At 38.5% G+C, this 115,343-nt stretch carries 118 protein-coding genes, 6 tRNA genes, 3 rRNA genes, 4 pseudogenes and 2 other annotated features (2 of these 133 only partly in view); of the genes and pseudogenes, 116 read left to right on the top strand and 15 right to left on the bottom strand.

Translation table 11 applies throughout. From position 1 onward, the window contains the following. The 4 genes from PSR12_RS23185 to PSR12_RS23170 form a co-directional block, all read left to right on the top strand. Window positions 1–228: the 3' portion of a DUF779 domain-containing protein gene (locus PSR12_RS23185; protein ID WP_221682396.1), read on the top strand. Its footprint begins 132 nt before the window's first position; only the last 228 of its 360 coding nucleotides appear in the window; the start codon falls outside the window, past its left edge; it ends in the stop codon at window positions 226–228. Between the two features lie 431 nt (window positions 229–659). After that, window positions 660–1,628, top strand: a complete 969-nt coding sequence (locus PSR12_RS23180; RefSeq protein ID WP_221682395.1) for a DUF4003 family protein — start codon at window positions 660–662, stop codon at window positions 1,626–1,628. Window positions 1,629–1,671: 43 nt separating this feature from the next. Continuing rightward, window positions 1,672–3,099: an aldehyde dehydrogenase family protein gene (locus PSR12_RS23175; protein ID WP_221682394.1), complete on the top strand. Its 1,428-nt coding sequence runs from the start codon at window positions 1,672–1,674 to the stop codon at window positions 3,097–3,099. Between the two features lie 69 nt (window positions 3,100–3,168). Next, the gene (locus PSR12_RS23170) at window positions 3,169–3,648 is read left to right on the top strand and encodes an acyl-CoA thioesterase (RefSeq protein ID WP_004233566.1); all 480 of its coding nucleotides are present in this window, start codon (window positions 3,169–3,171) and stop codon (window positions 3,646–3,648) included. 36 nt (window positions 3,649–3,684) lie between these two features. On the opposite strand, the gene PSR12_RS23940 is transcribed toward PSR12_RS23170, so the two are convergent. Together PSR12_RS23940 and PSR12_RS23935 are read right to left on the bottom strand one after the other, a co-directional pair. Further along, the gene (locus tag PSR12_RS23940) at window positions 3,685–4,329 is read right to left on the bottom strand and encodes a methyl-accepting chemotaxis protein (RefSeq protein ID WP_225341061.1); all 645 of its coding nucleotides are present in this window, start codon (window positions 4,327–4,329) and stop codon (window positions 3,685–3,687) included. Window positions 4,330–4,449: 120 nt separating this feature from the next. After that, window positions 4,450–4,995: pseudogene (locus PSR12_RS23935) on the bottom strand (protoglobin domain-containing protein); the annotation flags it as partial. A gap of 285 nt (window positions 4,996–5,280) precedes the next feature. Here PSR12_RS23935 and PSR12_RS23160 point away from each other — a divergent pair. Next, window positions 5,281–5,490 carry a hypothetical protein gene (locus PSR12_RS23160; RefSeq protein ID WP_066038316.1) on the top strand — a complete coding sequence of 70 codons (210 nt, stop codon included), beginning with the start codon at window positions 5,281–5,283 and terminating at the stop codon, window positions 5,488–5,490. Between the two features lie 43 nt (window positions 5,491–5,533). Here PSR12_RS23160 and corA read toward each other — a convergent pair whose 3' ends face one another. Beyond that, window positions 5,534–6,496, bottom strand: coding sequence for a magnesium/cobalt transporter CorA (gene corA / locus PSR12_RS23155; protein ID WP_004233569.1), 963 nt, complete (start codon window positions 6,494–6,496; stop codon window positions 5,534–5,536). 33 nt (window positions 6,497–6,529) lie between these two features. After that, a complete protein-coding gene (locus tag PSR12_RS23150; RefSeq protein WP_221682392.1) occupies window positions 6,530–7,213 on the bottom strand; it encodes a class I SAM-dependent methyltransferase in 684 nt (227 codons plus the stop codon). Between the two features lie 125 nt (window positions 7,214–7,338). Here PSR12_RS23150 and PSR12_RS23145 point away from each other — a divergent pair, with 125 nt between their 5' ends. From PSR12_RS23145 to PSR12_RS22785, 73 genes and pseudogenes are all read left to right on the top strand, one after another. Next, window positions 7,339–7,644 carry a DUF4870 domain-containing protein gene (locus PSR12_RS23145; RefSeq protein WP_004233571.1) on the top strand — a complete coding sequence of 102 codons (306 nt, stop codon included), beginning with the start codon at window positions 7,339–7,341 and terminating at the stop codon, window positions 7,642–7,644. A gap of 266 nt (window positions 7,645–7,910) precedes the next feature. Beyond that, window positions 7,911–8,381, top strand: a complete 471-nt coding sequence (locus tag PSR12_RS23140; RefSeq protein WP_004233573.1) for a CtsR family transcriptional regulator — start codon at window positions 7,911–7,913, stop codon at window positions 8,379–8,381. A gap of 13 nt (window positions 8,382–8,394) precedes the next feature. Continuing rightward, window positions 8,395–8,937, top strand: coding sequence for a UvrB/UvrC motif-containing protein (locus PSR12_RS23135; RefSeq protein WP_221682391.1), 543 nt, complete (start codon window positions 8,395–8,397; stop codon window positions 8,935–8,937). Continuing rightward, window positions 8,934–10,043: a protein-arginine kinase McsB gene (locus PSR12_RS23130; RefSeq protein ID WP_131521806.1), complete on the top strand. Its 1,110-nt coding sequence runs from the start codon at window positions 8,934–8,936 to the stop codon at window positions 10,041–10,043. The genes PSR12_RS23135 and PSR12_RS23130 overlap by 4 nt, the downstream gene beginning before the upstream one ends. Beyond that, complete coding sequence (locus tag PSR12_RS23125) at window positions 10,033–12,477, top strand: ATP-dependent Clp protease ATP-binding subunit (protein WP_257520823.1); 2,445 nt, start codon at window positions 10,033–10,035, stop codon at window positions 12,475–12,477. The genes PSR12_RS23130 and PSR12_RS23125 overlap by 11 nt, the downstream gene beginning before the upstream one ends. A gap of 91 nt (window positions 12,478–12,568) precedes the next feature. Continuing rightward, on the top strand, window positions 12,569–13,945 hold the full coding sequence (radA, locus tag PSR12_RS23120; RefSeq protein WP_004233577.1) for a DNA repair protein RadA: 1,377 nt from the start codon (window positions 12,569–12,571) through the stop codon (window positions 13,943–13,945). A gap of 285 nt (window positions 13,946–14,230) precedes the next feature. Then, window positions 14,231–15,316, top strand: a complete 1,086-nt coding sequence (locus tag PSR12_RS23115; RefSeq protein WP_274770964.1) for a PIN/TRAM domain-containing protein — start codon at window positions 14,231–14,233, stop codon at window positions 15,314–15,316. A gap of 11 nt (window positions 15,317–15,327) precedes the next feature. Further along, window positions 15,328–16,023, top strand: a complete 696-nt coding sequence (gene ispD, locus PSR12_RS23110; RefSeq protein ID WP_274770962.1) for a 2-C-methyl-D-erythritol 4-phosphate cytidylyltransferase — start codon at window positions 15,328–15,330, stop codon at window positions 16,021–16,023. Between the two features lie 314 nt (window positions 16,024–16,337). Then, window positions 16,338–17,279: a serine O-acetyltransferase EpsC gene (gene epsC, locus PSR12_RS23105; protein WP_004233580.1), complete on the top strand. Its 942-nt coding sequence runs from the start codon at window positions 16,338–16,340 to the stop codon at window positions 17,277–17,279. A gap of 141 nt (window positions 17,280–17,420) precedes the next feature. Next, window positions 17,421–17,897, top strand: a complete 477-nt coding sequence (gene ispF, locus PSR12_RS23100; RefSeq protein WP_004233581.1) for a 2-C-methyl-D-erythritol 2,4-cyclodiphosphate synthase — start codon at window positions 17,421–17,423, stop codon at window positions 17,895–17,897. 90 nt (window positions 17,898–17,987) lie between these two features. Continuing rightward, window positions 17,988–19,448: a glutamate--tRNA ligase gene (gltX, locus tag PSR12_RS23095; protein WP_221682387.1), complete on the top strand. Its 1,461-nt coding sequence runs from the start codon at window positions 17,988–17,990 to the stop codon at window positions 19,446–19,448. Window positions 19,449–19,498: 50 nt separating this feature from the next. Then, window positions 19,499–19,717, top strand: a binding site (T-box leader). Window positions 19,718–19,778: 61 nt separating this feature from the next. Beyond that, complete coding sequence (gene cysS, locus PSR12_RS23090) at window positions 19,779–21,179, top strand: cysteine--tRNA ligase (protein WP_257520819.1); 1,401 nt, start codon at window positions 19,779–19,781, stop codon at window positions 21,177–21,179. Beyond that, the gene (locus PSR12_RS23085) at window positions 21,164–21,604 is read left to right on the top strand and encodes a Mini-ribonuclease 3 (RefSeq protein ID WP_009373982.1); all 441 of its coding nucleotides are present in this window, start codon (window positions 21,164–21,166) and stop codon (window positions 21,602–21,604) included. The genes cysS and PSR12_RS23085 overlap by 16 nt, the downstream gene beginning before the upstream one ends. Continuing rightward, the gene (gene rlmB, locus PSR12_RS23080; RefSeq protein WP_004233585.1) at window positions 21,604–22,356 is read left to right on the top strand and encodes a 23S rRNA (guanosine(2251)-2'-O)-methyltransferase RlmB; all 753 of its coding nucleotides are present in this window, start codon (window positions 21,604–21,606) and stop codon (window positions 22,354–22,356) included. Before PSR12_RS23085 ends, rlmB begins: the two co-directional genes overlap by 1 nt. A gap of 2 nt (window positions 22,357–22,358) precedes the next feature. Continuing rightward, window positions 22,359–22,871 carry an NYN domain-containing protein gene (locus tag PSR12_RS23075; protein ID WP_054548958.1) on the top strand — a complete coding sequence of 171 codons (513 nt, stop codon included), beginning with the start codon at window positions 22,359–22,361 and terminating at the stop codon, window positions 22,869–22,871. Between the two features lie 68 nt (window positions 22,872–22,939). Continuing rightward, window positions 22,940–23,587 (top strand): RNA polymerase sporulation sigma factor SigH, encoded by a 648-nt coding sequence (gene sigH, locus PSR12_RS23070; RefSeq protein WP_004233587.1) that lies wholly within the window; start codon window positions 22,940–22,942, stop codon window positions 23,585–23,587. 76 nt (window positions 23,588–23,663) lie between these two features. After that, window positions 23,664–23,810 carry a 50S ribosomal protein L33 gene (gene rpmG, locus PSR12_RS23065; protein WP_004233588.1) on the top strand — a complete coding sequence of 49 codons (147 nt, stop codon included), beginning with the start codon at window positions 23,664–23,666 and terminating at the stop codon, window positions 23,808–23,810. Between the two features lie 48 nt (window positions 23,811–23,858). Beyond that, window positions 23,859–24,044 (top strand): preprotein translocase subunit SecE, encoded by a 186-nt coding sequence (secE, locus tag PSR12_RS23060; RefSeq protein ID WP_004233589.1) that lies wholly within the window; start codon window positions 23,859–23,861, stop codon window positions 24,042–24,044. Between the two features lie 354 nt (window positions 24,045–24,398). Then, a complete protein-coding gene (gene nusG, locus PSR12_RS23055) occupies window positions 24,399–24,932 on the top strand; it encodes a transcription termination/antitermination protein NusG (RefSeq protein WP_004233590.1) in 534 nt (177 codons plus the stop codon). 229 nt (window positions 24,933–25,161) lie between these two features. After that, window positions 25,162–25,587, top strand: a complete 426-nt coding sequence (gene rplK, locus PSR12_RS23050; protein ID WP_004233593.1) for a 50S ribosomal protein L11 — start codon at window positions 25,162–25,164, stop codon at window positions 25,585–25,587. A gap of 116 nt (window positions 25,588–25,703) precedes the next feature. Next, window positions 25,704–26,402: a 50S ribosomal protein L1 gene (gene rplA, locus PSR12_RS23045; protein ID WP_004233594.1), complete on the top strand. Its 699-nt coding sequence runs from the start codon at window positions 25,704–25,706 to the stop codon at window positions 26,400–26,402. Between the two features lie 53 nt (window positions 26,403–26,455). Then, window positions 26,456–26,601, top strand: a sequence feature (ribosomal protein L10 leader region). Between the two features lie 32 nt (window positions 26,602–26,633). Then, window positions 26,634–27,134 carry a 50S ribosomal protein L10 gene (gene rplJ, locus PSR12_RS23040; RefSeq protein ID WP_004233596.1) on the top strand — a complete coding sequence of 167 codons (501 nt, stop codon included), beginning with the start codon at window positions 26,634–26,636 and terminating at the stop codon, window positions 27,132–27,134. Between the two features lie 72 nt (window positions 27,135–27,206). Next, window positions 27,207–27,566: a 50S ribosomal protein L7/L12 gene (gene rplL / locus PSR12_RS23035; protein WP_004233598.1), complete on the top strand. Its 360-nt coding sequence runs from the start codon at window positions 27,207–27,209 to the stop codon at window positions 27,564–27,566. 76 nt (window positions 27,567–27,642) lie between these two features. Further along, window positions 27,643–28,245 carry a class I SAM-dependent methyltransferase gene (locus tag PSR12_RS23030; RefSeq protein WP_004233600.1) on the top strand — a complete coding sequence of 201 codons (603 nt, stop codon included), beginning with the start codon at window positions 27,643–27,645 and terminating at the stop codon, window positions 28,243–28,245. Window positions 28,246–28,487: 242 nt separating this feature from the next. Next, window positions 28,488–32,063 (top strand): DNA-directed RNA polymerase subunit beta, encoded by a 3,576-nt coding sequence (gene rpoB / locus PSR12_RS23025; RefSeq protein ID WP_221682385.1) that lies wholly within the window; start codon window positions 28,488–28,490, stop codon window positions 32,061–32,063. A gap of 202 nt (window positions 32,064–32,265) precedes the next feature. Next, on the top strand, window positions 32,266–35,949 hold the full coding sequence (gene rpoC, locus PSR12_RS23020) for a DNA-directed RNA polymerase subunit beta' (RefSeq protein WP_274770958.1): 3,684 nt from the start codon (window positions 32,266–32,268) through the stop codon (window positions 35,947–35,949). Between the two features lie 139 nt (window positions 35,950–36,088). After that, the gene (locus tag PSR12_RS23015) at window positions 36,089–36,337 is read left to right on the top strand and encodes a ribosomal L7Ae/L30e/S12e/Gadd45 family protein (RefSeq protein WP_004233607.1); all 249 of its coding nucleotides are present in this window, start codon (window positions 36,089–36,091) and stop codon (window positions 36,335–36,337) included. Between the two features lie 98 nt (window positions 36,338–36,435). Next, window positions 36,436–36,855, top strand: a complete 420-nt coding sequence (rpsL, locus tag PSR12_RS23010) for a 30S ribosomal protein S12 (protein WP_004233609.1) — start codon at window positions 36,436–36,438, stop codon at window positions 36,853–36,855. Window positions 36,856–36,899: 44 nt separating this feature from the next. After that, the gene (rpsG, locus tag PSR12_RS23005; RefSeq protein WP_004233610.1) at window positions 36,900–37,370 is read left to right on the top strand and encodes a 30S ribosomal protein S7; all 471 of its coding nucleotides are present in this window, start codon (window positions 36,900–36,902) and stop codon (window positions 37,368–37,370) included. 42 nt (window positions 37,371–37,412) lie between these two features. Continuing rightward, window positions 37,413–39,491 carry an elongation factor G gene (fusA, locus tag PSR12_RS23000; protein ID WP_274770957.1) on the top strand — a complete coding sequence of 693 codons (2,079 nt, stop codon included), beginning with the start codon at window positions 37,413–37,415 and terminating at the stop codon, window positions 39,489–39,491. A 136-nt stretch (window positions 39,492–39,627) separates the two neighbouring features. Beyond that, window positions 39,628–40,815 (top strand): elongation factor Tu, encoded by a 1,188-nt coding sequence (gene tuf, locus PSR12_RS22995; protein ID WP_004233614.1) that lies wholly within the window; start codon window positions 39,628–39,630, stop codon window positions 40,813–40,815. A gap of 158 nt (window positions 40,816–40,973) precedes the next feature. Beyond that, window positions 40,974–41,654 carry a response regulator transcription factor gene (locus PSR12_RS22990; RefSeq protein ID WP_274770956.1) on the top strand — a complete coding sequence of 227 codons (681 nt, stop codon included), beginning with the start codon at window positions 40,974–40,976 and terminating at the stop codon, window positions 41,652–41,654. A 15-nt stretch (window positions 41,655–41,669) separates the two neighbouring features. Then, window positions 41,670–42,686, top strand: a complete 1,017-nt coding sequence (locus tag PSR12_RS22985) for a sensor histidine kinase (protein WP_274770954.1) — start codon at window positions 41,670–41,672, stop codon at window positions 42,684–42,686. A gap of 96 nt (window positions 42,687–42,782) precedes the next feature. Further along, on the top strand, window positions 42,783–43,544 hold the full coding sequence (locus PSR12_RS22980) for an ABC transporter ATP-binding protein (protein ID WP_016995265.1): 762 nt from the start codon (window positions 42,783–42,785) through the stop codon (window positions 43,542–43,544). After that, window positions 43,534–45,513: an FtsX-like permease family protein gene (locus PSR12_RS22975; RefSeq protein WP_274770952.1), complete on the top strand. Its 1,980-nt coding sequence runs from the start codon at window positions 43,534–43,536 to the stop codon at window positions 45,511–45,513. The genes PSR12_RS22980 and PSR12_RS22975 overlap by 11 nt, the downstream gene beginning before the upstream one ends. A gap of 155 nt (window positions 45,514–45,668) precedes the next feature. Further along, window positions 45,669–46,979 carry a Na+/H+ antiporter family protein gene (locus tag PSR12_RS22970; protein ID WP_274770951.1) on the top strand — a complete coding sequence of 437 codons (1,311 nt, stop codon included), beginning with the start codon at window positions 45,669–45,671 and terminating at the stop codon, window positions 46,977–46,979. A gap of 354 nt (window positions 46,980–47,333) precedes the next feature. Further along, window positions 47,334–47,642: a 30S ribosomal protein S10 gene (gene rpsJ / locus PSR12_RS22965; RefSeq protein ID WP_004233624.1), complete on the top strand. Its 309-nt coding sequence runs from the start codon at window positions 47,334–47,336 to the stop codon at window positions 47,640–47,642. Window positions 47,643–47,687: 45 nt separating this feature from the next. Then, window positions 47,688–48,317, top strand: coding sequence for a 50S ribosomal protein L3 (rplC, locus tag PSR12_RS22960; protein WP_004233625.1), 630 nt, complete (start codon window positions 47,688–47,690; stop codon window positions 48,315–48,317). Window positions 48,318–48,343: 26 nt separating this feature from the next. Further along, on the top strand, window positions 48,344–48,967 hold the full coding sequence (gene rplD, locus PSR12_RS22955; RefSeq protein WP_004233626.1) for a 50S ribosomal protein L4: 624 nt from the start codon (window positions 48,344–48,346) through the stop codon (window positions 48,965–48,967). After that, entirely contained in the window at window positions 48,967–49,251 is a 285-nt protein-coding gene (gene rplW, locus PSR12_RS22950) for a 50S ribosomal protein L23 (RefSeq protein ID WP_004233628.1), read from the top strand. The genes rplD and rplW overlap by 1 nt, the downstream gene beginning before the upstream one ends. Before the next feature lie 47 nt (window positions 49,252–49,298). After that, window positions 49,299–50,129 (top strand): 50S ribosomal protein L2, encoded by an 831-nt coding sequence (rplB, locus tag PSR12_RS22945; protein ID WP_009373990.1) that lies wholly within the window; start codon window positions 49,299–49,301, stop codon window positions 50,127–50,129. Window positions 50,130–50,189: 60 nt separating this feature from the next. Further along, on the top strand, window positions 50,190–50,468 hold the full coding sequence (gene rpsS / locus PSR12_RS22940; protein WP_004233637.1) for a 30S ribosomal protein S19: 279 nt from the start codon (window positions 50,190–50,192) through the stop codon (window positions 50,466–50,468). A 22-nt stretch (window positions 50,469–50,490) separates the two neighbouring features. After that, window positions 50,491–50,835 carry a 50S ribosomal protein L22 gene (gene rplV, locus PSR12_RS22935; RefSeq protein WP_004233639.1) on the top strand — a complete coding sequence of 115 codons (345 nt, stop codon included), beginning with the start codon at window positions 50,491–50,493 and terminating at the stop codon, window positions 50,833–50,835. 3 nt (window positions 50,836–50,838) lie between these two features. Then, window positions 50,839–51,492, top strand: a complete 654-nt coding sequence (gene rpsC, locus PSR12_RS22930) for a 30S ribosomal protein S3 (protein WP_004233642.1) — start codon at window positions 50,839–50,841, stop codon at window positions 51,490–51,492. 1 nt (window position 51,493) lies between these two features. Continuing rightward, entirely contained in the window at window positions 51,494–51,928 is a 435-nt protein-coding gene (gene rplP, locus PSR12_RS22925) for a 50S ribosomal protein L16 (protein WP_004233644.1), read from the top strand. Continuing rightward, window positions 51,918–52,118, top strand: coding sequence for a 50S ribosomal protein L29 (gene rpmC / locus PSR12_RS22920; RefSeq protein WP_004233646.1), 201 nt, complete (start codon window positions 51,918–51,920; stop codon window positions 52,116–52,118). The genes rplP and rpmC overlap by 11 nt, the downstream gene beginning before the upstream one ends. 18 nt (window positions 52,119–52,136) lie before the next feature. Then, window positions 52,137–52,400 (top strand): 30S ribosomal protein S17, encoded by a 264-nt coding sequence (gene rpsQ / locus PSR12_RS22915; RefSeq protein ID WP_004233648.1) that lies wholly within the window; start codon window positions 52,137–52,139, stop codon window positions 52,398–52,400. 43 nt (window positions 52,401–52,443) lie between these two features. After that, window positions 52,444–52,812: a 50S ribosomal protein L14 gene (gene rplN, locus PSR12_RS22910; RefSeq protein ID WP_004233650.1), complete on the top strand. Its 369-nt coding sequence runs from the start codon at window positions 52,444–52,446 to the stop codon at window positions 52,810–52,812. A gap of 35 nt (window positions 52,813–52,847) precedes the next feature. After that, on the top strand, window positions 52,848–53,156 hold the full coding sequence (rplX, locus tag PSR12_RS22905; protein ID WP_004233652.1) for a 50S ribosomal protein L24: 309 nt from the start codon (window positions 52,848–52,850) through the stop codon (window positions 53,154–53,156). Window positions 53,157–53,184: 28 nt separating this feature from the next. Continuing rightward, window positions 53,185–53,724: a 50S ribosomal protein L5 gene (rplE, locus tag PSR12_RS22900; protein WP_004233654.1), complete on the top strand. Its 540-nt coding sequence runs from the start codon at window positions 53,185–53,187 to the stop codon at window positions 53,722–53,724. A gap of 21 nt (window positions 53,725–53,745) precedes the next feature. Beyond that, entirely contained in the window at window positions 53,746–53,931 is a 186-nt protein-coding gene (locus PSR12_RS22895) for a type Z 30S ribosomal protein S14 (RefSeq protein ID WP_004233656.1), read from the top strand. 29 nt (window positions 53,932–53,960) lie between these two features. After that, window positions 53,961–54,359: a 30S ribosomal protein S8 gene (rpsH, locus tag PSR12_RS22890; RefSeq protein ID WP_008181717.1), complete on the top strand. Its 399-nt coding sequence runs from the start codon at window positions 53,961–53,963 to the stop codon at window positions 54,357–54,359. A gap of 30 nt (window positions 54,360–54,389) precedes the next feature. Continuing rightward, entirely contained in the window at window positions 54,390–54,929 is a 540-nt protein-coding gene (rplF, locus tag PSR12_RS22885; protein ID WP_048395570.1) for a 50S ribosomal protein L6, read from the top strand. A gap of 32 nt (window positions 54,930–54,961) precedes the next feature. Further along, window positions 54,962–55,321, top strand: a complete 360-nt coding sequence (rplR, locus tag PSR12_RS22880; RefSeq protein ID WP_004233662.1) for a 50S ribosomal protein L18 — start codon at window positions 54,962–54,964, stop codon at window positions 55,319–55,321. A 21-nt stretch (window positions 55,322–55,342) separates the two neighbouring features. Next, window positions 55,343–55,846, top strand: a complete 504-nt coding sequence (gene rpsE, locus PSR12_RS22875; RefSeq protein ID WP_004233664.1) for a 30S ribosomal protein S5 — start codon at window positions 55,343–55,345, stop codon at window positions 55,844–55,846. A 13-nt stretch (window positions 55,847–55,859) separates the two neighbouring features. Beyond that, window positions 55,860–56,042 (top strand): 50S ribosomal protein L30, encoded by a 183-nt coding sequence (gene rpmD / locus PSR12_RS22870; RefSeq protein ID WP_004233668.1) that lies wholly within the window; start codon window positions 55,860–55,862, stop codon window positions 56,040–56,042. A 34-nt stretch (window positions 56,043–56,076) separates the two neighbouring features. Continuing rightward, on the top strand, window positions 56,077–56,517 hold the full coding sequence (rplO, locus tag PSR12_RS22865) for a 50S ribosomal protein L15 (protein WP_004233670.1): 441 nt from the start codon (window positions 56,077–56,079) through the stop codon (window positions 56,515–56,517). Beyond that, on the top strand, window positions 56,517–57,812 hold the full coding sequence (gene secY / locus PSR12_RS22860; protein ID WP_004233672.1) for a preprotein translocase subunit SecY: 1,296 nt from the start codon (window positions 56,517–56,519) through the stop codon (window positions 57,810–57,812). Before rplO ends, secY begins: the two co-directional genes overlap by 1 nt. 70 nt (window positions 57,813–57,882) lie before the next feature. Then, window positions 57,883–58,536 carry an adenylate kinase gene (locus PSR12_RS22855; protein ID WP_016992655.1) on the top strand — a complete coding sequence of 218 codons (654 nt, stop codon included), beginning with the start codon at window positions 57,883–57,885 and terminating at the stop codon, window positions 58,534–58,536. Window positions 58,537–58,785: 249 nt separating this feature from the next. After that, window positions 58,786–58,863: pseudogene (locus PSR12_RS22850) on the top strand (type I methionyl aminopeptidase); the annotation flags it as partial. An 86-nt stretch (window positions 58,864–58,949) separates the two neighbouring features. Further along, window positions 58,950–59,168: a translation initiation factor IF-1 gene (infA, locus tag PSR12_RS22845; protein ID WP_004233690.1), complete on the top strand. Its 219-nt coding sequence runs from the start codon at window positions 58,950–58,952 to the stop codon at window positions 59,166–59,168. Between the two features lie 37 nt (window positions 59,169–59,205). Beyond that, window positions 59,206–59,319 carry a 50S ribosomal protein L36 gene (gene rpmJ, locus PSR12_RS22840; protein WP_000868344.1) on the top strand — a complete coding sequence of 38 codons (114 nt, stop codon included), beginning with the start codon at window positions 59,206–59,208 and terminating at the stop codon, window positions 59,317–59,319. 24 nt (window positions 59,320–59,343) lie between these two features. Beyond that, window positions 59,344–59,709, top strand: a complete 366-nt coding sequence (rpsM, locus tag PSR12_RS22835; protein ID WP_004233729.1) for a 30S ribosomal protein S13 — start codon at window positions 59,344–59,346, stop codon at window positions 59,707–59,709. Window positions 59,710–59,734: 25 nt separating this feature from the next. After that, on the top strand, window positions 59,735–60,124 hold the full coding sequence (gene rpsK, locus PSR12_RS22830) for a 30S ribosomal protein S11 (protein ID WP_004233731.1): 390 nt from the start codon (window positions 59,735–59,737) through the stop codon (window positions 60,122–60,124). Between the two features lie 139 nt (window positions 60,125–60,263). Beyond that, complete coding sequence (locus PSR12_RS22825) at window positions 60,264–61,208, top strand: DNA-directed RNA polymerase subunit alpha (RefSeq protein WP_004233733.1); 945 nt, start codon at window positions 60,264–60,266, stop codon at window positions 61,206–61,208. 57 nt (window positions 61,209–61,265) lie between these two features. Then, window positions 61,266–61,646 (top strand): 50S ribosomal protein L17, encoded by a 381-nt coding sequence (rplQ, locus tag PSR12_RS22820; RefSeq protein WP_008181938.1) that lies wholly within the window; start codon window positions 61,266–61,268, stop codon window positions 61,644–61,646. Between the two features lie 427 nt (window positions 61,647–62,073). Continuing rightward, entirely contained in the window at window positions 62,074–62,919 is an 846-nt protein-coding gene (locus tag PSR12_RS22815) for an energy-coupling factor ABC transporter ATP-binding protein (RefSeq protein WP_016994488.1), read from the top strand. Beyond that, window positions 62,895–63,767, top strand: a complete 873-nt coding sequence (locus PSR12_RS22810) for an energy-coupling factor ABC transporter ATP-binding protein (protein ID WP_016994489.1) — start codon at window positions 62,895–62,897, stop codon at window positions 63,765–63,767. Before PSR12_RS22815 ends, PSR12_RS22810 begins: the two co-directional genes overlap by 25 nt. After that, the gene (locus PSR12_RS22805) at window positions 63,764–64,561 is read left to right on the top strand and encodes an energy-coupling factor transporter transmembrane component T family protein (RefSeq protein WP_016994490.1); all 798 of its coding nucleotides are present in this window, start codon (window positions 63,764–63,766) and stop codon (window positions 64,559–64,561) included. Before PSR12_RS22810 ends, PSR12_RS22805 begins: the two co-directional genes overlap by 4 nt. A 13-nt stretch (window positions 64,562–64,574) precedes the next feature. Then, window positions 64,575–65,315 carry a tRNA pseudouridine(38-40) synthase TruA gene (gene truA, locus PSR12_RS22800; protein WP_274770643.1) on the top strand — a complete coding sequence of 247 codons (741 nt, stop codon included), beginning with the start codon at window positions 64,575–64,577 and terminating at the stop codon, window positions 65,313–65,315. A 178-nt stretch (window positions 65,316–65,493) separates the two neighbouring features. Continuing rightward, a complete protein-coding gene (rplM, locus tag PSR12_RS22795) occupies window positions 65,494–65,931 on the top strand; it encodes a 50S ribosomal protein L13 (RefSeq protein WP_004233742.1) in 438 nt (145 codons plus the stop codon). A gap of 25 nt (window positions 65,932–65,956) precedes the next feature. Next, the gene (gene rpsI / locus PSR12_RS22790) at window positions 65,957–66,349 is read left to right on the top strand and encodes a 30S ribosomal protein S9 (protein ID WP_004233744.1); all 393 of its coding nucleotides are present in this window, start codon (window positions 65,957–65,959) and stop codon (window positions 66,347–66,349) included. Window positions 66,350–66,785: 436 nt separating this feature from the next. Continuing rightward, window positions 66,786–69,839 carry a hybrid sensor histidine kinase/response regulator gene (locus PSR12_RS22785; RefSeq protein ID WP_274770639.1) on the top strand — a complete coding sequence of 1,018 codons (3,054 nt, stop codon included), beginning with the start codon at window positions 66,786–66,788 and terminating at the stop codon, window positions 69,837–69,839. Between the two features lie 296 nt (window positions 69,840–70,135). On the opposite strand, the gene PSR12_RS22780 is transcribed toward PSR12_RS22785, so the two are convergent. After that, window positions 70,136–70,741 carry an ankyrin repeat domain-containing protein gene (locus tag PSR12_RS22780; RefSeq protein WP_221682374.1) on the bottom strand — a complete coding sequence of 202 codons (606 nt, stop codon included), beginning with the start codon at window positions 70,739–70,741 and terminating at the stop codon, window positions 70,136–70,138. A 534-nt stretch (window positions 70,742–71,275) separates the two neighbouring features. Here PSR12_RS22780 and PSR12_RS22775 point away from each other — a divergent pair. The 3 genes and pseudogenes from PSR12_RS22775 to PSR12_RS22765 all read left to right on the top strand — a co-directional run. Then, window positions 71,276–72,157: pseudogene (locus PSR12_RS22775) on the top strand (DUF4822 domain-containing protein); the annotation flags it as partial. A gap of 121 nt (window positions 72,158–72,278) precedes the next feature. Next, complete coding sequence (locus tag PSR12_RS22770; RefSeq protein WP_004233756.1) at window positions 72,279–72,992, top strand: N-acetylmuramoyl-L-alanine amidase; 714 nt, start codon at window positions 72,279–72,281, stop codon at window positions 72,990–72,992. A 72-nt stretch (window positions 72,993–73,064) separates the two neighbouring features. Next, window positions 73,065–74,120 (top strand): P-loop NTPase, encoded by a 1,056-nt coding sequence (locus PSR12_RS22765; protein ID WP_004233758.1) that lies wholly within the window; start codon window positions 73,065–73,067, stop codon window positions 74,118–74,120. Window positions 74,121–74,176: 56 nt separating this feature from the next. Here PSR12_RS22765 and gerD read toward each other — a convergent pair whose 3' ends face one another. Further along, window positions 74,177–74,785, bottom strand: a complete 609-nt coding sequence (gene gerD, locus PSR12_RS22760; RefSeq protein ID WP_004233763.1) for a spore germination lipoprotein GerD — start codon at window positions 74,783–74,785, stop codon at window positions 74,177–74,179. Between the two features lie 151 nt (window positions 74,786–74,936). On the opposite strand from gerD, the gene PSR12_RS22755 reads away from it, so the two are divergent. After that, window positions 74,937–75,611 carry a KinB-signaling pathway activation protein gene (locus PSR12_RS22755; RefSeq protein WP_009374014.1) on the top strand — a complete coding sequence of 225 codons (675 nt, stop codon included), beginning with the start codon at window positions 74,937–74,939 and terminating at the stop codon, window positions 75,609–75,611. 36 nt (window positions 75,612–75,647) lie between these two features. Here PSR12_RS22755 and PSR12_RS22750 read toward each other — a convergent pair whose 3' ends face one another. Beyond that, the gene (locus tag PSR12_RS22750; protein ID WP_274770635.1) at window positions 75,648–76,304 is read right to left on the bottom strand and encodes a hypothetical protein; all 657 of its coding nucleotides are present in this window, start codon (window positions 76,302–76,304) and stop codon (window positions 75,648–75,650) included. Window positions 76,305–76,572: 268 nt separating this feature from the next. Here PSR12_RS22750 and PSR12_RS22745 point away from each other — a divergent pair. From PSR12_RS22745 to rrf, 3 genes are all read left to right on the top strand, one after another. Then, a 16S ribosomal RNA gene (locus PSR12_RS22745) occupies window positions 76,573–78,124 on the top strand. Between the two features lie 181 nt (window positions 78,125–78,305). Continuing rightward, window positions 78,306–81,233, top strand: a 23S ribosomal RNA gene (locus PSR12_RS22740). A 111-nt stretch (window positions 81,234–81,344) separates the two neighbouring features. Then, a 5S ribosomal RNA gene (gene rrf / locus PSR12_RS22735) occupies window positions 81,345–81,460 on the top strand. The 16S, 23S and 5S rRNA genes sit together here, the layout of an rRNA operon. Window positions 81,461–81,582: 122 nt before the next feature. Here the strand turns inward: rrf and mbcS are convergent. Continuing rightward, complete coding sequence (gene mbcS / locus PSR12_RS22730; protein ID WP_274770633.1) at window positions 81,583–83,169, bottom strand: acyl-CoA synthetase MbcS; 1,587 nt, start codon at window positions 83,167–83,169, stop codon at window positions 81,583–81,585. A 268-nt stretch (window positions 83,170–83,437) separates the two neighbouring features. On the opposite strand from mbcS, the gene PSR12_RS22725 reads away from it, so the two are divergent. From PSR12_RS22725 to PSR12_RS22655, 15 genes and pseudogenes are all read left to right on the top strand, one after another. Beyond that, window positions 83,438–83,514: transfer RNA gene (locus PSR12_RS22725), tRNA-Asn, on the top strand. A 113-nt stretch (window positions 83,515–83,627) separates the two neighbouring features. Next, window positions 83,628–83,702: transfer RNA gene (locus tag PSR12_RS22720), tRNA-Glu, on the top strand. Window positions 83,703–83,757: 55 nt separating this feature from the next. Next, a tRNA-Val gene (locus PSR12_RS22715) sits at window positions 83,758–83,833 on the top strand. Between the two features lie 18 nt (window positions 83,834–83,851). After that, a tRNA-Tyr gene (locus PSR12_RS22710) sits at window positions 83,852–83,935 on the top strand. A 14-nt stretch (window positions 83,936–83,949) separates the two neighbouring features. After that, window positions 83,950–84,024 (top strand) — tRNA-Gln (locus PSR12_RS22705). A gap of 13 nt (window positions 84,025–84,037) precedes the next feature. Continuing rightward, window positions 84,038–84,110 (top strand) — tRNA-Lys (locus PSR12_RS22700). Between the two features lie 185 nt (window positions 84,111–84,295). Then, the gene (gene rocF / locus PSR12_RS22695; RefSeq protein ID WP_004225412.1) at window positions 84,296–85,201 is read left to right on the top strand and encodes an arginase; all 906 of its coding nucleotides are present in this window, start codon (window positions 84,296–84,298) and stop codon (window positions 85,199–85,201) included. 133 nt (window positions 85,202–85,334) lie between these two features. Next, window positions 85,335–85,898, top strand: coding sequence for an RNA polymerase sigma factor SigW (gene sigW, locus PSR12_RS22690; protein WP_004225410.1), 564 nt, complete (start codon window positions 85,335–85,337; stop codon window positions 85,896–85,898). 13 nt (window positions 85,899–85,911) lie between these two features. Further along, window positions 85,912–86,538, top strand: a complete 627-nt coding sequence (locus PSR12_RS22685) for an anti-sigma factor family protein (protein ID WP_004225400.1) — start codon at window positions 85,912–85,914, stop codon at window positions 86,536–86,538. A 149-nt stretch (window positions 86,539–86,687) separates the two neighbouring features. Then, window positions 86,688–87,524 carry a diadenylate cyclase CdaA gene (cdaA, locus tag PSR12_RS22680; RefSeq protein ID WP_009370548.1) on the top strand — a complete coding sequence of 279 codons (837 nt, stop codon included), beginning with the start codon at window positions 86,688–86,690 and terminating at the stop codon, window positions 87,522–87,524. Further along, window positions 87,517–88,593, top strand: a complete 1,077-nt coding sequence (locus PSR12_RS22675) for a CdaR family protein (RefSeq protein WP_274770628.1) — start codon at window positions 87,517–87,519, stop codon at window positions 88,591–88,593. The genes cdaA and PSR12_RS22675 overlap by 8 nt, the downstream gene beginning before the upstream one ends. Before the next feature lie 213 nt (window positions 88,594–88,806). Next, a complete protein-coding gene (gene glmM, locus PSR12_RS22670; protein WP_257520801.1) occupies window positions 88,807–90,159 on the top strand; it encodes a phosphoglucosamine mutase in 1,353 nt (450 codons plus the stop codon). Window positions 90,160–90,286: 127 nt separating this feature from the next. Beyond that, on the top strand, window positions 90,287–90,802 hold the full coding sequence (locus PSR12_RS22665) for a type 1 glutamine amidotransferase domain-containing protein (protein ID WP_274770625.1): 516 nt from the start codon (window positions 90,287–90,289) through the stop codon (window positions 90,800–90,802). Window positions 90,803–91,406: 604 nt separating this feature from the next. Beyond that, window positions 91,407–93,209, top strand: a complete 1,803-nt coding sequence (gene glmS, locus PSR12_RS22660) for a glutamine--fructose-6-phosphate transaminase (isomerizing) (protein WP_054549731.1) — start codon at window positions 91,407–91,409, stop codon at window positions 93,207–93,209. A gap of 473 nt (window positions 93,210–93,682) precedes the next feature. After that, a pseudogene (locus PSR12_RS22655) lies at window positions 93,683–93,858 on the top strand (IS3 family transposase); the annotation flags it as partial. A gap of 155 nt (window positions 93,859–94,013) precedes the next feature. Here PSR12_RS22655 and PSR12_RS22650 read toward each other — a convergent pair. Continuing rightward, complete coding sequence (locus tag PSR12_RS22650; RefSeq protein ID WP_257520800.1) at window positions 94,014–94,478, bottom strand: DUF2691 family protein; 465 nt, start codon at window positions 94,476–94,478, stop codon at window positions 94,014–94,016. A 675-nt stretch (window positions 94,479–95,153) separates the two neighbouring features. Here PSR12_RS22650 and PSR12_RS22645 point away from each other — a divergent pair. Continuing rightward, on the top strand, window positions 95,154–95,918 hold the full coding sequence (locus PSR12_RS22645) for an SDR family oxidoreductase (protein WP_221681792.1): 765 nt from the start codon (window positions 95,154–95,156) through the stop codon (window positions 95,916–95,918). A gap of 248 nt (window positions 95,919–96,166) precedes the next feature. Here PSR12_RS22645 and PSR12_RS22640 read toward each other — a convergent pair whose 3' ends face one another. Both PSR12_RS22640 and PSR12_RS22635 read right to left on the bottom strand, forming a co-directional pair. Beyond that, on the bottom strand, window positions 96,167–96,421 hold the full coding sequence (locus PSR12_RS22640; RefSeq protein WP_004225307.1) for a GlsB/YeaQ/YmgE family stress response membrane protein: 255 nt from the start codon (window positions 96,419–96,421) through the stop codon (window positions 96,167–96,169). 227 nt (window positions 96,422–96,648) lie between these two features. Next, entirely contained in the window at window positions 96,649–96,990 is a 342-nt protein-coding gene (locus tag PSR12_RS22635; RefSeq protein WP_221681790.1) for a hypothetical protein, read from the bottom strand. 495 nt (window positions 96,991–97,485) lie between these two features. Between PSR12_RS22635 and PSR12_RS22630 the strand changes: the two genes are divergently transcribed. The 12 genes from PSR12_RS22630 (at window position 97,486) to PSR12_RS22575 (ending at window position 110,082) form a co-directional block, all read left to right on the top strand. Next, entirely contained in the window at window positions 97,486–97,974 is a 489-nt protein-coding gene (locus tag PSR12_RS22630) for a VOC family protein (RefSeq protein WP_274770622.1), read from the top strand. Between the two features lie 327 nt (window positions 97,975–98,301). Continuing rightward, the gene (locus PSR12_RS22625; RefSeq protein WP_274770621.1) at window positions 98,302–99,294 is read left to right on the top strand and encodes an ABC transporter substrate-binding protein; all 993 of its coding nucleotides are present in this window, start codon (window positions 98,302–98,304) and stop codon (window positions 99,292–99,294) included. A gap of 135 nt (window positions 99,295–99,429) precedes the next feature. Continuing rightward, on the top strand, window positions 99,430–101,100 hold the full coding sequence (locus PSR12_RS22620; protein ID WP_274770619.1) for a helix-turn-helix domain-containing protein: 1,671 nt from the start codon (window positions 99,430–99,432) through the stop codon (window positions 101,098–101,100). 152 nt (window positions 101,101–101,252) lie between these two features. After that, window positions 101,253–101,945 carry a stalk domain-containing protein gene (locus PSR12_RS22615; protein ID WP_221681786.1) on the top strand — a complete coding sequence of 231 codons (693 nt, stop codon included), beginning with the start codon at window positions 101,253–101,255 and terminating at the stop codon, window positions 101,943–101,945. A 212-nt stretch (window positions 101,946–102,157) separates the two neighbouring features. Further along, on the top strand, window positions 102,158–103,516 hold the full coding sequence (locus PSR12_RS22610) for a TraB/GumN family protein (RefSeq protein WP_274773502.1): 1,359 nt from the start codon (window positions 102,158–102,160) through the stop codon (window positions 103,514–103,516). A gap of 153 nt (window positions 103,517–103,669) precedes the next feature. Next, window positions 103,670–104,881 (top strand): MFS transporter, encoded by a 1,212-nt coding sequence (locus PSR12_RS22605; RefSeq protein WP_274770617.1) that lies wholly within the window; start codon window positions 103,670–103,672, stop codon window positions 104,879–104,881. A gap of 163 nt (window positions 104,882–105,044) precedes the next feature. Then, window positions 105,045–105,281, top strand: a complete 237-nt coding sequence (gene tlp / locus PSR12_RS22600; protein ID WP_004225290.1) for a small acid-soluble spore protein Tlp — start codon at window positions 105,045–105,047, stop codon at window positions 105,279–105,281. A 258-nt stretch (window positions 105,282–105,539) separates the two neighbouring features. After that, on the top strand, window positions 105,540–106,073 hold the full coding sequence (locus PSR12_RS22595; RefSeq protein ID WP_004225288.1) for an RNA polymerase sigma factor: 534 nt from the start codon (window positions 105,540–105,542) through the stop codon (window positions 106,071–106,073). Further along, complete coding sequence (locus tag PSR12_RS22590; protein WP_274770614.1) at window positions 106,060–107,694, top strand: DUF4179 domain-containing protein; 1,635 nt, start codon at window positions 106,060–106,062, stop codon at window positions 107,692–107,694. The genes PSR12_RS22595 and PSR12_RS22590 overlap by 14 nt, the downstream gene beginning before the upstream one ends. A gap of 144 nt (window positions 107,695–107,838) precedes the next feature. Further along, window positions 107,839–108,120: a transporter suffix domain-containing protein gene (locus PSR12_RS22585; protein WP_103118974.1), complete on the top strand. Its 282-nt coding sequence runs from the start codon at window positions 107,839–107,841 to the stop codon at window positions 108,118–108,120. Continuing rightward, a complete protein-coding gene (locus PSR12_RS22580; RefSeq protein ID WP_221681762.1) occupies window positions 108,110–108,541 on the top strand; it encodes a MarR family winged helix-turn-helix transcriptional regulator in 432 nt (143 codons plus the stop codon). The genes PSR12_RS22585 and PSR12_RS22580 overlap by 11 nt, the downstream gene beginning before the upstream one ends. Before the next feature lie 251 nt (window positions 108,542–108,792). Next, window positions 108,793–110,082, top strand: a complete 1,290-nt coding sequence (locus tag PSR12_RS22575; RefSeq protein ID WP_274773501.1) for a histidine--tRNA ligase — start codon at window positions 108,793–108,795, stop codon at window positions 110,080–110,082. A gap of 54 nt (window positions 110,083–110,136) precedes the next feature. On the opposite strand, the gene PSR12_RS22570 is transcribed toward PSR12_RS22575, so the two are convergent. Continuing rightward, on the bottom strand, window positions 110,137–111,756 hold the full coding sequence (locus PSR12_RS22570; protein WP_221681761.1) for a hypothetical protein: 1,620 nt from the start codon (window positions 111,754–111,756) through the stop codon (window positions 110,137–110,139). After that, window positions 111,753–112,535 carry an ABC transporter ATP-binding protein gene (locus PSR12_RS22565; RefSeq protein WP_221681760.1) on the bottom strand — a complete coding sequence of 261 codons (783 nt, stop codon included), beginning with the start codon at window positions 112,533–112,535 and terminating at the stop codon, window positions 111,753–111,755. Before PSR12_RS22565 ends, PSR12_RS22570 begins: the two co-directional genes overlap by 4 nt. A gap of 218 nt (window positions 112,536–112,753) precedes the next feature. Here PSR12_RS22565 and PSR12_RS22560 point away from each other — a divergent pair, with 218 nt between their 5' ends. Then, window positions 112,754–112,864, top strand: coding sequence for a GrpB family protein (locus PSR12_RS22560; protein ID WP_221681759.1), 111 nt, complete (start codon window positions 112,754–112,756; stop codon window positions 112,862–112,864). A 7-nt stretch (window positions 112,865–112,871) separates the two neighbouring features. Then, on the top strand, window positions 112,872–113,024 hold the full coding sequence (locus PSR12_RS23930; RefSeq protein WP_221681833.1) for a GrpB family protein: 153 nt from the start codon (window positions 112,872–112,874) through the stop codon (window positions 113,022–113,024). A gap of 139 nt (window positions 113,025–113,163) precedes the next feature. On the opposite strand, the gene PSR12_RS22555 is transcribed toward PSR12_RS23930, so the two are convergent. Together PSR12_RS22555 and PSR12_RS22550 are read right to left on the bottom strand one after the other, a co-directional pair. Then, on the bottom strand, window positions 113,164–114,375 hold the full coding sequence (locus PSR12_RS22555; protein ID WP_221681757.1) for a Zn-dependent hydrolase: 1,212 nt from the start codon (window positions 114,373–114,375) through the stop codon (window positions 113,164–113,166). Window positions 114,376–114,379: 4 nt separating this feature from the next. Beyond that, entirely contained in the window at window positions 114,380–115,075 is a 696-nt protein-coding gene (locus PSR12_RS22550) for an L-2-amino-thiazoline-4-carboxylic acid hydrolase (protein ID WP_274770609.1), read from the bottom strand. Between the two features lie 137 nt (window positions 115,076–115,212). Here PSR12_RS22550 and PSR12_RS22545 point away from each other — a divergent pair, with 137 nt between their 5' ends. Continuing rightward, on the top strand, window positions 115,213–115,343 hold the beginning of the coding sequence (locus tag PSR12_RS22545) for a LysR family transcriptional regulator (RefSeq protein WP_274770607.1). It continues 751 nt past the right edge of the window; only the first 131 of its 882 coding nucleotides appear in the window; it begins with the start codon at window positions 115,213–115,215; the stop codon falls past the right edge of the window.

Below are 115,343 nucleotides of genomic sequence, written 5' to 3'. Positions count from 1 at the left end.
GGGGATTTGCTAATAGGAGATCAGGATGTGTGCCTTGGTGAAGTGGGTGGTGCTCCTTTCTATATGCATAAAAATCAATATGATTACTGGAAGCATACACAAATCATATTGGATGTGGTGGATGGCAGAGGCGGCATGTTTTCACTCGAGGGCGTAGAAGGAAAACGTTTCCTAACAAGGTCGAGAGCCTTCACATCTGAAGAAGTGCAAGAGCTAGGGTTAATTTAACAAGTTATCTGTACAGCGGCAAAGTTTTTCTGCCGCTGTTTTTTTATCTGGAAGTAGAAAAGTTATTGTATGGAAAGGGAGGCTTTAGAACACATGACTCTTTTCTTATATTGAGTATTGATTTTGGGCGTTCAAGTGTTTCGATATTAATTTTTATGGAAAAGAGTATGTAAAGCGATATTATTGGATGAATTCCTTAGAAAAAGGAATAGATTTAATCGATCCTTTAAGGTCATGGTAAATAATAGTTTCTTTGTGGTTTTTGCTAACATCGGCCATACCTCCTTTATAGGTTGTTAATATTTTCTATTAAATCAAATAAAGTAAGTAACATACATTAAATTATGTTTACTTTTTATGTTAATTGTTACAAAGAGGGTGAATCTTTCTTACATTATGTTACGTAAAACGGGTAAAGGAGTGTGAAAAATATGGATTATGTGATGATTGAAAATGAATTTGTTAATACAGTAGAGGACGTATCAAAGGCTGCAGGCTGGACGGTGGACCGTAAAATTGTATTAGCTATTGCTAGTACATTTGTAGCGTCAGGAAAAACTTTTGATGCAACGAAGTATAAAAATGTTTTACAAGAGATGAAGAAGCAATCTTCTTGGCTGTCTCCTTTACGAACAACAGTTGGATATAGTATTGCTGCCAACCTCATGGAGCAAGGTGATGCAGAAAAGGCAGTAAAGAATTTACTTACAAATGTGAGCATCTTAAAGCAGGCGAAATTCAGAAGCGGCAATTTTAGCTATATCGGAGCACAATTTTTGACGGAGGATGAACAGGATAAAAAGACACATGCACAGGCGGCTAGAGCCTTATTTGATGCCATACGTAAACATCATCAATTTTTAACCTCATATGAGGATATTCCTTATGCCATATTATTAAGCAGTCCATCTGATGATGTTGAATTACGCGCGGATACCATGAATCGATACTATAAAGAACTAAGAACTTATAATTTTAATGCTGGCAATGAGCTCCAATGGCTTTCACAGGTATTAACATTTTTATCATCCAAATTTGATGGTCAGCTAGTACCAGATGTTGTGACACTTCGTGATGGGCTCAAAAAGCAAAACGTTAAAGTCAAGGCTATGCATTATCCTTTACTTGGCTTTTTAGCCATACTTAATCTGAATAAAGCACAACTTCAAGGGTTGATTGATTTATACCATGAATTAAAAGACATGAAGTTATTAAAATGGCATCGTGAATTTGTGCTCTTTATGGCTGTACAAATTGCTATTTATGATATGGCAAAGGTACAAAAGTCTTTGTCCATGACCATTATGTCTTCTATTGAGCTATTAATCCAAGCACAGCAAGCAGCAATGATCGCAGCGGTTAGTGCAGCTGCCATTGCATCTAGCTCAAGTTCTTCGTGATAGAATAAAGAAGAACATGATTATTTGGAGGTGCATTTGAAGGATGAAGGAAACAAAACTTTGGATTAATGGTCAGTGGATTGATGCAGAGGAAAGCTATGAGCTAGCTTCTCCATATAGCGGTGAGGTTATTGCTCATGTAGCTAAAGCATCTATTCAAGATGTAGAGAAAGCTATCGAAGGTGCGCAGCAGGCATTCCAATCGTTTAAAAAGACAACAGCCTACGAACGTGCCGAAATATTATATAAAGTCGTTGATATAATGCGACAAAGAAAAGAAGAACTAGCAGAGATTTTAGCCTTAGAGGCTGGAAAACCTATTGTTGCAGGTTTAGCTGAAATTGACCGTACAATCGCAACCTATCAATTTGCGGCTGAGGGAGCTAAACAGTCAAAAGGTGAGACTGTTCCAATGGATGCAGCCCCTGGAGCAGGAGATCGAATAGGCTGGACAAAAAGAGAACCTTTAGGTGTAATATCAGCCATTACGCCTTTTAATTTTCCATTCAATTTAGTGGCACATAAGTTAGGTCCAGCATTTGCAGTAGGCAATACAGTTGTATTAAAGCCAGCAACACAAACGCCACTAAGTGCTATCGTTATGGCTGAGATTTTCCGAGAGGCCGGATTACCGGATGGGGCATTACAAATTGTGACAGGAAGTGGAGGCGAGCTAAGTGATACACTTGTCACACATCCATACGTCAAAAAAGTAACCTTTACAGGAAGTGGTAAAGTTGGCTTGAAAATTAAAGAAAAAGTAGGCTTACGTAAAGTAACTTTAGAGCTAGGTTCTAATGCAGCAGTAATTGTCGAACCATCTACGCCAATAAATAAAATTATTGGTCGTTGTGTAAGCGGTGCTTTTAACTTTGCTGGACAAGTATGCATTTCGTTACAACGTATATATGTGCATTCTTCCATTATTGATGAATTTACTAAAGCATTTGTTGCAGAAACAGAAAGGCTTATAGTAGGAGATCCATTAGAGAAGACTACAGATGTTAGTGCCATGATAAACCCAAATGAGGTGGAACGCATCAGGGAATGGATTGAGGAGGCACAAGAGCAGGGGGCTACGATTGCAACTGGAGGCGTATTTACTGAACGTACTTTAACGCCAACAGTTATGACGAATGTGTCAGCTGATATGAAAATTGTTTGTCAGGAAACATTCGCACCAATCGTCTCAATTGTTTCATATGAAACATTAGACGACGCAATTCGACTTGTAAATGAGTCGGACCTTGGCCTAAATGCAGGTATTTACACGAATATATTGTCAGATGCTTTATATGCAGCAGATGAATTACAGGCTGGTGCTGTCATTATAAATGATATTCCGACATTCCGAGTAGATAACATGCCATATGGTGGAGTAAAGATGAGTGGTTATGGACGTGAAGGAATTAAGTGGGCTATAGAAGAAATGACTGATATGAAATTTATTTCGATGAAAAAATCGTTCTAAATTTGCATCAGCTCTTTTTCTGCGATACGATGACGAAAGAACAACATGAGAAGGGAAGTTGCAAGAATTATGCCAAACAACGCTGTACCCATGAGCCAATCACGTACGGTTCAATCGCGTCTCGTATTACCCCCAGACACAAATAATCACAATTCTATTTTCGGTGGAAGAGTGTTAGCTTATATTGATGAAATCGCTGCTATTACAGCAATGAAACATGCTAAAGGCCTTGTAGTGACAGCTTCTATTGACTCGGTTGATTTTTTATCCGCTGCACATGTAGGAGATATTCTTGAAATTGAGAGTATTGTTTCGTCTACAGGACGTTCTTCAATGGAGGTTTATGTTCGCGTTGTTTCTCGCAATATTGAGACTGGCGAGGAAAAATTAACGACAGAATCATTTGTCACGATGGTTGCAGTAAATGAGGAAGGGAAACCCGTACCAGTTCCCTCAATCTATCCTGAAACAGATGAAGAGAAGCGTTTATTTGAAACTGGGCCAGCAAGACGAGAGCACCGTAAACAAAAACGTGCATTGCCGCATTAAGGAAAAAGGGAACTCTAAATGAGTTCCCTTTTTATTTTACATATTTAGTTCATTGACAACATTAATGAGCGAGTCGGAAGAAGAAGAGACTAGCGTAGCGCCCTGCGATAATTCAGTGATTAAATTAGAAATGGCTGAAATATCTCTAGATGTATTTACGTATTGCTGCTGAATGCCAGAAACTGCATCAGCAATATCATTAAATGACTTGGATAAGCTTTCTTGTGTATTGACACTATGTTGAATTTTTTGATCAACATTAATAACTGAATTAGCCATAGTCGTAATATTACTTTCTGTGTCCTTAATAAGATGGGAAACATTTTGGACGGCATTTTTTGTTTCCTCAGCAAGTTTACGAACTTCCTCAGCCACCACTGCAAAACCTTTCCCATGTTCTCCAGCTCGAGCAGCTTCAATAGAAGCATTTAATGCTAATAAATTGGTTTGATCAGCAATGCCTGTAACTAGCCCAACGATTTCAGAAATTTTTTGAGAAGAGGTACGTAGTTGGTTCATCGTTACTTCAAGACCATTGACACTTTGCAAAATAACTTGGATTAAATCATTTTGTTCTTTCAATTGCTGTTGGCCTCGTCTTGATTTTTCTTGTGTATCTGCTACGAAACTCAATCCTTGCTTGGTTGCTACAGCAATATCATCTGTTTGTGAGGAAATCACTAATAGTGATGCGGCTGTTTCTTCACTAATGGCATTAAGCTCCTCTGCAGTACTTTGGATCGTCGTTACAAGGGAATTTTTTGTTGCATCTGCTGCTGAGCGAATACGTTCTTCCTCTTTTTCATATGCCTCAATCACGAGTTGTTGCTCAAAATTAATGATTTTACAAAAAGCGTTTATAGCACGAATAGCATCTGTTTTGGAAATATCTACCTCGTTCACAAAGTTTGCAAAAGTAGTAGTGAGTGACTGGAATGAGGCAATATACCACTTTGATTGCAAGCCAATTCGAACGTGAGTCTCAGCAATGGCTTTTCGTTCAGCAATATAGGCATCATTAATATGACTTTCAAAAATGTCACTTAAATGTTTATGTAACGTAATTTTTAAACGATCAATATGTGATGTTTTATTAATAATATCAAGTAAATCTTGGCTCAAACTAATGGCTGCATAAAATTTCTCCACCATTTCAGGAATTAAGTCTTTAGCTAAAGGCTGTAGTTGCTTAATGATAGCTAAATCCTCAAGAGTTAAATTTAAAAGTTGTAATTGTTTTTGAAGGTTGGGGTGGTTCAATACATCTAATTGTACACTGCTCTTAAAATTTTCAGGTGTTAATGTAATTGCGTAGCTAGCACTACTATTTTTTGAAAACCAACTCATTATTATTTGCTCCATTCTTAATATCCATAATAAATTGTAAGTAAATAAGCACTTTTGAAATTTGTTAGGTTTGTAAATTTAATAAATAAATGGTATTAAATCTATTTTACTATTATTTGCTGAATATTTGGTTAAAAAATTGGTTATTTCTTTATTTTTTTTACTTTATTGTTAGTCCAAATGGTGAAGCAATGTAAATTTGAATTTAAAATAGGAAACCTGTAAAATACGAACTGTTTAGCAATATAAAAATCGTACGAAAATAAAAATGGAAGGAGGGGTGGTATGGAGAAAAAACGTTTTAAATTTGTTATTCCTGTTATGGTGATTGTTGCCATTGGCTCTGTTTATATGCTACGAAACTATCATGCTGAGGTACCAGATATTGAGCAATTATTAATTACAATATGTGCAGCTTTGGGATCAGGGGTATTAGCGTACTTTTTATTTCCACAGCAAGGTGATAATAAGATTGATGACAGAGGACCATATTAATAGATTAAAAAACTGCTCGTTTTTATTAAAACGAGCAGTCTTTTTATGGTTTAAACAGTTTAAACCAGCCTTTATGTTTAAAGACGGCCAACATAAAGATAACGATAATTATCATAATCCCGAGTACAATAAAATAGCTGTATTGCCCATGTAGCTCAGGCATGTTATCGAAATTCATCCCATACACACCAGCAATGAAAGTAAGTGGTATAAAGATAGTTGATACAATTGTTAAAGTCATCATAATACCGTTCATTCGGCTAGAACTCATAGCCATATAACTATCTCGCATATCTGCTGTAAGCTCTCGATTAGATTCAACCATCTCTGTTAGCTTAAGTAGATGGTCGTAGATATCTCCAAAATAAGCTCTCTCCGATTTTTTTAGTGAGAAACGGTAAGAATTAAGAATGCGATATAAAAGGTCACGCATTGGTAAAATAGTACGTCTTAAGTCAAGCAAGTCACTACGGAACTCGAAGACAATTTTCATGGCATTTACATTACTTTGGTATGTAAGTTCACCTTCTAAAGCATTTAGATGATCTTCAATTTTGTAAACGAGTGGAAAATAACTATCAACAATTTTATCAATGGTTTGATACGTTAGGTATACAGTACCTCGCTCCCAATTCTTCGGTTGGTTTTCCAGCATTTTTTGCACCTTCTCTATCTCAGGGACAGGATTTTTATGGAAGGTTATGATGAATTTATTGGAGGCAAAAATATTAACCTCCTCCGCAGCTAACGTCTCTTCGTTTACTCGATGAATGACAAAGAAATGAAAATCATCATAGAAATCGAGCTTAGGACGCTGCAACCTCATTAAGCAATCTTCAATAGCAAGAGGGTGAAAGTGGAAAAATGTATCCAACAATAATTCTTCCTCCGCTGTAGGACAATTAAAATCAACCCAATACCATTCAAATTCTTGCTGATGTATCTCTTCTAATGGAAAATCCTTTAACAATTGTTGCTGCTTTGTAATGCCGATGGTGCTTATCACGGTTTTCACCTCAAATTATTTACTACAAAATAGTTAGCGATCCTCTTTAAAGCATACCCAACCACCGAACAAAGTAGTGGCAAAAAATCTAGAAGGTTTAGTAAAGCCCGCACTTTGTAAAAGTGTTAAAATTTCCTCTTCACTCATAAAAGAAAGGGAACGAATGGATTTTTCCATCTCTGCTACTTCGGATAAAGAAAGTCTAGTATGCTGTAGCCAATAAGAACGCCATAAATCAAATTGTAGTTCTGTTTCTAAAGATCCTAGCTGACCATATTTTGAAACAAGGACAAACGGTGCTCCAGGTTTCAAATATCTTGCTATTGCTTTTATTGTTTCTAGCTTTTCTTTATAATCGTGAATAAAATGCAAGACGAGAACACAACTTGCTGCATCATACTGAGTAGAGGACAGCGAAGCATCTAGTATTGTAGCCTGATGGAATGACATATTATTTGGTAGAGTGAGCAAACGCTCTTTAGCTATAGTAAGCATGGATTCTGATGGATCAATGCCAGTAAATGACCAGTGAGGTCTTCCTTCTGCAAGCTGTATAATTTCATTGCCACTCCCTGCTCCCACGACTAACATGTTAGCATTTTCTGATAGCCTAGAATGATAAAAAGTTTGTATTAAACGTAGCATGGTATCATAACTAGGCAATGTACGGCGAATACCCTTTTCATATTCATTTGCTAATGTGTTGTTAAATTCCAACGCTCCTCACAGCCTTTCAAAAAAATTTTAAAAAATCCTTCTTAATGTGAAACTATTGCGGGTATAGTTCCGTAAATAGTAGTACATAAAACATAGAATAAAGTTCAAAGAAAGGGTTGATATATATGGAGTCTAAATGGTCTAAAGTAATCATACACGCAAGTGCATTTTTTGCGCCATGGTTAGTGCCCATTATTTTCTTTTTAATTAGTTCGGATGAGGAAATAAAGGCAATTTCTATTCAAGCACTGCTATTCCAAATTGTCATGGGTGTTTTAATTGCTATCTCTGTTGTTTTAAGCTTTGTCCTTATTGGCTTACCATTTTTAATCATTTTCGGCATTATGCTATTTGTGGTACCGATTATCGGTATCGTAAAAGCATTGTCTGATGAACCTTGGCGTTATCCAATTGTTGGTCGCTGGGTATAATTTTCATAGACGCAAGTATATGCTAGTTGCATATGCTTGCGTTTTTTCTATGACGAATAAGGGTACATTAGGTGTATGAGGAAATTATTAAACCGTAAACAAATGATCGAAAAGTGCCTTTTTCGTTTATTAAAAAGCCATTTTCAAGACTTTCCACTTTTCTATGGGCGAAATCATTGCAATTTTTTTCAAGCGTTTTGTATAATATACTCAAAGAAAGTCAAAGATAGTCAAAGTCAGTGAAGCAAGCGAGGTGTATTCCTAAAATGCGTAATATATCAGACATCATAGAGGGTTACTTAAAGCAAGTACTTGAATTAGGTGGGGAAGGGCATATTGAAATTAAACGTAGTGAAATTGCTGATAAATTTCAATGTGTACCATCACAAATAAATTATGTTATTAATACAAGATTTACTGCCGAGCGGGGTTACCTTGTTGAGAGCAAACGTGGTGGTGGTGGATACATTCGAATTTTACGTGTCCGCGCGAATTCACAGATTGATTTGATCGACGATGTTCTCAGGCAAATTGAAGGTGGGGCATCACAAACGATGGCAGAAGATTTGGTTTATCGACTCATTGATGAGCAGGTAATTTCCAAGCGAGAAGCGAAATTAATGTTAGCAGCAATTGATCGCTCCACGATCGACTTGCATCTCCCATTAAGAGATGTCATTCGATCAAAAATATTGCGAGCAATGCTGACAACAATAAAATATGAACAACAAAAATAGTGAGGTGATGGAAATGATATGCGAACATTGTAAACAACGTAATGCGACAGTTACAGTAACACAAGTTCAAAGTGGGCAAAAAGTAGAGCATCATTATTGTGACGTCTGCGCCTCACAATTCCATCCATTTCATGCAGAGTTTAAACAAGAGCCAGTATCTATTCAACAGTTATTGTCTAACTGGTTTGGCTCTCCTACATGGCAAAAGGTGGGGGAAAAACAACAGGTACAACCACAGCAGCAAACATGCCCACAATGTGGATTTTCGTATAAGCAATTTTTAAAAGAAGGAAAATTCGGGTGCCCAAGCTGTTATGACACATTTGGAGATCATTTGCCAAAGCTTTTTAATCGTATTCAGGCAGGTCCACAACACATTGGTAAAATGCCTGGTGCTCGCAGTAATGTGTATGTTATTAAAAAGCAAATAGAGGATATCCGCAAGCGTATGAAATCCGCCGTAGATGAAGAAAAGTTTGAAGAAGCGGCGAAGCTACGTGATGAAGTCAAAGAGCTAGAGAAGCATCTACAATTTGAAGGTGGTGATGTGACATGATGATTGAATCATTTTTAGAGCGTGCGACACCAACATGGATGCATATCAAAGATGATTACTCAGATATCGTCATTAGTACACGGATCCGCCTTGCACGAAATTTAGATGGCTATCGTTTTCCATTAGCATTTTCAGAAAATGAGGCACTGCAAGTGGAACAGGCCGTTACACATGCAATCAGCGATAGCCCAACGCTTCAAAATGATTATGCTTATTTTGCTATAAAGGATTTAACCCCTTTACAGCGTCAAATTCTTGTAGAAAAGCATTTGATTAGCCCGCAACTGGCTAAAAAAGAGCAAGTGGGCTCTATACTACTCTCTGAAGATGAATCCGTTAGCATTATGGTGAATGAAGAGGATCATTTACGCATTCAATGTATGACAGCAAGTTTTCAACTTCAAAGTGCCTATGAACAAGCAAATAAGATTGATCGTATCCTAGAGAAAGTATTACCATATGCTTTTCGAGATACTTTTGGTTATTTAACAAGCTGTCCAACGAATATTGGTACGGGGCTACGAGCATCCGTCATGATGCATTTACCCGCTCTTACATTAACTGGGCAAATGAATCAAATTATAAATGCCATGACACGCTTAGGAATGACTGTAAGAGGTATATATGGTGAAGGAAGCGAAAATTTAGGGAATGTTTATCAAGTCTCTAACCAAATTACACTTGGGAAGACAGAGGAAGATATATTAGCAGATATACAAAGTGTCGCTGAAAAGATTATTCAAAAAGAGCGACATGCAAGAGGTAAATTAATGGAAAAGGCAGAGCTTGCGCTAGAAGATCGCGTATATCGAGCTTTAGGCACACTTACACATGCAAGGATTTTAACAAGTGAGGAAGCTGCTACTTGCCTATCTAATGTTCGTTTAGGAGTAGATTTACAATTGATTGATGGTATACAAGCAACGACCTTAAATGAATGTGTTGTTAGTATGCAACCAGGTTTTTTACAGCACTATGCAGGTGAGGCATTACCACCTGCTGAACGGGATCGTGTACGAGCGGAGATGCTTCGTGAGACATTATCCCAAGAACATGCGAATAAGCCTATAAATGGGGAAAAAGGAGAGGATTTATATGATGTTTAATCGTTTTACACAACGCGCGCAAAAAGTATTACAGCTTGCTCAGGAAGAGGCTATTCGTTGGAAGCACGAATCTATCGGTACAGAGCATATTCTATTAGGGCTTATACGTGAAGGCGGCGGTATTGCTGCGAAAGCGTTAGAAGCCATTGATATTAGTCCTCAAACGATTGAAGCTGGCATTGAAGAATTAGTTGGTAAGGGCAAAGAAGATGTCGGTCCAATCGTTCATTATACGCCAAGAGCTAAAAAAGTAATTGAATTATCTGTTGATGAGTCACGTAAATTGGGTCACTCCTATATCGGTACAGAGCATTTATTATTGGCGCTTATACGTGAGGGTGAGGGCGTGGCAGCTCGCGTTTTAAACAATGCGGGAGTCGGCTTAAATAAAGCTCGCCAGCAAGTATTATTGCTATTAGGTAATAATGATAATGCACAATCTGGCCAACAAGCAGCTCAAGCTGCCAATACACCAACATTAGATAGCCTAGCACGTGATTTAACACAAATTGCACGTGAAGGTACATTAGACCCTGTCATTGGCCGAAGCAAGGAAATTACACGAGTTATTGAGGTTTTATCGCGTCGTACGAAAAATAACCCTGTATTGATTGGTGAGCCAGGTGTTGGTAAAACAGCGATTGCTGAAGGATTGGCACAGCAAATTATTAATAATGAAGTTCCAGAAATCCTTCGTGACAAACGTGTAATGACCTTAGATATGGGGACAGTTGTTGCAGGTACAAAATATCGTGGAGAATTTGAAGATCGTTTGAAAAAAGTGATGGATGAAATTCGCCAAGCAGGCAACATCATTTTATTTATTGACGAATTGCATACATTAATTGGCGCGGGTGGTGCTGAAGGTGCGATTGATGCATCAAATATCTTAAAACCATCTTTAGCACGTGGTGAACTTCAATGTATTGGTGCCACAACACTTGATGAGTACCGCAAGTACATTGAAAAGGATGCAGCCTTAGAGCGTCGTTTCCAACCAATCCAAGTGGATGAGCCGACAGTGGAAGAGGCTATTCTAATTATTCAAGGCTTACGCGATCGTTATGAAGCGCATCACCGTGTGAAAATTACAGATGAAGCGATTGAAGCAGCGGCCAAAATGAGTGATAGATATATTTCTGACCGATTCTTACCAGATAAAGCGATTGACTTAATCGATGAAGCGGGTTCTAAAGTACGCTTACGCTCATTCGCAGTGCCACCAAACTTAAAGGCGCTTGAGGATAAGCTTGAAAATGTTCGTTCTGAAAAAAATGCAGCCGTATCAGGTCAAGAATTTGAAAAGGCAGCAGCACTAAGAGATACAGAGCAAAAGCTGAAGGATGAAATTGAAGCTACCCGAAAAAATTGGAAAGAAGAGCAAGGTAAAGCCGAATCTAAAGTAACTGTGGATGATGTAGCAGCAGTTGTCTCAATGTGGACAGGAATTCCAGTAGCTAAAATTGCTTCTGAAGAATCTTCCAAGTTATTACAGCTCGAAGAAGAGTTACACAAACGTGTAGTAGGGCAAGGAGAAGCGGTAGAAGCAATTTCTCGTGCAATACGTCGTGCAAGAGCAGGCCTAAAGGATCCAAAACGACCAATTGGTTCATTTATCTTCTTAGGACCTACAGGCGTTGGTAAAACAGAGCTTGCAAGAGCACTTGCTGAAGTAATGTTTGGCGATGAGGATGCGATGATTCGTGTTGATATGTCCGAGTATATGGAGAAACATTCGACTTCTCGTCTAGTAGGTTCACCTCCAGGCTATGTAGGCTTCGATGATGGTGGCCAACTGACAGAGAAAGTTCGTCGTAAGCCATATTCAGTCGTTTTATTAGATGAAATTGAAAAGGCACACCCTGATGTATTCAATATTCTATTACAAGTGCTTGAAGATGGTCGTTTAACAGACTCTAAGGGACGTGTAGTAGACTTCCGCAATACAGTGGTCATTATGACTTCAAACGTTGGTGCGGATGCATTAAAATACCAAAAGAGCCTTGGTTTCAATGTAGGCGGTGCAGAGTCTAAGCATAAAGACATGAAGGGTACGATGTTAGAAGAATTGAAAAAAGCATTCCGTCCAGAATTCTTAAACCGTATCGATGAAATGATTGTCTTCCACGCATTAGAAAAAGAGCACTTAAAAGAAATCATTGCGATGATGGGCAATGCTTTAACAAAACGCTTGAAAGAGCAAGATATTTCGTTAGAGTTGACTGATGCAGCACTTGAGAAAATTGCTGAAGAAGGCTATGACCCTCAATATGGTGCTCGTCCACTACGTCGTGCATTACAAAAACAAGTAGAGGATCGATTATCGGAAGAATTACTAAAGGGTAATGTAGAAAAGGGTAATCAGGTTATCATTGATTACGTAAACGATGAGTTTGTTGTAAAGAAAAAAGAGGGAGTATCCATCTCTAAATAATTTCAAGGAAAGACAGTGAGGCTTTAAGTGCCAAGCTGTCTTTTTTTCTGTACAATTAAGGATAAGAACAAATATTCGAGGTGAAAGCAATTTGGCAAAGAAAAAAACGAAATTTGTATGTTCAGGCTGTGGCTATGAGTCTGCTAAATGGATGGGAAGATGCCCTGGGTGTGGTGAATGGAATAAAATGGTGGAAGAAGTAGAGATGGTTGCAAAAGGTCCACGAGGAGCATTTCAACATTCTGCTACAGTCACACAAAAGGCAATCCCGATTATCCAAGTGGAAGCTACTGAAGAATCGCGTGTAGCAACAGAAATGGGCGAACTCAATCGTGTATTAGGCGGGGGCATTGTACCTGGTTCTCTAGTATTGATCGGGGGCGATCCTGGAATAGGGAAATCAACATTACTATTACAGGTTTCCGCATTACTATCGAATAAAGGGCATCGCGTACTTTATATTTCTGGAGAGGAATCTATTCGTCAAACGAAATTACGAGCAGAGCGTTTAGGAGTGATTTCTCAAGAGCTTTACATATACTCCGAAACAAACCTAGAGTTTTTAAACCAAACCATTGATGAAGTACAGCCTAAATTTGTTATTGTCGATTCCATACAAACGGTCTTTCATCCAGAAGTAACAAGCGCCCCTGGTAGTGTCTCACAGGTTCGTGAATGTACAGCTGAGCTGATGCGAATCGCTAAAACCAAAGGCATTGCTATTTTTCTAGTAGGGCATGTAACAAAAGAGGGACAAATTGCTGGGCCACGTATTTTAGAGCATATGGTGGATACTGTACTGTACTTTGAAGGGGAAAGACATCATAATCATCGTATTTTACGAAGCCAAAAAAACCGCTTCGGATCTACAAATGAAATTGCTATATTTGAAATGCTTCAAGGAGGGTTAAAGGAAGTTCTAAACCCTTCGGAGTTATTTTTACAGGAGCGTTCACAAGGTGCGGCGGGGTCAACTATTGTAGCATCAATGGAGGGGACAAGGCCAATCCTTGTTGAAATTCAATCCTTAGTTACACCTACAAGCTTTAACTATCCTAAACGTATGGCCACAGGTGTCGATCAAAACCGAGTACAATTGCTAATGGCTGTACTAGAAAAGCGTATGGGTCTCATGCTACAAGCTCAGGATGCATATATTAAAGTTGCTGGTGGTGTCAAGCTGGATGAGCCAGCAATAGATTTAGCAGTGTTGACAAGCATTGTATCTAGTTTTAAGGATCAGGCAGTGCGTGCAACGGATTGTTTTATTGGTGAGGTCGGACTAACAGGTGAGGTCCGTCGGGTATCACGTATAGAACAGCGGGTCATTGAAGCGGCGAAGCTTGGATTTAAAAGAGCCTTCATTCCTTCTTCCAATATTGGTGGTTGGGAATTTCCGCAGGGAATTGAAATTGTTGGTGTAGAAACGATAAAAGATGCACTAAATGCATGCTTTAGAGAGTTATAAAGGAAAATGTGCATGTTGGATATTAATCTGACATGCATTTTCCTTCAATTTTTGATGCGAATATCGGAAACTCAAATAAAAGAATAATCGTCCTAAATAATAGCTGATGAATGAATAAAGGATTGTCATCTAGTACGAACAAAAATAGAAATTTGTGAAATTTTGTCTAACTAACTTATCCTTGTTACACAACATCAAAAATAATGAGAATTTGACTGAGCTCATGAAAGATTTTCTGCCATAAACTATGTATAATCTTAACTAACAATTAGGAGGTGACAGCTTGTGAAAAAATTTGTTCAAATTGCGTTTTTACTGATTGGAGGAGCATTGGGCCTTGTTTTCTTACCGCCATTATACGAATTGCTTCATTTATCATCTAATCCTTGGCTAGATAATCCTTATGTATCAGTAGCTCTAGGCGCACTTTTACTGTTTACACTATCTTTTGCATTTTCCGATTACTTTGTAAGGCTCATTAGCTGGATGGAAGAAGTTCTGTTTAAGGTTCCTATCGGAGATTTATTATTTGGTACGTTTGGTTTAATAATTGGGTTGATTGTCGCTTACTTTTTAGGCTTTGCCATTGATAGTGTAAAATTCCCTGTTATCACAGAAGTACTCCCTATTATCCTGTCATTTGTATTAGGGTATTTAGGGTTCCGTCTAGGTTTTAGAAAAAGAGATGAGCTCATACAGCTTTTTACATTACGTAGTACCAATACGAAGAAAAAAGCTGCTGAAGATGCTGAGGCTCAGGAGGTTCGTGGAAGCTACAAACTGCTAGATACAAGTGTAATTATCGATGGTCGTATTGCTGATATTTCTGAAACAGGCTTCATTGAAGGTATATTAGTTGTACCTCAATTTGTGCTCACAGAGCTTCAGCATATAGCTGATTCTTCTGATACCTTAAAGCGCACAAGAGGTCGGCGTGGTTTAGATATTTTAAAAAAATTACAAGATGAGCGTAAGACAAAAGTTGAAATTACGGATGAGGATTTTGAAGATGTACAAGAGGTAGATTTAAAGCTAGTCCGTCTTGCAAAAAAAATGGGCAACGATACATGCATCGTTACGAATGATTTTAACCTGAATAAAGTCTGTGAGCTCCATCATGTAAAAGTCTTAAATATCAATGATTTAGCGAATGCAGTGAAACCTGTAGTCATACCAGGTGAAGATATGCAGGTTGTTGTTATAAAGGATGGTAAAGAGCATAACCAAGGAGTTGCCTATTTAGATGATGGTACGATGATTGTGGTTGAAGGTGGTCGTAGTTATATCGGACAGGCAATTACAGTTACAGTTACTAGTGTGCTGCAAACATCGGCAGGTCGTATGATATTTGCTAAGCCGAAGGACGATTAGGATGTGGGAAAATGCAATATGAAGTGGTTCTACCTGCTGCTGGAAGTGGGAAGCGTATGGGAGCAGGGCAAAATAAATTATTTTTAAAGCTTTTAGAGAAACCTATTCTGGTACACACACTAGAAGTGTTTCAACAAGATCCCGCTTGCACAGGTATTTGGCTCGCTGTAAAACCAGAAGAACGTGGATTTATTCAAAAAATGCTAGAGGACTATAGGATTACCAAAGTGAAGGGTTTACCTGATGGGGGTGCTGAGCGACAGCATTCGGTCCATTCGTGCATGAAAGAGATGCAACAGGTAGATATTGTGCTTGTCCATGACGCAGCACGCCCGTTTATTACGCATGATATCATTGCAAAGCTTGTACAGAACGCGCATAATCACGGTGCAGCAATAGCAGGGGTTCGTGCGAAAGATACGATGAAAAAAGTATCACATAATGGCATTATAGAGGAAACAGTTGATCGAGAAAGCCTTTGGATGGTGCAAACTCCACAAGCATTTCGTTTTGAATTAATTATGGAAGCAGAGGACGTAGCTGAAAAGGTAGGTTTTCTTGGGACAGATGAGGCAATGCTAATGGAGCGTCTCGGACATCAGGTACACATCGTAGAAAGTAGTTATGAAAATGTAAAAATGACAACACAAGAAGACTTAGTATTTGGTGAGGCAATCTTGCGTAAGCGTGGATCATACAATCATTAAGAAATATTATTTATAGAGGCTATTCATTCGTAGTTTTTTGAGGATGGATAGTCTTTTTTATTTGTTTTGGTTGGGGAAAATTGTATGGTCAGAATGCCTTATTGCTTCGTAATCTGTTCAACCATATATGTATGATAATAATGACATTTTGCTAGTCGAATTAGATGCGAAGGCGTAGGAAGAGAATAAAAAGTTGGAATAGCTCAAATAAAGTGGTTTTATCCATTTGTGATCGTTTTACGTGTAAAATGAAATAGTGGATATATGATTAATAAGGTAATAGAATAGATGAAAAGATGTGAGGGGTGTTTATTGTGTCATTAAATGATTGGTTAAATCAAAAGGTTCCAGAAATTACAGGTTCATTAACTAGTATAAATAAACAGTACATCGATGTTGACAACTCAATAGGCTTTGATGGACGGGATCGGGTTATAAAAATAATTGATAATTTCCATGAGGTGCTGTTCCCTGGTATTTATATGACAAGACCTATTGATGAAACAAGGGTGAATGTAGTTTGCAGTAATAAGCTACGTGAAACAGCATTAGATTTGCGGGATATTATCGAAAAAGTATTATTTTATAATATGGAGGACAGTGATCCTGCCAATTGCGAGAAGTATTGCCGTGAACAAGCAGACAAAATTGTTATGAATTTGATTAATCGATTTCCTGCCATTCGCCAAGTGTTACAAACAGATATTCAAGCGGCATATAATGGTGACCCTGCAGCTCTTTCCACAGAGGAGATTTTGCTAAGTTATCCATCTATTGTGGCTGTTTATATTCACCGCATCGCACATGAGTTATACGAAATGGGCGTACAAATTGTGCCTCGTATTATGTCAGAATATGCACACCGATTAACAGGTATCGATATTCATCCAGGGGCTACCATAGGAGAATCTTTCTTTATTGACCATGGAACAGGTGTCGTTATCGGTGAAACTTGTACTATCGGTAAGAATGTAAAAATTTATCAAGGTGTAACATTAGGTGCACTAAGCTTCCCGTTGGATGAAAATGGTAATCCGATTAAGGGCATTAAGCGTCATCCGAATATTGCTGACAATGTTGTCATTTATGCTGGTGCTACTATTTTAGGGGGCGAGACGACGATTGGGCATGATTCCGTCCTAGGGAGTAATATTTGGCTAACACACTCCGTTCCCCCTTATTCACGTGTCTATAATTCACAGCCATCTCCGAATATTAGCAACAGTCAAATGAAAAATATAGAGTATCATATTTAAAGAATATGGGGCAGTCTAGAGAGTGTAGCTTTCTAAACTGCCCATTACTGCTATAGGAGGATAATTATTAAAGCGCTTTTCAAACAACCTAGGGCAAATTTTGATATGATAATGATAAATATTAATTAAAGGAAGATGAATATGTTTCGAATTGGACAAGGTTTTGACGTACATGCATTTGAAGAAGGTCGTCCATTAATTATTGGGGGCATTACCATTCCGCATGAAAAAGGACTGGTAGGACATTCAGATGCGGATGTTCTTTTACACACTGTCACAGATGCAGCTTTAGGAGCAATTGGAGAAGGGGATATTGGCCGTCATTTTCCAGATACAGACCCTGCATTTAAGGACGCGGATTCAGCAAAATTATTAGAGTATATTTGGAAGATTGTTGAGGACAAGGGTTATTCTCTAGGTAATGTCGATTGTACCATTATGGCACAACGTCCTAAAATGGCACCCTATATTGGGCAGATGCAACAACGTATCGCTGAATTATTACACGCAGAGCCTTCACAGGTAAATGTTAAAGCAACTACAACTGAACGATTAGGTTTTACAGGTCGCGAGGAAGGTATTGCGGCAATGGCAACGATTCTATTGATCAAGAAATAAATGTGGATGAACCCCGCTTTTATTTCCTGTAACAGAGTGGTAAAATGAACAAAGTCAATTTTTGATCGAAAATTTAGGAGGCTTTTAATTATGACGAAAGAAGTTCGCGTTCGTTACGCGCCATCTCCAACAGGTTATTTACATATCGGTGGAGCGCGTACAGCATTATTCAATTATTTATATGCAAAACATCATAACGGTAAATTCATTGTACGTATTGAAGATACGGATATTGAACGTAATGTAGAGGGCGGAGAAGCATCTCAGCTAGATAACCTAAAATGGTTAGGTATTGAATATGATGAGTCCATTGATATTGGTGGACCTTATGCGCCTTATCGTCAAATGGAACGTCTTGATATCTATAAAGAACACGCTGAAAAACTATTAGAGCAAGGTGTAGCCTACAAATGTTTCTGTTCTTCTGAAAAGCTTGAAGCATCTCGTGAAGAACAAAAAGCAAGAGGTGTAGCTGCTCCTACTTATGATGGTACATGTCGCCACTTATCAGCAGATGAAGTCGCTGCTAAAGAAGCGGCAGGTGAGCCATACACAATCCGTATGCGTGTACCTGAAAATGTAACATACGAATTTGAAGATCTAGTTCGTGGACAAGTTACATTTGAGTCTAAAGATATTGGTGATTGGGTACTTGTAAAAGCTAATGGTATTCCAACATATAACTATGCAGTTGTTTTAGATGATCACTTTATGGAAATCTCTCACGTTTTCCGCGGTGAGGAGCATTTATCGAATACACCTAAGCAAATGATGATCTTTGATGCATTTGGTTGGGAATATCCACGCTTTGGTCATATGACATTAATTATTAACGAAAACCGTAAAAAACTATCAAAGCGTGATGAATCGATTATTCAATTTGTTACGCAATATAAAGATTTAGGTTATCTTCCTGAAGCGATGTTTAACTTCTTTGCGCTACTTGGTTGGTCTCCAGAGGGAGAAGAAGAGATTTTCTCAAAAGAAGAATTTATCAAAATTTTTGATGAAAAACGTCTTTCAAAATCACCATCTATGTTCGATAAACAAAAGCTAACATGGATGAATAATCAATATATTAAAAAGTTGTCTTTGGAAGAAGTTGTAGCATTATCTTTACCACACCTACAAAAAGCAGGCTTATTACCTGAAGAATTGACTGCAGAGCAACATGCTTGGGCGACGGATTTAATCGCGCTTTATCATGACCAAATGAGCTTTGGTGCAGAAATTGTCGAATTATCTAGCCTATTCTTTAACGACCATATTGAATATGATGAAGAAGCAAAAGAGGTTTTAGCAGGAGAGCAAGTACCTGAAGTAATGGCAGCATTTAAAGCGCAATTGGAAGAGCTAGAAGAATTTACACCAGATGCGGTAAAAGCTGCAATTAAAGCTGTACAAAAGACAACTGGTCATAAAGGTAAAAATCTGTTCATGCCAATCCGTGTTGTGACAACTGGTGAAACACATGGACCAGAGTTGCCGAACGCCATTTGTTTAATTGGTAAAGAGAAATCAATTGACCGTGTGGAGAAATTTGCACAATAAAGATAAATTTATTGACAATTCATTCTTTCGTTGTAAAATGTATTTACATTGAAAAAGCGTTGATAAGGAGAAGTAAGTGGCGCATGCTCTTAAGAGAGGACCATCATCGGCTGAAAGTGGTCTGAGCCTAGGCAAAACTGAAATGCACCTTTGAGCATAAAGCTGAACGAGAGTAGGCTTTATCGAATCATCCCCGTTAATGGATGTCCAAAGTGGAAGGCTTTTTGTCTTCAATCAGAGTGGAACCACGCAAATCGAGCGTCTCTGTCATTCCTTTTAGGAGTGATAGAGGCGCTTTTTTTATTCAACAGAAAAGGAGAGTGAAATACAATGGGTATTCAAATTTTTAACTCATTAACACGACAAAAGGAAACCTTTGTACCGTTGGAAGAGGGCAAGGTAAAAATGTATGTCTGCGGTCCTACGGTTTATAACTATATCCATATTGGGAATTCACGTCCTGTAATTGTTTATGATACAGTACGTCGTTATTTTCAGTATAAAGGCTATGATGTAAAGTTTGTTTCCAATTTTACGGATGTAGACGATAAAATTATTAAAGCTGCAAATGAGCTTGGTGAAGAAGTACATGAATTAACAGAGCGTTTTATTGCAGCCTATTTTGAAGATGTTACAGCACTGGGATGCAAAAAGGCAGATGTTCATCCACGTGTGACAGAGCATATGGACGATATCATTCAATTTATTCAAGTGCTAATTGAAAAGGGCTACGCTTATGAGTCTGCTGGAGATGTGTATTACCGTACTCGTAAATTTGATGGCTACGGTAAATTATCACACCAATCAGTTGACGATTTAAAAATCGGTGCTCGTATTGAAGCAGGCGAGAAAAAAGATGATGCGTTAGATTTTGCTTTATGGAAAGCTGCTAAGCCAGGTGAGATATTCTGGGAAAGCCCATGGGGAGATGGCCGTCCAGGGTGGCATATTGAGTGTTCTGTAATGGCTCGTGAACATTTAGGAGATACTATTGATATTCATGCTGGTGGGCAGGATTTAACTTTCCCTCACCACGAAAATGAAATTGCTCAATCAGAGGCACACAATGATAAAACATTTGCGCGTTATTGGATGCATAACGGGTATATTAATATAGATAATGAAAAGATGTCCAAATCTCTTGGGAATTTTATTCTTGTGAATGATATCCGTAAACAAATTGACCCGCAGATATTGCGTTTCTTCATGCTATCTGTCCATTATCGTCATCCAATTAACTTTGCGAAGGATCTAGTAGAAGCTGCTGCGTCAGGTTTAGAGCGCATTCGTACAGCATACAACAATGTGAAGCACCGCCTTACGACTACCGTAAGCTTAGGAGATCATTCAGAAGAATGGCTGAACAAAATTACGGAACAAAAAGCGCATTTTGAAGAGGCAATGGACGATGATTTTAATACAGCCAACGCTATTTCTGTATTATTTGAAGTAGCTCGTATTGCTAATATTTATTTAAATGAAGCCAATACTTGCAAGAAAGTATTAGAAACCTTTATTGAAACCTTTGAAGTACTAGGTGACGTCTTAGGTATTGAATTTGCAAAAGAAGAAGAACTATTAGACGAAGAAATTGAAGCATTATTACAAGAGCGCGTCGAGGCACGTAAAAATCGTGATTTTGCTCGTTCTGATGAGATCCGTGACCATTTGCAAGCCCAAGGTATCATTTTAGAAGATACACGACAAGGAACTAGATGGAAACGAGGGTAATTAAGTTGGATAAACTTCGCAATGAAGATGTTAAACAATTAAAAGCGCTGGCGTTAGCCTATATGGGTGATGCCGTATTGGAACAAAAGGTCCGAGAATATTTGCTACGCTCTGGTCGTGTTAAACCAAACACACTACATCGAGAGGCAACTCGCTACGTTTCAGCAAAAGCGCAATCTATGATCGTTCATCGCATGATAGATGAAAATTATTTAACAGAGGAGGAATTGGCTGTGTTCCGCCGTGGACGCAATGCCAAATCCGGCTCTGTACCAAAAAATACGGATGTCCAAACCTATCGTAATAGCTCAGGCTTTGAGGCGGTGCTTGGTAGTTTATATTTATTGAATGAACTAGAACGCGTCTACGAAATCATTGCATATGCTATTCAAATAATCGAGGAATCAAAAGGAGTGTCTAAATAATGGCAGAACAGAATGGTGAAATTATTGCCGGTAAAAACCCAGTGTTAGAAGCACTTCGTTCAGGCCGCGATATGAATAAAGTATGGATTGCAGAAGGAGTAAAGAAATCTGGCGTCAATGAACTGCTAGATTTAGCCCGTGAACGTGGTGTTATAGTTCAATTTGTCCCAAAAAAGAAAGTTGATCAATTATCAAGTGCTAATCATCAAGGAATCGTTGCTTCTGTTGCCGCTTATAAGTATGCTGAACTTGAGGATTTATTTGCAGCAGCGGCTAATAAACAGGAAGATCCTTTTTTCTTAATCTTAGATGAGTTAGAGGATCCTCATAATCTAGGGTCTATTATGAGAACGGCTGATGCTATAGGGGCACATGGTATTATTATTCCTAAGCGCCGTTCAGTGAGTTTAACAGCAGTAGTGGCAAAGGCATCTACAGGAGCGATTGAACACGTTCCAGTTGTACGTGTAAACAACCTTGCTCAAACAATAGATGAATTAAAAGAACGCGGTATATGGATTGCAGGGACAGATGCAAAGGGATCAGCAGATTATCGAAAAATGGATGCAACATTACCATTAGCCATCATTATCGGTAGTGAGGGCAAAGGGATGGGGCGTTTATTAAAAGAGAAATGCGATTTTTTATATCACTTACCGATGGTTGGGCATGTCACATCACTGAACGCATCAGTAGCAGCGGCTTTATTAATGTACGAAGTGTATCGTAAACGTCAAGAAGCGATTGAATAACAATGAAAAACATTTTGCTTGTTGATGGCTATAATATGATTGGATCTTGGAAAGAGCTGCGGCCATTGCGTGATACGAATTTTGAGGATGCGCGTAGAAGGTTGATAGAACTCATGGCTGAATATAAAGCAGCGATGGGTTGGCGCGTAATTATTGTTTTTGACGCACATCTTGTACCAGGAGTAGAGCAATCTTATATAGAAAATGATGTAGAAGTCATTTATACACGAAAAAATGAAACAGCAGATGAACGTATTGAAAAAATGACGCATGAATTAAAGGCTAGAAATGTACAAATTCATGTAGCAACTTCTGATATGGCAGAGCAAAGTGTTATATTTGGGAATGGTGCCTTAAGGAAATCGGCTAGAGAGCTAGAAATTGATACAAGTATTATCCAACATAAAATTACTCACGATGTGAAGCGGAAGCAAGAAAGTAAGCCGCCTTCTCGTATAGAATTAAAGCCAGATGTTGCGCTCGCGTTTGAAAAATGGCGACGAGGGTTGAAATGATTGATTGACGCATATTTTCCAATTCCGTTATACTGTTTCTAATTATCTGTTGTGGCTGAGGTGATACCATGTTTAAAAATAGCATTGTACAAGTGACACAAGATTTTGAACGATTCAATGATGAAGAGCTTATTGAAATGGTGCATCAAGGTAATACAGATGCGTTGGATTATTTGATTACGAAATACCGTTTGTTAGTAAGAGCGAAGGCAAGATCCTATTTTTTAATCGGAGCAGATAAGGAAGATATTGTACAAGAGGGCATGATAGGCTTATATAAAGCGATTCGTGATTTTAAAGGTGATAAGCTTGCATCATTCAGGGCTTTTGCAGAGTTATGCATTACAAGGCAGATTATCACAGCTATTAAAACAGCAACTAGGCAAAAGCATATACCTCTAAATTCCTATATTTCTTTGGACAAGCCTATATTCGACGAAGAGTCAGACCGAACGCTTATGGATGTACTAACGGGTGCTATTATGGATGATCCAGAAGAATTGATGATTCATAGAGAAGAGTTTGGATATTTAGAAGAAAAGATGAGTGAGATTTTAAGTGAATTAGAGCTACAAGTTTTAGCCTTATATCTAGACGGTCAGTCTTATCATGAAATTTCCGCCAAATTAAATCGTCATGTGAAATCTATCGATAATGCATTGCAGCGGGTAAAACGTAAATTAGAACGTCATTTAGTCCTTGAGGAAATGTCTTAGCCCATATAGGCTTTATTGACATTGACAAATATAGGTGTTAGTCTTAAAAAGACAAAGTGCCGAAAAAGGTGATTATATGGCAAAAAAAGTCGTGCTAAATTGTGAGAAATGTGGTTCGAGAAATTACACGTTCCCAGCTAAAGAAGGTTCAACTGTACGTCTCGAATTAAAGAAATTTTGCTCGCATTGCAATGAACATACAATGCATAAACAAACGCTATAAAATGATATGTAAATAGACAGATTTGATTGATTCGGAGGTTAAGCTAGAATGGGCAAGATCAAAAGCTTTTTCAGCGATGTAATGTCAGAAATGCGCAAAACAAGCTGGCCGAAAAGTAAAGAACTGACGAAATATACAGTCGTTGTAATTTCAACTGTTGTCATTATGGCTTTATTTTTTGTGTTAGTTGACTTAGGTATTTCATCATTATTCCGCTGGTACTTAGATTTATAATTTAGTAAATAGCATATTTTTGAAATAGCCCGTCCATTGCAATAACGGGTTTTTTCGTTTGTTTTATCTTCATTCAGCAGAAAACTCCATCTAATTGGATCGATGAGATGGGTGAAGTGAAGCGCAAAGCAGTAAAATCTCCTCATTATGATAAATACTACTAGGAGAGTATGATAGTAGCGATAGATGACTATGCTAGTTTCGGTATATATCATCGAGCTTTCGCAAGTAATTAGCGAAAGCTATATTTTTCTAATGAGATGTTTGTGAAAAGAGTAAAAATGCATTGAGCGTATCGCGATTCATTTTCACTTTTATTTGTAAGGGAGGGACGGACGAGGAGTCCTAGTAGTTATGGAGAAAAATTGGTATGTTGTTCATACGTATTCAGGGTATGAAAACCGTGTAAAAGCAAACCTAGAGAAACGTGTAGAAACAATGGGAATGCAAGATAAAATCTTCCGTGTGATTGTTCCTGAGCACGAAGAAACAGAAATGAAAGATGGAAAAAAACGTACAATGATGCGTAAAGTTTTCCCTGGTTATGTGTTAGTAGAGTTAATCATGACAGATGATTCTTGGTATGTAGTTCGAAATACGCCTGGTGTTACGGGCTTTATCGGTTCATCTGGTGGAGGAGCAAAACCAACACCGTTATTACCTGAAGAAGCCGATCGTTTACTGCAGCAAATGGGTATGACCGATAAAGTTGTAGAAGTGGACATTACTGTTGGTGAAGCAGTAGAAGTATTAGAAGGGCCGTTTGCTCATTTCCAAGGGCGTGTTGAAGAAATTGACACAGAAAAAGGTAAAATTAAAGTGACCGTTGATATGTTTGGTCGCGAAACAATTATGGAGCTAGATTTCGAACAAGTTCAAAAATTATAGTTCTAACAATAGAACACTACATGCTAATTGGTAGATGTTTCGCAGATTTTGTTAATTACTACTTGCTTAAAAAAAGTAAAAGTGGTATCATTTCATAGGTCAGACTGTCATACTTTTGTTTGACGTCTGTAATGATAATTTTAATGTTATCGGCACTTAGCTGACAGACAGATATTGAGTGGGAGGGGCAACCCAATTACCACATCACGGACTTAAGGAGGTGTGTCTCGTGGCTAAAAAAGTTATTAAAGTTGTAAAACTTCAAATCCCTGCTGGTAAAGCTAACCCAGCTCCACCGGTTGGTCCTGCATTAGGTCAAGCGGGTGTGAACATCATGGGATTCTGTAAAGAATTTAATGCGCGTACTGCTGATCAAGCTGGTCTTATTATCCCAGTTGAAATTTCAGTATTCGAGGATCGTTCTTTCACTTTCATTACAAAAACTCCACCTGCAGCAGTTCTACTTAAAGTAGCAGCTGGTATCCAATCTGGATCTGGTGAACCAAACCGTAAAAAAGTGGCAACGGTTAAACGTGATAAAGTTCGCGAAATCGCTGAAACTAAAATGCCAGACCTTAACGCTGCTTCAGTAGAAGCTGCTATGTTAATGGTTGAAGGTACTGCACGAAGCATGGGTATTGTTATCGAAGACTAATCCCATTTACTTGATGTTTTGTTTTTTGGAAGGTTGCGAAGTTTCTTTGTGAACACGCAACCTTTATTCGTGGGAGGTAAAATCCGCTATAACCACAATCAAGGAGGAAATATATAATGGCTAAAAAAGGTAAAAAACTGCAAGATGCAGCAAAATTAATTGATCGTAACGCACTATACACTGCACAAGAAGCAATCGAACTTGCTCAAAAAACTAGCACAGTAAACTTCGACGCTACTGTAGAAGTTGCTTTCCGCTTAGGTATTGATACTCGTAAGAACGACCAACAAATCCGTGGCGCAGTAGTGCTACCAAACGGTACTGGTAAAACTCAACGCGTATTAGTATTTGCAAAAGGTGAAAAGCTTAAAGAAGCTGAAGCAGCTGGTGCTGACTATGTAGGCGATGCAGAATATATCCAAAAAATCCAACAAGGTTGGTTTGACTTCGATGTAATCGTAGCAACTCCTGACATGATGGGTGAAGTTGGTAAACTTGGTCGTGTATTAGGACCTAAAGGTTTAATGCCAAACCCTAAAACTGGTACAGTTACTTTTGATGTAACAAAAGCTATCGAAGAAATCAAAGCTGGTAAAGTAGAATACCGTGCTGATAAAGCTGGTATTATCCACGCTCCTATCGGTAAAGTTTCTTTCTCAGCAGAAAAATTAGTAGAAAACTTCTTAGCTGTTTTTGATGTAGTACAAAAAGCAAAACCTGCTGCAGCTAAAGGTACTTACATGAAATCTGTAAATGTTACAACTACAATGGGTCCAGCGGTTAAAATTGACGCTTCTAACGTAGTAGTAAAATAATTTATATATATGTATTGACGATAGTGGCTATACGTGATACTATAGTTGCTGTTGTGAATTATCCATTTGTACCGTAGACAGTAGGAGTGACTTGTCACTTAATGTTCCTACCGAGGACATCGGAATTCAGATTCTTATTTAAAGATGATGACTTTCAGCCTCTGTGTCTATTTGACTCGGAGGCTTTTCTTTTGTCGGTATAAATGACCCATTCTAATAGGAGGTGTCATCATGAGCAAAGCAATCGAAAACAAACAAGTACAAGTTCAAGAGATTACTGAAAAATTCCAAGGCGCTGCTTCTGTAGTAGTTGTGGATTACCGTGGTCTTAATGTTGCACAAGTAACAGAGCTTCGTAAACAACTTCGTGAAGCTGGCGTTGAGTTCAAAGTTTACAAAAACACTTTAACTCGTCGTGCTGCTGAAGCTGCTGGCCTTGAAGGAATCAACGACGTATTAGTTGGTCCTAACGCAATTGCGTTCTCAAATGAAGATGTTGTAGCGCCTGCTAAAATCATCAACGAGTTCGCGAAGAAAAACGAAGCTTTAGAAATTAAAGCTGGTATTATTGAAGGTACTATCTCTTCTGTTGAAGATGTTAAAGCACTTGCAGAACTTCCATCACGCGAAGGTCTACTTTCTATGCTTTTATCTGTACTTCAAGCTCCAGTGCGTAACTTCGCACTTGCAACAAAAGCTGTTGCAGAACAAAAAGAAGAACAAGGCGCGTAATTTAGTACGCACTAATACTTCTGCGGCCTGATCGCAAAAAATAAAACATTATCCAATTAGGAGGAAATTATAATGAATAAAGAGCAAATCTTAGAAGCTATCAAAGCTATGACAGTTCTTGAATTAAACGATTTAGTAAAAGCTATCGAAGAAGAATTCGGTGTAACAGCTGCTGCTCCAGTAGCAGTAGTTGCTGGTGGTGCTGCTGCAGCTGAAGAAAAAACAGAATTTGACGTAGTATTAGCATCTGCTGGTGCAGAAAAAATCAAAGTAATCAAAGTGGTTCGTGAAATCACTGGTTTAGGTCTTAAAGAAGCTAAAGAAGTAGTAGATAACGCTCCTAAAGCTCTTAAAGAAGGCGTTTCTAAAGATGAAGCTGAAGAAATCAAAGCTAAACTTGAAGAAGTTGGCGCATCTGTAGAAGTTAAGTAATCTCGCGTTACTTTTTAACAAAAGGAAAGCTCGTCATTTTGGCGAGCTTTTTTCTTCATTCTGAGGAGGCGTGAAAATGTCAGATCACTATTATACAAGTAAGCCTCAAACTGAAAGTAAACCACGTCACTGGACATTCAAGTTACTAGGGCATACGTTTTCATTTGAAACGGATGCAGGTGTATTTAGTAAAAGCGAAGTAGATTTTGGATCCCGTGTTTTAATAGACGCTTTTCAAATGCCTGATATTGATGGTGCGATTTTTGATGTAGGTTGTGGATACGGGCCGATAGGGTTATCGATTGCCAAAACTAATCCAGACCGTACCGTTTTTATGATGGATATAAATGAACGTGCAGTTGCGCTTTCGCAAAAAAATGCGCAAGTGAACGGTGTTCAAAATGTGCGAATATTTGTGAGTGACGGCCTATCGATGGTTGATAACGATGTAGATGCGGCAGCAATCTTAACGAATCCACCAATTCGTGCGGGGAAGGAAACGATTTTCCGCTTTTACGATGGAGCTTACGATCGGCTAGTGTCTTCGGGTGAACTCTGGGTAGTCATTCAGAAGAAACAAGGAGCGCCATCGACAGTAAGTTACTTAGAAGAAAAGTTTTCAGAAGTCGATGTAGTAGAAAAGAAAAAAGGGTACTGGATAGTACGCGCAAAAAAATAAATGAAATATGTATAATTTATTGACTTGACAAATCGGCTATGATAATATGATACAATGCAAAAATATTATTTTGAGGTCGTATGCCCTTTTTGTATAGAATTGTTTTAATATGGGTATACTTGCCAAGATAAGTTTAGTTAACCGAAAATGAGATCTTTTTGAAGACTCGTTTTCTTTTTGTCTTTCGAAATCATACACTATTTGTATGATTTTGCAAAGACCTAATATCGCTTTATTGAGGGGTGAATGAGTTGACAGGTCAACTAGTTCAGTACGGACAACACCGCCAGCGTAGAAGCTTTGCGCGTATTAAAGAGGTGCTTGAGCTTCCAAATCTGATTGAGATTCAAACGGCGTCTTACGAGTGGTTCCTTGAAGAAGGTTTACGTGAAATGTTCCGTGACATTTCGCCGATCGAGGACTTTACAGGTAATCTTTCATTAGAATTCATCGATTATTCATTAGGTGAGCCTAAATATGATGTTGATGAGTGTAAAGAGCGAGATGTTACTTACGCAGCTCCATTACGTGTGAAAGTACGTCTTTACAACAAAGAAACAGACGAAGTGAAAGAACAAGATGTCTTCATGGGTGACTTCCCGTTAATGACAGAAACAGGTACGTTCATTATCAACGGTGCTGAACGTGTTATCGTTTCACAATTAGTTCGTTCACCAAGTGTGTATTTCCATGATAAAACTGATAAAAACGGTAAAAAAGGCTTTGGAGCTACAGTTATTCCAAACCGCGGTGCTTGGTTAGAGTATGAAACTGATGCGAAAGACGTAGTTTATGTGCGAATTGATCGTACTCGTAAGCTACCAGTAACAGTGTTACTACGTGCATTAGGTTTCGGTTCAGATCAAGAAATTATCGATATTATCGGTGATAACGAGTATCTACGTAATACGTTAGAAAAAGATAACTCTGAAAGTACAGAAAAAGCGCTTTTAGAAATCTATGAACGTTTACGTCCAGGTGAGCCACCAACAGTAGAAAGTGCGAAGAGTTTATTATACTCTCGTTTCTTCGATGCTAAACGTTATGATTTAGCGAATGTTGGTCGCTACAAAATGAATAAAAAGCTTCACATTAAAAATCGTTTATTCAATCAAACGATTGCTGAAACGCTTGTAGATCCAGAAACAGGCGAAATTTTAGTAGAAAAAGGTACAGTATTAGATCGTCGTACTTTAGATAAAATTCTACCTTACCTAGAAGATTCATCAAAAGGTATTGGTTACCGCACTTTATCACAAGTCGGTGGAGTGCTTGAAGATGATGTAACCATCCAATCTATTAAGATTTATGCTCCAAAAGATGAAGCGCAAAAAGAAATTAATATCATTGGTAATGCGTACATTGATGAAGAAGTGAAGAATATTACACCTGCTGATGTTTTATCTTCAGTAAGCTATTTCTTTAACTTACTTTACCAAGTAGGTGCAACAGATGATATTGACCATTTGGGTAACCGTCGCCTACGTTCTGTTGGTGAGTTACTACAAAACCAATTCCGTATCGGTTTGTCTCGTATGGAACGTGTAGTACGTGAGCGTATGTCAATTAATGACACAGCTGCGATCGTACCACAACAATTAATCAATATCCGTCCAGTGATTGCGTCCATTAAAGAGTTCTTCGGAAGCTCTCAATTATCACAATTCATGGACCAAACAAACCCATTAGCAGAGTTAACGCATAAACGTCGTCTATCTGCATTAGGACCTGGTGGTTTAACGCGTGAGCGCGCTGGCTTCGAAGTACGTGACGTTCACTACTCTCACTATGGTCGTATGTGTCCAATCGAGACACCAGAGGGTCCAAACATTGGGTTAATCAACTCATTATCTTCATTTGCCAAAGTAAATAAATTTGGCTTCATTGAAACACCTTATCGTCGTATTGACCACGAAACAGGTCGAGTAACGGAGCAAATTGATTATTTAACAGCTGATGAAGAAGATAACTACTATGTAGCACAAGCAAATTCACCGTTAAATCCCGATGGTACTTTTGTAAATGATGAAGTAGTAGGTCGTTTCCGTGGTGATAACACGGTATTCAGTAAAGCGCAAATGGACTACATGGATGTATCACCTAAACAAGTTGTCTCTGCAGCGACTGCATGTATACCGTTCTTAGAAAACGATGACTCGAACCGTGCACTTATGGGTGCCAACATGCAACGTCAAGCAGTTCCACTTCTTAACCCAGAAGCACCATTCGTTGGTACTGGTATGGAGCATGTTGATGCGCGTGATTCTGGTGCAGCTGTAGTAGCGAAGTATGATGGTATTGTTGAGCACGTTGAAGCTCGCTCTATCCATGTTCGCCGCATTGAAGTTGTAGACGGCAAAGAGGTTAAAGGCGATTTAACAAAATATAAATTACAAAAGTTCATTCGTTCTAACCAAGGTACTTCTTATAACCAACGTCCACTTGTAAAAGTAGGCGAACGTGTGAAGCCTCGAGATATTTTAGCAGATGGTCCATCAATGGAAAAAGGTGAACTAGCTCTTGGACGTAACGTACTTGTTGCCTTCATGACTTGGAACGGCTTTAACTATGAGGATGCTGTTATTATGAGTGAGCGCCTTGTAAAAGACGATGTCTATACATCTGTTCATATTGAAGAATATGAATCAGAGTCTCGTGATACAAAGCTTGGGCCTGAAGAAATCACTCGTGATATTCCAAACGTTGGAGAAGATGCACTTCGTAACCTAGACGAACGTGGTATTATCCGTATTGGTGCGGAAGTACGTGACGGTGATATTCTTGTTGGGAAAGTAACGCCTAAAGGGGTTACAGAATTAACTGCTGAAGAGCGTTTATTACATGCAATCTTCGGTGAAAAAGCTCGTGAGGTTCGTGATACTTCATTACGTGTACCACACGGTGCTGGCGGTATCATTCTTGATGTTAAAGTATTTAACCGTGAAGATGGCGATGAATTACCACCAGGTGTTAACCAATTAGTTCGTGCTTATATTGTTCAAAAACGTAAAATTCGTGTTGGGGACAAAATGGCCGGACGTCATGGTAACAAAGGGGTTATCTCTCGTATCTTACCAGAAGAAGATATGCCATTCATGCCAGATGGCACGCCTGTTGATATCATGTTAAATCCACTTGGTGTACCTTCCCGTATGAATATCGGACAAGTTTTAGAGTTACACTTAGGTATGGCTTCTCGTTACCTAGGCGTTCACATGGCAACACCAGTATTTGATGGTGCTAATGAAGAAGACGTTTGGGAAACAATGGAAGAAGCTGGGATGAACCGTGACGGTAAAACAATCCTGTATGATGGACGTTCTGGTGAACCATTCGATAACCGTGTATCAGTAGGTATCATGTATATGATCAAACTTGCTCACATGGTTGATGATAAACTTCATGCACGTTCAACTGGTCCTTACTCACTTGTTACGCAACAACCACTTGGTGGTAAAGCGCAATTTGGTGGACAACGTTTTGGTGAGATGGAGGTATGGGCACTTGAAGCTTATGGTGCTGCGTATACACTTCAAGAAATCTTAACGGTTAAATCTGATGACGTTGTTGGTCGTGTGAAAACATATGAAGCCATCGTTAAAGGTGAAAGTGTACCAGAGCCAGGTGTTCCTGAGTCATTCAAAGTATTGATTAAAGAACTTCAATCTCTTGGTATGGATGTTAAGATGTTAACAGTTAATGATGAAGAAGTAGAGCTTCGCGATTTAGACGAAGAAGATGATCTTCAGCCAGCTGATGCACTTAACATTGCACCACAGCCAGATACAGAAGAAGAGCCAGTAGAGTCTTTTGAATAATGGAAAACCAAATTCACAAATGTGAATATGGTCAAACTTATTTTTCAAATTAGCCGGGCAGGATTTAACGCCCTGCCTGGCTTTTTCTTTTAATAAATCATTCTATTTCTAATCCTTTGCCAAAGAGGCAATCTTTGCAAACGATTATCGAGCTGCGTAAAAGAGTCTTTATAAAGACCTATACTAGAGGGAGGTAGGCTCCTTGATAGACGTTAATGAATTTGAATATATGAAAATTGGTTTAGCATCACCTGACAAGATTCGTTCTTGGTCATATGGAGAGGTTAAAAAACCTGAAACAATTAACTACCGTACACTAAAACCAGAAAAAGATGGTTTATTCTGTGAGCGTATTTTTGGTCCAACTAAGGACTGGGAGTGTCACTGTGGGAAATATAAACGTGTACGCTATAAAGGCGTAGTTTGTGATCGTTGTGGCGTTGAAGTAACACGTGCTAAAGTTCGTCGTGAACGTATGGGGCATATCGAATTAGCAGCACCAGTTTCTCATATCTGGTACTTCAAAGGTATTCCTAGCCGTATGGGTCTAATTTTAGATATGTCACCTCGTGCTCTTGAAGAAGTTATCTATTTCGCTTCATACGTTGTGATCGATGCAGGTGCTACTAATTTAGAAAGTAAACAATTACTTTCTGAAAAAGAGTATCGTGCATACCGTGAAAAATTCGGTAATACATTCGAAGCATCAATGGGTGCAGAAGCAATCAAAAAATTATTAGGTAAAATCGACCTAGAAGATGAAACACAATCTTTAAAAGAGGAGTTAAAATCTGCTCAAGGTCAAAGACGTACTCGTGCCATTAAACGTCTAGAAGTTGTTGAATCTTTCCGTAACTCAGGAAACTCACCTGAATGGATGATTCTGGATGTACTACCTGTTATTCCACCAGAGCTTCGTCCAATGGTGCAATTAGATGGTGGTCGTTTCGCGACTTCAGATTTAAACGATTTATACCGTCGTGTAATTAATCGTAATAACCGTTTAAAACGTTTATTAGATTTAGGTGCTCCAAGCATCATCGTACAAAATGAAAAACGTATGTTACAAGAAGCTGTTGATGCATTAATCGATAATGGTCGTCGTGGACGTCCTGTAACAGGTCCTGGTAACCGTCCATTAAAATCACTTTCACATATGTTGAAAGGTAAACAAGGTCGTTTCCGTCAAAATCTACTTGGTAAACGTGTTGACTACTCTGGTCGTTCTGTTATCGTAGTAGGTCCAAACTTAAAAATGTACCAATGTGGTTTACCAAAAGAAATGGCTATTGAATTATTCAAGCCATTCGTTATGAAAGAATTAGTAGAGCGTGGTCTTGCTCATAACATTAAATCTGCTAAACGTAAAATCGAACGTTTAAATAACGACGTATGGGACGTTTTAGAAGATGTTATCCGTGAGCATCCAGTATTACTAAACCGTGCACCAACGCTTCACCGTCTTGGAATTCAAGCATTTGAACCAACACTAGTTGAAGGTCGTGCTATTCGTCTTCACCCATTAGTATGTACAGCCTATAATGCTGACTTCGATGGTGACCAAATGGCGGTTCACGTACCATTATCAGCTGAAGCTCAAGCTGAAGCTCGTCTTCTAATGCTTGCTGCACAAAACATCCTGAATCCAAAAGACGGTAAACCAGTTGTAACACCTTCTCAAGATATGGTATTAGGAAACTACTACTTAACACTTGAACGTGAAGGCGCACGCGGTGAAGGTACTGTTTTCTATGGTCCAAATGAAGTTTTAATTGCCTATGATACAGGTCATGTACACTTGCATACACGTATCGCAATAAAAGCAAGTTCATTAAATAATCCAACATTCACTGAAGAACAAAATAATATGTTCTTATTAACAACTGTTGGTAAAGTAATCTTTAATGAAATCTTGCCGGAATCATTCCCTTATATTAATGAGCCAACTGATTTCAACTTAGAGCAAGTAACACCAGAAAAATACTTTGCTAAGTTAACAATTGATGAAGAAACACTTAAAGAGCTTGAATCAGATAATGCTTATAATAATTTAGATGAAAAAGGGAAAATTGATGCACAACGTACAGCTGTATTGCGTAAATACTTTGCATCAGTACCTGTTGTAAATCCATTCCGTAAGAAATTCTTAGGAAATATCATTGCTGAAGTATTTAAACGTTTCCACATTACGGAAACATCTAAAATGCTTGACCGTATGAAAAACCTAGGTTTCAAATATTCAACACGTGCAGGTATTACTGTAGGTGTATCTGACATCGTGGTATTACCTGATAAAGGTGAAATTTTAGCAGAGGCTCAAGAGAAAGTAGATAAAGTTCAAGCGCAATTCCGTCGTGGTTTCATTACTGAGGATGAGCGTTACGATCGCGTAATTTCAAGCTGGAGTGCTGCAAAAGATGAAATTCAAGCGAAGCTGATGAAGTCACTTGAGAAAACAAACCCAATTTTCATGATGTCTGATTCAGGTGCCCGTGGTAATGCATCTAACTTTACTCAGCTAGCTGGTATGCGTGGTCTGATGGCCAACCCAGCTGGTCGTATTATCGAACTTCCAATCAAATCTTCATTCCGTGAAGGTTTAACAGTATTAGAATACTTCATCTCAACTCACGGTGCTCGTAAAGGTCTTGCCGATACAGCCCTAAAAACTGCCGATTCAGGTTACTTAACACGTCGTCTTGTTGACGTTGCACAAGATGTTATCGTTCGTGAAGATGACTGTGGTACTGACCGTGGCTTAACGATCGGTGCATTAATGGAAGGCACTGAATTAATCGAGGCTCTAGATGAACGTATTGTTGGTCGTCATACGAAGAAAACAATCTTCCACCCTGAAACTGGTGAAGTTATTCTTGCAAAAGACGGTTTAATCGATCAAGATATCGCTCGTGCAATTATCGATGCTGGTATTGAAGAAGTGACAATCCGTTCAGCATTTACATGTAATACAAAACACGGCGTTTGTAAAAAATGTTACGGCATGAACTTGGCGACAGGTGAGAAGGTTGAAGTTGGGGAAGCAGTTGGTATTATTGCTGCTCAATCAATCGGTGAACCAGGTACACAGTTAACAATGCGTACATTCCATACAGGTGGGGTTGCCGGAGATGATATTACACAAGGTCTTCCACGTATCCAAGAGATCTTTGAAGCACGTAATCCAAAAGGTCAATCTGTTATTTCAGAAATCGCTGGTACGGTTTCAGATATCACAGAAATTCGTGAAGGCTTAAAAGAAATTACAATTCAAGGTGACGTAGAAACTCGTAAGTATCAAGCACCTTATAACGCACGTTTGAAAGTTATCGAAGGTGATAATGTAGAACGTGGTCAAGTTTTAACAGAAGGTTCTATCGATCCAAAACAATTGCTAAAAGTCAAAGACGTCTCAACTGTTCAAGAATATTTATTAAAAGAAGTTCAAAAAGTATACCGTATGCAAGGGGTAGAAATTGGGGATAAACATATCGAGGTAATGGTTCGCCAAATGCTTCGTAAAGTTCGTGTAATTGAAGCTGGAGATACAGAATTACTGCCTGGCTCATTACTAGATATCCACCAATTCACAGAGGCAAACGTAGATGCTGTTATGAATGGCAAAAACCCTGCAACTTGTCGACCTGTTATCCTTGGTATTACAAAAGCTTCTCTTGAAACAGAATCATTCTTATCTGCAGCATCGTTCCAAGAAACAACACGTGTGTTAACAGATGCAGCAATTAAGGGTAAACGTGACGAGCTTCTTGGATTAAAAGAAAACGTAATTATTGGTAAACTTGTTCCTGCAGGTACTGGTATGCAACGTTATCGTCAAATCCGCATCGAAAAAGATGAGCTTGACACAGAAGTCGTTTCTGCTGAATAAACATTAAAATTAGGCCGAAGAGATGCATATTTTCATCATCTCTTCGGACTTTTTCAAGATATTAGTTGACAGTGTAAATGAGTAATGATAATATATTGAAGGTTGATAGTTAACTGTCTGTACTTCGGAGGATATGCAAATGTCTTATGATAAAGTAAGGGCTAGTCAAACAATCATAGGTACAAAGCAAGCAGTAAAAGCAATGCGAGCTGGTTCAGTGAAAGAACTTTTTGTGGCACTTGATGCAGACAATTGGGTAACCGATTCGGCCATATCTTTCGCGAGAGAAATCGGTATACCAGTTATTCTTGTCGAGTCCAAAAAGGAACTGGGCAAAGCCTGTGGAATCCATGTTGGAGCTGCGGTAGTTGCGATTACTGTAGAGTAGTTTTTGTGTAAAATGCACAAAGACTTTGTTTTTACCCAAAAAATGAACCACCTGGATGTGTGGTATTAAAAAAGAAGGAATGAAGGGAGGAAAAATCGATGCCTACAATTAACCAATTGGTACGTAAGCCTCGTAAATCTAAAATCACGAAATCAAATTCACCAGCGTTAAACAAAGGATATAACTCATTTAAAAAATCTTTAACTGATGTTAAATCTCCACAAAAACGTGGTGTTTGTACTCGTGTAGGTACAATGACGCCTAAAAAACCAAACTCAGCGTTACGTAAATACGCTCGTGTACGTTTAACTAACCAAATCGAGGTTACAGCGTACATTCCTGGTGAAGGCCACAACTTACAAGAGCACAGTGTTGTTCTTATCCGTGGCGGTCGTGTAAAAGACTTACCGGGTGTTCGTTACCATATCGTTCGTGGTGCTCTTGATACTGCTGGTGTAAACGGTCGTATGCAATCACGTTCTTTATACGGTACAAAACGCCCTAAAGAAAAAAAATAATTTAAATCCTACAATATATTTACTCAATGAAAGGAGGAAAACACATGCCTCGTAAAGGTCCTGTTTCCAAACGTGACGTGTTACCAGATCCAATTTATAATTCAAAACTAGTAACTCGTTTAATCAATAAAATGATGATTGATGGTAAAAGAGGTACTTCTCAGAAGATTTTATACGGTGCGTTCGAACTAGTTAAAGAACGTTCTGGTCAAGATCCAATCGAAGTATTCGAAGCTGCTCTAAATAACGTAATGCCAGTTCTTGAAGTACGTGCTCGCCGTGTTGGTGGTTCTAACTACCAAGTACCAGTTGAAGTACGCCCAGAACGTCGTACAACTTTAGGTCTTCGTTACCTAGTTAACTATTCTCGTCTTCGTGGTGAAAAAACTATGGAAGAGCGTTTAGCTAACGAAATCCTTGATGCTTCTAACAACACTGGTGCATCAGTTAAGAAACGTGAAGATATGCACAAAATGGCAGAAGCGAACAAAGCATTCGCTCACTACCGTTGGTAATCTAAACATAGCATAAGCCCAATATGGAAGGAGAAATACCTAATGAAACGCGAATTCTCACTAGAGAATACTCGTAATATTGGGATCATGGCTCACATTGATGCTGGTAAAACAACAACAACTGAGCGTATCCTTTATTACACAGGTAAGATTCACAAAATCGGTGAAACTCATGAAGGCGCTTCTCAAATGGACTGGATGGAGCAAGAGCAAGAACGTGGTATCACAATCACTTCTGCTGCGACAACAGCTCAATGGAAAGGCAACCGCGTAAACATCATCGATACTCCTGGACACGTAGACTTCACTGTAGAAGTAGAACGTTCTTTACGTGTACTTGACGGCGCAGTAACTGTACTTGATGCTCAATCTGGTGTTGAACCTCAAACAGAAACTGTATGGCGTCAAGCTACAACTTACGGTGTACCACGTATCGTATTCATTAACAAAATGGATAAAATGGGTGCAGATTTCCTATATTCTGTAGGTACTTTACACGAGCGTTTACAAGCAAATGCTCATCCAATCCAATTACCAATTGGTGCGGAAGATGAGTTCAAAGCTATTATTGACCTAGTTGAAATGGATGTAACTTACTACGATAACGAAGAAGGTACAGCATTACGTGAAGGTCAACCAATTCCTGAAGAATTCCAAGCGCAAGCTGAAGAATACCGTGAGAAGTTAATCGAAGCAATCGCTGAAGTTAACGAAGAAATCATGGAAAAATACTTTGCTGGTGAAGAAATTACAAAAGAAGAGCTTAAAGCGGCTATCCGTAAAGCGACAATCGCTGTAGAATTCTACCCAGTAATCTGCGGTACAGCATTCAAACACAAAGGTGTTCGTAAAATGCTTGACGCGGTTATCGACTACTTACCATCTCCAGTTGATGTACCTGCTATTAAAGGCACAACTCCAGATGGTGAAGAAACTGAACGTCCATCATCAGACGATGCGCCATTCTCAGCTTTAGCATTTAAAGTTATGACTGACCCATTCGTAGGTAAATTAACGTTCTTCCGTGTGTACTCTGGTGTTCTTGAATCAGGTTCATACGTACAAAACTCTTCAAAAGGTAAACGTGAGCGCGTAGGTCGTATCCTACAAATGCACGCAAACAGCCGTGAAGAGATTTCAAAAGTATTTGCTGGTGATATCGCAGCTGCTGTAGGTCTTAAAGATACAACAACTGGTGACACTCTTTGTGAAGAGAAAAACCTTGTTATCCTTGAGTCTATGGAGTTCCCAGAACCAGTTATCTCTCTTTCTGTAGAACCAAAATCAAAAGCTGACCAAGATAAAATGGGTCAAGCTTTACAAAAACTACAAGAAGAAGATCCAACATTCCGTGCACATACAGACCAAGAAACTGGTCAAACAATTATCTCAGGTATGGGTGAGCTTCACCTTGATATCAAAGTTGATCGTATGCGCCGTGAATTTAAAGTAGAAGCTAACGTAGGTGCTCCAATGGTATCTTACCGTGAAACATTCCGTGGCTCTGCTCAAGTTCAAGGTAAATTCACTCGTCAATCTGGTGGTCGTGGTCAATACGGTGACGTATGGATCGAGTTCTCTCCAAATGAAGAGGGTAAAGGCTTTGAATTCGAAAATGCTATCGTTGGTGGTGTAGTACCACGTGAATATATTCCAGCTGTAGAAGCAGGTCTTCGTGACTCGCTTGACCGCGGTGTAATTGCTGGTTACCCATTAATCGACATCAAAGCGAAATTATTCGATGGTTCATACCATGATGTTGACTCAAACGAAATGGCATTTAAAATCGCTGCATCTATGGCACTTAAAGCTGCTGCATCAAAATGTAGTCCAGTTCTTTTAGAGCCTATGATGAAAGTTGAAGTTGTAATCCCTGAAGAATATCTTGGTGATATCATGGGTAACATCACTTCTCGCCGTGGTCGCGTAGAAGGTATGGAAGCTCGCGGTAACGCTCAAGTTGTTCGTGCGATGGTTCCACTTTCAGAAATGTTTGGATATGCAACAACTTTACGTTCTGCAACGCAAGGTCGTGGTGTATTCTCAATGGTATTCGATCATTATGAAGAAGTACCAAAATCAATCTCTGAAGATATCATCAAAAAAAATAAAGGTGAATAATTGAAATTTCATCTTGCATAAAGTATAACTAATTTGTAAGCTATGATTGCAGGATAGGGGATGGGCCCGTTCTCTATCAGCATTCATTCTATAAATTTTAAATCTAAAACATACAATTTTGAGGAGGCAATCTCTAATGGCTAAAGAAAAATTTGACCGTTCTAAAACGCATGCTAACATTGGTACAATCGGACACGTTGACCATGGTAAAACTACTTTAACTGCTGCAATCGCTACAGTTCTTTCTAAAAAAATGGGTGGTACAGCTAAATCTTACGCTGATATCGATAACGCTCCAGAAGAAAAAGAACGTGGTATCACAATCAATACTTCTCACGTAGAATACGAAACAGAAACTCGTCACTATGCACACGTTGACTGCCCAGGACACGCTGACTATGTTAAAAACATGATCACTGGTGCTGCTCAAATGGACGGCGGTATCTTAGTAGTATCTGCTGCTGACGGCCCAATGCCACAAACTCGTGAGCACATCCTTTTATCTCGTCAAGTAGGTGTTCCTTACTTAGTAGTATTCATGAACAAATGTGATATGGTTGACGACGAAGAATTATTAGAATTAGTAGAAATGGAAATCCGTGATCTACTTTCTGAATATGACTTCCCAGGTGACGATATTCCTGTAATTAAAGGTTCTGCTCTTAAAGCTCTTGAAGGTGAACCAGAATGGGAAGAAAAAATCGTTGAATTAATGGACGCTGTAGATTCTTACATCCCAACTCCAGAACGTCAAACTGACAAACCATTCATGATGCCAGTAGAGGACGTATTCTCTATTACTGGTCGTGGTACAGTTGCAACTGGCCGTGTTGAACGTGGTCAAGTTAAAGTTGGTGACGTAGTTGAAATCATCGGTATCGCTGAAGAAGCTAAATCTACTACTGTAACTGGTGTAGAAATGTTCCGTAAATTATTAGACTATGCTGAAGCTGGTGACAACATCGGTGCTTTACTACGTGGTGTTGCTCGTGAAGAAATCCAACGTGGTCAAGTATTAGCTAAACCAGGTTCAATTACTCCACACACTAACTTCAAAGCTGAAGTTTACGTTTTATCAAAAGAAGAGGGTGGCCGTCATACTCCATTCTTCTCTAACTACCGTCCTCAGTTCTACTTCCGTACAACTGACGTAACAGGTATCTGTAACTTACCAGAAGGCGTTGAAATGGTAATGCCTGGTGATAACATCGAAATGACAGTTGAACTTATCGCTCCAATCGCTCTTGAAGAAGGTACTAAATTCTCTATCCGTGAGGGTGGCCGTACTGTAGGCGCTGGCGTAGTTGCTTCTATCCAAAAATAATTTTAACTTTCGTTAATTTTAAACCAATCTGTAGGGACGCCTACAGATTGGTTTTTTGTGTTAAAATAAAGAAAAATTAGAGTTTTAATTAGTGTATGTGTACATAACAGTAAGCATGTCATCTAGGGTAAATAATTAAAGGGAAAGGGGAATTGACTATGGACATGAAAATTTTGCTGATTGAAGATGATCCTTCTATTTTTAGTATGATTCAAGAACGTTTTGAACAGTGGTCATTACACGTAATTGGACCTAAAAATTTTCAAAAGGTGATGGATGACTTTATAGAGGAGAAGCCACATCTCGTGTTAATTGATATTCAATTGCCTGCCTATGACGGCTTTCATTGGTGTCGTGAAATTCGTCATTTATCCAAAGTGCCAATCCTATTTCTTTCTTCCCGAGATCACCCGATGGATATGGTAATGGCTATGCAAATGGGAGCAGATGATTTTATTCAAAAGCCTTTTCATATGGAAGTTTTACTCGCAAAAGCACAGGCTATTTTACGTAGAACCTATGATTACGTTGAAGAGAAAATGAATGTTACACGTTTTAACGATGCCATCATCGATTATGCAAGAAGTGAAATTATGTATAATGGTGTCATTGCTTCCTTAACAAAAAATGAACTTTTCATTTTAAGAATATTAGTGGAACAGGCTAATCAAATAGTTTCAAGAGATGAGTTAATGAGAAAACTATGGGATGACGAACGTTTTGTAAACGATAATACTTTGTCGGTAAATGTTAATCGGTTACGTACAAAGCTAGAGGATATTGGTTTATATGAAGTAATACTGACAAAAAAGGGACTTGGTTATATGGCAGTAAGCTGAGGGACGTGAGGGAAGTTGTTATTATTATTTATTAGAGAGCGCTTTGCTTGGATAGGTTTTTTTATTTTTACTTTGATAATACTAAATGTACTATTTTCTCTTGACGTTGGTTTAAATGAAGTGTCTATTTGGTATGTGAATATTAGTTTGCTTATTAGTTTTATACTCTTTTTGGGGTATCGCTATGTCATCGAAGTTGGGAAATTAAAAGATTTCCTGGGAAATATGGATAGCTATCTTGATGATGCACATAGAAATAGTTTAGCTTTATCTCCTTTTCAAGAAGTATACTTTCGAAAAATGGAAGATATCCTTTTTGAAAAGAATATGGAGCTAAATCTAGCCAAAGTGCAGCTACAGGAATATTCAGATGAGCTATTAGCTTGGGTTCATGAAGTAAAAGCTCCTTTAACTGCTATTAATTTAATGTTTGAGCATATTGAGGATTTACAGCTACGTCGGAAATTAGAGAATGAATGGCTAAGACTGCATCTTTTGGTTGATCAACAACTGCATCAAACAAGATTATCTTCTATTGAAAAGGATAATTATTTAAATGAGATTGAACTAAAGCCCATTGTTTATAAAGAAATCAGAGCTATGCAAGCCTGGTGTCTTGAGAAAGGCATTGGCTTTGAAATTGCTGAACTTACTGAGACAGTTTTGACAGATGGCAAGTGGCTAGCATTTATTATTCGACAAATTCTTTCGAATGCCATCAAGTATAGCCCAGCGAATTCTGAGATAACAATCTTTGCAGAACATGATTCTACAGGTGCTACATTACTACATATTAAAGATATAGGTAGGGGTATACCTTTAGAGGATTTACCTAGGATTTTTCAAAAATCTTATACAGGAACAGCGGGAAGGGAATCTTCTCAGTCTACAGGTATGGGTCTTTATTTAGCATCTAATGTAGCCCATAAAATTGGTATTCGTATTAATGTTCAATCTAAAGTTGGTGAAGGCTCACTATTTACACTACGTTTCCCCTTACAAAATGAATATGCGAAACTAACAGGTAGATGACGAAAATGTCACCTACCTTTTTATATTGTCATGTAAAACGCACGAATGATTAGGTTTGTCAGGGTACACTTGGACTATAGAAAGGGGCGTTATGAAGTGACAGTTTTAATCGGTCGTAAAATAAAGAAAGTGTATGGAAAAAAATCAACAGCTCAAGAAGTATTAAAGGGTATTGATTTAGAAGTGAATAAAGGTGAATTTGTAGGTATTATGGGACCTTCTGGCTCTGGTAAAACAACGCTTTTAAATGTCTTATGCTCAATTGACTTTGCGACAGAAGGTGTTATTGAGATAAACGGTCATAGTTTACGTGGTATGAAAGAAAAGGCTTTAGCAAACTTCCGACGAGAGCAGCTGGGATTTATATTTCAAGACTATAATTTATTAGATACCTTGACAGTAAAAGAAAATATTCTTCTACCATTAGCCATCAGTAAGTTACCAAAAGCCGTTGCAGAAAGTCGAGTGAAGGAACTCACTTCTTTGCTGGGAATCACAGAAATTTTAAATAAATACCCCAACGAAATATCGGGTGGACAAAAACAGCGTACCTCTGCTGCACGCGCACTTATTACCAATCCGTCATTGGTATTTGCAGACGAGCCCACTGGTGCATTAGATTCTAAATCTGCCACAGCCCTGCTTCAAAATCTACAAAATATTAATGAGACAAAAGAAGCGACAATCATGATGGTTACACACGACGCAGTAGCTGCAAGCTTCTGTACACGTGTGTTATTCCTAAAGGATGGCCTTATCTATAGTGAGCTTTATAAGGGCGATAAAACAAGGCAGGCCTTTTTCCAAGAAATCATGCATACACAAAGTGTGCTAGGCGGTGATGGGTATGAGTCTTAGTAAGCTAGTACTTCGAAGTATGAAGAAAAATATGAGACACTACTATTTATATTTTTTTGCACTTATTTTTAGTGTTACATTGTATTTTTCTTTTGTCACCTTGCAAAATAATACGGAAGTGTGGGCTGCTGTTCAAATGAGTGGAACGGCTGCGGCAGGATTTAAGGCAGCAACTTATATTCTATATTTTATCGTTTTGTTTTTCGTTTTATATGCAAACCATTTATTTATGAAGCGTCGTAGTAAGGAAATAGGCTTGTATCAACTGATTGGCATGACTAAGGGTCTAATCGTGCGTTTATTAGCGATTGAAAACATCCTCTTATTCGTTGGAGCCGTTATTATAGGTATGTTGGCAGGCTTCTTTAGCTCTCGTGTGTTTGCAATGATTTTGCTTCGTGTGCTTGAAAAAGAAGCTCTCGTAACCATGACTTTTAGTACACAAGCTTTACAGCAGTCGATGATTGTATTTACCATCTTATTGATCATTGTTCTTATACAGATGGCCTGGATGATTCATCATGTTTCATTGTTATCATTATTTAGTGCAGCAAAACAAGCAGATGAGCGCGTAAGACGTTTTAGTGCGTTGCAGATGGTTATTGGCTTTTTGGGTCTTATACTGATTGTATATGGCTACTATGCATCAACAAAGCTGTTCGATATCGAATCTGCAGGTAATTTATTTATTAATATGATCATTATTTTAGCTACTACAATTGGTGGAACATTCCTTGTTTTCCGTTTCTCTGTAGCATTTATTATGAATACGATTCGCCTAAAGAAAAAAGGGCATTTATCCATAAAGGATGTATTAGCATTAACGCCCATAATGCATCGCATGAAGAGCAATGCAAAGTCATTAACGCTAATCACCGTGTTAACAGGCGTTTCTCTAGGCGTGACGACGCTTTCCTATATTGCCTATTACTCCTCAGCAGCATCTGCATATAGCCAAGTACCAGGTGATTTCATATTGCTTGAAGAGCAAGGGAAAGCCTTCTTAGAGAAGTTAGAGGAAAATAACATTGCTTATGATAAAATTGACTACCGTTTGCAGGGGGTAACCGCTGCTGTAGGTCAGCTGATGTCTAAAAAACAGCAGGATAACCCTTTATATACGATGGAAGGTACAATTTATACCATTCCGCTTTCAGATTATCAACAGAGTGTTCCAGAAGCCAAGCTATCTGGGAACGAGGTTATCTTAACAAACTATGGTGGTTATATGGCTGAGATGTTCCCGTTAGAGAAAGATCATGATTTAGTAGTATCTGCAGGAAAACTGGAAGAAACTTTTCATGTCGTTGATGTTCACGATAAAAGTGTGATAAGTGGTATTGTAACGGCTGGGGGTGGTGGACCTGTCTTTGTGGTGACAGATGATATGTTTAAAAGTTTAACTACACAGGCAGCTCTTTATCCTTGGCATCATCAAACAACAATTACTTTAAAGTCGAACGAAGATATCGCGACAGCAGAAAAATTATATATTCAATCAAATGCAGGCATTATTACGGCTGTTGATGATAAAGGGAAAACAAAGCAATATACACAATCATCCTATGAAGGCAAACGTAAAGACAATATTGAATCATTAGGTCTGACAATATTTACAACAGCATTTTTAGGTTTAGCATTCTTAATGACAACAGGTAGTATTCTATACTTTAAACAAATGTCTGAGGCAGAGGAAGAACGTGATTCCTATACAATCCTACGAAAGATTGGCTTTGCTGAAAAAGATATCATGAAGGGTATTTATATGAAACAGGCCTTTAATTTCGGTGTTCCATTAGTTATTGGGTTATTGCATAGCTACTTTGCTGTTAAATCAGGGTGGTTTTTATTCGGAACAGAGTTAACAGCTCCCTTGTGGATTGCAATGTGCTGTTATATAGCCTTATATACGGTTTTTGCCATTCTATCGGTAGGCTATTATAAAAAGGTTGTACGTCAATCGTTGTAATATTAATAAGAAGAAACACGAAACAGTGTGGTGTTTATCATTACACTGTTTTTTAGTGCTGAAATATAGAAATTATAAAAACCCTTGACTTTCAATTATCAGAATAATAAAGTTTAACATGTTAGTAATTTAGTATATGAAAGTAGAGTGTAACAATGAATGCAGTAATTGCGGCTGTTGCCGTTATGTTAATATTAAGCTTGCTTCGCATCAATGTCGTTCTCTCGTTAGTTCTAGGAGCATTTGTAGGTGGTCTAACTAGTGGGATGGGCATCGAGTCAACAGTCCGATCATTTACGGAAGGATTAGGAGCAGGAGCAACCATTGCATTAAGTTATGGCTTACTTGGTGGTTTTGCAATCGCCATTGCCAAGACAGGAATACCCGAATTAATGATAGCTGGGATGTTAAAAATATTAAAGGGTAAAAGTAATAGAAAAGGTCTTATCAAGGTATTAATTTTCTTCCTTATCTTTGTGATGTCAATTTTATCTCAAAATGTCATTCCTATTCATATTGCCTTCATTCCATTATTAATTCCTCCTATTTTAAAGATTTTAAATATGCTAGAAGTCGACCGACGTATAATTGCAACGTTGATTGCAGTAGGCTTAATTGGAACTTATAGTTTTGTACCTGCTGGTTTTGGAGCAATCTTTCAAGATATTGTTGCTACACAAGTGTCAGAGGCAGGAATGGCTGTATCTTCACGTGATGTCTCTGCAGCAATGGGGATACCCGTATTAGGAATGCTAATTGGATTGGTAATCGCCTTTGTTGTATACCGCAAGCCAAGGCATTATAAGCATAGTGAAGTGGAGACTGAATCTTTAAATGTAAACGTCAGCAAGTTTATTATGTTTTCTACAGCGCTGGCATTAGTGATAGCACTATGCGCTCAAGTGTTAACAGATTCAATGATTGTAGGCTCGTTTGCAGGTATTATGATTATGTATTTTACAGGTGCCCTTAAATGGAAAGAAGCCGATGATATTCTTTCTGACGGAATGAAGATGATGGCCTTTATTGGTTTTGTTATGATTGCGGCAAATGGTTTTGCGGCGGTAATCAATGCAACAGGTGATGTGGACAGCTTAATTGCAAATTCACTCACCGTATTAGAAGGAAATAGAAGTCTTGCTGTTTTCATCATGTTAGTCATAGGATTAGTTGTGACGATGGGAATTGGCTCATCCTTCGCAACGGTGCCAATTATTGCTACACTCTTTGTTCCGCTTGCACAAGGCTTAGATATGAGTCCATTAGCGATACTTTGTTTAGTTGGTACAGCTGGCGCTTTAGGAGATGCAGGTTCTCCAGCATCTGATTCTACATTAGGGCCAACTGCTGGCCTAAATGTAGACGGTCAGCATCATCATATTTGGGATACCTGTGTTCCGACATTTATTTTCATTAACATACCACTAATCCTATTTGGTTGGATTGCCTGTGTGTTCTTTCTATAACAAGAAAGTAGTTTCTATATAAAATAGAAACTACTTTTCATTTTAGAGTTATTTGAAATGTGCGAAAATGTTGATATGACAACCTTAAGTGTTGCAATATGAATAGAAATTTTATATACTAATAAACGGCTTAAAAAAGCGTAGAAATAGTAGTACTAAGAATATCTGCAACATTTAAAAGAATTTAGCGAAAAGACTTGCTTATTCTTTTTTTATTGTATATAATGTTGAATGTTGGTCTTTGACTGCGATGAAGCGAGAGGTTGCCGACACACCCGGCCGCTTTGCCATGGCGGTGTGTGGGAAAATTTTCGTGGAGAATGTCTAGAAAATAGGCGAGAAGGAGGGAAAATAATGGCAAAACAAAAGATTCGTATTCGTTTAAAAGCGTATGATCACCGTATTTTAGATCAATCTGCTGAGAAAATTGTGGAAACTGCAAAACGTTCAGGTGCAAGTGTATCAGGTCCGATTCCACTTCCAACTGAGAAGTCTGTGTACACAATTCTTCGTGCGGTTCACAAGTACAAAGATTCTCGTGAACAATTCGAAATGCGTACGCATAAACGTCTGATCGATATCGTTAACCCAACACCACAAACTGTTGATGCGTTAATGAAACTTGATTTACCATCTGGCGTTGATATCGAAATCAAACTTTAATGGTAAAAACAATATAACTTTTAAAACTTACAGGAGGTGTGACAAATGGCTAAAGGAATCTTAGGTAGAAAAATTGGTATGACACAAGTTTTCGCTGAAAACGGCGATTTAATCCCGGTAACAGTTATCGAGGCTACTCCAAACGTAGTTCTTCAAAAGAAAACTGTTGAAACAGACGGCTACGAAGCAATTCAAGTTGGTTTCGAAGACAAGCGCGTTAAGCTTTCTAACAAACCAGAACAAGGTCACGTAGCAAAAGCGAACACTGCTCCTAAGCGCTTCATTCGTGAATTCCGCAACGTGAACGTGGAAGAATACGAAGTTGGTCAAGAAGTCAAAGTAGAAATTTTCGCAGAAGGCGATGTAATCGATGTAACAGGAGTTACTAAAGGTAAAGGTTTCCAAGGTGTTATTAAACGCCACGGACAATCTCGTGGTCCTATGGCCCACGGTTCTCGTTACCACCGTCGTCCTGGTTCAATGGGTCCAGTTGCTCCGAACCGCGTATTTAAACAAAAGAAATTACCTGGTCAAATGGGTGGCAATGTAGTTACAATCCAAAACTTAGAAATCGTGAAAGTTGATACAGATCGTAACTTACTACTTGTTAAAGGTAATGTTCCTGGTTCTAAAAAAGCTCTAGTTACAGTAAAAACTGCAATTAAAGCTAAGTAATCACTTAAGGAAAGGAGGAAACAGGAATGACAAAAGTATCTGTACTTAGTCAAACAGGTGCTTCAGTTGGTGAAATCGAATTAAACGATGCGATCTTCGGAATCGAGCCAAATGAAGCAGTATTATTCGACGCAGTAGTTGCTCAACGTGCTTCTCTTCGTCAAGGTAATCACAAGGTTAAAAACCGTTCTGAGGTTGCTGGTGGTGGTCGTAAACCATGGCGTCAAAAAGGAACTGGTCGTGCTCGTCAAGGTTCTATCCGTTCTCCACAATGGCGCGGCGGTGGTATCGTATTCGGTCCTACTCCACGTAGCTATTCTTATAAATTACCTAAAAAAGTTCGTCGTTTAGCTCTTAAATCTGCTTTATCAGCTAAAGTAGTAGAACAAAACTTCTTAGTTCTTGATGCTCTAACTCTAGCAGCACCAAAAACAAAAGAATTCACAAAAATCCTTAAAGATCTTTCTTTAGAGAAAAAATCTTTATTCGTAACTGCTGACCTAGATGAAAACGTAGCATTATCTGCTCGTAACATCCCAGGTGTAACAGTTTTAACTGCAAACGGAATCAACGTTCTTGATCTATTAGGTCATGATAAAGTTGTATTCACTAAGTCTGCAGTAGAAAAAGTTGAGGAGGTGCTTGGATAATGGAAGCACGTGATATTTTAAAACGTCCGGTCATTACTGAGCGTTCTTCAGAACTTATGGCAGAGAAAAAGTATACTTTCGAAGTAGACACTCGCGCTAACAAAACTCAAGTAAAAGACGCTGTAGAAGAAATCTTTGGCGTAAAAGTTGAGAAAGTAAACGTTCTTAACTACAAAGGTAAATTCAAACGCGTAGGCCGTTACGGTGGTTACACTAACAAACGTCGTAAAGCGATCGTTAAATTAACTGCTGATAGCAAAGAAATTGAATTATTCGAAATGTAATCCTAACGGATTTATGATTTGAACACTCAAGAAGGAGGGAAAACACAATGGCGATTAAAAAGTATAAACCTACCTCTAATGGTCGTCGTAACATGACGTCATTAGACTTTGCGGAAATTACAACAAACAAGCCTGAGAAATCATTGCTTGAACCAACTAAACGCAAAGCTGGTCGTAACAACCAAGGTAAAATCACTGTTCGTCATCATGGTGGTGGTCATAAGAAGCAATACCGTGTTATCGATTTCAAACGTGTTAAAGATGGCATTCCGGCAAAAGTTGCTACTATTGAATATGATCCAAACCGTTCTGCGAATATCGCATTAATCAACTACGCTGATGGAGCAAAAGCTTACATCTTAGCACCAAAAGGTCTAGAGGTTGGTCAAACAATCGTTTCTGGTCCAGATGCTGATATTAAAGTAGGTAACACATTACCATTAGCAAACATTCCAATGGGTACTACAATCCATAACATCGAGTTAAAACCTGGTAAGGGCGGACAATTAGTACGTTCAGCTGGTACTTCTGCGCAAGTACTTGGTCGTGAAGATAAGTACGTTATCGTTCGTTTACAATCTGGTGAAGTACGTTTAGTTTTAGCTACTTGCCGCGCTACAATCGGTCAAGTTGGTAACGAACAACACGAACTTGTACACATCGGTAAAGCAGGTCGTAGCCGTTGGTTAGGTAAACGCCCAGAAGTTCGTGGTTCTGTAATGAACCCTAACGATCACCCACACGGTGGTGGTGAAGGACGTTCTCCAATCGGACGTAAATCACCAATGACTCCTTGGGGTAAACCAGCACTTGGTTACAAAACTCGCAAGAAGAAAAACAAATCGGATAAATTTATCATCCGTAGTCGTAAAAAATAAAGTGGTTAAACTACGGTTCTATGTGAGAGCCGTGGTGGAATCACGGAGGGAGGTTCCTACATGGGTCGCAGCTTGAAAAAAGGACCTTTTGTCGATGACCACTTAATGAAAAAAGTGGAAGCGCAAGAGGCTTCTGAGAAAAAACAAGTTATCAAAACTTGGTCACGCCGTTCTACAATCTTCCCGAACTTCATCGGTTTAACGATTGCTGTATATGATGGACGTAAACATGTTCCTGTATACGTAACAGAAGATATGGTAGGCCATAAACTTGGTGAGTTCGCACCGACACGTACTTATAAAGGTCACGGTGCAGACGACAAGAAAACAAGACGCTAATTTTGAGAGGAGGTAAATCCTAATGACACAAGCTAAAGCTATCGCTCGTACAGTACGCATTGCTCCTCGCAAAGTACGTCTAGTTGTAGACTTAATCCGAGGTAAGCAAGTTGGTGAAGCAGTTGCAATTTTACGTCATACTCCAAAAGCGGCGTCTCCAGTCGTTGAGAAAGTATTAAAATCTGCAGTTGCTAACGCTGAGCACAACTACGATCTTGACATCAACTCTTTAGTAGTTTCTGAAGTATTCGTTGACGAAGGTCCAACTTTAAAACGTTTCCGTCCACGTGCACAAGGACGTGCAAGCGCAATTAACAAACGCACAAGCCACATTACTCTAGTGGTATCTGAGAAGAAGGAGGGTTAATCCGTGGGTCAAAAAGTACATCCAATAGGACTACGCGTTGGTATTATTCGTGACTGGGAGTCAAAATGGTACGCTGAAAAAGACTATGCAACTCTACTTCACGAAGACATCAAAGTGCGTAAATATATTGAAACGGCTCTTAAAGACGCTTCTGTTTCTAAAGTAGAAATCGAACGTGCTGCAAACCGTGTAAACATTACAATTCACACTGCGAAACCAGGTATGGTAATCGGTAAAGGTGGTACTGAAGTTGAAAACCTTCGTAAATACCTTAGCGATTTAACTGGTAAACGTGTACACATCAACATCATCGAAATCAAACGTGCAGATCTTGACGCTCGTCTAGTAGCTGAAAACATCGCTCGTCAATTAGAAAATCGTGTATCATTCCGTCGTGCGCAAAAGCAAGCGATCCAACGCACAATCCGCGCTGGTGCAAAAGGAATTAAAACACAAGTATCTGGTCGTTTAGGTGGCGCTGACATCGCGCGTGCTGAACACTATAGTGAAGGAACTGTTCCACTTCATACTCTACGTGCTGACATCGATTATGCACACGCAGAAGCTGATACTACTTACGGTAAATTAGGCGTTAAAGTATGGATCTACCGTGGTGAAGTTCTTCCTACGAAGAAATCTGTGGAAGGAGGCAAATAATATGTTATTGCCTAAACGCGTTAAATACCGTCGTGAACACCGCGGCAACATGCGTGGCGAAGCGAAAGGCGGTAAAGAAGTAACTTTCGGCGAATGGGGCTTACAAGCTCAAACTGCTAGCTGGATTACTAACCGTCAAATCGAATCTGCTCGTATCGCGATGACTCGTTACATGAAACGTGGCGGTAAAGTTTGGATTAAAATCTTCCCACATAAACCTTACACTAAAAAACCTCTAGAAGTCCGCATGGGTTCTGGTAAAGGTTCTCCTGAAGGTTGGGTAGCAGTAGTTAAACCAGGAAAAGTAATGTTCGAAATTGCTGGCGTATCTGAAGAAGTTGCACGTGAAGCACTTCGTTTAGCATCACACAAACTTCCTGTTAAATGTAAGATCGTAAAACGTCAAGAAACTGGTGGTGAATCTAATGAAAGCTAATGAAATCCGTGACCTTGCTACTTCTGAAATAGAATTAAAAGTGAAATCACTGAAAGAAGAGCTTTTCAACCTTCGCTTCCAATTGGCGACTGGTCAATTAGAAAACACAGCTCGTATTCGTGAAGTGCGTAAAGCAATCGCGCGTATGAAAACTGTTATTCGTGAAAGAGAAATCAGTGCAAATAACTGATAAAGGAGGTTTTCAAGTATGACTGAGCGCAATCAACGCAAAGTTTACACGGGCCGCGTTGTTTCAGATAAAATGGACAAAACTGTTACTGTTTTAGTTGAAACTTACAAAAAGCACAAGCTTTATGGTAAGCGTGTAAAATACTCTAAAAAGTTTAAAGCTCATGATGAGTTAAACACAGCGAAAATCGGTGATATCGTACGTATCATGGAAACTCGCCCGCTATCAGCTACTAAACGTTTCCGTCTAGTAGAAGTTGTAGAAAAAGCGGTTATTATTTAATAACTATTTCGGAACAACCAATTTCCGAAGGGAGGTAACCTAAGTGATCCAACAAGAAAGTCGTATGAAAGTTGCTGACAACTCAGGTGCACGTGAAGTTCTTACAATTAAAGTGCTTGGTGGCTCTGGCCGTAAAACTGCTAACATCGGTGATATCGTTGTTTGTACAGTTAAGAAAGCAACACCAGGTGGCGTTGTCAAGAAGGGTGACGTTGTTAAAGCTGTTATCGTTCGTACTAAATCAGGCGTTCGTCGTAAAGACGGCACGTACATCAAATTTGATGAAAATGCTTGTGTAATTATTCGTGATGATAAATCACCACGCGGAACTCGTATTTTCGGACCTGTTGCACGTGAACTACGTGACAGCAACTTCATGAAAATCGTTTCTCTAGCTCCAGAAGTTCTTTAATTTCATGACAGTGCCAATCAAGGAGGTGCGACAGCATGCATGTAAAAAAAGGTGACAAGGTTAAGGTAATCACTGGTAAGGATAAAGGCAAAGAAGGCGTAATCCTTGCTGCTTTCCCAAAACAAGATCGCGTTCTTGTTGAAGGTGTGAACATCGTGAAAAAACACGTTAAACCTAACCAATTGAATCCACAAGGTGGTATTGTTAGCCAAGAGGCTGCAATTCACGTTTCGAACGTAATGCTAATCGATCCTAAATCTGGCGAGCCGACTCGTGTAGGTTATAAAATCGAAAACGGTAAAAAAGTTCGTGTAGCAAAAAAATCAGGTGCAGTAATCGACTAATTAGTATAAATAGAAGGGAGGTACACACATGAGCCGCCTAAAAGAAAAATATTTAAATGAAGTTTCTCCAGCTCTTATGAGCAAATTTGGATATAAATCAGTTATGCAACTACCGAAAGTTGAGAAAATCGTTATCAACATGGGTGTTGGTGATGCAGTTCAAAACTCTAAAGCGTTAGATGCAGCTGTTGAAGAATTAACAATTATCACTGGTCAAAAACCAGTAGTAACTAAAGCTAAAAAATCGATCGCAGGTTTCCGTCTTCGTGAAGGTATGCCTATCGGTGCTAAAGTTACATTACGCGGTGAGCGTATGTATGAATTCTTGGACAAATTAATTTCTATCTCACTACCTCGTGTACGTGACTTCCGTGGTGTTTCTAAAAAAGCATTCGATGGTCGCGGTAACTACACTCTAGGTGTTAAAGAACAATTAATTTTCCCAGAAATCGATTACGATAAAGTTTCAAAAGTACGCGGTATGGACATCGTGATCGTAACGACAGCGAACTCTGACGAAGAAGCTCGCGAGTTATTGACACAATTCGGTATGCCGTTCCAAAAGTAATCAAACAAGGAGGGCGAAAACGTGGCTAAAAAATCTATGATCGTTAAACAACAACGTAAGCAAAAGTTTAAAGTGCAAGAGTATACACGTTGTGAACGCTGTGGTCGTCCACATTCAGTATATCGCAAATTCAAACTTTGCCGTATTTGTTTCCGAGAACTTGCATATAAGGGACAAATTCCTGGCGTGAAAAAAGCCAGCTGGTAATCCCCTAATTTGGGAAGGAGGTAAATGTAATGACAATGACTGATCCGATTGCAGATATGCTTACTCGCATTCGTAATGCGAACATGGTTCGTCACGAGAAGTTAGAAGTACCAGCTTCCAACGTGAAAAAAGAAATCGCTGAAATTTTAAAGCGTGAAGGTTTCGTACGTGACGTAGAATACGTGGAAGACAACAAACAAGGTATCATCCGTATTTTCTTAAAATATGGAAAAGATAACGAGCGCGTTATCACTGGCTTAAAACGTATTTCTAAACCTGGTTTACGTGTATATGCTAAAACAAATGAAGTACCTAAAGTATTGAACGGTCTTGGTATCGCTTTAGTGTCAACTTCACAAGGTTTATTAACAGATAAAGAAGCTCGCGCTAAACAAGTTGGCGGCGAAGTTCTAGCATACGTTTGGTAATTAGCAATAAATGAATGGAGGTGCAGCTAAATGTCTCGTGTAGGTAAAAAAATTATCGAGGTACCAGCTAACGTAACTGTTACTGTTGCAGCTGACAACACTGTTACTGTTAAAGGTCCTAAAGGCGAACTTGTTCGTTCTTTCCACCAAGATATGAAAATTGAGCAAGAGGGTAACGTAATCACTGTAGTACGTCCTTCTGATTCAAAAGAACACCGCACAAACCACGGTACTACTCGTGCGCTTCTTGCGAACATGGTTACTGGTGTTTCTGCAGGTTTCGAAAAAGCTTTAGAACTTATCGGTGTTGGTTACCGTGCGCAATTACAAGGTAATAAACTTGTACTTAACGTAGGTTACTCTCATCCAGTAGAGTTCACACCTGAAGATGGTCTACAAATTGAAGTTCCTTCAAACACAAAGATCATCGTTAAAGGTATCAGCAAAGAACGCGTTGGTGCTCTTGCATCTAACATCCGTGACGTTCGTCCACCAGAGCCTTATAAAGGTAAAGGTATTCGTTATGAAGGCGAATATGTTCGTCGTAAAGAAGGTAAAACAGGTAAATAATGCAGCTTAAGCATTAGAAAGGAGTGACCCTTGTGATTACGAAACAAGATAAAAATCAGGTTCGTAAAAAACGTCATGCTCGCGTTCGTTCTAAAATTTCGGGTACTGCTCAGCGTCCACGCTTAAACGTATTCCGTTCTAACAAGAACATTTACGCGCAACTTATCGATGACGTAGCAGGCGTAACAATTGTTAGCGCATCTTCTCAAGAAAATGGTTTCGAAGGTGCTGGTAGCAATGTTGACGCAGCAACTAAAGTCGGTGAAACAATCGCAAAACGCGCTGCGGAAAAAAATATTACTGCTGTAGTATTTGACCGTGGTGGTTACTTATATCATGGACGTGTTAAAGCTTTAGCTGAAGCTGCACGTGAGAACGGTTTAGAATTTTAATAAGAAGGAGGGACACATTTCATGAGTCGTATTGACGCAAACAAACTTGGAGAACTTGAAGAACGCGTAGTTACTATTAACCGCGTTGCTAAAGTTGTTAAAGGTGGACGTCGCTTCCGCTTCACAGCATTAGTTGTAGTTGGCGATAGAAACGGTCATGTAGGTTTCGGTACTGGTAAAGCTCAAGAGGTGCCAGATGCTATCCGCAAAGCTGTTGAAGATGCGAAGAAAAACTTAATCGAAGTGCCACGCGTAGGTGGAACAACTCCACACTTAGTGCAAGGTCGCTTTGGTGCAGGAGAAATCCTAATCAAACCTGCTGCTCCTGGTACAGGGGTTATCGCTGGTGGTCCAGTACGTGCTGTACTAGAACTTGCTGGTATTACTGATATTCTTTCAAAATCACTTGGATCTAACACACCAATTAACATGGTGCGTGCAACAATTCAAGGTTTAACTGAATTAAAACGCGTAGAGGACGTAGCTAAATTACGTGGTAAATCAGTGGAAGAACTATTAGGATAAGGGGGGAAAGATAATGGCTAACAAATTAGAAATCACCCTTACTAAATCTGTGATTGGTACTAAACCTGCACAACGCAAAACTGTTGAAGCTTTAGGTTTACGTAAATTACACCAAACTGTAGAGAAAGCTGATAACGCAGCTACTCGCGGTATGCTTGATAAAGTAGCTCACTTAGTTACTGTAAAAGAAATTTAATTTCCAATTATTGAACAAGGAGGTGCCACCCACTATGAAACTGCATGAGTTAAAACCAGCAGAAGGTTCTCGTAAGCAACGCAACCGCGTTGGTCGTGGTATCGGTTCTGGTAACGGTAAAACAGCAGGTAAAGGTCATAAAGGTCAAAACGCTCGTTCTGGTGGCGGTGTACGCCCAGGCTTTGAAGGCGGTCAGAACCCATTATTCCGTCGTTTACCAAAACGTGGCTTTACGAACATTAACCGTAAAGAATACGCGATCGTTAACCTTGATGCTTTAAACCGTTTCGAAGACGGTGCAGAGGTAACTGCTGCATTATTACTTGAAACTGGTCTAGTGAGCAATGAAAAAGCTGGAATTAAAGTTCTAGGCAACGGAACTCTTAATAAAAAGCTTACTGTCAAAGCTCATAAATTCTCAGCTTCAGCGAAAGAAGCAATCGAGAATGCCGGCGGAACTACTGAGGTGATTTAATGTTTCAGACAATCTCTAACTTTATGCGTGTTCGAGATATAAGAAATAAAATCATTTTCACACTTTTAATGTTAATCGTTTTTCGTATTGGAACTTTCATTCCAGTACCTAACGTTGACGCTAATGTATTAAAGGCAACTGATGAGTTTAACCTCGTTGGTTTCCTGAATACTTTTGGCGGTGGTGCTTTAAAGAACTTCTCCATCTTTGCAATGGGGATTATGCCTTACATCACAGCCTCAATTATTGTTCAGTTATTGCAAATGGACGTAGTACCGAAGTTTGCTGAGTGGGCAAAGCAAGGTGAAGTCGGAAGACGTAAACTTGCGCAATTTACACGCTACTTTACTATTATTCTTGCTTTTATTCAATCATTCGCGATGTCATTTGGTTTTAATAGAATGTATGGCGGGTCATTGATTAAGGAAGAAGGGGTTTTAACATATGTTATAATCTCTATTGTATTAACAGCGGGTACAGCATTCCTAGTATGGCTTGCTGATCAAATTACTGCGCATGGCGTTGGTAATGGTATTTCTGTTGTAATTTTCGCAGGTATCGTTGCGGCATTACCTACAGGTATCAACCAAATCTATGCACAACAAATCGAGGGTGCGGGTGATAAGCTATTTATCAACCTAATTATCCTTGGTCTACTTGTTTTAATCTTGCTTGCGGTTGTTATTGGAGTTATCTACGTGCAACAAGCACTACGTAAAATTCCAATTCAATATGCAAAACGAGTTACTGGGCGAAATCAACAAACTGGTGGTCAACAAACTCATTTACCGTTAAAAGTAAATGCTGCAGGGGTTATTCCTGTAATCTTTGCTTCAGCGTTTCTGATGACACCTCGTACGTTAGTTCCGTTCTTCGGTGAAAATAATGTTACAACTTTCATTAATAACACGTTTGATCATACAAAACCTGTTGGAATGATTATTTATGTGGCATTAATCATCGCATTCACATATTTCTATGCATTCGTACAAGTGAATCCAGAAAATGTGGCAGATAACTTGAAAAAGCAAGGTGCTTATATTCCAGGTATTCGTCCTGGTGAAAACACTCAAACGTATTTAACAAGCGTGTTATATCGTCTGACATTTGTCGGCGCGATTTTCTTAACTGTTATTTCAGTAATGCCGGTTATATTCATAAACTTTATGAATCTACCTGCCTCAGTGCAGATCGGTGGTACTAGTATTATTATCGTAGTCGGCGTAGCGCTCGAAACGATGAAGCAGCTAGAATCTCAACTTGTTAAACGTCACTACAAAGGCTTTATGAAATAATGTTGGTTTTTAGGGAACGTTCCATCGTTTCCTTTAATCAGCAAACCTTTTGTGGGAGGAATATTTCCTAATGAATATCGTTTTAATGGGTCTGCCAGGTGCTGGTAAAGGTACGCAGGCAGATAAAATTGTTGAGAAGTACGCAATTCCTCATATTTCTACAGGCGATATGTTCCGTGCTGCAATTAAAGAAGGTACTGAACTAGGCTTACAAGCTAAGTCGTTTATGGATCAAGGTGCACTTGTACCTGATGAAGTAACGATTGGTATTGTTCGTGAGCGACTGGCTAAACCTGATTGTGAAAAAGGATTCTTATTAGATGGTTTCCCACGTACTGTTCCTCAAGCTGAAGCCTTAGATAGCATTCTTGCTGACCTAGGTAAAGCTATTGAGCATACATTAAACATTCAAGTTGAAAAGGATGAGTTAATTGCTCGTCTTTCAGGTAGACGTATTTGTAAAACTTGTGGTACATCCTATCATTTAATTTTCAATCCTCCTGCTGAGGAAGGGAAATGTGATAAAGATGGTGGCGAGCTTTATACACGTGCAGATGATAATCCTGAAACGGTTGCGAACCGTCTGGAAGTAAATATGAAACAAGCACAACCTCTACTTGATTTCTATCAAGCTAAAGGCGTGTTAACTAATATAGATGGACAGCAAGATATTAACAAAGTGTTTGCTGATCTTGATGCTCTATTACAGGGCAGCCGCAGCTGATACCCGGCTCCGGGCGCAGAGTACTGCTTCCGCGGGAGGCATGCGGGAGCAACAACGAAACATAATTTTTTTGAGAGTTGCAAAAGCATATTGTGCCCGGTATATATTTCTTCTAAAAAGTGCAACATACCTTTTGGAGGAGTATAATGGGTTTCGTGGAAGCATCTGTGTAACGGGTATGAATATCTCATCCAAGACATTCCGGTATTCGTGTAAACATGGGAGATTCAGTGCCCTTACTGGTTCTGTATATTCCGTGGATTGTGTGAAGCGAAACCAGACGAGCGTCTTTCAAACATCTCTCATACAATCCAAACATATGTTGAAACGAGGTTGCTTCTAAAGTTGCAGCAGATATCCGTTTGATGTAACGATGAGAACTTTAATTTGCATATAGAGAGGAGACAGAGTAGATGGCGAAAGATGATGTAATTGAAGTCGAAGGGACAGTTGTTGAGACTTTGCCAAACGCGATGTTTAAGGTAGAATTAGAAAATGGACATGTGATTCTAGCACACGTATCTGGTAAGATTCGTATGCACTTTATCCGTATTCTACCTGGAGATAAGGTTACTATTGAGTTATCTCCTTATGATTTAACTCGCGGTCGTATCACATACCGTTTTAAATAATCTTTTGCGCTCCGGACTACTAAGGAGGTTAGGTTAGATGAAAGTGAGACCATCTGTGAAACCGATCTGCGAAAAATGTAAAGTAATTCGCCGACGCGGTAAAGTAATGGTAATCTGTGAAAATCCTAAACATAAACAAAAACAAGGTTAATTCTAAAGGAGGTGCACAACGTACATGGCACGTATTGCTGGTGTTGATATTCCTCGCGACAAACGCGTGGTAATTTCATTAACGTACATTTTCGGTATTGGTAAAACTACAGCTCAGAAAGTACTAGCTGATGCAGGTATTTCAGAAGATACACGCGTACGCGACTTAACTGAAGATGAGTTAAACAAAATCCGTGAACAATTAGATTCTTACAAACTTGAAGGTGACTTACGTCGCGAAACTTCATTAAATATTAAACGTCTGATGGAAATCGGTTCATTCCGTGGTATCCGTCACCGTCGTGGCTTACCTGTTCGTGGTCAAAATACGAAGAACAATGCGCGTACGCGTAAAGGTCCTCGTAAAACAGTTGCGAACAAGAAAAAATAATTGGTAAAGGAGGTTCCTTCTTAACATGGCTCGTAAACAACAAACTCGTAAACGTCGTGTGAAAAAGAATATCGAATCTGGTATTGCACACATTCGTTCTACATTTAACAATACAATCGTAACGATTACAGATATGCAAGGTAACGCTGTATCTTGGTCAAGTGCTGGTGCTCTTGGTTTCCGTGGTTCACGTAAATCTACACCATTCGCTGCTCAAATGGCTGCAGAAACTGCTGCTAAAACATCCCTTGAACATGGTCTGAAAACGTTGGAAGTAACTGTTAAAGGTCCTGGTGCTGGTCGTGAAGCTGCTATTCGTGCACTTCAAGCTGCTGGTTTAGAAGTAACTGCTATTAAAGACGTTACTCCAGTTCCTCACAATGGTTGCCGTCCGCCAAAACGTCGTCGCGTGTAATGGGTGCGTCTCATATTGTATGAGAACATCATTTTTTGTACAGACTGTCTTGTGCAGATAATAAACGATACGTCATTGACGATCGAATCTATGATGGAAAGAACCTATACATTCGATGTTTTGAAGGAGGGTAAATAAAATGATCGAAATTGAAAAACCAAAGATTGAAACGGTGGAGATCAGCGAAGATTCCAAATATGGAAAGTTTGTTGTAGAACCGCTTGAACGCGGATATGGAAACACTTTGGGTAATTCTTTACGTCGTATCCTTCTGTCTTCATTACCAGGAGCTGCTGTCACTTCAATTCAAATTGATGGTGTTCTTCACGAATTCTCAACTGTAGAAGGCGTAGTAGAAGATGTAGCTTCAATCATTTTGAACGTGAAAAAACTAGCTCTTAAAATCTACTCTGACGAAGAAAAAGTTATTGAGATTGATGTTAAAGGCGATGGTACAGTTACGGCTGCTGACATTACACATGACAGTGACGTAGAAATTTTAAACCCAGATCTATATATTGCAACAATCGCTAAAAACGGTCATTTACGTATGCGTATGTATGCACAACGCGGCCGTGGTTACACTCCTGCTGATCAAAACAAACGTGAGGATCTTCCTATCGGCGTGATCCCGATCGACTCTATTTACACTCCAGTATCACGCGTCAATTTCCAAGTGGAAAATACTCGTGTTGGTCAGTCTTCTGACTACGACAAACTTTCTCTTGATGTGTGGACAGATGGCAGCATCGGTCCGAAAGAGGCGATTTCGCTCGGAGCAAAAATTTTAACCGAGCATCTTAACATCTTCGTTGGCATGACAGATGAGGCACAAACTGCTGAAATCATGGTCGAAAAAGAAGAAGATCAAAAAGAAAAAGTTTTAGAGATGACTATTGAAGAACTTGATCTTTCTGTTCGTTCTTATAACTGTTTAAAACGCGCTGGTATCAATACAGTACTAGAACTTGCGAATAAATCAGAAGACGACATGATGAAAGTTCGTAACCTTGGACGTAAGTCATTAGAAGAAGTAAAAGCGAAGTTAGAAGAGCTTGGTTTAGGATTACGCAAAGAAGACTAAGCGATTTAAACACAACTAACAAGATCAGATTTTTTTCTATAAAGGAGGGAAACATCCATGGGTTACAGAAAACTTGGTCGTACAAGTTCTCAACGTAAAGCGATGTTACGTGACTTAGCTACTGATTTAATCATCAACGAGCGTATCGAAACTACTGAGGCTCGCGCTAAAGAAGTACGTAAAGCTGTTGAAAAAATGATTACTTTAGGTAAACGCGGAGATTTACATGCACGCCGTCAAGCTGCTGCATTCATCCGTCGTGAACTAGTAACAACGACTGATGCAGAAGGTAACGAATCAACATCATTTGCACTTCAAAAGTTATTTGATGATGTTGCACCACGTTATGCTGAGCGTCAAGGTGGTTACACTCGTATTCTTAAAGTAGGTCCTCGTCGTGGCGACGGTGCACCTGTTGTTGTGATTGAACTAGTTTAATCATAAGAGAAAACTTGTGGTGAAGAGGGTGGGAATCACCACCCTCTTTCTTTATAAATGATTTATACGACAAATAATTAAGCTGAGCGTTATGATGAGCGGACACTTATTAGTGTGGCGTCTCGTTTAGCTCTCCGCACCTCATTCAGGAGAAATAAGGGCTTGAGCACCCATATTTCTTGTAAATGTAACGACTAGCGCATTTCTATCGAATGAGGTGCGCGCTTTTTTATTAGATTAGATGGCGCCAATTTGTGGTGCTTTTTTTAATATATGGGCGTTATTTTGTAATTCAATTAGTCCATTATCAATTTGAGTTGCTATTGTAGTATTTTTCTTTTATCGACATACGGATTGTAGTAGAATTCATACATAAAAAAGTGTAAGTTAGTTAGTAGAGCTGAGCTTAGAGAGAGGAGTTCTAGATATGCCTGAAATTTTATCTTTAAATAATGTGACTTTTTCATATACACCAGAAATTCAAAACAGTCGTAATGCTGTAGAAAATGTTAGTTTTGCTGTTGATGAAGGTGAGTGGATTGCTATTGTAGGACATAATGGTTCTGGTAAGTCCACCATTGCCAAGCTGATGAATGGTTTATTGTTTCCTCAACAGGGGGATGTACGAATATTACGAGAACCTTTAAATGAAGAAAATCTTTGGGAATCTCGCTCCTTAATGGGAATGGTTTTTCAAAACCCTGACAATCAATTCGTTGGGGCAACGGTACAGGATGATGTAGCATTTGCTTTGGAAAACAACGGTATCCCTTTTGAAGAAATGGTGAAACGTGTACATGCGGCACTCGAACAGGTAAAAATGAGTCAGTTTTTAGACCATGAGCCACATCATTTATCTGGTGGACAAAAACAGCGTGTAGCCATTGCTGGGGCACTTGCTTTAAAGCCGAAGCTTTTAATTTTAGATGAGGCTACATCCATGTTAGATCCTCAGGGTCGTGCAGAGGTGTTACAAACGGTGCAAACATTACGTGCAGAAACAGGATTAACAGTTTTATCTATTACCCATGATTTAGAAGAGGCAATGTTAGCAGATCGTGTTCTTTTTATGAATGATGGTAAGAAATTTGCAGAAGGTACACCTGCTGAAATCTTTGCACTTGGAGACAAGCTAGTTGAATTTGGACTAGATTTGCCATTTGCCTTGAAGTTATCAAAGCTATTGCAAAAGGAAGGTGTTCCATTAATGGGACAACATATGACAGAAGAAGAGTTGGTGAATGATTTATGGACATCAAACTTCAACAAGTAAGTTATGCCTATGCACAAGGAACCCCCTTTGAAAAACGGGCATTATTCGATGTAGATTTTGACATTCCATCTCATACGTATCAAGCGATAATTGGCCATACGGGTTCTGGAAAATCAACGATTCTGCAGCATTTTAACGCACTTCTAAGACCTACTTCAGGAGAAGTACATATAGGAGATCGACTTATTATAGCTGGGAAAAAAGCAAAGGATTTAAAAGCTGTAAGACAAAAGGTGGGCATTGTCTTTCAATTTCCAGAGCATCAACTTTTTGAAGAAACAGTGTTAAAGGATATTATGTTTGGCCCAATGAACTTTGGTATATCAGAGGAGGAGGCGGAAGCTCGTGCAAGAGAACTTGTTAGCTTAGTCGGTTTGCCTGATAGTGTTTTGGATAAATCACCTTTCGATTTATCAGGTGGTCAAATGCGTCGTGTAGCGATTGCAGGTGTTTTGGCGATGGATCCTGAGGTTATTGTCTTAGATGAACCAACAGCAGGTCTTGATCCACGAGGTCAAAAGGAAATTATGGATATGTTTTATCAGCTCCATCAAGAACGTCATCTTACAACCATTCTAGTAACCCATAGTATGGAGGATGCAGCTCGGTACGCAGATAATATTGTGATCATGCATGAAGGAAAGAATGTCTTAAGTGGAACACCACGAATTATTTTTAAAGATGTTGAAACATTAAAGAAATTCCGTCTAGAGCCTCCACGTATTGTCCGCTTTCAGCAAAAGATTGAACACATGATGGGTCATTCCTTGTCTAAGGTTTGCTTAACAGAGGAAGAGCTTGCTGCTGAAATTGCTCAAGCACTTAGAGAGGAGCGTGCAGAGTCATGATGGAAAAAATGATCTTTGGTCGCTTCTTACCTGGTGACTCACCCGTACACAAGCTTGATCCACGGTCAAAGCTGATCTTTGTGTTCGCCTTTATTATTATTGTGTTTTTAGCCAATAATACCGTGACGTATGCGATGTTACTCGCATTCACGCTACTGATTGTATTAATATCGCGCATTCGCCTTTATTTTTTAATTAATGGACTCAAACCAGTGCTCTTTTTAATGGCCTTTACATTCCTTCTCCATATTTTTATGACGAAGGAAGGCGTCCCTGTGTTTGAATCAAAATTCATTACGATTTATGATGAAGGGATTAGGCGGGGAATATTTATCTCAATTCGTTTTCTAGTATTAGTATTTATGACGTCAATCTTAACCCTTACAACATCACCAATTTCCATAACAGACGGTATCGAGGTTCTGCTGAATCCCTTAAAAGCAATAAAAGTACCCGTCCATGAATTGGCTTTAATGATGTCCATCTCATTACGCTTCATTCCAACCTTAATGGATGAGACGGATAAAATTATGAAGGCACAAATGGCAAGGGGCTCTGATTTATCATCTGGGCCAATTAAGGACCGTATAAAGGCAGTAGTACCATTGCTTGTGCCTCTATTTGTCAGTGCATTTAAACGGGCTGAGGATTTAGCAACAGCGATGGAAGTAAGAGGCTATCGCGGTGGTGAAGGGCGCACTAGGTACCGCAGGTTAAAATGGGATATGGGGGACACATTTGCGCTTGTGTTATTAGTAGCAATAGGCGTATTGCTATTCTTCTATAGAAGTTAAAGGAGTAGGCTATATGCGACGATTAAAAGTAATTATAAGCTATGATGGAACACTATTTTCAGGCTATCAGATACAGCCAGGGGAACGTACAGTGCAGGCTGAGCTTGAACGTGTTCTAGCCATTATGCATAAGGGAGAATCGGTTAAGGTAACTGCAAGTGGTCGTACAGATGCTAAAGTACATGCGACAGGGCAAACATTGCATTTCGACACACCACTTGGCATACCTGTAGAAAAGTATAGTAAGGCTTTGAATGTGCAACTGCCACGAGATATTCGTGTATTATCGGTAGAGGAAGTAGCCCATGACTTTCATGCGCGTTATGACGTGGCTGGAAAAAGATATCGCTATATTTGGTCTTGTGAGCCTATCCAAAGTCCATTCCGCAGATATTATACTGTGGAGACAAATGGAGTCAAACCTAACGTAGAGGCGATGCAAGAGGCAGCTAAGGCTATTATTGGTACACATGACTTTTCTTGTTTTTGCGCGGCGAATACAAGTGTGAAAGATAAAGTACGCACAGTAACATTATTGCAATTTGAATGGCATGGTGAAGAGCTACATATGGTGATTGAAGGGAATGGCTTCTTATATAATATGGTGCGTATTATTGCAGGTACTCTTTGGGAGGTTGGCATAGGTCGACGTATGATTGAAAATGTGTCCGAGGTAGTTGCTTCAGGTAATCGTGATAATGCGGGGAAAACCGCACCACCACAAGGGCTGTACTTAGAAAAAGTGTTCTATTAGTGGCGTTCTACAATTCTGAACAACTTCACCAGGTGTTTAATGAAATTGCTTGACTTTAAAAGTCATTCATTATATGATAACAGATGGTATTTTCATTACCACCACAAATAAGCCCCGAAACTTATAGTGTAGTCTAATGAAAAATAACGGTAATCGAATCGATTAGGAGGATATATACATGCGTACAACATTCATGGCTAAAGGTCACGAAGTAGACCGTAAATGGTTAGTAGTTGATGCAGAAGGCCAAACTCTTGGACGTTTAGCTTCTGAAGTAGCTGCAATCTTACGTGGTAAACATAAACCAACATTCACACCAAACGTTGATACAGGTGATCACGTAATCATCATCAACGCTGACAAAATCCATTTAACTGGTAACAAATTAGAGGGTAAACTATACCGTCACCATACTCAATTTGCGGGTGGTTTAAAAACACGTACTGCTGGTGAAATGTTAGATAAATACCCAACAAGAATGATCGAATTAGCAGTTAAAGGAATGCTTCCTAAAAACTCTTTAGGTCGTAAAATGTTCACTAAACTTAATGTTTACACTGGAACAGAGCATCCACATGCTGCACAAAAACCAGAAGCATACGAGCTTCGCGGATAATATAAATTAAGAGGAGGATATTACTTTGGCACAAGTTCAATACATCGGCACTGGTCGCCGTAAAAGCTCTGTAGCTCGCGTACGTTTAGTACCAGGTACAGGTAAAATTGTTATCAACAAACGTGAAATCGAAGAATACGTACCATTCGCTGCATTACGCGAAGTAATTAAACAACCATTAGTAGCTACTGAAACTACAGGAAGCTATGATATCCACGTAAACGTTAACGGTGGTGGATACACTGGTCAAGCTGGTGCTGTTCGTCACGGTATCGCTCGTGCTCTACTTCAAGTAGACCCAGATTTCCGTGCTGCATTAAAATCAGCTGGATTACTTACTCGTGATTCACGCATGAAAGAACGTAAAAAACCAGGTCTACGCGGCGCTCGTCGTGCACCTCAATTCTCAAAACGTTAATATTTTTATATCAACGATTTCAAGCTCTTCTCAGGTTTACCTGAGAGGAGCTTTTTTTTACGTTGATAACAAAAACAATACCCCTTGATTAAAAATCAATGTAATTTTGAAAAAGGGAAAGAGATTTGAAGCAAGAATGGATTAAAATTATTAAGAATTTCACCATTACTTTGTAGATACATGCGAGAAGCCTATGAGACATTCGCGAGGATCACTTAATGTCAAACATCATTCAAATCAGTGATAGTAATCCATACTAGACGATGCATTTACAATATAGTTTGTTCAGAATTTGTTTAACAGCCCTATGATAGGATGCGTAAGAGGACTGATATGAGAAATACAGGTGATAGTCATATTGCATAATGGATTTCATTCTGACAAATTGATAGTTTGACGTTACATATAATTGTGTTCAAGTAGGGGAGGGGTGAAAGTGAAAAAAATTATTAGCATTACTTTGACTATTATCATGCTATTTATTATCGTATATTTTATTGGCAATGGAGAGTATTTTGTTAGTAGTAGTCAGCCGATTGCGCAGAATGGGATCGTTACGATTGAAGAAAAAGAACTACAAGAAAAGACTATTTTAAAACTAGATGGAGAATGGTCTTTCTATCCAAATATCTTACTATCATCAAGTGATTCATTCAACGCGTATGAGAGTGAGAAAATACCAATTGAGGTGCCAGCTACTTGGAATAGCTTTGTAGAACCAAATGAGGAAGGACTTACTGTAGGAACGTATCATGTTCAGATAAATGTCCCAGTTGAAGGGGAATATGGATTATACATTCGTTCAATTCGTCAATCTAACCGTGTTTTCATAAATGGAGAAGATGTAGGTAGTATGGGGAATCCGAGTGAAACTTTAAAGGACTTTAAGTTCGAAAATGATGATAAATATACGGTGTTTGCACACAGTGAGAATCTAATGCTTGATATAGTAATACATGTTGGAAATTATAATTATCCAAAAGCCGGTATTACTTTTCCTATTGAGTTTGGAACAAAGGATGCTATTCAAAGAGACTTTAGCATGAAAATTTTAGCAGAATCGTTTGTATGTATTGGTTATATTGTATTCGGTGCGATTTATATTATATCGTATAGTCAAAATCGGAAGCGTAAAGAAGAATTGTTTTTGGGGTTATTCACTATATTATTCGGACTGTACATGTCGTTTACTAATGAAAAAATATTTTTTCTTATTTTTACACATTTAACTATAAATGAGCAAGTACGTTTACAATTAGGGATTTTACCACTTGTTGATGTTTGTTTAGCATTATTTCTCTTTTATTTGTATCCGGAGTTTATGAGGATAAAAGCGATTTATATTATTAGTATTTTGTTAGGTTTACTTTTTTTTATCTATGGGGTTTACAACCCGATTACAAAAAATAGTATGAATATACCAATAGAAAATCTAATTCTATCACAAATAATCTTTGCAGTAATTTTTATTCCAGTTGGGCTTTATAATGTGTTTGTGCTATTACGTGTGCTTATGAAAGGTGTAGATGGCTCACGTTATATTCTAATTCTTTTAGTATCTCTTACTTGTTATACTTTTTTGATGGTAATGTATTACATTTTTGATATACCTATGGTTTATAGTGAACAATTATTGTTTATTTTTACACTATATAGTTTTGCATCTCTGCTTAGCTTCCGAGCGAATACATCTTTTAAGGAAGTTCAAGCGTTATCGGAAGAGCTCTTGATGCATAATCAAATGAAGGATGAGTTTTTATTGAAAACGTCTCATGAATTACGTACGCCTTTAAATGGTATTTTAAATATATCCAAATCATTAATGGAAGGTTTACAAGGACCTTTAAAGCGTGAGCAACAAGAAAATGTCATTTTAATACATAATGTCGCGCAACGTTTAGGTTATTTAGTAGAGGATTTATTGATCTCTTCGAATCATATGACCAGAGAAGTTCGTGTTACCCCTCGTGTTGTGCCGATAAGCGTAATTGATGAAGTAATTGAGGAAATTCGTAGTTTACTGTCGAGTGATACATCCATAAGGTTAATCAGTGCAGTAGATTCTAATTTACCTCATATGTATACAGATGAATTACGATTGAAACAAGTGCTTTATAATTTACTCTATAATGCTCTGCAACATACAAAGCATGGACAAATTACAGTCTTAGCTAGTGTACGTAATGATTATATGGAAATACAAGTAAGCGATACTGGAATTGGTATACCATCACAAGACTTAGATCGAATTTTTAATTCCTTTTATCAAGTAAAGAAAGATAAAAAAAGTGGGGGACTTGGGTTAGGATTGAGTATCTCAAAAAATATAGTAGAACAGTTAAATGGAGAAATTCATGTAACAAGTACATTAGGTGTTGGAACAATTTTTACTTTTACGGTGCCGCTTGCCACACTCGAAAAACTAGATATTGAAGCACAACAACAGATGGGCAATCGAGCAGATAATATACTACAGCTAGATTTACCATTATTGCATAAAGGTAATGACAAAACCATACTCATTGTTGATGATGATCATGTAAATATAAAAGTACTAGTGGACGCATTAATTCAAAAAGGCTATACCGTTATTGGGGTAGATAATGGGTTTGATGCGATGGAATATGTAAAGAAACATAAAGTAGATTGCATGTTAGTCGATTTAATGATGAATGGTATGTCAGGCTATGAATTATGCAAACAAGTACGCAAGCAATACGATATGTTGGAATTACCGATTATTGTATTAACAGCCATTATGCAGCATTCAGATTTAGTGTTATCTTTACAAGTCGGGGCAAATGATTATCTGCAAAAACCGATTGCGATGGATGAATTACTAGTGCGTATTCAATCATTACTAGCAGTTCGACAATCTTCCATTGATGCGATTGAGGATGAAATGAATTATTTATATGCGCAAGTAACTCCTCATTTTGTCTACAATACACTTAATACTATTATCGGCTTAAGCTATACAAATATAGAAAATACACGAGAGGCTTTATACAGTATAGCAACCTATTTCCGTGCCAAGCTGAATGTCCATTATCGTAACAGCATGGTTTCAATAGAAGATGAAATAGATCTTGTAAAAGCATATCTCTATATTGAAAAAATGCGCTTTGGTGATCGTCTTACAGTTGCGTATGATATAGATGAGTCCATTCAATCTTTGATTCCAGCATTATCAATTCAGCCTATAGTTGAAAATGCAGTTTTTCACGGGATTTCGAAGAAAAAAGAAGGTGGTACTATTGAGGTGAGTGTGCAACGAGAAGGTCAATTTATACGTATTAAAATTGATGATAATGGGGTCGGTATCTCAGAAGAAAAGTTGCAACGATTAGTAAATGAAGAAAACTCACGTATTGGATTTACGAATCCTTTGAAAAAATTTAAGCTTATGAGAAATGCCAGTTTTCGTATATATAGTGAAGAAGGTAAAGGAACTACTGTTATTATTCTATTACCAGAAGAGAATTCGTAACCTTTACAAATGGCGTACCGTTTAAAGATGATTTGGTCTTTACGGAGTCAGAGGCAGACAAAACATCTACCCCAAGACTCTTTCTACTTTCGAGGAAAGGGTCTTTTTGTCATTCCATCATAAAAAGCAATCTTTGAAGTAACCTCAAAGATTGCTTAACGTTATTTCTTATGAAACTGCAGGTGAAATGGATGCAGCTGGTCAGCTAATACCGAAGTGAGGCCACCTAGAATCGTATCTTGAAGGTTACATCTCTCTAGATGATTTCTTGAATCATGAATAAACCTCCTATAGTGTTAACTGTTATTTCGTTCGCGTGCAGCTTCTTTTAAAATTTGCTCAATCTCATAAAAGCCTAGCTTTTTTGCATGCTGCAATGGTGTGACACCATCTCGATCTCCAATAGTTATATCAGCACCATGATCCACCAATAATTGCACAATTTCTTGATGTTTCTCCCCGCCATTGCCTAATATGACTGCCTCCAATAGAGCTGTCCAATGCAAATTATTAATGTGATTGACATGAATGTCTGAGTGATTAAGTAGCTCTCGGACCACCTCAACATGTCCCCGTTCGGATGCAGGGATGATGGCAATTCCACCAAAGCGATTAGTTAGCTTTGTATCTGCCCCTGAAGATATGGCAAGTTTAACGATTTCTAAATAGCCTGATGCCCCTGCATGTAAAAGTACGTTCTCAAGGTTATTATCTCTAATATTAATATCAGCACCATGTTGAATGAGCACCCTCACAGTATCCACCTGGTTATTATAAGTGGCAGCTAAGACAGGGGTTCTTCCATACTGATCCGTTGTATTAATATTGATGCCATTTTGCAGAAGTGCTAATACTTTATCAGTATCGCCGTTCGCTGCTGAAAGTATTAATTGATCAATCATTTTTCCACCTTCTTTTCTTTGGTTAAAACAGCCAAAAGACTAGTGGTATATCACTGTAGCCTAATTTTCCGTTTATAAAAATATGGTAACATGTAGCGAATTATACGAGTAATATTAAAAAGATATGCTAGGTTTAGCTTTTTCCTATAATAAATAATGTTGAGGTACGCGTTTGTGAGAAATGTCGATCACCCATAAATTAAGTATATGTAGAAAAAAATAAATAGCTTTTTTTACATAAACCTCACTATTAGTGTGCAGATTTAATATATATTAAAAATATTTTTGTATAGGTTTATGATTTTTTAAGAAATTATTTAGGGGGAGTTTAACATTCCACTTTAATATAGTTTTTAGAAGGTACAACAAACCTTTCATTTTTAAAAAATGGTCATGATGGGTTTGATGTAACTCAAAATATAAACGAACCGATGGAGGTAAGTAGGTATGAAAAAATTATTAATAGTATCTGTTGCAGCTATTGCATTATTGGCAGCATGTCAAGATAAGGAGCCTGCTAAAGGCAATACGACGAATAGTGATGAAGTTAAAACAGAAAGTGCCGCAACAGAAAATACTGTCAAAGAGCAATTAACAAAGGGACAAGAAATGGCTAATATTCTAAGTGGTACAAATTGGCAAGGAACAAAAGTTTATGATCGAGATAACAATGATTTAACTGCGGAGAACGCAAACTTCATTGGCTTAGCAAAATATGATGCTCAGACAGGTCATTATGAGTTCTTTGACGCTGCTACCGGTAAAAGTCGTGAGGATAAAGGGACATTCTTTATCACAAATGATGGGAAACAAAGAATATTAATTTCAGAATCAAAAAACTACCAAGCTGTTGTCGAGATCACTGAGCTAAACGATAGTATCTTTACTTATAAAAGAATGGGTAAAGATGCTGCGGGCAATGATGTAGAAGTATTCGTGGAACATATTCCATATAAAGAAAAAGAACTGTCATTTACTGATTCCCATAAAACGTTAGATGCTTCAACAGGTGAAATAGTTACAGACGTTGACGGAGACAAAATTCTAGCTGATACACTATGGCATGGAACAGTTGTGTTAGATGAAGCGGGTAATGATGTAACAGAATTTAATTCAAACTTCATCAGCATTGCAAAGTATGATGCAAATACAAATAAATATGAGTTCTTTAATCCTGAAACAGGTGAAAGTCGTGGAGACTATGGTTACTTTGATGTCATTCATGATAATAAAATAAGAGCGCATGTTTCTGTCGGTGATAATAAGTATGGTGTAGCTCTTGAAATTACAGAAATCAACGATAAGAAATTCACATATAAACGAACAGGTAAAGACAAAGATGGCAATGATCTAACTGTATTTGTAGAGCATGAGCCATATACAGGTGAATTTAATCCTAATTTTACAATCCAATAAAATCCCTTAATTATAGAAGAAATTAAAACTCTCAAGTTTGTGACTTGGGAGTTTTTTTTACTTTCTGGCATAGTTCATCCACTAATTTCGTACACTAAATGTAAAAGGGTGGTGGATATGGGTGAAGCGCTGGCTTGCACTAGGAGTAATTATGCTTATGAGTATAGTGGTCGTGGCATATGAAACAAATGCTTCGGACCGTAACTTCTTCTTACCGGACCCACTTGGTGGCATAAAGATTGTCATTGATGCAGGGCATGGTGGTGAGGATGGAGGAGCTTCAAAGGGCGAAGTGATTGAAAAGGATATTACACTTGCAATTGCTCAGCATGTAGAGAAGCAATTAAAGAAAAAAGGCGCAACGGTTATAATGACACGAACAAAAAATGGGGATGTAATCGATGAGCATGCGCCATCAGAAAAATATGGAACAATGAGAGAACGGAAAAAACAAGATATCTTCCTAAGAAAGGATATCGTGGAAAAAGAAAAGCCTGATGTATTTATAACTATTCATGCAAATGCCATACCTGAAACAAAATGGCGTGGCGCACAGGTATTTTACCATAAGGAAGGACATGCTGATGGAGAGATTCTTGCCAAGAGTATTCAACAATCCATTCGCACCAATTTAAAAAATACAGATCGTGAAGCATTGTCTATTAAGCAAATCTATTTATTGAAGAAAGCGGAAGTACCTGCAGCTTTAGTGGAGACTGGTTTTATTAGTAATGATGAGGAACGAGCATTATTAGTGGACAAAAACTATCAAGAAAAAATGGCAGATGCCATAGTTGAAGGTATAGAAGACTATTTATTAGCCAAAATTGAGTAGAGCAACATCTACAACGTAAATCAAATCATTATGATATACTAATATTGAGACAATATAAGGGGAGTGTTCGTCGTGATTACTGAACAACAAGTACGAGAAATACTGGGACAACTACAAGATCCATTTTTACATAAATCGCTTGCAGAAACAGATGGTATTACGAACGTAGCAATAAAAGAAGAAAAAAATCATGTCAGTGTAAAAATTGCCATTGCCAAACTGAATACACCAGAACAATTACAACTACAAATGAAAGTTGTTGAGGTGTTGAAAGAAGCGGGTGTAAACACTGTTGGTATTCGTTTTGAAGAACTATCTACAGAGAAATTACAAAGCTTCCGTGGCACAGCAACAGAGTCGGAAGCACAAGATATTTTATCTCCATTAAGCACAGTACAAGTAATTTCAATTGCTTCTGGTAAAGGTGGAGTTGGTAAATCGACAGTATCAGTTAACTTAGCTGTAGCTTTAGCTCGTCTAGGAAAGAAAGTCGGCTTAATTGACGCAGATATTTATGGATTTAGTGTACCTGATATGATGGGTGTGACGGATATGCCTAAGGTAGTCGATAATCGTATTTTCCCAGTAGATCGCTTTGGGGTAAAAATGATTTCAATGGGCTTCTTTGTAGAAAATAATGCACCGATCGTATGGCGTGGACCAATGCTAGGTAAAGTATTAGATCAATTCTTCCGTGATGTTGAGTGGGGTGAATTAGATTATCTATTATTAGATTTACCTCCTGGCACAGGTGACGTTGCATTAGATATCCATCAAATGTTACCATCATCAAAAGAAATTGTGGTAACAACACCACACCCAACAGCAGCATTTGTTGCAGCTCGTGCAGGGGCAATGGCGCTTCAAACAGACCATGAAATTTTAGGAGTTATCGAAAACATGGCTTGGTTTGAATCTAAATCAGGTGACCGAGAATTTGTCTTTGGGCAAGGTGGAGGACCAAAGCTAGCTGACGAACTACGTACAGAGTTGCTTGGACAAATCCCGCTTGGGCAACCAGATTGGACAGATGAAGATTTTGCTCCTTCTGTATACGCTGAAAAACATACAACAGGACAAATTTATTTAGACATTGCGACGAAAATCATCGATAAATTAAATAAATAATAAAAAAACGGATTTCCACCAATTTTAGGGGGAAATCCGTTTTTACATTACCAAGGCTACTCGGTACTTTTTTGTCCCTTATCCGATCCGCCACCACTATCGCCACTCGCTTCTTTCTTATCGCCACTTCCTGATGAACCGGTTTCGCCACTTTTCTTAATAAGTTCCTGCCATTTCGATTGCATTAAAGGGCTTTCGATCGTTTCCTTTACAACTTCCTCCATTTGCTTGCGCATATTGGATGATTTAAGGATAGTCTCCAACTGCTTTTGCATATCGGGTTGCCCGAAAAATGCCTCCATATCCTTTTGGAAAGTCGGATCTTTTATTAAGTTCTTCATAATATCCTGTTGCTGTTTTTGCATACTTTTCGCAACAGTTTCTTTAAACTTTGGATCTTCAAAGGTTTTTTTCCAAAAGTCTTCTGCTTCCTTGGAAAGTAAAGTTTCCTCGGTAGCCTTTTTCACTTCATCATGCTCTAAAATCAAGAGCTCACGGAAACTCGGCTCCTCTAAAAGCTGTCGCAATGCCTTTTTACCATCCTCTGTTTGTAAAGAGTCAATCATGATTTTTTTTATTTCATCATAGGACATGGTAGAGGTTTTATCTTGTGAACAGGCAGAAAGAAAAAGCATTAGAATCAATAATAAGGTGAATTTTCGCATCGACAATCAGTCCTTTCTCTAGATAGACTCTTTCAATTATTGTTCACATTTCTCAGGACTTTATGTATTCGTTAGGATGAGAAATAGCTTTTTTAACAAGGCATTGATAAAATAAGGACAGATATATTGAGAAATTGGGGGACTTTTAGTTGTGACGATACGAAATTGGGCAAAGTTTTTCTTCTTTGCAATGCTCGTTGGTGGTGCAGTCAACGGAGTTTTTAGTTTATTTATTCGCTGGGAATTCTTCCAACCATACATAGCAAACGGTCAATGGGGTGAGTTTTTCGCTGGACTTTTATGGATGGTTTTCTTAGGGTTTACAATGAGTGTTATAGCGCAAGCTGGCTTTTTTGCTTATTTAACACTTCATCAGGTAGGTGTTAATATTTTTAGAACACTGACATTATGGAATTGGGTACAGCTATTATTAATTGCCATAACGATTTTCGATATAATTTTCTTCCGCTTTATTCCTGGTGTGAAAGATGGGCAAAGCTGGTTGTTCTATGTAGGACTATTAATTGTCCTCATTTTCGGGGCCATAGCAACAGCTGTTCAAAAAGTAAAATTAACAGGGAAAAAACATGTAATGATTTCGGCACTATTCTTTATGATTGTCATCACAACGTTGGAGTGGACAATTGCATTGATGGGTCGCGATGAAAATATTAATGAGTATGTTGCGCTCTTATTATTCCCATTATTGGCGGTTAATGCGTATCAATTATTAGTATTACCTAAATATAATGCAAAATCCGATGAAGATCGTCAAAAATTAGAAGCACGACGCAAAGCTCGTCGTGAACAGGCTAAAAACGCATAAGGAAAAAATTGCCTCGCTGTAGTGGAGGCAATTTTTTTATGGCGCTTTTTTAGTTTGAACTTTATAACCAAATATATTTTCTTCAATCGACATAAACTTATGTTGTTGTATGAGAGTGTTAAGCTCTTTAAAGGATATTTGATTATTTTGATGGAGCGGGAAAAAGACAAAATCACCTTTTTGTAATTTCGGAGTTTTCTCACCTTGCCAAATAAGCGAAGGCGATAGTAAATTCATTTGTTGTTGGAATAAGGTTTTCTGTAAATCCTGTGAATATTGATGATTTCGGGTAGCAAACCATAAAGGTTTTTCTTGTAAATATTTTTCGTAAGTATCAATATCCTTTTGGATGAGCGCAATGTCAACGGGTTCTTCTATTGAATCATCTGGCCCAAGTAATCCTGTAGGCAATTTTCGTTGTTGGATAATTTTTAAATGATCGGGTGACCGTTTTATCCAATCAGCATCTAAAAGTAGAAGTGGATAAGGCTCCTTCACAGTTTGGAGCCATTCTAATAGAGAGTCATCAGAGAAAGAAATCTCTATAATAAGAGATGTGCCATAATGTCCTTTCGTGACCACTACTGGTGCATTCCCAATATTAAATACAGAAATCATCGTTGAGTTTATAGGCTTTAAAAAGGCAAAGAGCATTACAATTAAAAGCAGTGAAATCAACGTTTTACGGACCATAATGATAACCTCGTTTCTAAAATTTAAAATAAAAAATGAATCTCTTTAAAAAAACTTATGTTTTAGTGTTGACTTTCATGAATAATCGATGTTATTATGTATAAGTCGCCAAGAGGTGACAACGAAATAAAGAAACATGAACCTTGAAAACTGAACAAGCAAAACGTAATCAATAAAGTTTTAAGTAACTAGTTTAGCTAGTGAACGAAACACAATTTTGGACATCAAACATGATGCCAGCAAAACAATTTGAGCTAATCAAATTTCTTTTATGGAGAGTTTGATCCTGGCTCAGGACGAACGCTGGCGGCGTGCCTAATACATGCAAGTCGAGCGAACAGAAAAGGAGCTTGCTCCTTTGACGTTAGCGGCGGACGGGTGAGTAACACGTGGGCAACCTACCCTATAGTTTGGGATAACTCCGGGAAACCGGGGCTAATACCGAATAATCTCTCTTGCTTCATGGCGAGAGACTGAAAGACGGTTTCGGCTGTCGCTATAGGATGGGCCCGCGGCGCATTAGCTAGTTGGTGAGGTAACGGCTCACCAAGGCGACGATGCGTAGCCGACCTGAGAGGGTGATCGGCCACACTGGGACTGAGACACGGCCCAGACTCCTACGGGAGGCAGCAGTAGGGAATCTTCCACAATGGGCGAAAGCCTGATGGAGCAACGCCGCGTGAGTGAAGAAGGTTTTCGGATCGTAAAACTCTGTTGTAAGGGAAGAACAAGTACAGTAGTAACTGGCTGTACCTTGACGGTACCTTATTAGAAAGCCACGGCTAACTACGTGCCAGCAGCCGCGGTAATACGTAGGTGGCAAGCGTTGTCCGGAATTATTGGGCGTAAAGCGCGCGCAGGCGGTCCTTTAAGTCTGATGTGAAAGCCCACGGCTCAACCGTGGAGGGTCATTGGAAACTGGGGGACTTGAGTGCAGAAGAGGAAAGTGGAATTCCAAGTGTAGCGGTGAAATGCGTAGAGATTTGGAGGAACACCAGTGGCGAAGGCGACTTTCTGGTCTGTAACTGACGCTGAGGCGCGAAAGCGTGGGGAGCAAACAGGATTAGATACCCTGGTAGTCCACGCCGTAAACGATGAGTGCTAAGTGTTAGGGGGTTTCCGCCCCTTAGTGCTGCAGCTAACGCATTAAGCACTCCGCCTGGGGAGTACGGTCGCAAGACTGAAACTCAAAGGAATTGACGGGGGCCCGCACAAGCGGTGGAGCATGTGGTTTAATTCGAAGCAACGCGAAGAACCTTACCAGGTCTTGACATCCCGTTGACCACTGTAGAGATATAGTTTCCCCTTCGGGGGCAACGGTGACAGGTGGTGCATGGTTGTCGTCAGCTCGTGTCGTGAGATGTTGGGTTAAGTCCCGCAACGAGCGCAACCCTTGATCTTAGTTGCCATCATTTAGTTGGGCACTCTAAGGTGACTGCCGGTGACAAACCGGAGGAAGGTGGGGATGACGTCAAATCATCATGCCCCTTATGACCTGGGCTACACACGTGCTACAATGGACGATACAAACGGTTGCCAACTCGCGAGAGGGAGCTAATCCGATAAAGTCGTTCTCAGTTCGGATTGTAGGCTGCAACTCGCCTACATGAAGCCGGAATCGCTAGTAATCGCGGATCAGCATGCCGCGGTGAATACGTTCCCGGGCCTTGTACACACCGCCCGTCACACCACGAGAGTTTGTAACACCCGAAGTCGGTGAGGTAACCTTTTGGAGCCAGCCGCCGAAGGTGGGATAGATGATTGGGGTGAAGTCGTAACAAGGTAGCCGTATCGGAAGGTGCGGCTGGATCACCTCCTTTCTAAGGATTATTTCGGAATACAAACCTTGGGTTTGTACGATTACGTTTTGCGTTCAGTTTTGAAGGTTCATTCTATCTGAATGAAACACTTCAAAACTTGTTCTTTGAAAACTGGATAAAACGACATTGAAATTGTAACAAACACATTTATTTTTTAAGTTTTTTATAGGCTTAATAACTTGGTTAAGTTATTAAGGGCGCACGGCGAATGCCTTGGCACTAGGAGCCGAAGAAGGACGGCACTAACACCGATATGCTTCGGGGAGCTGTAAGTGAGCTTTGATCCGGAGATTTCCGAATGGGGGAACCCACTACGTTTAATCGCGTAGTATCTTGACGTGAATACATAGCGTCTTGAAGGCAGACCCAGGGAACTGAAACATCTAAGTACCTGGAGGAAGAGAAAGAAAAATCGATTCCCTGAGTAGCGGCGAGCGAAACGGGAAGAGCCCAAACCAAGAGGCTTGCCTCTTGGGGTTGTAGGACACTCAATACGGAGTTACAAAAGAGCGAGTTAGATGAAGCGACTTGGAAAGGTCCGCCAGAGCAGGTAAAAGCCCTGTAGTCGAAAGTTCGTTCTCTCCTGAGTGGATCCTGAGTACGGCGGAACACGTGAAATTCCGTCGGAATCCGGGAGGACCATCTCCCAAGGCTAAATACTACCTAGTGACCGATAGTGAACCAGTACCGTGAGGGAAAGGTGAAAAGCACCCCGGAAGGGGAGTGAAAGAGATCCTGAAACCGTGTGCCTACAAGTAGTTAGAGCCCGTTAATGGGTGATAGCGTGCCTTTTGTAGAATGAACCGGCGAGTTACGATTACGTGCGAGGTTAAGCTTTAGAAGGCGGAGCCGCAGCGAAAGCGAGTCTGAATAGGGCGAAATAGTACGTGGTCGTAGACCCGAAACCAGGTGATCTACCCATGTCCAGGGTGAAGGTGAGGTAACACTTACTGGAGGCCCGAACCCACGCACGTTGAAAAGTGCGGGGATGAGGTGTGGGTAGCGGAGAAATTCCAATCGAACTTGGAGATAGCTGGTTCTCTCCGAAATAGCTTTAGGGCTAGCCTCGTGATGAGAATACTGGAGGTAGAGCACTGTTTGGACTAGGGGGCCATCCCGGTTTACCGAATTCAGACAAACTCCGAATGCCAGATATTTATACACGGGAGTCAGACTGCGAGTGATAAGATCCGTAGTCAAAAGGGAAACAGCCCAGACCACCAGCTAAGGTCCCAAAGTAATCGTTAAGTGGAAAAGGATGTGGCGTTGCACAGACAACCAGGATGTTGGCTTAGAAGCAGCCATCATTTAAAGAGTGCGTAATAGCTCACTGGTCGAGTGACGCTGCGCCGAAAATGTATCGGGGCTAAACGATTCACCGAAGCTGTGGATTGACATCTACGATGTCAGTGGTAGGAGAGCGTTCTAAGTGCGTTGAAGTCAGACCGGAAGGACTGGTGGAGCGCTTAGAAGTGAGAATGCCGGTATGAGTAGCGAAAGACGGGTGAGAATCCCGTCCACCGTATGACTAAGGTTTCCTGAGGAAGGCTCGTCCGCTCAGGGTTAGTCGGGACCTAAGCCGAGGCCGATAGGCGTAGGCGATGGACAACAGGTTGATATTCCTGTACCACCTCCTCACCGTTTGAGAAATGGGGGGACGCAGTAGGATAGGGTAAGCGCGCCGTTGGTTGTGCGCGTCCAAGCAGTAAGGCGTGTGTGTAGGCAAATCCGCACACTGTAACGTTGAGCTGTGATGGCGAGTCCGTATGGACGAAGTTCCTGATTTCACACTGCCAAGAAAAGCCTCTATCGAGGTGAGAGGTGCCCGTACCGCAAACCGACACAGGTAGTCGAGGAGAGAATCCTAAGGTGTGCGAGAGAACTCTCGTTAAGGAACTCGGCAAAATGACCCCGTAACTTCGGGAGAAGGGGTGCTCTTGAGCGTGCAAGCGCATGAGAGCCGCAGTGAATAGGCCCAGGCGACTGTTTAGCAAAAACACAGGTCTCTGCAAAACCGTAAGGTGACGTATAGGGGCTGACGCCTGCCCGGTGCTGGAAGGTTAAGAGGAGTGGTTAGCGCAAGCGAAGCTGCGAATTGAAGCCCCAGTAAACGGCGGCCGTAACTATAACGGTCCTAAGGTAGCGAAATTCCTTGTCGGGTAAGTTCCGACCCGCACGAAAGGCGTAACGATCTGGGCACTGTCTCAACGAGAGACTCGGTGAAATTATAGTACCTGTGAAGATGCAGGTTACCCGCGACAGGACGGAAAGACCCCGTGGAGCTTTACTGTAGCCTGATATTGAATTTTGGTACAACTTGTACAGGATAGGTAGGAGCCAGAGATCTCGGAGCGCCAGCTTCGAAGGAGGCGTCGGTGGGATACTACCCTGGTTGTATTGAAATTCTAACCCATGCCCCTTAGCGGGGCAGGAGACAGTGTCAGGCGGACAGTTTGACTGGGGCGGTCGCCTCCTAAAAGGTAACGGAGGCGCCCAAAGGTTCCCTCAGAATGGTTGGAAATCATTCGTAGAGTGTAAAGGCACAAGGGAGCTTGACTGCGAGACCTACAAGTCGAGCAGGGTCGAAAGACGGGCTTAGTGATCCGGTGGTTCCGCATGGAAGGGCCATCGCTCAACGGATAAAAGCTACCCCGGGGATAACAGGCTTATCTCCCCCAAGAGTCCACATCGACGGGGAGGTTTGGCACCTCGATGTCGGCTCATCGCATCCTGGGGCTGTAGTCGGTCCCAAGGGTTGGGCTGTTCGCCCATTAAAGCGGTACGCGAGCTGGGTTCAGAACGTCGTGAGACAGTTCGGTCCCTATCCGTCGTGGGCGTAGGAAATTTGAGAGGAGCTGTCCTTAGTACGAGAGGACCGGGATGGACACACCGCTGGTGTACCAGTTGTCTTGCCAAAGGCATCGCTGGGTAGCTATGTGTGGACGGGATAAGTGCTGAAAGCATCTAAGCATGAAGCCCCCCTCAAGATGAGATTTCCCATTACGCAAGTAAGTAAGATCCCTCAAAGACGATGAGGTAGATAGGTTCGAGGTGGAAGTGTGGTGACACATGGAGCTGACGAATACTAATCGATCGAGGACTTAACCAAAAAAGTTTGAAGCATTCAATGCACCGTTTATCCAGTTTTGAAAGAGCAAATCTTTCTAAAAAGAGAGCTTCTAGACACAGCAATACGCCGTGTATGGAAGGTCGACCATAGTCTAGTGATGATGGCAAAGAGGTCACACCCGTTCCCATACCGAACACGGAAGTTAAGTTCTTTAGCGCCGATGGTAGTTGGGGGCTTCCCCCTGTGAGAGTAGGACGTTGCTAGGCGCAAAAAGTCGCTGCTGATACACTCAGTAGTGGCTTTTTTTATTTGAGCCGACTATTTTTTATTCATAAATACATAAAAGAAGGTATCCTCAATGGATGCCTTCTTTTTTTAGATACTTAACTTAGTGTGTATGAACTGTAGTAGCTCGAAGTTCAATACGACGAATTTTCCCTGATGTCGTTTTTGGTAACTCATCAATAAAAACGATACTACGAGGGTATTTATAAGGGGCTGTTAACGCTTTAACATGCTCCTGTAGCTCCTTTGTTAACTCCTCTTCATTGCATTCTTTGAAACCTTCTCTTAAGATAACAAATGCCTTTACAATATGCCCCCTAATTTCATCTGGCGCAGCTACAACTGCACATTCTTGTACAGCTTCATGTTTGTTTAATGCATCTTCAACTTCAAATGGTCCGATCGTATAACCAGATGAAATAATAATGTCATCCCCACGACCTTCAAACCAGAAGTAACCGTCTTCATCACATTTTGCTTGATCACCTGTAATATACCAATCCCCACGAAATGCAGCTTGTGTGCGCTCTGGTTCTTTATAATATTCTTTAAATAAAGCTGGTGAAGATTTGTGAACAGCAATATCACCAACTTCGCCAACTGGTGCTTCATTCCCTTCATTGTCGATAATACGTACAATATTACCTGGAGTTGGAACACCCATAGAACCAGGACGTAATTCTGTGTTTTCGAGTGTACCAATTAATAATGTGTTTTCTGTTTGTCCATAGCCGTCACGTACTTTTAGTCCAAAATGATTCATAAATGTTTCGATAACTGGACGATTTAAAGGTTCACCTGCAGAAACGGCACTTCGTAGAGATGATAGATTGTAGTCTTGTAAATTATCGATTTTCGCCATAATCCGGTATTCTGTCGGTGTACAACATAGAACATTAACTTTTTCATCCTGCATTAATTGAAGATAGGTTTTTGCATCGAATCCACCATGATAGACAAAAGCAGTAGCGCCGAGCATGATTGTTGATAAAAAAGGACTCCATATCCACTTTTGCCAACCAGGAGCAGCTGTTGCCCACACGAGGTCCCCTTCACGTACACAAAGCCATTTTGAAGCTGCAGTTCTAATATGTGCATATCCCCAGCCATGTGAATGAACAACGCCTTTAGGTTTACCAGTTGTACCAGATGTATAAGAAAGGAATGCCATGTCATCACGTGTAGTAGCTACAGTTGTAAATGTAGCTGGCTGCTTGCTTGCTAATTCATCTAAAGAAGTCCAATCTCCTTTCGCAGCACCGATCACTAGTTTATTTTTCAATGCGTATACAGAAGAAGTTATTTGATCAACTTCACTAGTAAAAGCCTCATAAGCAATAACTGCACTAGCAGAAGAATGTTCCATCCGATATTCTAAATCGCTTGCACGTAGCATCTCTGAACATGAAATAGGTACGATACCAGCCTTTAAGCAACCTAGAAAAACGAAATAGGCTTCAGGAAGTCGAGGAATAATAACTAATACACGATCACCTTTTTGAAGCCCCTTCTCCGTAAAAGCGTTTGCGTACTGATTCATTTTTTGGTTAAGCTCGACATAAGAAACTGTACGTCTCTCTTGTTGTGTATTTAACCAACGTATTGCTTGTCGATCACTATCTTGCGAAAATTTTTCTAATTCCTCTGTGATGTTATAAAATTCAGGTGCAATTAAATCATTTGATACCATATTGAACATCCTCCCCCAGACAATTTGATAGAAAATTCATAAAACTATTTTTATTTTAACAATTACAATAATATACAGCAAGAATATTTAGTACGTTAAATAGAAATATTAGAATTAATAGAGAACTATTATGCTTTCAGACGAATATAGGAGCAGTCTTCGACAAAAAATATAAAAATTTTAACAAAATGTGTTGCATTATTTATAATGCTTGCTATAATAATAAATGTACTTAAGAGGTTGTCTAAAACAAAGTGAATAGCATTGTTCCGAAGTAGCTCAGTTGGTAGTAGCACCTGACTGTTAATCAGGTTGTCGCAGGTTCGAGTCCTGCCTTCGGAGCCATTTTTTTGTCCTTTTTTCATAGGCTATAATACATAAAATAATTTGTGAAAAAGCATTGCAATTATTAATTAAAAATGTTATTATAATTCTTGTCTTGTTTAAGACGTAATATTGGCCCCTTGGTCAAGTGGTTAAGACACCGCCCTTTCACGGCGGTAACACGGGTTCGAATCCCGTAGGGGTCACCATTTAAAACATAGGCTTTATAAAGAAAATAAACTGTGATATAACACCTGTTTATATGGAGGATTAGCTCAGCTGGGAGAGCATCTGCCTTACAAGCAGAGGGTCGGCGGTTCGAGCCCGTCATCCTCCACCATTCTTATTGTGTTATTTCGGAGGGGTAGCGAAGTGGCTAAACGCGGCGGACTGTAAATCCGCTCCTTAGGGTTCGGCGGTTCGAATCCGTCCCCCTCCACCAGTTTTATAAATGATTGGGGTATAGCCAAGCGGTAAGGCAACGGATTTTGATTCCGTCATGCCTAGGTTCGAATCCTAGTACCCCAGCCATTTTTTCTTTTATGAGCCATTAGCTCAGTTGGTAGAGCATCTGACTTTTAATCAGAGGGTCGAAGGTTCGAGTCCTTCATGGCTCACTTTTTTAGAATGAAAATTATTTAAAAGTGTTATATTAACTACAGATAACTAATCTCTTGCTGAAAACAGTAGGAGATTTTTTTATGTTATTTAAATATGAATAAATATGCAAGTTTTTGTCGAGTTGAGCCAAGTGGTATGTAGGCTTTACAATAATCTTATAACTTTTAGGGGGTATAAAAACATGAATAAACTTAATATTTCTATTATTGGAGTACCAACAGATTACGGACAAACACGCCGTGGTGTAGATATGGGACCAAGTGCTATTCGATATGCAGGTATTGTTGAACGTTTAGAGGCTATCGGACACGATGTTCAGGATCAAGGGGATATTCGTGTCAGTCAAAAGCTTGCTGACGGAGCTGTGGATGAAAAATTATTAAATTTAGAGGAAGTTGTAGATGTTAGTACTGCATTAGCAAATAGTGTGCATGAAGTAGTGGAACAAAAGAAATTCCCACTCGTATTTGGTGGAGACCATAGCATTGCTATTGGAACATTAGCTGGATTAGGTGAGCATTACAAAAATCTCGGTGTTATCTGGTATGACGCTCATGCAGATTTAAATACACCTGAAACAACACCTTCAGGCAATATACATGGGATGCCGTTAGCCGTTAGTATTGGGCTAGGACATGAACGTTTAGTGCAAATTCGCAACTATGCTCCAAAAATTAAGCCTGAAAACGTGATTATTATTGGAGCTCGTTCAGTAGACCCGGGAGAGCGTGAATTGATTCGTCAACAAGGAATTAAAGTATATACAATGCATGAAATTGACCGACTTGGCATGACACGTGTAATGGAAGATGCACTTGCTTATTTAAAGGAACGAAATGTTGATGGCTTACATTTATCACTTGATTTAGACGGATTAGATCCACTTTATACGCCAGGTGTGGGTACACCAGTTCCAGGCGGAATTACGTACCGAGAAAGCCATTTAGCAATGGAAATGTTACAAGAATCAGGCATGGTAACTTCAGCAGAGTTTGTAGAGGTAAATCCTATATTAGATGAAAAGAATACAACAGCAAATGTGGCTGTTGCATTAATGGGATCTTTATTTGGCGAAACACTAGTTTAAAGAAAATTTGACAAAAAATTGCCTGTTGCCACATTGCATAAAAATCTTTTGCTATAATTGAATTAAAACGAAACTTTTCTTATCGGTGCTTCGTATAGTATAAGACAGTTGTAAAGGTGGAGAAGTCAACACAATGGATGCGTTAGTAAATAAGAGAATAAAACAAGTGCTTAAAGGCGATCAAAACGCATTTGCCGATATTGTGAGTCTCTATCAGCACAAACTGTACCAAGTATGCTATCGAATGTTAGGCAACAAACAAGAGTCTGAAGACATTGCTCAAGAGGCTTTTGTGCGAGCTTATATGAACTTGCATACATTTGATCAGAAAAGAAAGTTTTCGACGTGGCTTTATCGCATAGCGACAAACCTCTGCATTGACCGTATTCGAAAAAAGAAACCGGATTATTATTTAGATGCAGAAGTAGCTGGTACAGAGGGGCTTGATATGTACTCGCAAATCGCAGCAGACGACCAGCTACCAGAGGAGCAGTTAGAACAAATGGAGCTGCAAGATCGCATTCAATATGAAATTGGACGATTGCCGGATAAATACCGTTCGGTTATAGTATTGAAATATATAGAAGAGTTATCGTTACAAGAGATTAGCGAGATTTTAGATATGCCGCTTGGAACGGTGAAAACGAGGATTCACCGCGGACGTGAGGCATTACGTAAGCAATTAAACAATCTGTAGGAGGGGGAGCGTCATGAATACTTGTCCAGAGCATATTATAGACTATATGCATGATTATTTAGACGGTGACATTAGTCGTGAGCATGAGCAAGAGTTGAAACAACACTTGCATACATGTAATGATTGTAAACAGTTGATGCAAGAATTGAGTGAAACAATCGCCTTTGTGAAGAGTGCTTCCCATATTACAGCGCCTCCGGGTTTTGAAGCAGCAGTTATGGCTCGTTTACCAAAACCAAAAAGTCGAGTAGGTATACAAAAATGGATTCGCCGGCATCCTTTCTTTGTGGCAGCAGCAGTATTTTGCCTATTCATGAGTGCTACATTATTGGGTAGCTTCATGGATGACCAGCATTTCTCAGTAACCAAACAACCTAATTTAGTTGTGGATGGTCAAACAGTGATTGTCCCTGAAGGAGAAGTGGTAAAAGGCGATATTGTTGTAAAAAATGGCGATTTGATTGTTGAAGGTGAAGTTGATGGCAACGTCACAGTAATCAACGGGCAATATATGGCATCTTCAGCGGTAGTTTCAGGGAGAATCGAAGAAATTGACGAAGTATTTGAATGGTTATGGTATACAATTAAAAATTCTGTTAAGACAGCCATGACATTTGAGGAAAAAGAAGAAACTAAATAACACTCTATACGTCCTAAAAAATAGTGCACGTGAGAGGCTGAAAGGTCTACTCTTCTGAGTAGACTTTTTATTTGAAAAAAGTTACATTTGATAAGAATGTGATATACTTGAATGTGTATGGATTCGTAATGAAAAGTGGGGGATGCCACGTGCAAATTATCGAACATTTCACGGATTTAACGCCTGTGAATATTGTTATTAACTTCATTGATGTACTGCTCGTTTGGTACGTTGTTTATAAAGTCTTAACCCTCATTAAAGGTACGAAGGCTGTCCAATTACTTAAGGGAATATTCGTCATTATTATTGCACGAATTGCAACAGACCTTTTAGGGTTACAAACACTTGGCTGGATGCTACAACAAGTTATTGAGTTTGGTTTCCTAGCGATTATTATTATTTTCCAACCTGAAATCAGACGCGGTTTAGAACAAATTGGACGAGGAAAGCTATTCCAACGCTCATCTAGTCAAGAGGAAGAAGAACAAACAAGACTTATTGAGGCAATGAAGAAGTCTGTAAGTTATATGGCTAAACGTCGAATAGGTGCGTTAATTTCTATTGAAAAAGAAACAGGCCTTAATGAATATATTGAAACGGGTATAGGGCTAAATGCTGAAATTTCATCAGAATTACTGATTAATATCTTTATACCAAATACCCCGCTACATGATGGGGCTGTTATTATGCAAAAAGATAAAGTGACGGCAGCGGCTTGTTATTTACCTTTATCTGAAAGCCCATTTATTTCAAAAGAGTTAGGGACACGCCACCGTGCTGCTCTTGGCTTAAGTGAAGTTACAGATGCTATTACAATTGTTGTTTCAGAAGAAACAGGCGCAATTAGTATAACATTAAATGGTAATCTCCATCGAAATCTTTCTCTAGAGGAGTTCGAAACATTATTACGAAAAATGTGGTTCGGATCAGTTCAAGAATCAAATGCATCCTCTAAGTTGACTTGGAGGGGGAAAAAGAATGGATAAAATGATGGATAGCCCTTGGGTACTTAGAATCATCGCGCTATTTTTAGCGTTTTTGCTTTTTTTCTCAGTGCGTACCGAGTTGTCACCTTTAAATAAGGCTACCTCAAATGAACAAACGGATGTTATTCGTGATGTTCCAGTGGATGTTTATTACGATAATGAGAATCTTATTGTGACAGGTTTACCTGAAACTGTGGATGTAACGATAGAAGGTCCGATGGCATTGGTTTTAAAAGCAAAGGGAGCTAAGGATTTTTCAATATTCGCGGATTTGAGCAATTTATTGCTGGGAGAGCATGATGTAAAACTGCAATACGAAAATATTTCAGAGAAGTTAAAGGTGACATTAGACCCTGAAACTGTTCATGTGAATATTGAGGAAAAGGTCACACAGGAGTTCCGAGTGGACCCTGAAATGAACAAACGTTTAATCGAAGAAGGTTTTATCTTAAAAGAAATGACGGCCAACCCGCCAACTGTTTATGTAACAGGTGCAAAAAGTGCTATTGAAAGCATTAGTTATGTAAAAGCAACTGTTACAGGTGAGCAAGGCTTGAAGCAATCATTCACACAGGAAGCAGCTGTAAAAGTATTAGATAGAGATTTAAATAAGTTAGATGTAACTATTGAACCTGAAATTGTGAAAGTTCAAGTAGATATAGCGGAGTATAGTCGAGAGATCCCAGTTGTCCTTAAGGAAACAGGGCAAGCTGCCGAAGACATTACCATTAACTCATTAACATTTACACCGAAAATGATCAAAGTGTATGGTAGAAAATCAATTATTGACAGTTTAACATCCATTCCAATAACAGTTGACCTGTCAAAAATTACTGAGTCCAAAACTTATGAATTTGATGTAAAATTACCAGATGGTGTGACAAAAATATCTGACAAGAAAATAAAAGTGAAGGCAGATATTACAAAGGTTGAACAAGAAGAACAGCAGAAAACACCAGCTTCTACAGAGGAAACGCCACCTCCAACTGAAGAACCTGATGTGACAGATGAGAGTACTACAACTGATAAAAATACGTCAACTGAGGAATCGGAAGATATTGATTCTTAAACAATATGTGACTATAATTTTATTTTGATTCTAAATCAAAAATCCAATCAGGTTTGTAATTCAGGTTCCATCAAACAAACTGGCAGAGTGGAATATTAATAATTACCAATGAATGAACAAAAGCAGACTTTTCCAAAAGTAAGCGGACAAGTGTCTAATGTTTGATAGAAACTCACTAGGCACTGTCTTGCATTGAAGGAGAGAATAAGTAGAATGGGTAAATATTTTGGAACAGATGGCGTCCGTGGCGTCGCGAATAGTGAATTAACACCAGAATTTGCATTTAAACTTGGTCGTATAGGTGGCTATGTTTTAACAAAAGATGCAACTGACCGTCCAAAGGTTTTAATTGGTCGTGACACACGTATTTCAGGTGAGATGCTTGAAGGTGCACTTGTGGCTGGTCTTTTATCAATTGGGGTAGAGGTAATGCGTCTTGGTATTATTTCAACACCAGGTGTGGCATACCTTACTCGAATTATGAGCGCAGATGCAGGCGTCATGATTTCAGCTTCACATAACCCAGTTGCAGATAACGGTATTAAATTCTTCGGTCCTGATGGCTTTAAGCTAACAGATGCACAGGAAGCGGAAATTGAAGAGTTAATTGATGCGCAAGAGGATACATTACCACGTCCTATAGGAGCAGATTTAGGATCTGTAAGTGACTATTTCGAAGGTGGTCAAAAATATATTCAATACTTAAAGCAAACAGTGGATGAAGAATTTGATGGTATCCATGTAGCGCTTGATTGTGCACATGGTGCAACTTCATCTTTAGCTACACATTTATTTGCTGATTTAGAAGCTGACATTTCTACAATGGGTGCTTCTCCAACTGGCTTAAATATCAATGATGGTGTAGGCTCAACACATCCAGAAGGACTAGCTAAATTTGTTACTGAAAAAGGTGCAGATGTTGGTTTAGCTTTTGATGGTGATGGAGACCGTTTAATTGCTGTAGATGAAAACGGAAAAATTGTTGACGGTGACCAAATTATGTTTATCATTGGTAAGCATTTAAATGCGGTAGGGCGTTTGAAGAAGCAAACAATTGTTTCAACAGTAATGAGCAATATGGGCTTCTATAAAGCTGTGGCTGACAATGGTATGCAAAGTGTACAAACAGCTGTAGGTGATCGTTATGTTGTGGAAGAAATGCGTGCGAATGAATACAATTTAGGTGGCGAGCAATCAGGGCATATCGTCTTTCTAGATTTTAATACAACAGGTGATGGCTTACTGACAGGAATTCAGCTTGTCAACATTATGAAGGCGACGGGTAAAAAGCTTTCAGAACTAGCAGCTGAAATGAAAATCTATCCTCAGCGTCTTGTCAATGTGCGTGTAACAGATAAGCATGCTGTGACCGATAATGCAAAAGTAGCTACAGTAATTGCAGAGGTAGAAGCTGAAATGGCTGGAAATGGTCGTGTTTTAGTACGTCCTTCAGGTACAGAGCCATTAGTACGTGTCATGGTGGAAGCAGCAACAGAAACGGATTGCGAGCGTTTTGTCGAGCGTATTGCAGATGTTGTACGTGTAGAAATGGGCCTAACAGAATAAGAAATATAGTGTAAACCCGATTTCCGTAAACAGGAAATCGGGTTTACTTATTTGAAAGGAATGTTTTAAATAAGCGAGATGGGGAACAGTAATTAGGAGTCACAATAACAAGGAGTGTTTAATTGATATGGCTAAAATTGCTACAGTTATAACAGATATGTTTGAGGACATTGAGTTTACAAGCCCTAAAGAAGCTTTGGAAGCAGCTGGGCATCAGCTAGTAACAATTGATACCGAAGCGGGCAAGGAAGTTAAGGGTAAGCATGGAGAGTCAGTGAAAATTGATAAAGGCATTGATGATGTAAAAGCTACAGATTACGATGCATTATTTATTCCTGGTGGTTTTTCTCCTGATATATTACGTGCAGATGATCGTATAGTAGCATTTGCAAAGACCTTTATGGATGAAATGAAGCCTACCTTTGCCATTTGTCATGGACCACAACTTCTCATTACTGCAAAGACATTAAATGGTCGTGACGCCACAGGCTATAAATCCATTCAAGTGGATTTAGAAAATGCAGGGGCAATCTTCCATGATGAAGAAGTATTTGTCTGTCAAAAACAGCTTGTAACAAGTAGAACGCCAGATGATCTTCCTGCATTTAATAGAGAAATCGTTAAATTATTAGACAGTAAATAAAGGATAGGCACAAGCATTTTAGATGCTTGTGCCTATTTTGTATTAAAATGCTTATCAAAGTGCTTATGTATCGCTTTGTCTACATATTTGTCACGAAAAACCTTTAGGACTAGGTGTTTTTTATAACGAAAATTTGACGGATAGCATATGATTGAGTATGATGGAGAAGTTGAAGATGAGGTCCGACCTTATTCTTTAACGAGCGCCTAAGGAGGGAAGAAAGCGCAAAATCGGAAAACAATTATAGCGCCTGAGCTGAAGAAATCGGACGAAAAGATCTTCAGCAGACGAGGTGGAGGTTTATCGAAAATTCGGCGGATGCCTCCCAATCGACATACCCGATTGTCATTTTCCATTTTGAAAGCATTTGAGTGATTGAATGTACAGAAAATGGAGAAGGTATTGTAAAAGCAATAGATAAATAGATGAAGCTTCACATATCGAAGATCTCTATTCAGTTGGCTGAGTAGCGTGAGTAGCTTGTGTGTATTGGAGTGCTTTATTTTTATAAAAATAAAGCATCGCTTGTACATTCAAAAAAATTCGATAGGATGAGGCCTAGTTTGTCATTGCATTAAATTGACATTATCGGAGGACGAGAATTATGTGTGGAATTGTAGGATATATCGGTGAATCAGATGCAAAGGAAATTTTATTAAAAGGCTTAGAAAAGCTAGAGTACCGTGGTTATGATTCAGCAGGTATTGCAGTACGTAACGAGGAAGGCGTAACGGTTTTCAAAGAAAAAGGGCGTATTGCAGATTTACGAGAAGCGGTAGATGAAGATGTTGCTGCGAAAATTGGTATTGGTCATACTCGATGGGCAACACATGGTGTGCCAAATCGTTTAAATGCTCACCCACATCAAAGTGCATCAGGACGCTTTACACTTGTGCATAATGGGGTTATCGAAAACTATCACTTATTGCAAAAAACATATTTAAAAGGCATTCCAATGAAATCTGATACAGATACAGAGGTTATTGTGCAATTAGTAGAGTTATTTGTGAAAGATGGTCTAAGCACTGCAGACGCTTTCCGTAAAACATTATCTCTATTACATGGCTCCTATGCACTGGCACTATTAGATGCAGAGGCAGCAGATACAATCTTTGTAGCAAAAAATAAGTCACCACTTCTAGTTGGAATTGGTGAAGGCTTCAATGTTGTTGCGTCAGATGCAATGGCGATGCTACAGGTAACAGATCAATACGTAGAGCTTCACGATAAAGAGGTAGTTATCGTACACAAAGCAAGTGTGGAAATTACAAAATTAGATGGTACTGTAGTAGAGCGTGCACCCTATACGGCTGAGCTTGATATGAGTGATATTGAAAAAGGCACATATCCACACTATATGTTAAAAGAAATGGATGAGCAGCCTACAGTTATTCGTAAAATCATTCAAGCATATGAAGGTGACAATGGTGATTTAACGATTGATGCGGAGATTTTAGAAGCATTACGAGCAGCAGATCGTTTATATATTATTGCAGCGGGCACAAGCTATCATGCGGGACTTATTGGTAAACAATATTTCGAAAAAATGGCTGGTATCCCTGTAGAAGTGCATATTTCTAGTGAATTTGGCTATAACATGCCATTACTTTCAGAAAGACCATTATTTATCTTCATTACACAATCAGGTGAAACAGCAGATAGCCGTCAAGTACTTGTAAAAATTAAAGAGCTGGGCTATCCAACATTAACGATTACAAATGTACCTGGCTCTACGTTATCACGTGAAGCTGACCATACCTTGTTATTACATGCAGGTCCAGAAATTGCTGTAGCTTCTACAAAGGCTTATGTGGCACAAGTAGCAGTACTTGCATTAGCAGCCTATGTGACAGCAAAGGCAAATGGCAAAGGCTTAGAATTTGATTTAAAACAAGAGCTTGCGATTGCCGCTAATGGCATCCAAACAATTATTGATTCAAAAGATGTGCTAGAAGACATTGCAGAAGATTACTTGAAAATTGCACGCAACGCATTCTTCATTGGCCGTAATATGGACTTCTATGTCAGCCTTGAAGGTGCCTTAAAACTAAAAGAAATTTCGTACATCCAAGCAGAAGGCTTTGCTGGTGGAGAACTGAAGCACGGAACAATTGCCTTAATCGAAGAAGGTACACCTGTGTTTGCGCTTGTCACACAAGCATCAGTAGGATTAAACATCCGTGGTAATGTCAAAGAAGTAGCGGCTCGTGGTGCATATCCATGTATTATCGCGATGGCTGGCATTGATGAAGATGGCGACCGTTTAGTCATTCCACATGTTCATGAATTACTAACACCGCTTGTATCAGTAGTACCTTTACAATTAATTAGCTACTATGCTGCACTTCACCGACGCTGTGATGTAGATAAACCACGTAACTTAGCTAAATCGGTAACTGTTGAGTAAGAACAAAAATTAGATTTAATTGTGAGTTATAACTAATACTGTCATAATATATAATTGTGTTTGTCATAAATAATATATTATGTTGTGACATCTAAATTAAGCCTTGATACAGTGGAAATATTGCTGTATCAGGGTTTTTGCTTTTTCTAAAAATGTATTTATATCTATAGATTGATTAACATATATAATTGAATACTGCAGTAGGCATTATAATTAATATTGTCAGTTGTAGATTTGAAATAAAGTTGTAATGTTTATAAAAAAGATTTGATATTTAAGTTATATCCGGTATGTCTGACTTGTGTATGCAAAATTGACAATCATTTTAAAAGTGGTCTTAGGCAATTAAAAAATTCATGAGTACCTATACTAATTTTTATAGATAGCTGGGAGGCGAAAATGAAAAAAGGGAAGTTACCAAGAGGAGCATGCTGGTTTAGATGTTGAATTAATTGGTATAAAACCATTTAACAGAAGATTCCTTTATTCATTCGGAACAAGGATTCCATTATACCAATCCACAATTCCAGAAACTTGTGAAGAAAATGGGATTAGGGCAATCCATGTCAAGCGCAGGAAACTGTTTGGACAATGCGCCACAAGAATCATTTTTGAGCATTTTAAAGACGAAATAAATATCCATAAATGTTAAACATTAGAAGTAGCAAGAAATTAAGCGTTATATTTGAGAGCAATGGCATTTGAAAAAGCTGCCACCTGCAAAGTACAGACAGTAGCTTCAACAAGTTGCCTAGCTTTTTTAAAAATGTCCTTTACAATGGGGATAGTTTAGATTTCATTCACTTATCCCCATACTGTCAAACTGGTATGTGTATCATTTTCATTAGTGATATATTTAATATTAGTGTAATGAAAATTTGTTGCACGTTCGAAAAGTTTATGAATAGTTGACTCATCTTTTGAAAAAATTGATACATAGCATGAGTCTATAATTAGAAGTGCAAGTTCACAAGTGCTTTTTAAAAAATCTTCATAACTTTTAATTTCCACTACCTCTTCCATATTTGGAAAAGCTTTTAGGTCAGTAAATACTAAATAATATTCATCAGTTGATATATATTCTAAGAATGATTGACCATTTAAAATAACACTGGGGGGAAATAATTCTGAACCTAGTGTTCCTTTTTCTTTTTTGTAAGACTCTCCAGGACCTACTGACCAATACCAAGAAGGATTAATTATATTTGATAAAATATCAGATAAAAACTTGCCATATTCATTTTTAATCTCGAAGGTTATACCTCGCATTTTAACACCCTTTCTAAAATTGTTTAGTAGCTATAATAAATTTTAGTATAAAATTCCATAAATTACAAAAATTAATGTAGTATACGTCAGCGACCAAGGAAGGGTATCTCCAATATAAATCGAATCCTTTAATTTGTGTTAAGTGTCCGAGTCTTTCACAATTTGATATTCCATTCAAGGTAGGGTATAGAAGTAGAGGATTAGAGACCGAAATCCAAGAAATGCTGTTAAACTAACATTTCTTGGTTTTTTTACTTTTAATATTGTTAATACAATTACAGGTCTTCAGCAATAGGAAGCTATTGTTGAGCAACATTGCTGGTAAATAATCAAACTTTTTTATAAAATCTCATACTTATCTAAAAAGAGTAACTCCATTTTGATCAAACTTTTTTCAAAATGGAGTTTTTGAAGTTGATATTAGATAAGGGTTGAGGGATATTTTTTAATCAATCTTTATTCCAAACCAACATATGTTGGTGATTTTAAATAAAGTCATACCGTTTGTAACAAAATTACACCATTTTACCCCTTTGGATACTATTAATCTAAAGGGGTGTTTTTATCCATAACGAAACACCCCTTGAAACCGAATAGGAGAGCAACATTTCAAATAATGTTCCTTGATATAATTCTCTATGTAATCTAACTATGTTTGAACAAGGAGATGGAAGCATGGGTAAGTTAACAGGCAAAATCGCTTTAGTTACAGGATCAAGTCGAGGAATTGGCCGCAGTATTGCTTTGCGTCTGGCACAAGAGGGAGCCTTTGTCGTCGTTCATTATGGGAAAAGACGTACTGAGGCAGAAGCAGTTGTTCACCAGATCGTACAAAGCGGAGGAAATGCTTTGGCGATTGGTGCTGACCTTAGTACTTTAGATGGTATTCAAGATTTATTTACTACCTTGGATGCTACTATTCCGGAATATACGGGCGGTGGCGGATTCGATATTCTTGTCAACAATGCTGGAATTGGTCAAGTTATTAGTTTAGAAGAGACCACGGAAGAATCATTCGACGAGGTAATGAAGATGAATATTAAAGCACCACTTTTTGTTACTCAGCAAGCTTTACCACGTTTAAAAGATGGGGGGCGAATTATTAATATTTCATCTTTTGTGACACGTGTAGCTTCACCAAGTGTCTTCACGTACAGTATGTCCAAAGGTGCAATCGACACATTTACGCGTATTCTAGCCAAACAATTAGGGAGCCGGAATATTACGGTAAACGCCATCCAGCCTGGAATTATTAATACAGAGATGAATGCTGAGACTTTGAAAAACCTTGATGGACAAAAATATGCAGCTGGTCTTTCAATTTTCAACAGATGGGGAGAGCCCGAAGATGTGGCAGATATTGTCGCCTTTCTTGCTTCCTCAGACAGTCGTTGGGTAACTGGTCAATTGCTAGATGCAAGTGGAGGATCTCATTTATAGAACATTAATTATCAAGCTTTGTATGGCATGGTCTTCCCCAATCAGGCACTATTGTTGTATAGGCTGTTCTGTTCTAATTGAATTCACGGAGCGGTGGATTATTAAGTTAATTAAGAACAAAGTAAAAGCGGCTCTCCACAGATATGATGTGGGAGGCCGCCTTTTTGTTATAAGCACAGTCACCATTTATTATTGGTTACATCTGATTCACTTAATTGTATAGAAACAAATTAAGAGATCTATTTAGCTTACGAAGCATTACGCAATGATTTCAGAATTACACTCAAAATGAAAACTAGTATAACTGCTCCAATAAGGGCAGGGAAGATATAGAAATCCGAAATTTTAGGACCCCAACTTCCAAGAAGCATACCACCAATCCATGCACCGATAATACCTGCAATAATATTACCAATAATTCCTCCTGGGATATCTTTACCTAAAATTATACCTGCAAGCCAACCGATAAGCCCGCCAATTATTAAAAACCAAATGAAACTCATACTATCCATCTCCTAATTTTGTATTTTAAATATTTCGTTATAGTGTTTTATAACCTTTATTGAACTCTTTCAAACTATAAGGAGGAAAAAAATAAAAATTAGGAGAAGTTTCAAAGGAGATAGCGGACATTGTCACGATACATACGCTTCATATATTGACCTTTTGTATTTACATAGCAAATAGAAAGGCAAAAACCTTTTCGTTAATGCCTTTTATTTCACTTAGCTTAAATGGATCTTTTATAAGCATTCATTGTCGAAGTGTATTGAAATATTTTGGGGTTCACTAGTCCCTCACGTAAATCCATCATCCCTAATTGCCCCATTCTACTCAGTAAAGGAATCAACCAACTACCACTTGGGGCCCCTTGGAGCACTTTAATTTGGTCGGGTGATAACTTTGAAATTTTACTAGCATTAATTGGTTCTTTTGCAGTTTCTATTGTTTCTTGAAAAGCTTTCAAATCAGTTTTATACATATTTACGCCAGTTTGTTCCGTAAAACCTTTATATCCGTAAGCTCCTTGAAGGATAGTTAACCTTATACTCATATCTTCCATAGAAACCATCTTTTAATACACCTCTCTCTTCATAGTATTCAAGCATCTTCATATATCTGCTCTTTTATATTATCTGTAACACACTTTTATCATCGGGTGAAAAACGAAATTTATTAACATTATTTAACAATTATTAGTTTATTTAATTAAAAGTTAAGGCTGTAACTACACATAATTAATCGGCTAAAACTTTCCTGTTAGATAAACAAAGTATCTGATTATCTAATGGGGGTTTTTATATTTTTAAGGCTTTTGAATTATAGTATAATCAAGAAATTAAGTGGATTGAAACTAGGCCTTCCTCTGTTATTTTGATAAGTTTTTATGATATTTTTAATTAAAACAATCATGCCAGTCAAATTACCATGAGTTCGCCTATACTACTTAATGAACGATAGCTATTAATTACGGCACTAAAGGTATTTAACCTTTCGATTAAGCACTTGGGAAGTTATTCTGGAATTAAAAATAAATTACTCAAATAGGAGAAAGGTGGTTTGAAATATGAAAATCCGTAAGATTGATCATGTGGGGATAATCGTCAATGATCTTCCTTCAGCTAAAGCATTTTTTCTTGACTTTGGCCTTGAGGTGATAGGGGAAGGAAAAGTGGAGGGTGAATGGGTGAAGAGGATGGAGCAGGTAATAGGGCTTCAAGATATTAAAGAGGACGCTGCAAAATTGCGAACGTCAGCTAGTGACGCAAATCTAGAAATAGTAATGTTGCGAACACCAGACGGTGAGGCGAATATTGAACTTGTAAAATTTAACGCGCCATCAAGTGAAATAGGCATCCAGCATCCTCTAGCAAATACTATGGGTATCCAGCATATTGCCTTCAATGTTGAAGATATTGAAGCCCTCGTTAACAAATTGGTAAAGAAGGGCGCAGAACGTATTAGTGACATTTATAGGTACGAAAACGCCTATAAATTATGCTACGTTCGTGGGCCAGAAGGAATTATTTTAGAGCTCGCTGAAGAAATCAAATAGTATAGCTAATCAACAAGTTTGTTGATATGAAAAGAAACCACTAAAATGGTTTCTTTTTTGTTTCTATAGGGAGCTAATTTTTACGCTTAAATTTCACCATTTTCCCTCTTGAGGCTCTAACTTGATCATATAGTCGAAAACGAATGAATAATTCTTCACTAAACCTGAAGATAAAAAACCAAAAGGCTATCATAATCCTGAGTATTGACATTTATCCAAATAAATTATTGCGTTTTTTTCATTGTTTCGCCCTTTCATAAAATCTATAATAACTCTGTAAATGATAATCATTTTCAATTAAAGATAAATTAGAAAGGGGCAACAAATATGAAGAAATATATAGGAAAGCGAATTATACTATGGGGGAGTTTCCTCCTGTTGCTATTGATATTAGCGGCATGTAGTTCTAATAGCAACACATCTGAGGCGCAGGAAAAGGAAAACGAGAAAAATACTCAATCTGATGTGCAAGCAGAGGAAAGTGAGACAGCTGTTCAATATACAACGATTACAGGTGAACAGGTTGAAATACCTGCAGATCCAAAACGAGTCGTTTATATTGGTCAGACAGTTGGTGATTTCTTGGCGATGGATATTGCGATTGTTGGTAATAATCTTCCTAAAGATTCTCCTAGTTACTATGAAGGCAAACTTGAAGGGATCGTTGATATTGGTAATCCTGCTGACTTAGAGACGATTTTGACTTTAAAACCTGATCTAATTATTAATGGCTATTACAAGGCGGATCCAAATCTTAATGAAGAATTATCAAAAATTGCTACTACGATTCCCTTTAACCCTGCTCTTCCTTATACAGAACGAGTAAAAGAGATGGGGAATATCCTAGGCAAGCAGGAAGAAGTAGCTCAATTGCTTGCTAAGTTTGAAACAAAGTCTAACGAAATGTTTGACAAGTTTCCATTAACAGAAGGGGAGACTGCAACAGTTTTCTATCAGCTAGGTAAGACGCTTTATGTCATGGGTGATCGTAGCCTAGGTGCTATTATTTATGGAAAAAATGGCTTTGCTGTTCCACCAGCAGTACAGAAGAATATTATTGATGTAGAAGGGGTATCTTTCCTAGAGGTTTCCGAAGAGGTGCTTCCTGAGTTTGCTGGTGATCATTTGTTTGTCATTGTACAAGAGGATAGTGAAAGTGAAGCACAAGCTGATCGGTTGCTACAAAGCCCTATATGGGGAACTTTGCCTGCGGTCAAAGAGGGAAAAGTTTATGTTGTTCCTAATGAATGGAATACAGATAATTTATTAGCTTTGGAGCAATTGTTCCAAAAGCTACCAGCGTGGATGCGCAAACAGTAAAAAATGTATCCGCCCAATCAATTTTTAAACCGCTAGTATTCTAAATAGCTCATACTCGAACAATCGTTAATAGTGGGTCATTATATGTTACAATAACGATAATGAGAATCATTTTCAATGTTTGGAGAGTTGCTTATGAATCTGTCATCCTTATATATTAGACTACAACACTATGATCGATTTCAAGTTGACCGACTAATGTCAGCTAATAGCCATAATGAGGGAATAAATAATCATGAAACAAATTTATGTACATTATTGATAGCACTCAGTCCTGACATACGACTATATGTAGACAAAATGGCAATCGATCTACGACAAGGAAGCTGCACGCTCATTTTACCTGTACAAAGCTACACGGTAGAGTCAAGAAACAAAGAGGCACAGCTTGCTCGCTTTACCTTTGAAACCTTTGAGGTAGAAGGAATGACCTTGAACCGAATTGCTCATCCACCCTTGCTTTATGGTTATCCCTATCATCTGTTATTTTCTCAAGTCAAGCAGGTATTAGGAAATGAAGCATGGATAAATAATCGATTTTGTTCCTCTCTATCCACATTAGAAATGGCCATGTTGCAAGGTAGACTTCAGCAAATTCTAGCTATGATGGTTCAGTTAGATGAACAAGCTAACCTGTTACAGAACGAAGAAAAGACAAAATTGGTTCAACAAACTGTACAGTACATAGAACAGCATTATGATGAGGACTTGACAGTTGAACAATTAGCTAACATGGCTGGAATGGTAAGATGGCAATATAGTCAAAAGTTTAAAGTATTGACCGGTAAAAAGCCGACTGATTATTTGACTTATGTACGTATAAACCAGGCAAAAAAACTTCTTAGTAATTCCACTGAGCCATTGAGAAAAATAGCTCGACAAATTGGGTTTAAGGATGAATATTATTTTAGTCGATGCTTTCATAAATTAACTGGAAACACCCCACGTGAATATGCAAACATTCACCTTTATACTCCAGAAAGAACAGTTATCGATTCATTTGGTAGAAAGATTCATGTTCCTAAAGATGCAACACGTATTGTGACTGATGGCAAATTTACACTTGGGGAATTACTTGTTCTAGGCATACCCCCTATAGGAGCGGCCATCTCAATCATGAAAGATAACGTGGTTTATCACAATAAATTAAGGAACATTCATAGTATTGGGCATTGGGTCGATCCGGATAAAATAGCTCAGCTGCAGCCAGAGTTATTATTGCTTAGCTATTTTCATCCTGAACATGATTTGCAGAAACTAGATGCGATTGCGCCTACTATTATACTGAGTAGCAAGCTTAGTCTATTTGAGCGGTTACGATATATTGCTAAACTATTTGAACGGAGTAAAGCGGCAGAGAAGTGGATTACTACATATGAGAACAAAGTAAGATTGTTACGTAGGCAATTAGCAGATGTTTATGTTGCTGGGGAGACGGCGACTGTTTATCTCAAGTTAGATACTAAATATTATGTTATGTGTCAGACTGGATTGGCTGCCAGCTTGTATGAATCTCTTGGCTTTCGTCCTACTCCTAAGGTAATGCTGCTAATCGAGCAAGGGCAAGCATGGATAGAAATTCAGCAGCATCAAATAAATCACTATGCTGGAGAGCGTAATTTTATCTTGTCTTCCCCCAAAGAATTACTAACGATTACTCACTGTCCACAAATCGCCACGTTAATCGAGCTAGCTCCAGGTAAGACTCATTTCATAGATTTTACATGGAATCATTGTGATCCCATTACACGTGAACGGTTGTTAGAGGTACTACCGTCTATTTTTAAGAAGAAAATTATTCGATAATCAAAAATTAAAACTCGATACATTAGCTGGATCGAGTTTTTGCCATTAATCGTATAATTGCTCAAAAAATAATCCTGATATAAATCTTTAAAGCCTGTATGAAATTTCTGGTATAATTACATATATCTATGTTTATTTTAAGGAGTGATTTTATGAAAAAGCTATTTATAATAACTAGTTACTTAGGGTTTTTTATAGTAGGAGGTTTGACTTTTACCTACTTTTCAACAACGGAAGCAGCAAGTGACCTGAAAAAGATTAGCGTGTCTCAGGATCCAATTAATTACTATGTAGATAAGGTTGAGAAAGTACCGCCAGAAGGTCAAGCTGGATTTAATTATCAAGGCACAATATATGTCCCAATGCGATTTATTGCTGAATCTTTAGGTGAAGAAGTAACATGGGATGGGAAAACAAAATCCGTTTATATTGGTGATGTTCCAAAATTCATCGCTTTAAAAGATGTAAAACCTATTGGAAGTGATGAAGACCACTTCTTCCACAATCCAAGCTCTGTCATTATTAGTACAGGTGAAAAATTTGAGCGATCCTATCAGCTTGGTGGTTATCATGGAGGAGGCGCAGTTCAAGACCATGCAGTGGAATACTTAGCCAATGGAAATTACAAGGGATTCGAAACCTATTTGGCACCAATTAAAAAATTAGCAGCTAATTCCTTTGGAGCAGGTTTCTTGAAAATTTACGCAGATGGTAAATTAGTTTTTGATAGTGGAGCAATCAAAGATAAAGTAAAGGTTCATGTTAATTTAGATGGAGTTTCAAAGGTGAAGTTTGAACTGGAAGGTAGTGGTTTAGGTATATTAGATCCTAAATTTATTCAATAAACCTTCTACCTATTAAACAAAAAAGACGATGACATACTAATTTGTCATCGTCTCATTAAATTTAACCTCTTCATAACTATTTCAAAATAGAGAAATGTCAATACATATTTGTAAATATTTACACTTTTACTTATAAAATAGTTGGATAGTATATGGTATAATTTCATACGATACTGATACATAAAATAGGAAAAGGGAGAGAAAAGAATTTGATGAAAAAGATGATGAAACGAACGAGTGCAGCGTTGCTTGGTGCCTCATTAATGCTGACGACAGTTGTCCCTGTGATTCATGCTGAAGAGCAAACAACACCCCTAGTACCGTCGATAAGCGAATGGGCAATAGAAACATTAAATGAGGGCGAAAAATACGGGATCTACTCAACTGATTGGTACTTCGATGGTTTTCTTCAGGAAATTCCAGTGGACAAATTAAATGAACTACTAGCTTTAACAGAAAAGAAGATTGCCTCTCTAGGCTTAGCTGAAAATAAACAATACAAACCAGTAAGTGTGAAAAACGATAATACACGTGGTGATATTGTCAATCGCTTGTATAATATTGTAGCACGGTATGATTTACCTGTTGGTACAGATGCTGTTCAATTTATGAAAGAGCAAAATGTATTACAAGGCTCTCCAAATGGACTGCAGCTAGAGAAAAAGGCAACGACTCAACAGGCTGTTTTACTAGCTGTTCGTTTCATTCAGAGTACATATGCCCTTGCAGAGCAAGGATCTAAAGGGGTAGCCTGGGTAGTAGAGGACGAGGATACGCTTATCTACTTATTAGGTTCTATTCATTTAGGAACACCAGACTTATATCCATTCGATAAGAAATTAGTAACGGCGTTCGATGAATCGGATGCACTGCTAGTAGAGGCGAATATCTTGGATACGGAAGCACTTGAATACTATTCAGAAAAAGCAATGTATACAGACGGCTCAACATTGAAAGATGCTGTAGCACCAGAAACATATGCGAAGCTTGAACAAGTGGCAAAGCTTTATGGTCTTCCAATGGACCAGCTAACAGTTCAAAAGCCGTGGATGCTTTCTAGCACATTATCGATGCTAGCTATGGACGATTCCTTTGGTATGACACCTCAAGAGATGGCTATGCACGGTATCGATGTCTACTTTTTATTAAATGCACAGTTGCAGCAAAAGCCAGTGATTGAATTAGAAGGTACAAGAGTACAGGTTGATATGTTTGAAGGATTATCACCAGAGGCACAGGAGCAGTCATTAGTCGCTGTACTGGATAGTATCATTCATCCATCGGAAGAAAATCAATCTGAAGTACTTCAAGAGTGGTTTACAAGCTGGAAGCAAGGAAATGTTGAAGAGTTTGCAAAAAGCTTCCAAGCAATGGAAGGTACATCGTCTGAATTTAATGAAATGCTATTTGGTCTACGTGATGAACAAATGGCCAAGAAAATCATGAATGTACTGGAAGAAAAAGAAGGTAAGTACTTTGTTGTTGTTGGTTCAGGTCACTTTCTAATCGATAAAAATATTCGCTATCATTTGGAGAAAAACGGCTACAAGGTAAAGCCATTTTATCAATAAAGAAAAAGTAAAAAGGCAACCCAAAGCTATGAACTTAGCTAAGGGTTGCTATTTTTAGTTGCACCGATATTCATCGATAGATATGATTATCTAAAGGAATACTTTTATGTAAAAAAAGACCAATCATTCATTTTGGTGATAGAAAGGGGACTTATGAGCATTGCTAGGAAGTATTGGCTCATGCTATTTGGCTTTGGTTTCTCGTATTTAGGAAATTGGGTGAATCTAGTTGCCCTCAATTTATTAGTTTGGCATTTAACAGAGTCGCCTACTGCTATGGCGAGTATATTTATTGTAGGACCGGTTGCTCGAATTTTAACAAGCTTTTTTGCAGGCTCCATTATTGATCGATCGAATAAACAAAAATTAATGATCTATAGTGATATTATTCGTGGCATATTGATTTTATTGTTACCTTTTACGTCCTCTATTTGGCTCATCTATTGCGTATTATTTTTATCTAATATAGCAAGTAGCTTTTTTGGACCAAGTAGTACCTATTATATTTCAAAATATATTCCAGACGAAGATAAACAATCCTTTAATGCAATATTAGGAATGTTTAGCTCAGGCTCATTTTTAATTGGGCCAGCATTGGCTGGGTTTATCATTGCCATTTCCAATGTATACGTAGCGTTTTGGTTTAATGCATTGACGTTCTTTATCTGCGCGCTCTCTATTTTTAAGCTTCCCGTAGTAGAAGATCATCAGGCCATGCACCGAAAACCTATTACTTGGAGGATGCTAAAAGAGGATTATGGTATTGTCTACGCTTATATTAAAAAAGAGCAAGTCTTTGCCAAAGTATTTCTTTATTTTCAAGGTGCATTGATGATTGCCTTTGCATTAGACTCACAGGAAGCAACATTTATTAAACAAAACCTACAAGCTTCAGATAGTCTATACGGTGTCATCGTTAGTATCGCTGGGATTGGGGCAATAATTGGTGGAGCAAATGCTGCTCGCTATGCTAAAAGGTTTTCAACAAGACAATATATTGTCTATGGTCTGCTTTTGACCACAATTTGCTATACATTGTTTTACTCTTCACCGAATGTGATAATGGCGATTGTTAGCTTTATAGCATTAGGAATATGTATGTCATTTTGTAATGCAGGCTACAGCACCTTTTATCAAATAAGTGTACCCACATCAATTATGGGCCGTTTTGGTAGTGTTTCCACAATGGTCATTAATGTGCTACAGATTGTCTTTACGTTAGCCTTAGGATTGCTAGCGGAATGGCTCTCCCTACAAATGGTTTGCATCACCTTTGGAATCGTAGCAATTTTCATCTCTCTAGTTTTATATGTATTTATGCATTCAAAATCTGCCTATGAAGGTTTGAAGGAAGAGATTGTCTAAAAGTCCTGTCAGGCTATTAAATGGAGAAACTTAATTGCTTCTAATGAAGGTAGAATTATTGGACAGATAGCGATTAAAGGATGTTATTTTAGTAAAAGTTAGCACTCATATAATGATAAAATCATTCCAAAATAACCTTATGTCACAATTTGAGGAGGTTAACATGGCTAATTTAAGACATCGAAAACCAGATGATCGATCCAATAATGTTGAACGCATTCGTGATATTGTTAAAAATACTGAAGAGAAAGTGCAGGAAGCAGAAATGAGTATGGAATTTGCAGATCCTCTAGAAAGTAACAGGCTAAAGGAAAAAAATAAGCGACGTAAACAGTCAATTGAAGCTTTAAAAGAGGAAATGAAAGATGAAATGACAGCACGAAAAAAAGGTGAAATTTAAAATTAGTTTCTAGAAGAATCAAATGTGATTCATGATATTGCCTACACTTACCATTCCCCAGTTGGCAAAAACAGATGGATTAGATGGTCCATAATGGACTTCTATATTGCCATCTGTTTTTATTTTGCACATGTTAACTGGATTTTTTTACATAAACACTAAATTAAAAAAGTACGTATATGAATTTCTTAAAAAAATGAACCTTTTCTAGTAATCATTTGTTTATAACGTAGAACCATCAGAAAGGAGTGCCTTGGATTGACAGAACGTGAATTATTCGATTCATACAACAAAGATGTTTACCGTACCTGTTATTACATGCTACGGAATGCCCAAGATGCGGAAGATCTCTGCCATGATGTATTTGTCACCGTCTTTCGTCAGGATTGGAGAAGTGTAGAGCATACACGTGCTTGGATTTTACGAATTGCGATGAATCAATGTTTAAATTTGCTTAAAAGAAAGCAAGCTCAGTTAAAAAAAGTGAGTCAGGTACAGTTGCTGCAGGAGCAAACTACGGCATCAGTTAAATCTGTAGATACCATTGTATTGGAGAAGGCAGCTGAGGAGGAGTGGGAGGCACTACTCAGACAGCTACCAGAAAAGTTAATGGCTGTTGTCACCCTACGCTACATTGGTGAGCTATCATTAGTGGAAATTGCGGAAACCTTAAAGATTCCAGTGGGAACAGTGAAATCGAGACTCCATAAGGCATTGAAAATCATGCGCAAAAAACTAGAACAAAATCAAAATTTATGGTTGAAGGGAGAGAATCAATTTGGAACGCATTGAAAAGAAATTGAAAAAAGAGATGAACGCAGACCATAACATAAAGTATCCTGACTTTGAACAAATGTGGAACAGTATCCAGCAGGATGAACTAAAAATGGTAGATGAACCGATCGAAGTTCTACCTCGAAAAAGAAAGAGATTTGTTTTGGTTGCAGGATTAGCCGTCGCTCTAATGGCTACACCTGTCTACGCAGCACTGAATTATGATTGGTCAACTATTCTTTCTTATAGAGCTGGTATTCAGTCTGCATTAGATCAAGGCTTAGGGCAGACGATTGAACAATCTGTTACGAAGGATGGGTTTACGCTAACTGTACATACGGCGTTTATCGATGATAACAGAACCTTTCTTTTGTATAGTCTGAAACCTGATGCCTCTTGGGATGGAGAGGATATAGGCTTTGAACATACTAGGCTGAAAGATTCAAAGGGTAACTTTATTGAAGGGAATTATACACATTCTTGGAATGAGGAGCTTGGTACCTTTCAGGGTTATTTTGAAACGGATTGGGTTGCTGAAGGACAGATGACAGATGTGGAGCTTATGATGGAGAATATTCAATTCATCAGCGATAAGAAATATTCTATCGACTATAATCCAAATGACTTAACTACGCAAGTGTTCCCTATTCAAAAGGATGGAGTTGACACGGTGTCTATTCAATCTTTTGCACAAGATGAGGGTAAAATATTGCTTAAAACGGCAGTTACACTTACAGATTTAAAAGTCCGAAATACAGGGATATTCATTGAGGCGATTAATAATACGAATCATTCAATTGAAACAGGGAAAAGATCTTTCATGGGAAAACAGGGAGCAAAAGGAGAATATTTTAGTCAGCAACTATTCGAGTCTGAAGCCTTACAAGAAGAGGGAACTAAATTCCAAATTTCTTATAATCGCATACTAGAAACAAAAGAAAGCACTTGGAATATGCAACTAAATCTCTCTAAAAAACAACTGGAAAATACGTCATTTAAGAAAGTACTAGATATTCCAATTGACAATGTGCCTGGTGGAACTAAAATTCATGAAATGACGGTTACACCGACCCAAGTTCGATTGATTCTTACTCAAGAAAAATACGAAACTTTCCCTTATATGGATTATCAACTGGATGTAGGTGGAACTTTATTGACTGGGTATATTTCGGGTGAGGATGGAAATCCTAATGAAACAGAGCTACGCTTTGAAATAAATGGACTAAATGCAGCTTCTTTGGAAAATCAGTCTTTAACTTTCGTTGCTAAGAACCGTGTTGAAGGTTTATACGGAGACGACAATTCAATTCAATTAACAAACATATCAGCAAAGCCTCAAAGTGTAACATCTAATATAGCAGGGTACCCAATTTCATGGACTTATTATATAAAGGACAATAACCTTTATGTCGAATCATTAAGCCCGGATCCAGGATTTGCTGGAGTCAATCAAACCTATTATTTAGAGGGTAAAGAAAAAATCTATGGGACGCCTGAATTTATGGGCATTCTTGAAAATAATAAAAGAATGGATGTTTATGAGAATTTTGACAAGAAGGAGCTAGAAATTCTAATTTATAAATATTTAACTAACAAGGCAAATGATGAGCTACGTATACCCCTTACATTTGGAAAATAACTAAATTAGTAATCCCATCTATTTGACTTTTACTATTCAAATAGATGGGATTTTTGCTATAAAGATTAAAGAGCTTTACATAAAAAGAAATGTATCATATAGTTTAGTTAACTTAAATAAATTAATTATTACAGGAGAAGATACATGACCTCTAACGAAAAAACACAAAAATCTTTTGCTTATAAGCTTGGATTAGGTATTATTATCTTTTCACTTTCTTTATGGTTAATCCCAATTATTACACCTTTCACACCGATACCTACAAAAGTAAAGGCAGGAATTATACCAGGAAGTATTATTTTGGCTGAAATCTTATTTTGGCTTGGTGCTTTACTTGTTGGAAAAGAAGTAGCCAACAAATTTAAAAGCTATCTAAATCCTAAAAAATGGCGAGAAAAAGGTGACACTCAAAAAAATGAAGAATAACCAGGTAGCGGAGCAAATAAATCAAACTATTGAAGATATTTGGATCATGCTTGAGAAAATGGAAAGAGCTTATACTAATTTCTCCTTAAATAATCAGCAATATGTTCTTTTAACATTAGTGATGCGTCATCCGTCCTGCTCACCTTCAGAACTAGCAGATAAAATGGCTATTACAAAAAGTGCAGTGAGTCAGCAATTAACCAAGCTTGAACAGGATGGCTATATAGTAAAAAGGCAACATGAGGAGGATAAGCGTGCCTTTTCTGTTGAATTGGGTGAGAAGGGTCTATTATATAAACAGAAAGTTGATGCCTTTAGTCAACAGATTACAGAAAAGTACCAGACTAACTTAACAACTGAAGAGTTAGCTGAAATGTTAGCTACTCTAGAAAAAATGAAAAAAATACTGTATGAATTTTAGAAAAAGTTTGACATTTTATCGGGTGTGTCTTATAGTAACCCTTAATATAAAAGGGGGAATAAACATGGTCATTACTCTTGTCCAAGCATTCACAATAAAACATCATCATAATCACTAGTCTTGCTATCTTTATTAAATTATTAATATTGAATAGGAAGACTATTTCTCATGTAATCGTATAAATAAAGCTGATTTGAAGCTTTATCGTTATACGGTTTTTTTATTGCTCTAAAAATGAGGAGGAAATGATGATAAAAAAAATGGACTACCAAAATGTTCGAGGAACACAAGATTACTTACCAGATCAGGAGGCTACTCGTCGTGTGATACGACGTACGTTAGAAGATACATTTATAGCCTATGGCTGCAGGCCGTTAGAAACACCTATTCTTAACTATACAGAGCTGATGGCTTCTAAATATGCTGGTGGTGCTGAGATTTTACAGGAGATGTATACATTAACAGATCGAGGTGAGCGAGATTTAGCGTTACGCTATGATTTAACGATTCCATTTGCAAAAGTTGTAGCGATGAATCCAGCGATTACTATGCCGTTTAAACGATATGAGATTGGCAAAGTGTTTCGAGATGGCCCGATTAAGGCAGGTCGTTTTCGTGAATTTACACAATGTGATGTTGATATTGTTGGAGTAGAGTCACAGGCTGCTGAGGCGGAGCTAATGATGATGGCGATAGATGCCTTTGACCAACTTAAATTGAAAATTAATCTCCAATTTAATAATCGCAAGCTTTTAGTCGGTCTGCTGCAATTATTTGAGGTTGAACAGGATCAAATGAATCGAGTTATTTTAACGTTAGATAAGATTGAAAAAATAGAAGAGAAAACAATGCTCGATGAATTGAAGGCATTGGGGTTATCAGATAAGAGTATTCATAAAATAAAGCACTTTTTAGATAAACGTCCTCAAATAAGTATGGCGTATTTTGAAGGATTCGCGACCGAGAATGTTTTTTTACAACAAGGTTTACAGGAATTAATGGAACTAACTTCTTATTTAGAGGCACTTGGAATAAGTGAGCAATGTATTTTCAATCCATTTTTAGCGAGAGGACTTGAAATTTACACAGGATCAATTTATGAAATTTTTTTAGCAGATGGAACAATCCGCTCAAGTATTGGTAGTGGAGGGCGCTATGACAATGCAATTGGTGGCCTTTTAGAGGCAAATCAAACCTATGCTACTGTTGGTATTTCATTTGGTTTAGATGTCATCTATACAGCATTGGAGCTTTCGGGAAAAATAGAGCAAAACGCTCCTAGCGTGGATATTTATATTATTCCTCTGGGAACAGAAAAAGAGGCACTAAAGCTAGCAACTGCATTACGGCGAGAAAAATATAAAATAGAAGTTGAGCTAAGTGGGAAAAAAGTGAAAAAGGCGATGGAAAAAGCCAATCGTGAAAACACGCCAAAGGTTATTGTATTAGGAGATAACGAGGTCAATCAAAATATGTATAAAATAAAAGATATGAAAAGCGGTGAGGAAGAAATCGTTGCGTTTATCTTTTCAACACCATAGCATGGAAAAAACGGCTGATCCCACTCTATTAGAGGATTTGAGCCGTTTTTTTGGTTATTTTTCCGATTTAAAAACCAGTTTCCATATCAAAATGTTGATGAAGAAAAGCACAATGAAATATATAGTAGCACCGTATGTTATCTGAGCTATCAAATAGTTCAGCCCTACAAGTAAACCTAAAGGAAGCAATAATAAAAGAATCTTCCAGCCTTGTGCATCGTTAACTTCATCATAGGGCTTGGTAAAGGGTAATTTGTTTGTCATCATGACGAAACAAAGGATGGTATATAACCAGCTTGTGACCAAAACAACTAGTAAATCAGGGATAATTCGAATACCATAAATATAGCTAAAGACTATACTTAGTACTAAAAATAACGGAGTATACAATTTAATTAAAAATGCCTTTAAGCTACCTTTTTGTAAATCTGTATAATCTTTAAGCGGTAGCATTTTATAAATCCATGCGGCCTTATATTTAGCAGAGTGACCAAGCATAAGGACAGCGGATGGTATAATCATCATACTAAAATAGATATTTAAATAGCTCATACTACTAGCATAATCGACTTCTTCCCCTCGGCTAAAAGTAAACATAAAAATAAAGGGAATAATAAATGAAAAGCCTAAAGATGGGTAGACCTTTAGCTTAAACTCTCGCTCTTGCTTCATCATCAGAGCTGCGAAGCGATAGAAAGCTCGTTCCTCGTGTGTTCTACACACAATGGTTAATAAAAACGACTTTAGTCGATTGTTCTTTTCCTTTTTAGACTTACTTGTACTTAGCAGTTTTTGGAGATTGCGTTCAAAGGTTGGTATGAGTTTAATATAGATCCAAATCGAAATAATAGGTACAATCACTGCTAAGATGGTATAAATGACTGTCAATAAGGATGTGTCACCATGCAGTATGAGTTCATAAGGGGCAGCGAACCACATCGGTATTAAGAAGAGGTTCCACCAATGAAACGATACTACCATATCTAAATTGACGAATTCAAAGGATCGAATAAGAACTTGGTAGCCAATCATCAGCATTAGAGATAAAGCGATTTGTACATAATTAATCATATCCTTCAGCTTTTCACCATCGAAGAAGCGTAAAATGGCAATATATAAAATGGCTGTGATGGCAACTATAAATAAATTCATTAATAGAATCTCTAGACCTGTTAAAATAAAAAATACAATTCCTTGAGTAAAAAGGCTGACTATTAGAGGGATGGCTGTTAGGGCCAATGTTAAATAAGATAAATAAATAAAAATATGCATAAATTTTGCTGCATTAATTGTTTTAGCTGAAATAGGCTTAGTTGAAAGTATGCTTTTATCTCGTATATCTAAAAGCACAGAAGAAAAGTCAGAAATCAATGAAGTCATAATCAAAAAGATGATCATTGCAAAGGCAATACTCATCTGAAATAGAAAATTTTGACCAAATCCCATAAGCGGGATAAGTATAAGCCCGAATAACATATAAATCCATAGAGACTTAATGTAGCCGTACTTTTGATTGTCTTTCTTTTTGTTTTGATTAAATAGGGTAGGTACTTTCCGTTCATCCATCGTTAATTTTATATGGAGGATTTTTCTCATCATGTCATAATCAATGCCCATTTTTATAAAAAGCCATCGGAATTTATCAAGCAATCGTAGCGTTTTGAAATCTGTCATAATTGTCCACCACGAACGACGGACACAAATTTTTCTCCGATTTCCTGATGTTCATGAAATCCTGTTAACTGGTTAAAAATCCTTTCTAAAGTTCCTTCGGTATTATCTGCTTGTAATTGGGCAAATGTTCCATCCGCTGCGATTTTTCCATCATACAGCAGAATGATACGGCTACTGATTTTTTCAACGACATCCATAATGTGGGATGAGTAAAATATAGTCTTTCCGTTAGCAGCTAGTTGCGTTAAGATTTCTTTAAAAATCATGACACTGTTTGCGTCTAGGCCATTGATCGGTTCATCTAAAAATAGCAGGTCTGGATTATGTATTAGGCTTGCAATAATTAGTAGTTTTTGACGCATGCCTTTAGAATAAGAAGAAATTCTAGAATGGTACGCTTCACCAACTCCAAACAGTTCCATTAGTGATTTGGATTTGTCAGCCGCCTCCTCTAGCTCTAATCCATATAGCTGGCCGATGAAGGTTAAATACTCATAGCCTGTTAAGTTATCATAAACATCAGCGATTTCAGGAACGTAACCAATTCGCCGTTTATAATCAATTTGATCTTGCCTTATGCTTTTCCCAAAGAGCTTAATTTCGCCGCCATAATCACCTTCTAGCCCTAGAATAAGTTTTACAGTTGTACTTTTACCCGCGCCATTGGGGCCGATATAACCAATGATTTCACCTCTAGCTGCATGAAGGTCAATTCCTTTCAAGATTTCCTTGTTTCCATAACTCTTCGTTAAATTCGTAATTGTTAAAATCTCTTCCATTCTATAGCCCCTTTCAGTTATTTAGAAAAATTAACCATAATTACACTATATCATATTAAAAGAGAGGATATTCCTTTAGTTTAAATGAAACCAGTTCTATCAAAAATAGAGAGATCTTCTTATATAAAAAAATTTGAAAAACGAAATAGATTTATTAATTTAAGGTAAATACGCTTTATTTATAGTCGGCTTATTTCAAAAAGTGAGGTGAATGTTACATGAAAAAAATTGAAGTGGTATTGTCTGACTATGATCCAAATTGGGAAGAACAATTTTTAGATGAAAAAAGAAGTATACAAGAAGCTATTGGCCCTGCAATAGTTTTTTAGAAAAGGGCTGTGGGGCAAAGGAACATGTCATTTACATATAAGTGAATATAACAGTAGTGAATGGATTGACAAATGCCTGTTCCGAGATTATCTTCGATTAAATGCTCAAACGGCACATGAATATGAGACTTTGAAGGAACAGCATGCCTATCATTTTTAATATAATCGCCCAACATATACGCTGTAAAAAGAGCCTTTCATTCAATAGGTGATTACTCAAGCTAAAAATGAAGGCTATGAAAAATAGTAAAAAAGCCATTCTAAAAAAAATATTGAATGGCTTTCTTCTATATAATAGTCTATCTAGCAAGTTCAACAACTGTATCATAAAAAATATTAGTTGCTACAATAATATCCTCATCTGAACTGTATTCTAAGGGGTTGTGACTAATACCATCCTTTGAACGGACGAATAGCATTCCAATCGGTGCAATTTCAGCTATATTCATTGCATCATGCCCAGCACCGCTTATGAGAGAATAAGGTCGTATACCTTGCTTTTCAATACTTGTAGTGAGTTGCTGTTGTAGCATGGCATCCGTTTTTGCTGGTTTAATTCGCTGCAATACTTTTGAAGTCAATGTAACATGTCTTCGTTCAGCAATTTGTTGAAGTTGTTGCATAATTTCTTGTTCTAATGCACTTACTTTATTTTCGTCAATATCACGAAGATCAATCGAGAACGTGACTTTACCTGGTATAACGTTTGTCCCATTTGGAGAGACCGTTAGCTTACCAACCGTTGCAACGGAATCTGTTGTATTGTTTGATAGTTGCTCAATAGCTAAAATCATTTCGCTTGCTGCAGTTAGAGCATCCTGACGAATGGGCATAGGTGTGGCACCAGCATGTTCACTAACCCCTGTTACGGTTACCTCTAACCATAAAGGGGCAGCAATACCTGTGACTACACCGACTGGTAGGTCTTCATTTTCTAATACTTTTCCTTGCTCGATATGCATTTCTAAATAAGCTTTTATGTCATTACGATGCACTTGTGTTAAAGGATAAGGTGATAAATGGAAATCCCTCATGGCTTTTTCAATAGCAATGCCAGCTTCATCTGTATGCTGTAATTGCTCCTCTGTTAAAAGACCAGCCATTGCACTACTGCCAAGGAGCCCAAAGCCAAATCTCGTTCCTTCCTCATCCTTAAAAGCGACAACTTGAATTTTTTTAGAGGGTATCAACTGTTGCTCATGCATAGTATGTACCACTTCAATAGCTGCTAGCACCCCTAATGCTCCATCATATTTGCCACCCTCTGGTACTGTATCGATGTGAGAACCTAGCATAATGGTTTCATTTCCTTCACCATATGTACCAATAAGGTTTCCAACTGCGTCGATTGTGACATTCATACCTGCTTGTTCCATATAAGTTGTGACTAACTCAATGGCCAGCTTTTCTTCTAGTGTGAACGAGAAGCGGTTAATGCCACCTGTCTTTTCATTACGACCAATTTGACTTAAGTCTTGAAGATGCTGTACGAGCCTAACTCCGTTAATCATGACATCACTCTTTCATTTGGAATTGGAAGTGGCACTGTCCTTCACGTAAAACAAATTGATCATGTACCACCTCTAGGCTTTTATTGTACCCTTTAGCAATAGAAGGGTCGATGACTTTACAATACAGAATGCCATATTTACCCATATTATCATCTGCCCATTGTTGACCTAATGGGCAATGAGTAAACGTTTGTTCAACCTCATTTTCTTTATAAACGGTTTCGATTTCAAACAAATCACTACGACCCATATCATAGTTAGTTAAATAATGCTCTACGGAATTTTCTAGGCCGTTTGTGCGAGCACGTTGAGCAATACCTTGGCCCCGCTTATGGCCAAAACGTTCTACTGCCCGCATAATCACTTGTTCACCAGCTTCTCCATATTCATCTACAACTGGCTTGGCAATCTGTGCAAACATTTTAGAAAATCGAGCAAACGGTGTTAAATCAGTAAATTTCTCTTCACCTACAACGATTTGAGGTAAGTATTCAAAGAAAGTATGATTTTCACCTTCTGCTGTTGCTTTTTTCGCCATGGCTTCAGCATCCTTTAAACCAAACGCCTCTAAACCTTTTTGTACTAATCTCCGACCATGCTCTCCATACTGCTCTGTAATGGAGAGATGTAATTCTGTAAACATTTTTGCGGTAATTATGTCCATAGATAAAGCCTTCATCATTAATTTTTCCTCTGCCATTTTATGAGCCCCCCTCATTACAAATCATATTGATTTACTTGGATTTTATTTTTATTATAGAGGTGGCTAGTAATTTAAATCAAATGAATATTTACACAATCCAATATGAAAAAAAATCATAAAAGGAGCAGAATAGCATGGCTACATTAGCACAATATATTGCTTTCCATACACTTATCGATACAGGGAATTTTACAGAAACAGGCTTAAAGCTCAATCTCACACAGTCTTCAATCAGTCATACGATTAGTAATTTAGAGGCAGAACT

Source organism: Lysinibacillus sp. G01H (genome assembly GCF_028872195.1).
Taxonomy (GTDB): Bacteria; Bacillota; Bacilli; order Bacillales_A; family Planococcaceae; genus Lysinibacillus; species Lysinibacillus capsici.
The sequence above is the reverse complement of the archived record's forward strand: the minus strand, read 5'-3'. Positions and strand labels throughout refer to the sequence as shown.

What these genes read in the sequence shown, in the direction of transcription:
- PSR12_RS23180 (WP_221682395.1), top strand. Translation starts at nt 660, where the DNA reads ATGGATTATGTGATGATTGAAAATGAATTTGTTAATACAGTAGAGGAC.
- PSR12_RS23175 (WP_221682394.1), top strand. Translation starts at nt 1,672, where the DNA reads ATGAAGGAAACAAAACTTTGGATTAATGGTCAGTGGATTGATGCAGAG.
- PSR12_RS23170 (WP_004233566.1), top strand. Translation starts at nt 3,169, where the DNA reads ATGCCAAACAACGCTGTACCCATGAGCCAATCACGTACGGTTCAATCG.
- PSR12_RS23160 (WP_066038316.1), top strand. Translation starts at nt 5,281, where the DNA reads ATGGAGAAAAAACGTTTTAAATTTGTTATTCCTGTTATGGTGATTGTT.
- PSR12_RS23145 (WP_004233571.1), top strand. Translation starts at nt 7,339, where the DNA reads ATGGAGTCTAAATGGTCTAAAGTAATCATACACGCAAGTGCATTTTTT.
- PSR12_RS23140 (WP_004233573.1), top strand. Translation starts at nt 7,911, where the DNA reads ATGCGTAATATATCAGACATCATAGAGGGTTACTTAAAGCAAGTACTT.
- PSR12_RS23135 (WP_221682391.1), top strand. Translation starts at nt 8,395, where the DNA reads ATGATATGCGAACATTGTAAACAACGTAATGCGACAGTTACAGTAACA.
- PSR12_RS23130 (WP_131521806.1), top strand. Translation starts at nt 8,934, where the DNA reads ATGATGATTGAATCATTTTTAGAGCGTGCGACACCAACATGGATGCAT.
- PSR12_RS23125 (WP_257520823.1), top strand. Translation starts at nt 10,033, where the DNA reads ATGATGTTTAATCGTTTTACACAACGCGCGCAAAAAGTATTACAGCTT.
- ispD (WP_274770962.1), top strand. Translation starts at nt 15,328, where the DNA reads ATGCAATATGAAGTGGTTCTACCTGCTGCTGGAAGTGGGAAGCGTATG.
- ispF (WP_004233581.1), top strand. Translation starts at nt 17,421, where the DNA reads ATGTTTCGAATTGGACAAGGTTTTGACGTACATGCATTTGAAGAAGGT.
- gltX (WP_221682387.1), top strand. Translation starts at nt 17,988, where the DNA reads ATGACGAAAGAAGTTCGCGTTCGTTACGCGCCATCTCCAACAGGTTAT.
- cysS (WP_257520819.1), top strand. Translation starts at nt 19,779, where the DNA reads ATGGGTATTCAAATTTTTAACTCATTAACACGACAAAAGGAAACCTTT.
- PSR12_RS23085 (WP_009373982.1), top strand. Translation starts at nt 21,164, where the DNA reads ATGGAAACGAGGGTAATTAAGTTGGATAAACTTCGCAATGAAGATGTT.
- rlmB (WP_004233585.1), top strand. Translation starts at nt 21,604, where the DNA reads ATGGCAGAACAGAATGGTGAAATTATTGCCGGTAAAAACCCAGTGTTA.
- PSR12_RS23075 (WP_054548958.1), top strand. Translation starts at nt 22,359, where the DNA reads ATGAAAAACATTTTGCTTGTTGATGGCTATAATATGATTGGATCTTGG.
- sigH (WP_004233587.1), top strand. Translation starts at nt 22,940, where the DNA reads ATGTTTAAAAATAGCATTGTACAAGTGACACAAGATTTTGAACGATTC.
- rpmG (WP_004233588.1), top strand. Translation starts at nt 23,664, where the DNA reads ATGGCAAAAAAAGTCGTGCTAAATTGTGAGAAATGTGGTTCGAGAAAT.
- secE (WP_004233589.1), top strand. Translation starts at nt 23,859, where the DNA reads ATGGGCAAGATCAAAAGCTTTTTCAGCGATGTAATGTCAGAAATGCGC.
- nusG (WP_004233590.1), top strand. Translation starts at nt 24,399, where the DNA reads ATGGAGAAAAATTGGTATGTTGTTCATACGTATTCAGGGTATGAAAAC.
- rplA (WP_004233594.1), top strand. Translation starts at nt 25,704, where the DNA reads ATGGCTAAAAAAGGTAAAAAACTGCAAGATGCAGCAAAATTAATTGAT.
- rplJ (WP_004233596.1), top strand. Translation starts at nt 26,634, where the DNA reads ATGAGCAAAGCAATCGAAAACAAACAAGTACAAGTTCAAGAGATTACT.
- rplL (WP_004233598.1), top strand. Translation starts at nt 27,207, where the DNA reads ATGAATAAAGAGCAAATCTTAGAAGCTATCAAAGCTATGACAGTTCTT.
- PSR12_RS23030 (WP_004233600.1), top strand. Translation starts at nt 27,643, where the DNA reads ATGTCAGATCACTATTATACAAGTAAGCCTCAAACTGAAAGTAAACCA.
- PSR12_RS23015 (WP_004233607.1), top strand. Translation starts at nt 36,089, where the DNA reads ATGTCTTATGATAAAGTAAGGGCTAGTCAAACAATCATAGGTACAAAG.
- rpsL (WP_004233609.1), top strand. Translation starts at nt 36,436, where the DNA reads ATGCCTACAATTAACCAATTGGTACGTAAGCCTCGTAAATCTAAAATC.
- rpsG (WP_004233610.1), top strand. Translation starts at nt 36,900, where the DNA reads ATGCCTCGTAAAGGTCCTGTTTCCAAACGTGACGTGTTACCAGATCCA.
- fusA (WP_274770957.1), top strand. Translation starts at nt 37,413, where the DNA reads ATGAAACGCGAATTCTCACTAGAGAATACTCGTAATATTGGGATCATG.
- tuf (WP_004233614.1), top strand. Translation starts at nt 39,628, where the DNA reads ATGGCTAAAGAAAAATTTGACCGTTCTAAAACGCATGCTAACATTGGT.
- PSR12_RS22990 (WP_274770956.1), top strand. Translation starts at nt 40,974, where the DNA reads ATGGACATGAAAATTTTGCTGATTGAAGATGATCCTTCTATTTTTAGT.
- PSR12_RS22975 (WP_274770952.1), top strand. Translation starts at nt 43,534, where the DNA reads ATGAGTCTTAGTAAGCTAGTACTTCGAAGTATGAAGAAAAATATGAGA.
- PSR12_RS22970 (WP_274770951.1), top strand. Translation starts at nt 45,669, where the DNA reads ATGAATGCAGTAATTGCGGCTGTTGCCGTTATGTTAATATTAAGCTTG.
- rpsJ (WP_004233624.1), top strand. Translation starts at nt 47,334, where the DNA reads ATGGCAAAACAAAAGATTCGTATTCGTTTAAAAGCGTATGATCACCGT.
- rplC (WP_004233625.1), top strand. Translation starts at nt 47,688, where the DNA reads ATGGCTAAAGGAATCTTAGGTAGAAAAATTGGTATGACACAAGTTTTC.
- rplD (WP_004233626.1), top strand. Translation starts at nt 48,344, where the DNA reads ATGACAAAAGTATCTGTACTTAGTCAAACAGGTGCTTCAGTTGGTGAA.
- rplW (WP_004233628.1), top strand. Translation starts at nt 48,967, where the DNA reads ATGGAAGCACGTGATATTTTAAAACGTCCGGTCATTACTGAGCGTTCT.
- rplB (WP_009373990.1), top strand. Translation starts at nt 49,299, where the DNA reads ATGGCGATTAAAAAGTATAAACCTACCTCTAATGGTCGTCGTAACATG.
- rpsS (WP_004233637.1), top strand. Translation starts at nt 50,190, where the DNA reads ATGGGTCGCAGCTTGAAAAAAGGACCTTTTGTCGATGACCACTTAATG.
- rplV (WP_004233639.1), top strand. Translation starts at nt 50,491, where the DNA reads ATGACACAAGCTAAAGCTATCGCTCGTACAGTACGCATTGCTCCTCGC.
- rplP (WP_004233644.1), top strand. Translation starts at nt 51,494, where the DNA reads ATGTTATTGCCTAAACGCGTTAAATACCGTCGTGAACACCGCGGCAAC.
- rpmC (WP_004233646.1), top strand. Translation starts at nt 51,918, where the DNA reads ATGAAAGCTAATGAAATCCGTGACCTTGCTACTTCTGAAATAGAATTA.
- rpsQ (WP_004233648.1), top strand. Translation starts at nt 52,137, where the DNA reads ATGACTGAGCGCAATCAACGCAAAGTTTACACGGGCCGCGTTGTTTCA.
- rplX (WP_004233652.1), top strand. Translation starts at nt 52,848, where the DNA reads ATGCATGTAAAAAAAGGTGACAAGGTTAAGGTAATCACTGGTAAGGAT.
- rplE (WP_004233654.1), top strand. Translation starts at nt 53,185, where the DNA reads ATGAGCCGCCTAAAAGAAAAATATTTAAATGAAGTTTCTCCAGCTCTT.
- rpsH (WP_008181717.1), top strand. Translation starts at nt 53,961, where the DNA reads ATGACAATGACTGATCCGATTGCAGATATGCTTACTCGCATTCGTAAT.
- rplF (WP_048395570.1), top strand. Translation starts at nt 54,390, where the DNA reads ATGTCTCGTGTAGGTAAAAAAATTATCGAGGTACCAGCTAACGTAACT.
- rpsE (WP_004233664.1), top strand. Translation starts at nt 55,343, where the DNA reads ATGAGTCGTATTGACGCAAACAAACTTGGAGAACTTGAAGAACGCGTA.
- rpmD (WP_004233668.1), top strand. Translation starts at nt 55,860, where the DNA reads ATGGCTAACAAATTAGAAATCACCCTTACTAAATCTGTGATTGGTACT.
- rplO (WP_004233670.1), top strand. Translation starts at nt 56,077, where the DNA reads ATGAAACTGCATGAGTTAAAACCAGCAGAAGGTTCTCGTAAGCAACGC.
- secY (WP_004233672.1), top strand. Translation starts at nt 56,517, where the DNA reads ATGTTTCAGACAATCTCTAACTTTATGCGTGTTCGAGATATAAGAAAT.
- PSR12_RS22855 (WP_016992655.1), top strand. Translation starts at nt 57,883, where the DNA reads ATGAATATCGTTTTAATGGGTCTGCCAGGTGCTGGTAAAGGTACGCAG.
- infA (WP_004233690.1), top strand. Translation starts at nt 58,950, where the DNA reads ATGGCGAAAGATGATGTAATTGAAGTCGAAGGGACAGTTGTTGAGACT.
- rpmJ (WP_000868344.1), top strand. Translation starts at nt 59,206, where the DNA reads ATGAAAGTGAGACCATCTGTGAAACCGATCTGCGAAAAATGTAAAGTA.
- rpsM (WP_004233729.1), top strand. Translation starts at nt 59,344, where the DNA reads ATGGCACGTATTGCTGGTGTTGATATTCCTCGCGACAAACGCGTGGTA.
- rpsK (WP_004233731.1), top strand. Translation starts at nt 59,735, where the DNA reads ATGGCTCGTAAACAACAAACTCGTAAACGTCGTGTGAAAAAGAATATC.
- PSR12_RS22825 (WP_004233733.1), top strand. Translation starts at nt 60,264, where the DNA reads ATGATCGAAATTGAAAAACCAAAGATTGAAACGGTGGAGATCAGCGAA.
- rplQ (WP_008181938.1), top strand. Translation starts at nt 61,266, where the DNA reads ATGGGTTACAGAAAACTTGGTCGTACAAGTTCTCAACGTAAAGCGATG.
- PSR12_RS22815 (WP_016994488.1), top strand. Translation starts at nt 62,074, where the DNA reads ATGCCTGAAATTTTATCTTTAAATAATGTGACTTTTTCATATACACCA.
- PSR12_RS22810 (WP_016994489.1), top strand. Translation starts at nt 62,895, where the DNA reads ATGGACATCAAACTTCAACAAGTAAGTTATGCCTATGCACAAGGAACC.
- PSR12_RS22805 (WP_016994490.1), top strand. Translation starts at nt 63,764, where the DNA reads ATGATGGAAAAAATGATCTTTGGTCGCTTCTTACCTGGTGACTCACCC.
- truA (WP_274770643.1), top strand. Translation starts at nt 64,575, where the DNA reads ATGCGACGATTAAAAGTAATTATAAGCTATGATGGAACACTATTTTCA.
- rplM (WP_004233742.1), top strand. Translation starts at nt 65,494, where the DNA reads ATGCGTACAACATTCATGGCTAAAGGTCACGAAGTAGACCGTAAATGG.
- PSR12_RS22780 (WP_221682374.1), bottom strand. Translation starts at nt 70,741, where the DNA reads ATGATTGATCAATTAATACTTTCAGCAGCGAACGGCGATACTGATAAA.
- gerD (WP_004233763.1), bottom strand. Translation starts at nt 74,785, where the DNA reads ATGCGAAAATTCACCTTATTATTGATTCTAATGCTTTTTCTTTCTGCC.
- PSR12_RS22750 (WP_274770635.1), bottom strand. Translation starts at nt 76,304, where the DNA reads ATGGTCCGTAAAACGTTGATTTCACTGCTTTTAATTGTAATGCTCTTT.
- mbcS (WP_274770633.1), bottom strand. Translation starts at nt 83,169, where the DNA reads ATGGTATCAAATGATTTAATTGCACCTGAATTTTATAACATCACAGAG.
- rocF (WP_004225412.1), top strand. Translation starts at nt 84,296, where the DNA reads ATGAATAAACTTAATATTTCTATTATTGGAGTACCAACAGATTACGGA.
- sigW (WP_004225410.1), top strand. Translation starts at nt 85,335, where the DNA reads ATGGATGCGTTAGTAAATAAGAGAATAAAACAAGTGCTTAAAGGCGAT.
- PSR12_RS22685 (WP_004225400.1), top strand. Translation starts at nt 85,912, where the DNA reads ATGAATACTTGTCCAGAGCATATTATAGACTATATGCATGATTATTTA.
- PSR12_RS22675 (WP_274770628.1), top strand. Translation starts at nt 87,517, where the DNA reads ATGGATAAAATGATGGATAGCCCTTGGGTACTTAGAATCATCGCGCTA.
- glmM (WP_257520801.1), top strand. Translation starts at nt 88,807, where the DNA reads ATGGGTAAATATTTTGGAACAGATGGCGTCCGTGGCGTCGCGAATAGT.
- PSR12_RS22665 (WP_274770625.1), top strand. Translation starts at nt 90,287, where the DNA reads ATGGCTAAAATTGCTACAGTTATAACAGATATGTTTGAGGACATTGAG.
- glmS (WP_054549731.1), top strand. Translation starts at nt 91,407, where the DNA reads ATGTGTGGAATTGTAGGATATATCGGTGAATCAGATGCAAAGGAAATT.
- PSR12_RS22650 (WP_257520800.1), bottom strand. Translation starts at nt 94,478, where the DNA reads ATGCGAGGTATAACCTTCGAGATTAAAAATGAATATGGCAAGTTTTTA.
- PSR12_RS22645 (WP_221681792.1), top strand. Translation starts at nt 95,154, where the DNA reads ATGGGTAAGTTAACAGGCAAAATCGCTTTAGTTACAGGATCAAGTCGA.
- PSR12_RS22640 (WP_004225307.1), bottom strand. Translation starts at nt 96,421, where the DNA reads ATGAGTTTCATTTGGTTTTTAATAATTGGCGGGCTTATCGGTTGGCTT.
- PSR12_RS22635 (WP_221681790.1), bottom strand. Translation starts at nt 96,990, where the DNA reads ATGGTTTCTATGGAAGATATGAGTATAAGGTTAACTATCCTTCAAGGA.
- PSR12_RS22630 (WP_274770622.1), top strand. Translation starts at nt 97,486, where the DNA reads ATGAAAATCCGTAAGATTGATCATGTGGGGATAATCGTCAATGATCTT.
- PSR12_RS22625 (WP_274770621.1), top strand. Translation starts at nt 98,302, where the DNA reads ATGAAGAAATATATAGGAAAGCGAATTATACTATGGGGGAGTTTCCTC.
- PSR12_RS22620 (WP_274770619.1), top strand. Translation starts at nt 99,430, where the DNA reads ATGAATCTGTCATCCTTATATATTAGACTACAACACTATGATCGATTT.
- PSR12_RS22615 (WP_221681786.1), top strand. Translation starts at nt 101,253, where the DNA reads ATGAAAAAGCTATTTATAATAACTAGTTACTTAGGGTTTTTTATAGTA.
- PSR12_RS22610 (WP_274773502.1), top strand. Translation starts at nt 102,158, where the DNA reads ATGAAAAAGATGATGAAACGAACGAGTGCAGCGTTGCTTGGTGCCTCA.
- PSR12_RS22605 (WP_274770617.1), top strand. Translation starts at nt 103,670, where the DNA reads ATGAGCATTGCTAGGAAGTATTGGCTCATGCTATTTGGCTTTGGTTTC.
- tlp (WP_004225290.1), top strand. Translation starts at nt 105,045, where the DNA reads ATGGCTAATTTAAGACATCGAAAACCAGATGATCGATCCAATAATGTT.
- PSR12_RS22585 (WP_103118974.1), top strand. Translation starts at nt 107,839, where the DNA reads ATGACCTCTAACGAAAAAACACAAAAATCTTTTGCTTATAAGCTTGGA.
- PSR12_RS22580 (WP_221681762.1), top strand. Translation starts at nt 108,110, where the DNA reads ATGAAGAATAACCAGGTAGCGGAGCAAATAAATCAAACTATTGAAGAT.
- PSR12_RS22570 (WP_221681761.1), bottom strand. Translation starts at nt 111,756, where the DNA reads ATGACAGATTTCAAAACGCTACGATTGCTTGATAAATTCCGATGGCTT.
- PSR12_RS22565 (WP_221681760.1), bottom strand. Translation starts at nt 112,535, where the DNA reads ATGGAAGAGATTTTAACAATTACGAATTTAACGAAGAGTTATGGAAAC.
- PSR12_RS22560 (WP_221681759.1), top strand. Translation starts at nt 112,754, where the DNA reads ATGAAAAAAATTGAAGTGGTATTGTCTGACTATGATCCAAATTGGGAA.
- PSR12_RS22555 (WP_221681757.1), bottom strand. Translation starts at nt 114,375, where the DNA reads ATGATTAACGGAGTTAGGCTCGTACAGCATCTTCAAGACTTAAGTCAA.
- PSR12_RS22550 (WP_274770609.1), bottom strand. Translation starts at nt 115,075, where the DNA reads ATGGCAGAGGAAAAATTAATGATGAAGGCTTTATCTATGGACATAATT.